At 63.3% G+C, this 110,856-nt stretch carries 109 protein-coding genes and 3 tRNA genes (2 of these 112 running past the window's edge); 32 read left to right on the forward strand and 80 right to left on the reverse strand.

Annotated features, from left to right (window positions below; all coding sequences use genetic code 11):
- The 6 genes from JWV26_RS15790 to JWV26_RS15815 form a co-directional block, all read right to left on the reverse strand.
- Positions 1-3,213 carry the 5' portion of a pilus assembly protein gene (locus JWV26_RS15790; protein WP_206419226.1) on the reverse strand. The gene continues 126 nt to the left of window position 1, outside the view, so only the first 3,213 of its 3,339 coding nucleotides appear in the window; its start codon is at positions 3,211-3,213; the stop codon falls past the left edge of the window.
- 649 nt (positions 3,214-3,862) lie between these two features.
- Positions 3,863-4,417: a pilus assembly PilX family protein gene (locus JWV26_RS15795; RefSeq protein WP_206417288.1), complete on the reverse strand. Its 555-nt coding sequence runs from the start codon at positions 4,415-4,417 to the stop codon at positions 3,863-3,865.
- Positions 4,414-5,136, reverse strand: a complete 723-nt coding sequence (locus JWV26_RS15800) for a PilW family protein (RefSeq protein WP_206417289.1) — start codon at positions 5,134-5,136, stop codon at positions 4,414-4,416. Before JWV26_RS15800 ends, JWV26_RS15795 begins: the two co-directional genes overlap by 4 nt.
- A gap of 2 nt (positions 5,137-5,138) precedes the next feature.
- Positions 5,139-5,651, reverse strand: a complete 513-nt coding sequence (pilV, locus tag JWV26_RS15805; RefSeq protein ID WP_206417290.1) for a type IV pilus modification protein PilV — start codon at positions 5,649-5,651, stop codon at positions 5,139-5,141.
- A complete protein-coding gene (locus JWV26_RS15810) occupies positions 5,648-6,139 on the reverse strand; it encodes a GspH/FimT family pseudopilin (protein WP_206417291.1) in 492 nt (163 codons plus the stop codon). Before JWV26_RS15810 ends, pilV begins: the two co-directional genes overlap by 4 nt.
- Before the next feature lie 109 nt (positions 6,140-6,248).
- Positions 6,249-6,758, reverse strand: a complete 510-nt coding sequence (locus JWV26_RS15815; protein ID WP_206417292.1) for a GspH/FimT family pseudopilin — start codon at positions 6,756-6,758, stop codon at positions 6,249-6,251.
- Positions 6,759-6,849: 91 nt separating this feature from the next.
- On the opposite strand from JWV26_RS15815, the gene thiO reads away from it, so the two are divergent.
- A complete protein-coding gene (gene thiO, locus JWV26_RS15820) occupies positions 6,850-7,944 on the forward strand; it encodes a glycine oxidase ThiO (protein WP_206417293.1) in 1,095 nt (364 codons plus the stop codon).
- A gap of 99 nt (positions 7,945-8,043) precedes the next feature.
- Here the strand turns inward: thiO and JWV26_RS15825 are convergent, their stop codons facing one another.
- The 4 genes from JWV26_RS15825 to JWV26_RS15840 form a co-directional block, all read right to left on the reverse strand.
- Positions 8,044-9,384: a sigma-54-dependent transcriptional regulator gene (locus tag JWV26_RS15825; protein WP_021488143.1), complete on the reverse strand. Its 1,341-nt coding sequence runs from the start codon at positions 9,382-9,384 to the stop codon at positions 8,044-8,046.
- A 2-nt stretch (positions 9,385-9,386) separates the two neighbouring features.
- On the reverse strand, positions 9,387-10,979 hold the full coding sequence (locus JWV26_RS15830) for a sensor histidine kinase (RefSeq protein ID WP_206417294.1): 1,593 nt from the start codon (positions 10,977-10,979) through the stop codon (positions 9,387-9,389).
- Positions 10,969-11,205: a PP0621 family protein gene (locus JWV26_RS15835; RefSeq protein WP_206417295.1), complete on the reverse strand. Its 237-nt coding sequence runs from the start codon at positions 11,203-11,205 to the stop codon at positions 10,969-10,971. The genes JWV26_RS15830 and JWV26_RS15835 overlap by 11 nt, the downstream gene beginning before the upstream one ends.
- Before the next feature lie 191 nt (positions 11,206-11,396).
- A complete protein-coding gene (locus JWV26_RS15840) occupies positions 11,397-12,389 on the reverse strand; it encodes an outer membrane protein assembly factor BamD (protein WP_206417296.1) in 993 nt (330 codons plus the stop codon).
- A gap of 138 nt (positions 12,390-12,527) precedes the next feature.
- Between JWV26_RS15840 and rluD the strand changes: the two genes are divergently transcribed.
- The 4 genes from rluD to JWV26_RS15860 all read left to right on the forward strand — a co-directional run bounded on the left by rluD (position 12,528) and on the right by JWV26_RS15860 (position 16,113).
- Complete coding sequence (gene rluD, locus JWV26_RS15845) at positions 12,528-13,502, forward strand: 23S rRNA pseudouridine(1911/1915/1917) synthase RluD (RefSeq protein WP_072423003.1); 975 nt, start codon at positions 12,528-12,530, stop codon at positions 13,500-13,502.
- Entirely contained in the window at positions 13,499-14,230 is a 732-nt protein-coding gene (pgeF, locus tag JWV26_RS15850; protein WP_206417297.1) for a peptidoglycan editing factor PgeF, read from the forward strand. The genes rluD and pgeF overlap by 4 nt, the downstream gene beginning before the upstream one ends.
- A 155-nt stretch (positions 14,231-14,385) precedes the next feature.
- On the forward strand, positions 14,386-14,976 hold the full coding sequence (locus tag JWV26_RS15855) for a TetR/AcrR family transcriptional regulator (protein WP_239692293.1): 591 nt from the start codon (positions 14,386-14,388) through the stop codon (positions 14,974-14,976).
- A gap of 27 nt (positions 14,977-15,003) precedes the next feature.
- Positions 15,004-16,113, forward strand: coding sequence for an NADH:flavin oxidoreductase (locus JWV26_RS15860; RefSeq protein WP_072423000.1), 1,110 nt, complete (start codon positions 15,004-15,006; stop codon positions 16,111-16,113).
- Positions 16,114-16,267: 154 nt separating this feature from the next.
- On the opposite strand, the gene JWV26_RS15865 is transcribed toward JWV26_RS15860, so the two are convergent.
- Positions 16,268-17,482 (reverse strand): glycosyltransferase family 4 protein, encoded by a 1,215-nt coding sequence (locus tag JWV26_RS15865; protein ID WP_206417298.1) that lies wholly within the window; start codon positions 17,480-17,482, stop codon positions 16,268-16,270.
- 58 nt (positions 17,483-17,540) lie between these two features.
- Entirely contained in the window at positions 17,541-18,443 is a 903-nt protein-coding gene (bsrA, locus tag JWV26_RS15870) for a LysR family transcriptional regulator BsrA (protein WP_093048859.1), read from the reverse strand.
- Between the two features lie 79 nt (positions 18,444-18,522).
- Between bsrA and JWV26_RS15875 the strand changes: the two genes are divergently transcribed.
- On the forward strand, positions 18,523-19,632 hold the full coding sequence (locus JWV26_RS15875; protein WP_206417299.1) for a sterol desaturase/SRPBCC family protein: 1,110 nt from the start codon (positions 18,523-18,525) through the stop codon (positions 19,630-19,632).
- On the opposite strand, the gene cysZ is transcribed toward JWV26_RS15875, so the two are convergent.
- Complete coding sequence (cysZ, locus tag JWV26_RS15880; RefSeq protein WP_206417300.1) at positions 19,606-20,370, reverse strand: sulfate transporter CysZ; 765 nt, start codon at positions 20,368-20,370, stop codon at positions 19,606-19,608. The two genes, JWV26_RS15875 and cysZ, sit on opposite strands and share 27 nt — an antisense overlap.
- 271 nt (positions 20,371-20,641) lie before the next feature.
- Between cysZ and trxB the strand changes: the two genes are divergently transcribed.
- On the forward strand, positions 20,642-21,589 hold the full coding sequence (gene trxB / locus JWV26_RS15885) for a thioredoxin-disulfide reductase (RefSeq protein ID WP_072422995.1): 948 nt from the start codon (positions 20,642-20,644) through the stop codon (positions 21,587-21,589).
- A 79-nt stretch (positions 21,590-21,668) separates the two neighbouring features.
- On the opposite strand, the gene JWV26_RS15890 is transcribed toward trxB, so the two are convergent.
- From JWV26_RS15890 to yaaA, 17 genes are all read right to left on the reverse strand, one after another.
- The gene (locus JWV26_RS15890; protein ID WP_093048871.1) at positions 21,669-22,829 is read right to left on the reverse strand and encodes an AAA family ATPase; all 1,161 of its coding nucleotides are present in this window, start codon (positions 22,827-22,829) and stop codon (positions 21,669-21,671) included.
- Positions 22,830-22,852: 23 nt separating this feature from the next.
- Complete coding sequence (locus JWV26_RS15895) at positions 22,853-23,221, reverse strand: hypothetical protein (protein WP_206417301.1); 369 nt, start codon at positions 23,219-23,221, stop codon at positions 22,853-22,855.
- The gene (locus JWV26_RS15900) at positions 23,218-24,048 is read right to left on the reverse strand and encodes an SDR family oxidoreductase (protein ID WP_206417302.1); all 831 of its coding nucleotides are present in this window, start codon (positions 24,046-24,048) and stop codon (positions 23,218-23,220) included. The genes JWV26_RS15895 and JWV26_RS15900 overlap by 4 nt, the downstream gene beginning before the upstream one ends.
- A gap of 289 nt (positions 24,049-24,337) precedes the next feature.
- Entirely contained in the window at positions 24,338-24,802 is a 465-nt protein-coding gene (locus JWV26_RS15905) for a hypothetical protein (protein ID WP_059390552.1), read from the reverse strand.
- Positions 24,803-25,077: 275 nt separating this feature from the next.
- Entirely contained in the window at positions 25,078-26,514 is a 1,437-nt protein-coding gene (locus JWV26_RS15910; RefSeq protein ID WP_074913462.1) for a mannose-1-phosphate guanylyltransferase/mannose-6-phosphate isomerase, read from the reverse strand.
- A 97-nt stretch (positions 26,515-26,611) separates the two neighbouring features.
- A complete protein-coding gene (locus tag JWV26_RS15915; RefSeq protein WP_206417303.1) occupies positions 26,612-27,262 on the reverse strand; it encodes an alginate O-acetyltransferase AlgF in 651 nt (216 codons plus the stop codon).
- Between the two features lie 25 nt (positions 27,263-27,287).
- Complete coding sequence (locus JWV26_RS15920) at positions 27,288-28,421, reverse strand: alginate O-acetyltransferase (protein WP_206417304.1); 1,134 nt, start codon at positions 28,419-28,421, stop codon at positions 27,288-27,290.
- Positions 28,422-28,434: 13 nt separating this feature from the next.
- A complete protein-coding gene (locus JWV26_RS15925; protein WP_206417305.1) occupies positions 28,435-29,886 on the reverse strand; it encodes an MBOAT family O-acyltransferase in 1,452 nt (483 codons plus the stop codon).
- 119 nt (positions 29,887-30,005) lie between these two features.
- Positions 30,006-31,079 (reverse strand): mannuronate-specific alginate lyase, encoded by a 1,074-nt coding sequence (locus JWV26_RS15930; RefSeq protein WP_206417306.1) that lies wholly within the window; start codon positions 31,077-31,079, stop codon positions 30,006-30,008.
- 10 nt (positions 31,080-31,089) lie between these two features.
- The gene (locus tag JWV26_RS15935; RefSeq protein WP_074913459.1) at positions 31,090-32,520 is read right to left on the reverse strand and encodes an alginate O-acetyltransferase; all 1,431 of its coding nucleotides are present in this window, start codon (positions 32,518-32,520) and stop codon (positions 31,090-31,092) included.
- A gap of 11 nt (positions 32,521-32,531) precedes the next feature.
- Positions 32,532-34,067 carry a mannuronan 5-epimerase AlgG gene (gene algG / locus JWV26_RS15940; RefSeq protein ID WP_072422985.1) on the reverse strand — a complete coding sequence of 512 codons (1,536 nt, stop codon included), beginning with the start codon at positions 34,065-34,067 and terminating at the stop codon, positions 32,532-32,534.
- Between the two features lie 11 nt (positions 34,068-34,078).
- Positions 34,079-35,518 (reverse strand): alginate export family protein, encoded by a 1,440-nt coding sequence (locus JWV26_RS15945; protein WP_072423746.1) that lies wholly within the window; start codon positions 35,516-35,518, stop codon positions 34,079-34,081.
- A gap of 14 nt (positions 35,519-35,532) precedes the next feature.
- Positions 35,533-36,909 carry an alginate biosynthesis TPR repeat lipoprotein AlgK gene (algK, locus tag JWV26_RS15950; protein WP_206417307.1) on the reverse strand — a complete coding sequence of 459 codons (1,377 nt, stop codon included), beginning with the start codon at positions 36,907-36,909 and terminating at the stop codon, positions 35,533-35,535.
- A gap of 12 nt (positions 36,910-36,921) precedes the next feature.
- A complete protein-coding gene (locus JWV26_RS15955) occupies positions 36,922-38,085 on the reverse strand; it encodes an alginate biosynthesis protein Alg44 (protein WP_072422983.1) in 1,164 nt (387 codons plus the stop codon).
- A gap of 26 nt (positions 38,086-38,111) precedes the next feature.
- Positions 38,112-39,593, reverse strand: a complete 1,482-nt coding sequence (locus tag JWV26_RS15960) for a glycosyltransferase family 2 protein (protein ID WP_017678170.1) — start codon at positions 39,591-39,593, stop codon at positions 38,112-38,114.
- 51 nt (positions 39,594-39,644) lie between these two features.
- Positions 39,645-40,955 (reverse strand): GDP-mannose 6-dehydrogenase, encoded by a 1,311-nt coding sequence (gene algD, locus JWV26_RS15965; protein ID WP_072422982.1) that lies wholly within the window; start codon positions 40,953-40,955, stop codon positions 39,645-39,647.
- A 706-nt stretch (positions 40,956-41,661) separates the two neighbouring features.
- Entirely contained in the window at positions 41,662-42,441 is a 780-nt protein-coding gene (gene yaaA / locus JWV26_RS15970) for a peroxide stress protein YaaA (RefSeq protein ID WP_072422981.1), read from the reverse strand.
- A 498-nt stretch (positions 42,442-42,939) separates the two neighbouring features.
- Between yaaA and JWV26_RS15975 the strand changes: the two genes are divergently transcribed.
- From JWV26_RS15975 to moaE, 4 genes are all read left to right on the forward strand, one after another.
- On the forward strand, positions 42,940-44,331 hold the full coding sequence (locus JWV26_RS15975; RefSeq protein ID WP_072422980.1) for a PhoH family protein: 1,392 nt from the start codon (positions 42,940-42,942) through the stop codon (positions 44,329-44,331).
- Positions 44,332-44,580: 249 nt separating this feature from the next.
- Positions 44,581-45,057, forward strand: a complete 477-nt coding sequence (gene moaC, locus JWV26_RS15980; RefSeq protein ID WP_074913456.1) for a cyclic pyranopterin monophosphate synthase MoaC — start codon at positions 44,581-44,583, stop codon at positions 45,055-45,057.
- Positions 45,054-45,296, forward strand: coding sequence for a MoaD/ThiS family protein (locus tag JWV26_RS15985; RefSeq protein ID WP_003243123.1), 243 nt, complete (start codon positions 45,054-45,056; stop codon positions 45,294-45,296). The genes moaC and JWV26_RS15985 overlap by 4 nt, the downstream gene beginning before the upstream one ends.
- Positions 45,297-45,434: 138 nt before the next feature.
- Positions 45,435-45,890: a molybdopterin synthase catalytic subunit MoaE gene (gene moaE / locus JWV26_RS15990; protein ID WP_206417308.1), complete on the forward strand. Its 456-nt coding sequence runs from the start codon at positions 45,435-45,437 to the stop codon at positions 45,888-45,890.
- Positions 45,891-46,065: 175 nt separating this feature from the next.
- Here the strand turns inward: moaE and JWV26_RS15995 are convergent, their stop codons facing one another.
- Complete coding sequence (locus JWV26_RS15995; protein ID WP_017678165.1) at positions 46,066-46,230, reverse strand: hypothetical protein; 165 nt, start codon at positions 46,228-46,230, stop codon at positions 46,066-46,068.
- Between the two features lie 172 nt (positions 46,231-46,402).
- On the opposite strand from JWV26_RS15995, the gene JWV26_RS16000 reads away from it, so the two are divergent.
- Both JWV26_RS16000 and JWV26_RS16005 read left to right on the forward strand, forming a co-directional pair.
- Positions 46,403-48,325 (forward strand): bifunctional metallophosphatase/5'-nucleotidase, encoded by a 1,923-nt coding sequence (locus JWV26_RS16000; RefSeq protein WP_206417309.1) that lies wholly within the window; start codon positions 46,403-46,405, stop codon positions 48,323-48,325.
- 347 nt (positions 48,326-48,672) lie between these two features.
- Positions 48,673-49,587 (forward strand): DMT family transporter, encoded by a 915-nt coding sequence (locus tag JWV26_RS16005; RefSeq protein WP_072423745.1) that lies wholly within the window; start codon positions 48,673-48,675, stop codon positions 49,585-49,587.
- 160 nt (positions 49,588-49,747) lie between these two features.
- Here JWV26_RS16005 and JWV26_RS16010 read toward each other — a convergent pair whose 3' ends face one another.
- The 3 genes from JWV26_RS16010 to JWV26_RS16020 form a co-directional block, all read right to left on the reverse strand.
- A complete protein-coding gene (locus JWV26_RS16010) occupies positions 49,748-50,194 on the reverse strand; it encodes a hypothetical protein (protein WP_093048907.1) in 447 nt (148 codons plus the stop codon).
- 25 nt (positions 50,195-50,219) lie between these two features.
- Complete coding sequence (locus JWV26_RS16015) at positions 50,220-50,384, reverse strand: hypothetical protein (protein ID WP_017678161.1); 165 nt, start codon at positions 50,382-50,384, stop codon at positions 50,220-50,222.
- 105 nt (positions 50,385-50,489) lie between these two features.
- Complete coding sequence (locus JWV26_RS16020; RefSeq protein WP_206419273.1) at positions 50,490-50,699, reverse strand: hypothetical protein; 210 nt, start codon at positions 50,697-50,699, stop codon at positions 50,490-50,492.
- 241 nt (positions 50,700-50,940) lie between these two features.
- On the opposite strand from JWV26_RS16020, the gene JWV26_RS16025 reads away from it, so the two are divergent.
- A tRNA-Met gene (locus JWV26_RS16025) sits at positions 50,941-51,017 on the forward strand.
- Between the two features lie 79 nt (positions 51,018-51,096).
- Here the strand turns inward: JWV26_RS16025 and JWV26_RS16030 are convergent.
- From JWV26_RS16030 to JWV26_RS16075, 10 genes are all read right to left on the reverse strand, one after another.
- Entirely contained in the window at positions 51,097-52,041 is a 945-nt protein-coding gene (locus JWV26_RS16030; protein ID WP_206417310.1) for a hypothetical protein, read from the reverse strand.
- Positions 52,042-52,274: 233 nt separating this feature from the next.
- Positions 52,275-53,375, reverse strand: a complete 1,101-nt coding sequence (ychF, locus tag JWV26_RS16035; protein WP_017678150.1) for a redox-regulated ATPase YchF — start codon at positions 53,373-53,375, stop codon at positions 52,275-52,277.
- 24 nt (positions 53,376-53,399) lie between these two features.
- The gene (gene pth / locus JWV26_RS16040; protein WP_074913440.1) at positions 53,400-53,990 is read right to left on the reverse strand and encodes an aminoacyl-tRNA hydrolase; all 591 of its coding nucleotides are present in this window, start codon (positions 53,988-53,990) and stop codon (positions 53,400-53,402) included.
- A gap of 63 nt (positions 53,991-54,053) precedes the next feature.
- Positions 54,054-54,665, reverse strand: coding sequence for a 50S ribosomal protein L25/general stress protein Ctc (locus tag JWV26_RS16045; protein WP_072422957.1), 612 nt, complete (start codon positions 54,663-54,665; stop codon positions 54,054-54,056).
- 107 nt (positions 54,666-54,772) lie between these two features.
- On the reverse strand, positions 54,773-55,714 hold the full coding sequence (locus JWV26_RS16050; protein WP_003244667.1) for a ribose-phosphate pyrophosphokinase: 942 nt from the start codon (positions 55,712-55,714) through the stop codon (positions 54,773-54,775).
- 46 nt (positions 55,715-55,760) lie between these two features.
- A tRNA-Gln gene (locus JWV26_RS16055) sits at positions 55,761-55,835 on the reverse strand.
- Positions 55,836-55,891: 56 nt separating this feature from the next.
- A tRNA-Gln gene (locus JWV26_RS16060) sits at positions 55,892-55,966 on the reverse strand.
- 26 nt (positions 55,967-55,992) lie between these two features.
- A complete protein-coding gene (gene ispE, locus JWV26_RS16065) occupies positions 55,993-56,868 on the reverse strand; it encodes a 4-(cytidine 5'-diphospho)-2-C-methyl-D-erythritol kinase (protein WP_206417311.1) in 876 nt (291 codons plus the stop codon).
- 186 nt (positions 56,869-57,054) lie between these two features.
- The gene (gene lolB / locus JWV26_RS16070) at positions 57,055-57,672 is read right to left on the reverse strand and encodes a lipoprotein insertase outer membrane protein LolB (protein WP_206417312.1); all 618 of its coding nucleotides are present in this window, start codon (positions 57,670-57,672) and stop codon (positions 57,055-57,057) included.
- A complete protein-coding gene (locus JWV26_RS16075; RefSeq protein WP_206417313.1) occupies positions 57,669-59,396 on the reverse strand; it encodes a tetratricopeptide repeat protein in 1,728 nt (575 codons plus the stop codon). Before JWV26_RS16075 ends, lolB begins: the two co-directional genes overlap by 4 nt.
- 209 nt (positions 59,397-59,605) lie before the next feature.
- Here JWV26_RS16075 and hemA point away from each other — a divergent pair, with 209 nt between their 5' ends.
- The 6 genes from hemA to JWV26_RS16105 all read left to right on the forward strand — a co-directional run bounded on the left by hemA (position 59,606) and on the right by JWV26_RS16105 (position 65,099).
- Complete coding sequence (gene hemA, locus JWV26_RS16080) at positions 59,606-60,886, forward strand: glutamyl-tRNA reductase (protein WP_206417314.1); 1,281 nt, start codon at positions 59,606-59,608, stop codon at positions 60,884-60,886.
- On the forward strand, positions 60,883-61,965 hold the full coding sequence (prfA, locus tag JWV26_RS16085) for a peptide chain release factor 1 (RefSeq protein WP_206417315.1): 1,083 nt from the start codon (positions 60,883-60,885) through the stop codon (positions 61,963-61,965). The genes hemA and prfA overlap by 4 nt, the downstream gene beginning before the upstream one ends.
- Positions 61,966-62,074: 109 nt before the next feature.
- Positions 62,075-62,908, forward strand: coding sequence for a peptide chain release factor N(5)-glutamine methyltransferase (gene prmC / locus JWV26_RS16090; protein ID WP_206417316.1), 834 nt, complete (start codon positions 62,075-62,077; stop codon positions 62,906-62,908).
- Between the two features lie 4 nt (positions 62,909-62,912).
- The gene (locus JWV26_RS16095) at positions 62,913-63,662 is read left to right on the forward strand and encodes a molybdopterin-synthase adenylyltransferase MoeB (RefSeq protein ID WP_021488177.1); all 750 of its coding nucleotides are present in this window, start codon (positions 62,913-62,915) and stop codon (positions 63,660-63,662) included.
- A 33-nt stretch (positions 63,663-63,695) separates the two neighbouring features.
- Entirely contained in the window at positions 63,696-64,487 is a 792-nt protein-coding gene (murI, locus tag JWV26_RS16100; protein ID WP_206417317.1) for a glutamate racemase, read from the forward strand.
- Positions 64,488-64,583: 96 nt separating this feature from the next.
- Positions 64,584-65,099: an acyloxyacyl hydrolase gene (locus JWV26_RS16105; protein ID WP_017678138.1), complete on the forward strand. Its 516-nt coding sequence runs from the start codon at positions 64,584-64,586 to the stop codon at positions 65,097-65,099.
- A gap of 166 nt (positions 65,100-65,265) precedes the next feature.
- Here JWV26_RS16105 and JWV26_RS16110 read toward each other — a convergent pair whose 3' ends face one another.
- The 12 genes from JWV26_RS16110 to JWV26_RS16165 all read right to left on the reverse strand — a co-directional run bounded on the left by JWV26_RS16110 (position 65,266) and on the right by JWV26_RS16165 (position 75,484).
- Entirely contained in the window at positions 65,266-65,577 is a 312-nt protein-coding gene (locus JWV26_RS16110; RefSeq protein ID WP_206417318.1) for a YkgJ family cysteine cluster protein, read from the reverse strand.
- Positions 65,578-65,760: 183 nt separating this feature from the next.
- Complete coding sequence (locus JWV26_RS16115; protein ID WP_206417319.1) at positions 65,761-66,288, reverse strand: DUF2878 domain-containing protein; 528 nt, start codon at positions 66,286-66,288, stop codon at positions 65,761-65,763.
- A complete protein-coding gene (locus tag JWV26_RS16120) occupies positions 66,281-67,555 on the reverse strand; it encodes an SAM-dependent methyltransferase (protein WP_206417320.1) in 1,275 nt (424 codons plus the stop codon). Before JWV26_RS16120 ends, JWV26_RS16115 begins: the two co-directional genes overlap by 8 nt.
- Positions 67,542-68,342 carry a DUF1365 domain-containing protein gene (locus tag JWV26_RS16125; RefSeq protein WP_206417321.1) on the reverse strand — a complete coding sequence of 267 codons (801 nt, stop codon included), beginning with the start codon at positions 68,340-68,342 and terminating at the stop codon, positions 67,542-67,544. The genes JWV26_RS16120 and JWV26_RS16125 overlap by 14 nt, the downstream gene beginning before the upstream one ends.
- Positions 68,342-69,589 carry an NAD(P)/FAD-dependent oxidoreductase gene (locus JWV26_RS16130; protein ID WP_206417322.1) on the reverse strand — a complete coding sequence of 416 codons (1,248 nt, stop codon included), beginning with the start codon at positions 69,587-69,589 and terminating at the stop codon, positions 68,342-68,344. Before JWV26_RS16130 ends, JWV26_RS16125 begins: the two co-directional genes overlap by 1 nt.
- Positions 69,586-70,341 carry an SDR family NAD(P)-dependent oxidoreductase gene (locus JWV26_RS16135; protein ID WP_206417323.1) on the reverse strand — a complete coding sequence of 252 codons (756 nt, stop codon included), beginning with the start codon at positions 70,339-70,341 and terminating at the stop codon, positions 69,586-69,588. Before JWV26_RS16135 ends, JWV26_RS16130 begins: the two co-directional genes overlap by 4 nt.
- Complete coding sequence (locus tag JWV26_RS16140) at positions 70,338-70,760, reverse strand: nuclear transport factor 2 family protein (RefSeq protein WP_206417324.1); 423 nt, start codon at positions 70,758-70,760, stop codon at positions 70,338-70,340. The genes JWV26_RS16135 and JWV26_RS16140 overlap by 4 nt, the downstream gene beginning before the upstream one ends.
- On the reverse strand, positions 70,757-72,193 hold the full coding sequence (gene phrB / locus JWV26_RS16145) for a deoxyribodipyrimidine photo-lyase (protein ID WP_206417325.1): 1,437 nt from the start codon (positions 72,191-72,193) through the stop codon (positions 70,757-70,759). The genes JWV26_RS16140 and phrB overlap by 4 nt, the downstream gene beginning before the upstream one ends.
- Positions 72,181-73,137, reverse strand: a complete 957-nt coding sequence (locus JWV26_RS16150; protein WP_206417326.1) for a MerR family transcriptional regulator — start codon at positions 73,135-73,137, stop codon at positions 72,181-72,183. Before JWV26_RS16150 ends, phrB begins: the two co-directional genes overlap by 13 nt.
- A gap of 4 nt (positions 73,138-73,141) precedes the next feature.
- Positions 73,142-74,092 (reverse strand): YbgA family protein, encoded by a 951-nt coding sequence (locus tag JWV26_RS16155; protein ID WP_093048961.1) that lies wholly within the window; start codon positions 74,090-74,092, stop codon positions 73,142-73,144.
- 166 nt (positions 74,093-74,258) lie between these two features.
- Entirely contained in the window at positions 74,259-74,501 is a 243-nt protein-coding gene (locus JWV26_RS16160; protein ID WP_206417327.1) for a TIGR02450 family Trp-rich protein, read from the reverse strand.
- Entirely contained in the window at positions 74,498-75,484 is a 987-nt protein-coding gene (locus JWV26_RS16165; protein ID WP_206417328.1) for an NAD(P)/FAD-dependent oxidoreductase, read from the reverse strand. The genes JWV26_RS16160 and JWV26_RS16165 overlap by 4 nt, the downstream gene beginning before the upstream one ends.
- Positions 75,485-75,688: 204 nt before the next feature.
- On the opposite strand from JWV26_RS16165, the gene JWV26_RS16170 reads away from it, so the two are divergent.
- The 4 genes from JWV26_RS16170 (at position 75,689) to JWV26_RS16185 (ending at position 80,038) form a co-directional block, all read left to right on the forward strand.
- Complete coding sequence (locus tag JWV26_RS16170; protein WP_072422936.1) at positions 75,689-76,591, forward strand: TIGR01777 family oxidoreductase; 903 nt, start codon at positions 75,689-75,691, stop codon at positions 76,589-76,591.
- Between the two features lie 12 nt (positions 76,592-76,603).
- Positions 76,604-77,626 (forward strand): ferrochelatase, encoded by a 1,023-nt coding sequence (gene hemH, locus JWV26_RS16175; protein WP_206417329.1) that lies wholly within the window; start codon positions 76,604-76,606, stop codon positions 77,624-77,626.
- A 163-nt stretch (positions 77,627-77,789) separates the two neighbouring features.
- On the forward strand, positions 77,790-79,121 hold the full coding sequence (locus tag JWV26_RS16180) for a spinster family MFS transporter (RefSeq protein WP_079784461.1): 1,332 nt from the start codon (positions 77,790-77,792) through the stop codon (positions 79,119-79,121).
- A 143-nt stretch (positions 79,122-79,264) separates the two neighbouring features.
- A complete protein-coding gene (locus tag JWV26_RS16185; RefSeq protein ID WP_230875190.1) occupies positions 79,265-80,038 on the forward strand; it encodes a hypothetical protein in 774 nt (257 codons plus the stop codon).
- Positions 80,039-80,042: 4 nt separating this feature from the next.
- Here JWV26_RS16185 and JWV26_RS16190 read toward each other — a convergent pair whose 3' ends face one another.
- Entirely contained in the window at positions 80,043-80,765 is a 723-nt protein-coding gene (locus JWV26_RS16190; RefSeq protein ID WP_206417330.1) for a substrate-binding periplasmic protein, read from the reverse strand.
- A gap of 75 nt (positions 80,766-80,840) precedes the next feature.
- Positions 80,841-81,182, reverse strand: a complete 342-nt coding sequence (locus tag JWV26_RS16195; protein ID WP_021488189.1) for a zinc ribbon domain-containing protein YjdM — start codon at positions 81,180-81,182, stop codon at positions 80,841-80,843.
- Positions 81,183-81,648: 466 nt separating this feature from the next.
- Here JWV26_RS16195 and JWV26_RS16200 point away from each other — a divergent pair, with 466 nt between their 5' ends.
- On the forward strand, positions 81,649-82,458 hold the full coding sequence (locus JWV26_RS16200) for a gamma-glutamyl-gamma-aminobutyrate hydrolase family protein (RefSeq protein ID WP_196456753.1): 810 nt from the start codon (positions 81,649-81,651) through the stop codon (positions 82,456-82,458).
- A gap of 26 nt (positions 82,459-82,484) precedes the next feature.
- On the opposite strand, the gene JWV26_RS16205 is transcribed toward JWV26_RS16200, so the two are convergent.
- The 3 genes from JWV26_RS16205 to JWV26_RS16215 all read right to left on the reverse strand — a co-directional run bounded on the left by JWV26_RS16205 (position 82,485) and on the right by JWV26_RS16215 (position 84,785).
- A complete protein-coding gene (locus JWV26_RS16205) occupies positions 82,485-82,958 on the reverse strand; it encodes an LEA/WHy family protein (RefSeq protein WP_074913422.1) in 474 nt (157 codons plus the stop codon).
- 54 nt (positions 82,959-83,012) lie between these two features.
- Entirely contained in the window at positions 83,013-83,858 is an 846-nt protein-coding gene (locus tag JWV26_RS16210; protein WP_206417331.1) for an EamA family transporter, read from the reverse strand.
- 120 nt (positions 83,859-83,978) lie between these two features.
- On the reverse strand, positions 83,979-84,785 hold the full coding sequence (locus JWV26_RS16215; protein ID WP_206417332.1) for an outer membrane protein OmpK: 807 nt from the start codon (positions 84,783-84,785) through the stop codon (positions 83,979-83,981).
- 509 nt (positions 84,786-85,294) lie between these two features.
- On the opposite strand from JWV26_RS16215, the gene JWV26_RS16220 reads away from it, so the two are divergent.
- The gene (locus tag JWV26_RS16220) at positions 85,295-86,089 is read left to right on the forward strand and encodes an SDR family NAD(P)-dependent oxidoreductase (protein WP_206417333.1); all 795 of its coding nucleotides are present in this window, start codon (positions 85,295-85,297) and stop codon (positions 86,087-86,089) included.
- Positions 86,090-86,225: 136 nt separating this feature from the next.
- Here JWV26_RS16220 and JWV26_RS16225 read toward each other — a convergent pair whose 3' ends face one another.
- Both JWV26_RS16225 and JWV26_RS16230 read right to left on the reverse strand, forming a co-directional pair.
- On the reverse strand, positions 86,226-86,792 hold the full coding sequence (locus JWV26_RS16225) for a TetR/AcrR family transcriptional regulator (RefSeq protein ID WP_206417334.1): 567 nt from the start codon (positions 86,790-86,792) through the stop codon (positions 86,226-86,228).
- 29 nt (positions 86,793-86,821) lie between these two features.
- Positions 86,822-87,391, reverse strand: a complete 570-nt coding sequence (locus JWV26_RS16230; protein ID WP_160018476.1) for a PaaI family thioesterase — start codon at positions 87,389-87,391, stop codon at positions 86,822-86,824.
- 95 nt (positions 87,392-87,486) lie between these two features.
- Between JWV26_RS16230 and JWV26_RS16235 the strand changes: the two genes are divergently transcribed.
- Both JWV26_RS16235 and lpdA read left to right on the forward strand, forming a co-directional pair.
- On the forward strand, positions 87,487-88,686 hold the full coding sequence (locus JWV26_RS16235) for an MFS transporter (RefSeq protein WP_206417335.1): 1,200 nt from the start codon (positions 87,487-87,489) through the stop codon (positions 88,684-88,686).
- 15 nt (positions 88,687-88,701) lie between these two features.
- Entirely contained in the window at positions 88,702-90,102 is a 1,401-nt protein-coding gene (gene lpdA, locus JWV26_RS16240) for a dihydrolipoyl dehydrogenase (protein ID WP_206417336.1), read from the forward strand.
- A gap of 142 nt (positions 90,103-90,244) precedes the next feature.
- Here lpdA and JWV26_RS16245 read toward each other — a convergent pair whose 3' ends face one another.
- From JWV26_RS16245 to JWV26_RS16285, 9 genes are all read right to left on the reverse strand, one after another.
- Positions 90,245-91,198, reverse strand: a complete 954-nt coding sequence (locus tag JWV26_RS16245; RefSeq protein ID WP_206417337.1) for a hypothetical protein — start codon at positions 91,196-91,198, stop codon at positions 90,245-90,247.
- 237 nt (positions 91,199-91,435) lie between these two features.
- Positions 91,436-91,801 carry a DUF5064 family protein gene (locus JWV26_RS16250; RefSeq protein WP_093048973.1) on the reverse strand — a complete coding sequence of 122 codons (366 nt, stop codon included), beginning with the start codon at positions 91,799-91,801 and terminating at the stop codon, positions 91,436-91,438.
- Between the two features lie 12 nt (positions 91,802-91,813).
- Complete coding sequence (arcC, locus tag JWV26_RS16255) at positions 91,814-92,740, reverse strand: carbamate kinase (protein ID WP_075745830.1); 927 nt, start codon at positions 92,738-92,740, stop codon at positions 91,814-91,816.
- A gap of 157 nt (positions 92,741-92,897) precedes the next feature.
- Complete coding sequence (locus tag JWV26_RS16260; RefSeq protein WP_093048976.1) at positions 92,898-93,908, reverse strand: ornithine carbamoyltransferase; 1,011 nt, start codon at positions 93,906-93,908, stop codon at positions 92,898-92,900.
- 66 nt (positions 93,909-93,974) lie between these two features.
- Complete coding sequence (gene arcA / locus JWV26_RS16265; RefSeq protein ID WP_206417338.1) at positions 93,975-95,225, reverse strand: arginine deiminase; 1,251 nt, start codon at positions 95,223-95,225, stop codon at positions 93,975-93,977.
- Between the two features lie 15 nt (positions 95,226-95,240).
- Complete coding sequence (gene arcD / locus JWV26_RS16270; RefSeq protein WP_206417339.1) at positions 95,241-96,668, reverse strand: arginine-ornithine antiporter; 1,428 nt, start codon at positions 96,666-96,668, stop codon at positions 95,241-95,243.
- A 424-nt stretch (positions 96,669-97,092) separates the two neighbouring features.
- The gene (putA, locus tag JWV26_RS16275; RefSeq protein ID WP_206417340.1) at positions 97,093-101,028 is read right to left on the reverse strand and encodes a trifunctional transcriptional regulator/proline dehydrogenase/L-glutamate gamma-semialdehyde dehydrogenase; all 3,936 of its coding nucleotides are present in this window, start codon (positions 101,026-101,028) and stop codon (positions 97,093-97,095) included.
- Positions 101,029-101,177: 149 nt separating this feature from the next.
- The gene (locus JWV26_RS16280) at positions 101,178-101,351 is read right to left on the reverse strand and encodes a hypothetical protein (protein ID WP_158234264.1); all 174 of its coding nucleotides are present in this window, start codon (positions 101,349-101,351) and stop codon (positions 101,178-101,180) included.
- A 233-nt stretch (positions 101,352-101,584) separates the two neighbouring features.
- Entirely contained in the window at positions 101,585-102,475 is an 891-nt protein-coding gene (locus JWV26_RS16285) for a LysR substrate-binding domain-containing protein (protein ID WP_072422916.1), read from the reverse strand.
- A gap of 96 nt (positions 102,476-102,571) precedes the next feature.
- On the opposite strand from JWV26_RS16285, the gene JWV26_RS16290 reads away from it, so the two are divergent.
- Positions 102,572-103,141, forward strand: coding sequence for a lipocalin-like domain-containing protein (locus JWV26_RS16290; RefSeq protein WP_083563712.1), 570 nt, complete (start codon positions 102,572-102,574; stop codon positions 103,139-103,141).
- A 27-nt stretch (positions 103,142-103,168) separates the two neighbouring features.
- Here JWV26_RS16290 and JWV26_RS16295 read toward each other — a convergent pair whose 3' ends face one another.
- The 5 genes from JWV26_RS16295 to JWV26_RS16315 all read right to left on the reverse strand — a co-directional run bounded on the left by JWV26_RS16295 (position 103,169) and on the right by JWV26_RS16315 (position 105,778).
- The gene (locus JWV26_RS16295; protein WP_206417341.1) at positions 103,169-103,396 is read right to left on the reverse strand and encodes a DUF2790 domain-containing protein; all 228 of its coding nucleotides are present in this window, start codon (positions 103,394-103,396) and stop codon (positions 103,169-103,171) included.
- Between the two features lie 86 nt (positions 103,397-103,482).
- Positions 103,483-103,665 (reverse strand): hypothetical protein, encoded by a 183-nt coding sequence (locus tag JWV26_RS16300; RefSeq protein ID WP_072422914.1) that lies wholly within the window; start codon positions 103,663-103,665, stop codon positions 103,483-103,485.
- 91 nt (positions 103,666-103,756) lie between these two features.
- A complete protein-coding gene (locus JWV26_RS16305) occupies positions 103,757-104,713 on the reverse strand; it encodes a LysR family transcriptional regulator (protein WP_072422913.1) in 957 nt (318 codons plus the stop codon).
- Positions 104,714-104,762: 49 nt separating this feature from the next.
- A complete protein-coding gene (locus tag JWV26_RS16310; RefSeq protein WP_074913393.1) occupies positions 104,763-105,365 on the reverse strand; it encodes a LysE/ArgO family amino acid transporter in 603 nt (200 codons plus the stop codon).
- Positions 105,365-105,778 carry an ACT domain-containing protein gene (locus JWV26_RS16315; RefSeq protein ID WP_206417342.1) on the reverse strand — a complete coding sequence of 138 codons (414 nt, stop codon included), beginning with the start codon at positions 105,776-105,778 and terminating at the stop codon, positions 105,365-105,367. Before JWV26_RS16315 ends, JWV26_RS16310 begins: the two co-directional genes overlap by 1 nt.
- A 94-nt stretch (positions 105,779-105,872) precedes the next feature.
- Here JWV26_RS16315 and JWV26_RS16320 point away from each other — a divergent pair, with 94 nt between their 5' ends.
- The gene (locus tag JWV26_RS16320) at positions 105,873-106,775 is read left to right on the forward strand and encodes a LysR family transcriptional regulator ArgP (protein WP_074913389.1); all 903 of its coding nucleotides are present in this window, start codon (positions 105,873-105,875) and stop codon (positions 106,773-106,775) included.
- Positions 106,776-106,897: 122 nt separating this feature from the next.
- Positions 106,898-107,896, forward strand: a complete 999-nt coding sequence (locus JWV26_RS16325; RefSeq protein ID WP_074913526.1) for an NAD-dependent epimerase/dehydratase family protein — start codon at positions 106,898-106,900, stop codon at positions 107,894-107,896.
- On the opposite strand, the gene JWV26_RS16330 is transcribed toward JWV26_RS16325, so the two are convergent.
- Positions 107,887-108,174 carry a hypothetical protein gene (locus tag JWV26_RS16330; protein WP_072422909.1) on the reverse strand — a complete coding sequence of 96 codons (288 nt, stop codon included), beginning with the start codon at positions 108,172-108,174 and terminating at the stop codon, positions 107,887-107,889. The genes JWV26_RS16325 and JWV26_RS16330 overlap by 10 nt on opposite strands.
- 358 nt (positions 108,175-108,532) lie before the next feature.
- Between JWV26_RS16330 and JWV26_RS16335 the strand changes: the two genes are divergently transcribed.
- Complete coding sequence (locus JWV26_RS16335) at positions 108,533-109,381, forward strand: ATPase (RefSeq protein ID WP_206417343.1); 849 nt, start codon at positions 108,533-108,535, stop codon at positions 109,379-109,381.
- Between the two features lie 112 nt (positions 109,382-109,493).
- On the opposite strand, the gene JWV26_RS16340 is transcribed toward JWV26_RS16335, so the two are convergent.
- Positions 109,494-110,543, reverse strand: a complete 1,050-nt coding sequence (locus JWV26_RS16340; protein ID WP_072422907.1) for an alkene reductase — start codon at positions 110,541-110,543, stop codon at positions 109,494-109,496.
- A 27-nt stretch (positions 110,544-110,570) separates the two neighbouring features.
- Positions 110,571-110,856, reverse strand: partial view of an ArsR/SmtB family transcription factor gene (locus JWV26_RS16345; RefSeq protein ID WP_169886839.1) — the 3' portion only. It continues 11 nt past the right edge of the window; the window shows 286 of its 297 coding nt (coding positions 12-297); the start codon falls outside the window, past its right edge — the gene reads right to left on this strand; the stop codon is at positions 110,571-110,573.

Genomic DNA, 110,856 nt, shown 5'->3' on the forward strand with positions numbered 1-110,856 from the left:
ACCACCCAGTGCAGGGAAGCGCATGCCGGAGACGACATTGGCATTGTACTCGTCGGTCGAGTTGACCATGCGGTCCGCGTTCAGATCCAAAACGTTGAAGCGTGTGCGACCGCCCGTATGGGCATCCACACCATAGAGCCAGGTATCCGCACCTGCTTGGCAGGGATCCTGATTTGGCGTGAGGCTGCTGAGGAACAGAATCGAGCCGCTGGCGGTCATGTTGTTGATGATCATCTCGCCTTCCAGGCGCGCAGTGCCAGACGTATTGGTAACTGCCATGTCCAATGCCCAGCCCCACTGATTGACTGCACTGTCGTCGTTCGGGATGCTCAGTGTTTCGTTGGGAGCGGGTGTCCGGTACCACTGAGGAATACCATCGCTCAGTAGTTTGATGTCACGGTTGGCACTCTGAACGTCGTCGCCGATCACGACATTGTCTTGTTGCTCGATAAAGCTTTGCTCTTTCAGGCGGCCAAGCGTAGTTCCCGTCGATGATGTGAAGCGACTACCGGCAAGTGCCGTGTTGACATCGGTTTTCTGCCGCTTGGTCTTGCGATCCCAGATGCCGTAGAGGGTCATGGCTCGGCTGGTGTCGACGTTTGCATCGCTGGCTTCGAAATACTTGCCGGTGCCCACCAGAACCAAGTAACCATAGCCGGTCGGGTGACGCACTATTGACGGCTGGATGGTGATGGGCTGGCGCTTGCCGGCCTTGTCCCTGGCGACGAACAATGGACGGTTGCCATAGGCCAGTTTGAAGTCGTTATTGGTCGTGCTGGAGACTTCGGTGTTGGTTCGCGCGAATGGGTCGACCGCTACCGGAGTGTCGGGGCTAGGGGAGGCCTTAACCAAGTCGAAGCGCCACAGATTACCCTGCAGATCACCCGCGTAGGCGTAATCCACCAGACCGTCCCCATTATTGTCGGCGCCACGCACGCTCGACAGGCCATTAGCCAACGTGACGTTGTTCTCTACGGTGTCGGGGACAGTGATTTTCCTGATCAGATCGCCTGTCTTGATATCGATGATCAGCAGCGCCGCCCTATCGTTGGCACTGTCATAGCCATTGCCTTGTAGAACTGCCCATTCGCCCGTGTGAAGTCGAACAATCTCAGGCTGGGCGAAAGTGTAGCCGAGGTCGGTATCCTCGGCGGTACCAAACTCCCAGAGCAGTTTGATCTGGGACGGATCGGTGATATCCAGCGCGAAGAGCGCCCGACCACCCGCGCGCAGCGTGCCGACTAGCACGGTACGCCAGCCAGTGTCATCGCCCATATAGACGTCGCGCACGATCGGCGTTCCGTCAACGAAATAACGATGCTCTGCACCAACGTAGTTCTGCCCGGTGAGACGGTAGAGATTCTTGATCACGTCAGTCGGAATGAAGGCGAACTCCTCAACACCAGTGCTGGCATTGAAGCCATGGAGCATGCCGTCGTTGCCGCCGACATAGACCATCTCCCTACGATTACTCTTCTGATTCGCTTCACGGAAAGCTGCATACCCCTGATAGCCGGCGCGGGTGCCCGTGGGATCCTCTATTGCATCGGCTAGATAGGCTAAGTAAGCAGGGGTACCCACCACTACCGGGCTCGAGTTTATGATATCGCCCATTACGGTGCGGCTATTGCGTTTACGGAACGCTGGGCTGTTATCGCCCTCGTTGCCGCGCTCGCCGCGGATATAGTCAACGCGGGCCTGACCGCGTGAGTCTCGAGCTCCGACGAGGCTTTCCGGGTTGATGTTGAGTAGGTCTTGCATCGTTCCTAAATTGGTCCAGTTGAAGTCCTTGAAACCGGTGGTGTTGTTGCTGGCGTCTGCCATCACGACGCGACGACTGTTGGGATTAATACCTTGGTTGGCGGTCTGAATATTCCAGAGTTCAGTGACCTGGCCGTCCACACTAAGCAGGCTCTTGAAAATCTGGCCACTCCAGTCGGTGCTATTGAATTGGGTGGCGTAGACATTGCTTTGGATGGCGTTGCCGTCATTGTCGGACACGAACGAGGCCGAAACTGCTGGACGCGCTGCCGTCGAGGTTCGGTCGGCGATACGGTTGAGGATGTCGCGGAATGCCTGAACCATCGCATCAGGGCTATCAACGCTGAAGAACTCGCCTCGAGAGTTGATCGCAGCGTGCCACAGGTCGTAGACGTTGTTGACGCTGTCGGTCCCTGCTGCGGGCCAGCTTTCCGTGCCGTTACGCAGGTTGTTGTAGCCGGTGCCGCCGAAAGTGCCCTGGGTCGGATCCCAGGGGATGTTGGTCTGATTGAGTGAGCTGGTCAGCCCTAGACCCATCGTGAAGTTGACCATGTGTTGCCAGGTTGCCGGGTTATTGCGGGCATCCCAGAACTGTGCGGTCAGATCGTTATCGTTGCGAAATGGCAGATACGGACGCAGGTCATTGCTCAGGTTGGTGTTCAGATCGGTGGCCCAATAGTGCATGGCTAGGTCTGCAACGGTTTTTTCAGTGCTGTCGGCATAAGGCGCGCGGCTGCCGTTGTAAGTGGTGCCGTTGGGCAATGTGAAGCTGGAGTCGTCTGAGCGGAAATCATCGCTAGGGCTGCTGAAACCGTCGTTCCAGATGCCGTCCGTCATCATGATGTGATAGCTGGGGCGGCAAGCGTAGGTGTTGCCAGTATTGTTGGTCTGGCTGCTGTCGTTGGGATATTTCTGCCAGGCGACGTTGGTTTTCAGAAATTCACCGGCGCGGCGCATGGCTTGACGCAGGTAGGTGCTCTGGCTGAAGGGAGGGTCCTGCAGCCAGCCGAACAGCTGTCCCTTGTGCGCGCTATTATATTCGCGCAAGCGGTTATCGTAGCAGTTGCCTGTATTATTACCGGTGAAGCTCGTGCAGCTGCCCAGGCTCTGCCAGGTCAGACGCACTTCCGGCGGGAGGTCGGCGAAGGCTATCTGGGCCGCGCTAAGGGTGGCCAGCGCGCGGTTGCGGTAGAACGAATACCAGATGGCGAAGTTCTGCCGCTCATCGGCGCCCGAGCTGGCATCGTCTGGGCGAACTTTGCCCGAGGTACTGGTGACGAAAACCAGTTTCTGACAGTTTTCGTTGTTGCTGGCCGCGTTGGCGCAGCCGGCCAACGTTCTATCCAGAATATAGTAATAGGCCGGTACCGCGACCTCTGTTAATGAACCCGTATAGGTATTGCTGGCTGTGCGAGAGCAGTTGGCTGCCAGGTTGGTAAAAACACCCGCCATCGTCGCTGTAGCCGTACAGCTATTCGAACCCGTGCGGTTGATCGAGAAAGTGATGCCGCCTGGGGTCGTGACAGTTGAGGTGCCGTTGCTGGTTCGGAATACGCTTGCAGAGAAATCGGTCGCCGGGTTTCGGGCAAAACGGTTGTTCGTGCTGCTGTAGCCGTACGCTGTGTTGTTCGCTAACGTGGTGCGCGGGTCGTAGCTCCAGGTGACCCGGTAGCTGTTACTCAAGTTAAAGTTCCCACGGCTCTGAACGAATCCATGGTTGTAGGCCTGAGTAAAACTGGTGGTGTAGGGTGTCGACGATACGTTGCCGTTGATGTCGTAGCGAGTCGGTATCCTGTAGGTGACATTGGGGCTGTAGTACATGGGGTTGAAATCGGCGGACTTGCCGCGGCGACTATCGAACTCGCCGTTGATGTTGTCCGGAACGAACGCCCAGCGCATGCTGCCCGAGTCATCAAGGGTCAGGATCAAGTTAGGTGCAACGGTCTCGCTCAGGATCAGGGGTTTCTGGCTGACGTTTAGTGCTGCTGCGCTTGCTGAAAAGGTTCCAGAGAAATAGATAAAGAAACCGAGCGTACTGAGCAGCGCATTGGAATGTTTGAGGCTTTTCATGAGGAAGGTTCTCGAATTGTGCAAGACTGCATCAGTTGCTTTCGACTCGGCCCTTGGAGTTGAGGGCGATGGTCGAGCGCACCGCGCTATTCAAACCGTTATTACTGGCCATGCCGTTTACCTCGTAGCGGAATACGCCAATGCCGAGCAGCATGTTTCCGTATTCAGGGTTTTCCGACTCGCCCTGAAGTTCGCCGCCAGGTGCGATCTGCGCGTACCAGGTGGCGTCGCCGTAAAGTTCAGTGTTGTCGTCCGGGGAATAGACTTGCTTGTTGGTTGCGTCTATGGCGTAGGCGGGCTCTTTGTCGAGCAGGCAAAGCGTACCGGCGGCAATGCCTTCACAGGTGCTGGTCGGTTCCTGGGGACCACGCTGAACCGTTCTGCGCTCACCATCGCGCACACTGGCTTCCGCCACGTTGAGCAGTTGCTTTTGCTCGATCATGTTGCCAGTGATACGCGACTCCAGGCTGACCTCACGCATATTGGCGATGGCCAGAACCGTGATGACCAGCAGAAAGATCAATGCAATGAGCAAGCTTATACCTTGCTGGCGCTGCCCCATTTGATAGTGGCGGTTGTTGTTCATGGCATCAGGTTCCTCATGCTGGTGCTGCTGGAGAGCATGGTGTAAAGGCGTTTGTCATTGGGGGCATTGCCGAACCAGAATTCGTAGACCGGGCTGCCGGCACTCTTGCCGACTTCTGTCGGGCTGGCGGCCATGATGGCGAATTGCACGGCTCTTACGCGTGCGTTCTCGGCCGGTTCGGAGGTGTATTCGCTGATGCGCTTGTCATCGTTGTAGTTGACGCCGTAATCGAAGTTCAGCGCTGTTATGCCTGTGGCGATGGCTTGTCCGTTGCAGCGTAATTCACCATCGGTGAGCTGAAAGATTTCGACGACCGGATCAGTGTCGACGTAGGGATCATTTGGAATGTTGGCAATCAGGTCGCCGCTACAGGTACGTGCCCCCGGAAAGGCTGGCTGGTAGCGGATACAGAAGCTGGTTGCGTCAATGCGCGTGACAACTTCGCCGGCAGCCATGGCACCGCAGTTGCCGACATTCGCAGAAGGAAAGGCGGCCTCCATGGTTTCATCAGGGCGACGGCGGTAGCCGGTTTTGGTCAGCGTTTCTTCCAGCAGCAGGATGGAGAAACGCGCGCTTTCGATATTCTGTCCCTGGCTCTGCTGGAACAGCGTGTTCTCGCGGTTGTCCAGGTAAACTTGAGTGATACCCAGGATCAGGAAGCTGCTGATCAGAAGGGCAACCATCATTTCGATAATGGAAAGGCCATGTTGCTTGTGCATGGTCAGAGTTCTCCGCGCAGGCGCAAGGTACAGACAAAGGGATCGGCGCCGTTGCTGCAGGCCTCGCCATTGGAGCGCCAAGCAACCTGAACCTCGACGGTGGAGCCAGCCGCACAGGCACCAGGTACCTGGGAGCGACAGATATAGAAGGCATTGCGCACTACGGCTGCATCAGCATCATCACCGGCAGTGCCGGGCATCAGCATGCGCACTTTTTCGCTCCAACATGTCAGTTGCCTGGCCACATTGTTGGCCGGAATAGCTGCATCGCCACATACACCCTCTGCTTCGAGTGAGTTGATCATGTAGTCATCACGGGCGTCGGGATTGGCACGGATCTTTTCCATGATCTCGGTAGCCAGCATTACGGCGTTGTTGCGCGCCACGGAGTCCGAGGTGAACTGGATGCCACGGCCCTGCATGGCCACCAGGCCCAGCATGCCAACGGTGAGAAGAACTAGGGTGACCAGCACTTCGATCAGGCTGAAACCGCGTTGTGTATGGCGCAGGGTCATGGTTGGCAGTCTCCCAGATCGTTGCCCTGATTGTCCTTGCCGCGTGGCAAAAGCCTTGTGCTGCCGCTGGGCTGCACTTCGATCCGATAAGCAAAGGCAGCGTTACCGTCACGACAGATGACGAAATCTGCGGTTTCGGCTGTGCCGTTTGGAGTAAAGGTCAGCGTTACCGGCGCCAGGCTGCTGGTGATGCTGGCATGCTGAGGGTTGAAGCTTTCCTGCCGCAGTGCGGTGTTATTTGAAGCGTTCTCGACAATCCAGTTATTGGCGTTATCGTTACGCAGCCGTATCGAGGTGCGACGCACCACCGCTTGCGAGCGAGCGAATTGCAGCAGGCTGTTGAGTGTCTGCGCCTGCGCTTCGATCTGGTTGTTGGCAACCAAGCGGGCGAAGTTGGGTATGGCGATGCCTACTGCGATAGCCAGCAATGCCAGCACGATCATCAGTTCTATCAGGCTGAATCCTCGCATGTCAGGGTGGTGTGACATGTTTTGCTCCTAATGGACGTCCGAGCGAATACTGCGATAGCGTCGCTTGTCTGTCTGCCATGGCAGGACGGCTGGCTGACTGGAGCGGATGACTGGTTACAGGGTGTGTTCAGCCCGGGCAGCGATGGGCCTCTTCGAGGTTTTCCAGATGGTTTGCCAGGCGTACTCGTCCTTGTCGATTGAGGATCAGTTGCCAGGCCATTGCGTTGCCTTTGCACTGAAAGAAACGGCCGTTACTGGACGGGCTGGTGCCGTTGGCATGGAAGCGTATGCGCGAGTCGAAACCCGCCCAGCGTAGCGGTGTTTTGCTGCGATGTTGCTGGATTTGCATGGCTTGATCCGGGGTGTGCATCAACTGCATGCGCCAGCCCTGGCTCCAGTCGCGGCCACAGGTCACTCCGTCGCGGGACCCGCAAAGTTCTACGCTTGTTTTGTGTAGTACGGCTTGTAGCCGGGCATGATGGAGTGATGCATGCAGGTGATTGCGCAGTGCCTCACGTTCGCTTTTTTGTTGCAAGGCTGCGAGGCTGGGGATGGCTAGCGAGGTGCCGATGCTGATCACTGCCAGCGCGACAAGAAGTTCATAGAGGCTGAAGGCCGACTGTGAGGATCGTTTCATGGGTATAGTCCTTTACATTTTGTTGCGTGCGTTCCTAGCACAGGTAAAGGTTTAGTAGTGATTGACTGTCTTGGCAAATTGAGAGGGCGATGTGGGGCGAGCGTTAGTGGTCGGGGGCGGTGCTTTGGGGCTATTGTCTGCCAACTTGTTGGCATCGGTGGGTGAAGAGGTACTGCTCGTGGATCGTCAGGGGGTCGGCAGCGAATCCTCCTGGGCTGGCGGCGGTATCGTGTCGCCGCTCTACCCCTGGCGCTACAGTGCAGCGGTGACGGCGCTGGCGCATTGGTCGCAGGATTTCTATCCGGGCTTCGGTCAGCGGTTGCTGGATGAGACTGGGATCGATCCCGAGGTGCATGTCACCGGTTTGTACTGGCTGGATCTGGACGACGAGGCCGAAGCGCTGGCCTGGGCTGAGCGTGAAGGTCGGCCGCTGTTTTTGGTGGATGTGGCTGAGGCGTATCAGCGCGTGCCCGTTCTGGGGAATGGGTTTGCACATGCCATTCATATGCCGGGTGTGGCTAATGTGCGTAACCCCAGGTTGGTGAAGGCGCTGCGCGCGGCTTTGGCAGCGATGCCGAACGTGGAGTTGCGTGAGCACTGCCCGGTCACTGGTTTTATTCAGGAGGACGGACAGATTTGCGGTGTAACCACCGAGGCTGGTGAGATTCGCGCCGAGCGTGTGGTGTTGGCAGCTGGCGCCTGGAGTGGCGAGTTGCTGCGGACGCTTGGTCTGGAATTACCCGTCGAGCCGGTCAAAGGACAGATGATTCTCTATAAGTGCGCCGAGGATTTTCTGCCGAGCATGGTGCTGGCCAAGGGGCGCTATGCGATCCCGAGGCGCGACGGACATATTCTGGTTGGCAGCACCTTGGAGTACGCTGGGTTTGACAAGACGCCGACCGATGATGCACTGGCAAGCCTCAAAGCGTCAGCCGAAGAGTTGCTGCCTGCACTCAAGGATGCAGAAGTAGTGGGGCATTGGGCTGGCCTGCGACCCGGCTCGCCGGAGGGCATTCCCTTTATCGGGGAGTTGCCTGCGCATCCCGGCTTATGGCTGAACTGCGGGCATTTCCGCAACGGGCTGGTGCTGGCGCCGGCATCCTGCCAATTGCTGGCCGACCTGATGCTGGGGCGTGAGCCGATCATCGATCCGGCGCCTTATGCGCCAGCGGGGCGGTTGCACTAGTGGTTCGTCATCCCCGCATCAAGGGATTGCGGGGCATGAAACGGACTAGCTTGATCGCCAGCAAGCTGGCTCCTACACAAGCGTGAGCGGCGTATTGTCTCAGTCGATACCTAGCTTCTTCAGGCGATAGCGCATCGAGCGGAAGGTCAGGCCCAGACGTTGGGCCGCCGCCGTGCGGTTCCAACGTGTTTCTTCCAGTGCCTGCATAATCAGCTTGCGTTCGATGTCCTCAAGGTAATCCTCGAGGTTGTCGATCTGCGCCAGGCTGGTTTCGCCGCCTTCGTTGCCAGGGCCGCTGGCATCGGCCAGGCGCAGGTCGCTGGGTGTGATCTGGTCGTCTTCACACAGGGTGTAGGCGCGTTCGAGCATGTTTTCCAGCTCGCGCACGTTGCCTGGGAAGCGATAGTTCTTCAGCTTCTCCAAGGCATCGGGATGCAACTTGGCGGCGGCCAGGCCAGTGCCATCGGCCAGGCGCGCGAGCATCACGTCAGCCAATTGAGCGATATCTTCGCGACGCTCACGCAGCGGCGGCACGCGCAGTTCGATGACGTTGAGCCGGTAGTAGAGGTCCTGGCGGAAACGGCCAGCAGCAACTTCGGCTGCCAGATCCTTGTGAGTGGCGCAGAGGATGCGCACATCGACCACCACTTCCTGTTGGCCACCGACGGCGCGCACGGCTTTTTCCTGAATCGCTCGCAGCAGTTTGACCTGCATCGGCAGCGGCAGGTCGGCGACCTCGTCGAGGAACAGGGTGCCGCCATTGGCCGCCTGGAACAGCCCCTGCTTGTCTTCGATGGCGCCGGTGAAACTGCCTTTCTTGTGACCGAAGAACTCGCTCTCCATCAGCTCCGAGGGAATCGCGCCGCAGTTGACCGGTACGAACGGCTGTTCGACGCGCGGGCCCTGCTCATGGATCAGGCGTGCGACCAGTTCCTTGCCGCTGCCCGATTCGCCGCTGATGTAGACCGGCGCCTGGCTGCGCGAGAGTTTCTGGATCTGTTTGCGCAGCGACTTCATCGGTGGCGAGTCGCCGAGCAGGCGGCTGTCGACCGGGGTTTCCTCGCCTTCGGGGGAGCGAATGCGCAGGGCGGTGGCGACCAGTTCGCGCAGGCGACCGAGGTCCACCGGTTTGGTGAGGAAGTCGAAGGCGCCGGCCTTGAGCGAGTTGATCGCGGTGTCCAGGCTGCCGTAGGCGGTGATCATCGCCACGGGAACCTGCGGGTGGCGCTGCTGGATGTGTTGCACCAGATCCAGGCCGGTGCCATCGGGCAGGCGCATATCGGTCAGGCACAGGTCGAACGGCTCGCGTGCCAGCCACTCGCGCGCTTCCTTGACGTTGCGGGCACTGCGGGTGTCCAGCTTCATGCGTCCGAGGGTGATTTCCAGCAGCTCGCGGATATCGGGTTCGTCGTCGACGATCAGGGCTCTCTGACGGTTCATGCTCAGCTCAGTTTGCGCGGATGGGCGAAGGTGATACGGAAGCAACTGCCGCCCCCTTCACGAGGTTTATAGTCGAGGCGGGCCTGGTTGCCTTGGCACAGCTCGCGAGAAATATACAGGCCCAGGCCGGTGCCCTTGTTCTCGGTGGTGTAGAAAGGCTCGAAGATGTGCTGTTCCTGCTCGGGCGGCACGCCGGGGCCGTCGTCAAGGATTTCCAGCACCGGCAGGTCGCTGTTCTCGTCGCGGAAAAGGCGCAGCCAGACCTGGCCGATCTTGTGCTGCTTGGCACTATAGCGCAGGCCGTTCTGGACCAGATTGGTCAGCACCTGGGTCAGCTGGTGCGGGTCCATGCGTGTCTGCAGGCTGCCGCCCTGGGTCTCCAGGTGGATCTGCCGGTCAGCCGGTGCCGAGCTGCGAAACTCACTGGCGAAGCGGTGTAGCCAGTACTTCAGGTCGAGCAGTTGCGGTTCGGCTTGGCGCCTGCGTGACAGTTGCAGGACGTTCTCGATCACCAGGTTCATGCGCTTGGAGTGATCCTGAATGATCTGCGCCAGGCGCTGGTCCGGGCCGTGCAGATCCTCCGACTCCTGCAGCAATTGCGCGGCGTGGCTGATGGCGCCGAGCGGGTTGCGAATTTCGTGGGCGATACCGGCGGTCAGGCGGCCGAGCGAGGCCAGCTTGAGTTGCTGCGCCTGCTGGGCGATCTGCGAGATGTCGTCGAGAAACACCAAGATGTGCTGTTGGTCACCGCGTTGCAGGGAAATGAAGCTGGGCTGCAGTACCGGGCCATCGACCTGGGCCTGCAGGCTGTCCGGGCGCAGGGTCGGGTTGTGCAGCCACTGTTGCAGGCGTTTGACCAGCTCCGGGCTGTGTGGGTCGATGATCTTGCCGGTCAGTTCGCCGCGCCCCAGCAGTTGGGTCGCGCCCTGGTTGGCCAGCAGCACACGATGCTGGGTATCGAGTACCAGGATGCCGGTGCGCATGCGCTGCAGGATCTGCGCGTTGAGCTCTTCCAGGTTGGCCACGTCGGCCGCGCGTTGCTCGGCCAGGTTCTCGCTGACCTGCAGGCGGCGGGTGATGCCCTGGATGAACAGCGCCCCGGCGAAGCACAGCGCGCCGAGGGCGCCAGCCTGCACGTACTGGGCGGCGGCAGCCGGGCGGCTGAGGCTGAGGTAGAAGGTCAGGTAGATCAGCGCCATGGCGGCGACGGCGGCGATCAGCAGACCAACGCGTCCGCGCAGGAGGATATTGGCGATGGCCACCGCTACCACCAGCAGGTTGCCTATGCCGCTGGGCGTGCCGCCGGCGGCGTAGAACAGGGCCGAGAGAAAGATCACGTCGACCAGCGCCAGGCTGAACAGCTGCATCAGGTGCTTGGGTTTCTGCACCAGTACGGCGATGAAGATGTTGAGGATCAGGTAAACCCAGCTGCCGGTGCGAAACAGCTCGATATGCACGACGTCCAGCAACTGCTCGTCGAGGTTGCTGGAGATCATCAGTATCAGCGCCAGGCCGATGCTCAGGCGATAGAAGTGATAAAGCCTGAGGATGCGTCGCCCCTGGGTGTTGCCGGGTGCGCTGATATCAGCGGTCACCGGTGTGCGGGCCTTGTTCGAGGTGGGCCTGGCTGCAGTACCACTGCTGATCCTGGCTCAGCGCCTGGGTCTTGGGAATGTGCACGCCGCAGTGCGCGCAGCGCACCATGGGGGCTGCGGTGTCCTCGGTGGGTCGAGTCCTTTTGGCTTTGCTGATGAAGCGACGCCAGATCCAGATTGCGGCGAAGATCACTGCAACCCAGAACAGCAGGCGGAACAGGCCCATGGTGTGCTCTTTTATCCGGTTAAAGCCGGCAGTTTAGCCAAGCTGAGACCATCGGCACAGGGGGGCGGTGGCAGGCTGTGAGCTGATTCCGAGGGGACGGGCTGCAAGTCGGAGGTGAGCCCGTAGCCAGGATAAAATCCGTGGGCAGAAAAAAGGGAGGCCGTGGCCTCCCTTCTGCGTTGACGTGTCGATCAGTCGAACAGACCGAAGGTCAGGTAGCTCCAGATCGAACGCTTCTTGGCGGTTTCGCCGGTCTTGGCGTCCTGCTGCAGTTCGCGCGGTATCTGCTGCTCGGCTTCCTCGTACTGACGAACCACGTCCTGGCTGGCGCGGGTTTCGCCCGGCGGCAGCGGCGTGTCGGTTTCGATCAGGCCCAGGGTGGCCTTGGCCAGCCAGGAGCGGTTGTCGGCTTCCTCTTCGAGCGGCACGAACTCGCCGCTTTCCAGGCTCGGATGGTCAGGGTAGTTGAGCTTGAGGGTTTCCAGGCTGGTGGCAGCCAGGTCGTCCAGGGACAGGCGCTGATAAGCCTCGGTCATGATTGCCAGACCGTCACCGACCGACGGGGTTTCCTGGAAGTTTTCCACCACGTAGCGGCCACGGTTGCCGGCGGCGACGTAGGCCTGGCGGGTCAGGTAGTAGTGGGCGACGTGCACTTCATAGGCGGCCAGCAGGTTGCGCAGGTAGATCATGCGCTGTTTGGCGTCCGGGGCGTAGCGGCTGGTCGGGTAACGGCTGGTGAGCTGAGCGAACTCGTTGTAGGAGTCGCGCGCGGCGCCCGGGTCACGCTTGGTCATGTCCAGCGGCAGGAAGCGCGCCAGCAGGCCACGGTCCTGGTCGAAGGAGGCCAGGCCCTTGAGGTAGTAGGCGTAGTCGACGTTGGTGTGCTGCGGGTGCAGACGAATGAAGCGCTCGGCGGACGACTTGGCGGCCTCCGGCTCGGCATTCTTGTAGTAGGCGTAGATCAGCTCCAGCTGCGCCTGCTCGGCATAGCGCCCGAACGGATAGCGCGACTCCAGCGCCTTCAGTTTGGCGATGGCCTGGGTGTAGCTGCGGTTGTCCAGGTCGGCCTGGGCCTGCTGGTACAGCTCCACCTCGCTGAGGTTTTCATCGACCTCCGGCTGCTTGGAGGAGCAGGCGGCGGTAAGGGCGAGGATGGCGATCAGCAGCAGGTGTTTCACTTGCATGGCGGCTTGCGTCCCTGTGACGGCCGCGCGGCCGTCCTGTTATGATGAGCGCCCCCGGAAAACCCTGGGGCAAAGACGCCGTATTTAACCACAAGCCTGTCGCCGAAACCAAAGGCCAGGCTCCCGCCGTTGCCGAAGATGACTTCTATAAACAAACAGCTGATCCAACTCCAGGCCATTGTCCCCTTTGAACAGGGCGGTCAACGCCTCGACCAGGTGGCTGCGCAGCTGTTTGGCGAGTTCTCCCGTTCGCGCCTTTCCACCTGGATCAAGGAAGGTCGCCTGACTGTCGATGGCGCCGTGGCGCGTCCGCGCGACACCGTGCATGCTGGCTCGACGCTGGTACTGGATGCCGAGCAGGAAGCGCAGGGCGAGTGGATCGCGCAGGACATCGAACTGAACATCGTCTATGAAGACGAACACCTGCTGGTGATCGACAAGCCAGCCGGTCTGGTGGTGCACCCGGCCGCGGGGCATGCCGACGGCACCCTGCTCAACGCCCTGCTGCACCACGTACCGGACATCATCAATGTGCCGCGCGCCGGCATCGTCCATCGTCTGGACAAGGACACCACCGGCCTGATGGTGGTGGCCAAGACCCTGCAGGCGCAGACCAATCTGGTCGAACAACTGCAGAAGCGCAGCGTCAGCCGCATCTATGAATGCATCTGCATCGGCGTGATCACCGCCGGCGGCACCATCGATGCGCCGATTGGCCGCAGCTCCAGCCAGCGTCAGCGTATGGCAGTGACCGATGGCGGCAAGCCGGCGATCAGTCACTACCGCGTGCTCGAGCGCTACCGCTCGCACACCCATGTACGGGTCAAGCTGGAAACCGGGCGTACCCACCAGATTCGTGTGCACATGACCCACGTTGGCTACCCGCTGGTGGGCGATCCGGTCTACGCCGGCCGTTTCCGCATTCCGCCAGCCGCCAGCCCGACGCTGGTGCAGAGTCTCAAGGAGTTTCCGCGGCAGGCGTTGCATGCACGCTTTCTCGAGCTGGATCATCCGGCTACCGGCAAGCGCATGAAGTGGGAGTCGGAGCTGCCGGATGATCTGGTCTGGCTACTGACCCTGCTGCGCCAGGATCGCGAGGCTTTCGTCGGGTGAGTGCCCACGATTGGTTGACTCCCGACTGGCCTGCGCCGGCTAACGTGCGCGCCTGCGTCACCACCCGTAGCGGCGGCGTCAGCGCGGCGCCGTTCGATACCTTCAACCTGGGCGATCATGTCGAGGACGACCCGATTGCGGTGGCGAGCAACCGTCAGCATCTGGTCGATGCCCTGGGTTGCCAGCCAGCCTGGTTGCGCCAGGTGCACGGCATAGTGGTGGCCGAAGCCAATCCGGCGGTGGTCATCGAAGCCGATGGCAACTGGACGGCCACCCCTGGTATCGCCTGTACGGCGATGACCGCCGATTGCCTGCCGGCATTGTTCTGCGACCGCGCCGGTACGCGTGTGGCGGCTGCCCATGCGGGTTGGCGCGGGTTGGCCGGTGGTGTGCTGGAGGCGACCGTGCAGGCGATGAACGTCGCGCCGCAGGAATTGCTGGTCTGGCTTGGCCCAGCCATCGGCCCGGCCGCGTTCGAAGTGGGGGCTGAAGTACGCGAGGCCTTCGTACAACAGCACGCCGGGGCTGCCAGCGCATTCGTGCCCAGCGCCAATGCCGGCAGGTTCATGGCCGATATCTACCAACTGGCACGTATCCGCCTGGCTGCCATCGGCGTCACCGCCGTCAGCGGCGGTGGCCTGTGCACCTACAACGACCCGCGCTTCTACTCCTATCGCCGCAGTGCCCGCACCGGACGTTTCGCTTCGCTGATCTGGCTGCAGTCCTGATCTGTTGGAGCGAGCTCTGCTCGCGAATTCTGTAAGCCAACGGCTTCGCGAGCAGAGCTCGCTCCTACGTTTTCTGGCGCCGTTTGTTGTGGTGCTTAATCACCAGCATCAATAGTGCTGTGCCGAGCGAGACGACCGGTCATATGCTCGGCGTCATGAACAGCATTCGACTCGACAAGCGCGACCTGATCCTCAGCAAGGGCTCGGCGGTGATGACCCGGCGCGGTTATCACGGCACCGGCGTGCTGGAGATCGTCCAGGCGGCCGGGATTCCCAAGGGCAGCTTCTATCACTACTTCGCCAGCAAGGAAGATTTCGCCCTGCAGGCGCTAGCTTTCATCTATCGGCCGCGCCTGACGCGCTATGCCCAGGCGCTTAATGACCCAGCATTGAGCCCGCGTGCACGCATCCTTGGCTATTACCGCGACCTGCTGGCGCACTTCGCCCGCCAGGAGACGCCGCAGTACCACTGCTTCATCGGCAGCCTGAGTTTCGAGATGAGCGAGATGCTGCCGGCCATCGGTGCCGAGGTCGCGGCCATCCAGCAGGCCTCGGTGGATATCCTGCGCGACTGCCTGGAGCAGGCGCAGGCCGCCGGTGAACTGCCGGCCGACGAGGACTGCGGCAACCTCGCTACCTTCATCAGCGACGCCTGGCAAGGCGTGCTCGCCCGTCTCAAGGTGGGGCGCAACCTGCAGCCGCTGGAAGCTTTCGTCACCCGCCTGGAGCGTTTGCTGCAGGCCTGATTACCGTTCAACCCCAGAGGAAAGATGATGAGCGCTCCCGTTCAAGCCCTGTTCGCCCCGTTCCGCCTCGGTAACCTGGAGCTGCCGACCCGTGTGGTCATGGCGCCGATGACCCGCTCCTTTTCGCCCGGTGGTGTGCCCAATGCCAAGGTCATCGAGTATTACCGTCGCCGTGCGGCTGCGGGCGTGGGGCTGATCGTCACCGAGGGCACTACCGTCGGTCATAAGGCCGCCAATGGTTATCCGAATGTGCCGCGTTTCTACGGCGAAGACGCCCTGGCCGGCTGGAAGCAGGTGGTCGACGCCGTGCATGCCGAAGGCGGCAAGATCGTTCCGCAGCTCTGGCACGTGGGTAACGTGCGCAAGCTGGGCACCGAGCCGGATGCCAGCGTGCCGGGCTTTGGCCCGATGGAGAAGATCAAGGACGGCCAGGTGGTCGTGCATGGCATGACCCAGGCCGATATCGATGAGGTGATCGCCGCCTTCGCCCAGGCTGCGCGCGATGCCAAGGCCATCGGCATGGATGGTGTGGAGATTCATGGCGCCCATGGCTACCTGATCGACCAGTTCTTCTGGGAAGGCAGCAACCAGCGAACCGACCAGTACGGTGGTGACCTGGCAGCGCGTTCGCGTTTTGCCATCGAGCTGATCCAGGCGGTGCGCGCTGCGGTCGGCCCGGACTTCCCGATCATCCTGCGGTTCTCGCAGTGGAAGCAGCAGGACTACACCGCACGCCTGGTGCAGACCCCGGAGCAGCTGGAGGCCTTCCTCAAGCCGCTGTCCGATGCGGGCGTGGACATCTTCCATTGCTCGACGCGCCGTTTCTGGGAGCCGGAGTTCGAAGGCAGCGACCTCAACCTGGCCGGCTGGACACGCAAGCTCACTGGCAAGCCGACCATCACCGTCGGCAGTGTCGGCCTGGATGGCGAGTTCCTGCAGTTCATGGTCAAGACCGACAAGGTGGCCGAGCCGGCCAGTCTCGAGAATCTGCTCGAGCGCCTGAACAAGGAGGAGTTCGATCTGGTCGCCGTGGGCCGCGCGCTGCTGGTCGACCCGGATTGGGCGCTGAAGGTGCGTGAAGGCCGCGAGCAGGACATCCTGCCGTTCAGCCGCGATGCGCTGACCACGCTGGTCTGAGTCCGTTTCTGGCGGGCGTCGCGATCCGGCGCCCCGTTTTCAGCCCCGGCACATCGGGGCTTTTTTACGTCCGCTGGTTGAGGTGGCGCCGCGCGAACATGCTCGGTATCGCGTCAGGTTCGCGGTGCGCACGGCGCACCCTACGGGGAGTGTGTCAGTGCTCCGACGTTTTGCTCGGGATCGCCACTGGGGTGTCGATGTTTACCGGCTTCGTCCGCTCGGGCGCCGGCTGCATGGCGCTGCGCAGGTGCTGTTCGAACAGCGCGACGATGCCGTCCCAGCTGAGGTGGCTGGCATGCCTGCGGGCATTGAGGCGGATGCGGCGGAAGACTTCCGCATCGTCCAGCAACTCGCAGGCGGCTTCGCAGAAACCGGCTTCGTCGCCAGGGCGGGCGAGCATGCCGTTGTGCCCGTGATGGATATGCTGAGCGGCCGCAGCCTGGTCGAATGCCACCACGCCGAGGCTCGATGCCAGGGCCTCCAGCACCACATTGCCGAAGGTCTCCGAGAGGCTGGGGAACAGGAACAGATCGCCCGAAGCGTAGTGTGTGGCCAACGCTTCACCGCGCTGCAGGCCGCAGAACAGCGCATCTGGTAGTTGCGCCTGGAGGTTGGCGCGCAGTGGTCCGTCGCCGACCAGGATCAGGCGCATACGGCGCTGCGGGTGAGCCGTCTGCAGGGCGTGGAAGGCTTTGACCAGCAGACCGAGATTCTTCTCTGCCGCCAGGCGACCTACATGCAGCACGGCCAGGTCATCCGGCCCCAGGCCCCAGCTTTCGCGCAAGGCGTCGCAGCGTCTGCGTGGGTGGAACAACTGGCTGTCGACGCCACGGGCAAGCAGGGCCAGGCGCTCGAAATCACGGCGCTCAAGATCGACCTTCTGGCCGATGCTCGGCACCAGCGTCATCTGCGTGCGGTTGTGGAACCAGCGCAGGTAGTTGGTCATCGCTCGGGTCAGCAGGCCGATGCCGTAGTGCCCGGTGTACTGCTGGAAATTGGTGTGAAAACCGCTGACCACTGGGATCGCCAGGCGCCTGGCCGCGCGCAAAGCGGACAGGCCAAGCGGGCCTTCGGTGGCGATGTAGAGCACGTCCGGTCGCTGCCGTTGCCAGCGTCTGAGCAGCTTGTGCAGGGATGACTGACCCCATTGCAGGCCGGGGTAGCCGGGCAGCGGCCAGCCGCGAGTGAGCAGCAGGTCATTGTCGGCGTCCTGCTCCTGATCGACCTCCTGGCGTGGCCGTATCAGTTGTACGCGATGGCCACGGCCACGCAGGCCGTCGACCAGGCGGCCGAGGGTATTGGCCACGCCGTTGATTTCCGGCGGGAAGGTTTCGCTGATCAGCGCGATGTGCAGAGAAGGTGCGTTCATGTAAGCAGTCTCTGCCTAGGTCATGTAGTGAACATGACGTTTCGATTGCGTTTATATGTCAGGAAAGCAGGCCGTGAAGTTGTTCTCGCAGCCAGAGGTGCGCCGGGTCATGGTGTTGGTGGCGGTGCCAGATCAGGCTGATCTGCACGGCCGGCATGTCGAAGGGGAGCGGCGCCACCTGCAGGGCGAATAGCGGTGCGAAGGCTTCGGCCAGGCGCGCGGGTATGGTGCCGAGTAGATCGGTGTGAGCGACGATGGCCGGAATCGGCAGGTAATTGGGCAGGTGCAGCGCTGCCTGGCGCCTGACCTTGGCCGAGCCCAGGACGATTTCCAGCGGCGAACCGCGACCGGCGCGCGGGGTCACGATCACGTGACGAGCCTCTTGGTAATCCTGGAGGCTGAGGCCGCCGACGAAGGCCGGATGATCCTGGCGGCCGATCACCACCAGGGCTTCTTCTCGCAGGGGCGCGTAATGCAGGTCGGGCGAGTCGACGTGCAGGTAGTCGATGGCCAGGTCCAGGGCGCCGCTTTCCAGGCGCGGCAGCAGGTTGTCGGCGTCGTCGCTGTGCGCTACCAGCTCTACCAGCGGCGCGACGCGGGCCAGATGCGCCTGCAGCATCGGCAGCAGCGCGGCCTGGGCGTAGTCGTTGAGCGACAGGCTGAACACGTGCGGCGCCCTGGCATCGAAGGGCTCCGCGGGGCCGAGGCCGGCCTGCAGCAATTGCAGCGCCTGACGTACGGGCGGGTAGAGGGCCAGGGCGCGCGCGGTCGGGGTCATGCCGCGGGCGGTGCGCTGGAACAGCTCCTCGCCCAGTTGCTGGCGCAGGCGGGCGAGGGCGTTGCTCACAGTTGACTGACTCAGGTGCAGGCGTTGGGCGGCGCGGGTCAGATTGCCTTCCTGCATCAGGGCGTCGAAGACCAGCAGCAGGTTGAGGTCGAGCTGACGTAAATTCGTTATCACGGATAATGCTCTTTTCAAATATCCATTATTCGAATGATTTGGCCGGGCCTAGACTGCTGTCAATCCACAGGAGAGCGCCATGGCCTACAACAATGACAATGCCCAGGCTTTTCGCAGCGATTACCGGGCTGCCATCCACCCGCGGTACAACCCCTGGTTGCATGCCGCATTCGTACTGGCTTACGGGCTGCTCTGCATCGGCTTGCTCGGGAGCACGCTGGAGGCGGTGGCGCCCTGGCAATGGCTGCTGGTGCCGGCAACGCTGCTGTTCTTCAGCTGGGGCGAATACCAGGTGCACAAGCGCCTCGGCCACAACAAGACGCGCTTCGGAAAACTCTTCTACAAACGCCACACCGGCGATCACCACAGCTTCTTCGTCGAGACGCTGATGCCCTACGAGACGGCGCGCGACTGGCGTGTGATCTTCTTTCCGGCCTGGCTGATCGTGCTCTACAGCCTGCCGTTGTTCGCCGCCTGGTGGCTGTTGTCCCATCTCGACGGCAACCTCGCCGCGCTGTTCGCCGGTAGCATGCTGCTGGGCTACATGAGCTACGAAGTGGTACATGCCTGCGAGCACCTGCCGGCCGAGCACCCGCTTTCGCGTTTGCCCTGGGTTCGCCAGATGCGCCGCCTGCATGCGCTGCATCATCGCCGTGAGCTGATGCATTCGTGCAACTTCGGCATCGTCCATCCGCTGATGGACTGGCTGTACGGCACCCTGCACTGGGAGCCTGAGGCGATCCATGAGCAGAACCGCCAGCAGCACCGCATTCGCATCGCCCGGCCTGCTGCGTGCGTGCTGGAATATGCCGCGGCGCCGAGTCACTGGCCGCAGTGGCACCCATCGTCACTGCACATCTATGGGCGTGAAGGGGCCTTGCTCGCGGGTGAGCGCTTCGAGGAAGACATTCATGCCGGCGGCCGCGCCGGGCATCTGCGCTGGGACGTGCTCGACTATCAGCCGGCCCAGCGTTGGCAGGCCAGTGCGCTGGGCGACCATGGCCTGCACCTGCTGCTCACCTACGAGTGCGTGGCGGTCGAGGGAGGCTGCGAGTTTGTGCGCACCCTCGAATACGGTTTCCCCGGCTGGCCGATGCGCCTGGCCAATGGCCTGTTCATGCGCCGGCGCATCGAGCGCGAGTCGCAGGCGTCGATGCAGGCGTTACACGATGTTCTTGCGCGAACCTAGCGCCTGCTCGCCGCGCTCATGCACCCAGAACAGCGTGGCACCGGCCACGGCGGCCGGCATCATGAGGATGTTCAGCCCTGGGACCAGCAGGGCGGCGTAGGTGATGCCGCCGAAGCTCAGGCTCTGCCAGCGCTTCTCGCGCAGCCAGGCGAGCATGTCCTGCCAGCTCATCTTGTTGTTGTCCGCCGGGTAGTCGATGTACTGCACGGCCATCATCCACACGCCGAACAGCAACCACAGCGGCGCGGCGACCAGGTTGAGCACCGGGATGAAGCTGAGGATCAGCAGGCCGATGGCGCGTGGCAGGAAATACGCCAGCTTGCGCATTTCGCGACCCATGGTACGCGGCACCATGGCTGCCAGTTCGGCCCAGCTGAACGGCGGGAAATGATCTTCACCGCGCGCCACCACTTCGACCTTCTCCGCGAGAAAACCGTTGAACGGTGCGGCGATGATGTTGGCCAGCAGGGTGAAGGTGAAGAACACCATCAGCAGCACCAGCACCACGAACAGTGGCCAGAGGATGTACTGCAGGAAGCTCAGCCAGTTCGGCAGGGAAGGCATGAAGGTATCGACCCAGCCGCTGAACTGCTGCACGGCAAAGCTGATCATGCTGACGAACAGGATCAGATTGATCGCCAGCGGCAGCAATACGAACAGGCGCAGGCCGGGACTGAGTACCAGCCTCAGGCCTTCTCGCAGGTATTGCGGGCCGGACAGGACGGGAGCGGCGGGCATGGCGGTCTCCTGAGTGGTTGATGCGCGCGACCATACCGACTTTGCCTGCGCGGTGAAAGTTCAGCCATGGGGCAAGGTTCAACTCGACAGCCATAGGCGGACTCTATTCGCGGAATTGGCAATGGATATTTCCGCTTCGCCAGCCGCCTCGATAGCCTTGCGCCCAGTTTCTCTTTTGCGGGGCTCTCATCCTTCCAAGCCTTCCCCTAGTGCTTCGAGAGTCCCTTTTTATTCTGGCCTGCCGGCCCTGTGGGCCTGCAAGGAGTTAGCGATGTCTGCCGTTCGTCATGCCCGCGTCATCATTCTGGGTTCCGGTCCTGCCGGTTATAGCGCTGCTGTCTATGCCGCACGCGCCAATCTGAAACCGCTGCTGATCACCGGTATCCAGGCCGGCGGCCAACTGACCACCACCACCGAGGTGGACAACTGGCCGGGTGACCCTCATGGCCTGACCGGCCCGGCGCTGATGCAGCGCATGCAGGAGCATGCCGAGCGCTTCGAGACCGAGATCGTCTTCGACCATATCAACGCCGTGGATCTGGCCGGCAAGCCATTCACCCTGGTTGGCGACAGCGCCACTTATAGCTGCGACGCGCTGATCATCGCCACCGGCGCCAGCGCTCGCTACCTGGGGCTGCCCAGTGAAGAGGCGTTCATGGGCCGCGGTGTTTCGGCGTGCGCGACCTGCGATGGCTTCTTCTATCGTGGCCGCGAGGTCGCGGTGGTCGGTGGCGGCAATACCGCTGTGGAAGAGGCACTGTACCTGGCCAACATCGCCAGCAAGGTAACCCTGATTCACCGCCGCGAGACGTTCCGTGCCGAGAAGATCCTGCAGGACAAGCTGCGCGCGCGCATTGCCGAAGGCAAGATCGAGCTGCAGCTCAATGCCGAGGTGGACGAGGTGCTGGGCGATGCCAGCGGCGTCACCGGTGTGCGCCTGAAACAATATGGCGGCGCTTACCGCGAGCTGAAGGTGGATGGTCTGTTCGTTGCCATCGGCCATACCCCCAATACCAGCTTGTTCGAAGGCCAACTGGCGCTGAAAGACGGCTATCTGGTGGTCAATGGTGGGCGCGAGGGCAATGCCACCGCGACCACTGTGGCTGGCGTGTTCGCCGCCGGTGACGTGGCCGATTCGGTCTATCGCCAGGCGATCACCTCGGCCGGTGCCGGCTGCATGGCGGCGCTGGATGTCGAGCGCTATCTCGACGGGCTGTGAGAACGAGTAGGGTGCGCAGTGCAGGACCGGAGCGGATAGCGATCAGAAGCCGGTGCGCGCGGCGCACCCTACGGACGTCTCAATCCGGCCAGTGCCAGGGCGGCTCGTCGAGCATGCCCTGGCCGCGTATGCAGGTCTGACCGAGCTGTTTGTCCAGCTCCAGGGTGTTGCAGTCGGGGCTTTCCTTGAGCGCGGCGATCAGCCGGCTGGCGTGAGAGACGACCCACACCTGCGTTTGCTTCGAGGCGGCGATGATCAGGCGCCCGAGTGCCGGCAGCAGATCCGGGTGCAGGCTGGTTTCCGGTTCGTTGAGCACCATCAGTGACGGTGGTCGCGGCGTGAGCAGGGCGGCCACCAGCAACAGGTAGCGCAGCGTGCCATCGGACAGCTCGGCAGCGCTCAAGGGGCGCAGCAAACCTTCCTGACGCAGTTCCACAGCGAAGCGTCCGCCGGCCTGAAAGTCGATATGCAGACGGCTGCCGGGAAAGGCGTCGTCGATGGCGGCATCCAGGGCTTCGCGGTCGCCTATCTCGCGGATGGTCTGCAGGGCGGCGGCCAGGTCGCGGCCATCGTGGTGCAGTACCGGTGTTCGCGTGCCCAGCTGCGGCTGGCGCGCGGGTGCCTCGGCGTCGCTGCGAAAGTGATCGTAGAAGCGCCAGCGGCGAATGGTTTCGCGTAGCTGGAAAACTTCCGGGCAATTCGGGTCGTTGCCGATCTGGTCGAACAGGCTGTCGTAGTTCGGCACGTGCTGGGCCAGTACCTGCCAGCTGCGACCTTCACGCATACGCACCATGGGCCCAGCGCGATCCACCAGCAGCGAGGCAGGGCGGTAGCTGGCGCCAGCCCAGATGCATTCGCGCTTGATCTCCGGGTCGAGAGCGAAGGCCGAGCTGCTTGGCTCGGGCAGGCCAAGGGCGATGGAGTAGCCGAAATCCTCGCCGGCAAAGCCCAGGCGCAGGCGCATCACGTTCTGTCGTGGCCCACCCTGCACCGGCACCTCACCGCTGCGCATACGCCGGGAAATCTTCTCCGGCCCGGCCCAGAAACTCGACTCCAGCCCGCCTTCGCGCGCCAGCGCGTTGACCACGCCACCTTGCGCGGTTTCCGCCAGCAGGCGCAGGGCGCGGTAGAGGTTGGACTTGCCGCTGCCGTTGGCGCCTGTGATCAGGTTGAGCCGGCCCAGCGGCAGGATCAGGCTGTTGATCGAGCGGTAGTTGGCGACGGCGAGGGTATGCAGCATGGCGAAGTCATCCTGACGAAAAATCAGCGGCCATGGCGTGGCGAAAACGCCAGCCAGGCCAGCACTGGGTAGCACAGATAATGCAGGCTGAAGAGAAACAGGCCCATGGGGCTGGGCGTGTCCTGCAGGACCATCATGCCCAGCAGGCCGAGATAGAGCAGCCCGAGCACGCCGCCATAGAGCAGGGTGAAACGCCAGCGCTCAGCGCTGCTGGGCGCGCGACCCTGGCGCCAGTGAAACACCAGCGCCAAACCGGCCGCAATGACGGCGGCGATCAGCAATGTAGTAAACACGCCGCCGAGGCGCACGAAGGTGCGCAGCAGCAGGTTCAGCACGATCGCCGCGACTATCCCCGCAGCCGCGTAGTAGCGCAGTTGCAGGTTCTGGCTCACAGGCTTTGCACCAGGCCGAAGCGTTTGCGCAGAACATGCTCGAGCAGCGCCTTGGGCAGCAGCGTGGCGAGTAGCGGCAGGGCGCGGCTGCCATTACCCAGGCGTAGCAGGCGCGGGCGTTTGTCGCGCTGTACGGCGGCCAGCAGTTGTGCGGCGAAGTCGCTGGCCGGAGTTGGGTTGTCCTGCGAGGCATTGGCGCGGGCGCGGATGCCCTCGCGCAGCGGCCACCAGGGCGAGTCTTCACGGATCAGCGCTTCGGCTTGCTGGCTGGCGTTGGCGCCGAAGCTGGAAGCGATGGCGCCGGGCTGCACTTCCATCACCTCGATGGAGAAGGGCGCCAGCTCCATGCGCAGCGCGTCGCTCAAGGCATGCACGGCAGCCTTGGAGGCGCAGTAGGCACCGGCGAAGGGCGTCACCAGCACCGAGGAAACGCTGCCGATATTCACCACCAGGCCACGGCTGCGACGCAGCAGCGGGAAGAACGCGCGGGTCACGCCAACGATGGAGAAGACATTGGTTTCGAACTGCCGCTGCATGGCTTCCACGCCACCGTCGAGCAGCGGGCCCATGGCGCCGTAGCCTGCATTGTTGATCAGCACATCGAGGCCGCCGATCTCCTCGCTCAGGCGAGCGCTCAGCTGTTGCAGCGCTTGGCCATCGTTGACGTCGAGCTGCACCGCGTTGAACCCGGCTTGCTCAAGCGCTGTGAGGTCGTTCTCCTTGCGCGCCGTGGCCCAGACGGCGTAGCCACCCGCCTTGAAGGCGTCGGCCAGGGCGCGGCCAATGCCGCTGGAGCAGCCGGTGATAAGGACGCTGGGTTGGGGCATGCGCGGGACTCCCTGAGACGCGAATGGGGTTGCAGCTTAGCAGGCTTGGCTTGAGGTGATGGCGGACTGTTCGCCTAGGCTCCTGAGTCCGCCCTACGCGCTGAGGATGTGGGTGGAGGGGTAGGGCGCACTCGGCTTTGGCTTCCTGCGGCGCTCTACCTCCTGCATCCATGCAGTCGTCGCGAAGCAGTACGCCGTTGACGTTGTGCTGCCATGCTTGGTTTGGCTCGGCGGGCTACTCGCTGCGCTCGTGAGGCCGCCCTACGTCACGGTTCGCTCCAGGCATTGACTAGCGGATGAACTTGCCTTGCAGGCGCTCGGCGCGAAACTCCAGCGTAGCCGGGCGATAGCCGCTGCGCAGGTCGGGCAGGGGCATGCAGTCGCTCCAGCTGGCACCCGGCAGCAGTTCACCGGGGCCGCTGTAGCGTGGCGATTCGTAAAGGCGCTGGGCCAGGTTGGTGGCATTGCCGGGACGGTAGGCAGCGACTTCCCAGCGCAGTTCCAGCAGGGCGGCGTCGCTGCCGTTCTTCAGGTCGATGGCCAGCGGGCGATCAGCGGGGCAGCGCTGCGGGTCGTAGCTCAGGCGCAGTTCGAGATGAGCGAGGTAGCGCTCGTCGCGGCTTTCCTGCCAGATCACCCAGGTGGCCACCAGGCCGAGACCGACCAGCGCGGCCATGGACACCGGTAGCGCCTTGGTCGGATAGCGGATCAGCAGGATCAGCCAGGTGATGACGAGTACGATGCCGAACAGCATGAGCGCAGTCCTTTGGGGAGTCTGCACTCATCCTACACAAGCTCTCAGGTCAGGGTAACCGCGTGGGCTGTCGCAGGGTGTGACAGCTTCCTTCACCTGGCGGGAAGGGAGCGGGGAAGGCAGAGCCTTCAATGGCATGGGCGTATTCTGCCCCCAACCACTCTCCCATGAATGAGAGAGGGGAGCTCACTGCATATGCCTCGGATGAACAAGGACGTAGTCCGGATGCAATCCGGGGCCGATATCGACCCGGACTGCATCCGGCTACGAACAGCTCAGTGTGCGGCGCCGACAGCTACTGCATCGCTACGGCCGTACACGTCTTCCAGACGCTCGATATCGTCTTCGCCGAGGTAGGTGCCGGACTGCACTTCGATGATCTCCAGCGGGATCTTGCCCGGGTTGGAGAGGCGGTGCACCGAGGTCATCGGGATGTAGGTGGACTGGTTCTCGGTGAGTAGGAACTCACGGTCGTCGCAGGTCACCTTGGCCGTGCCGGACACCACGATCCAGTGCTCGGCACGGTGGTGGTGCATCTGCAAGGAGAGCTGCGCGCCCGGTTTGACGGTGATGTGCTTGACCTGGAAGCGGCCACCCATGTCCACCGAGTCGTACGAGCCCCACGGGCGGTACACCTCGCAGTGGTTCTGGGTCTCGCAGCGGCCTTGCGCGTCCAGCTTGCTCACCAGCTTCTTGACGTCCTGTACGCGGTCCTTGTGTGCCACCATCATGGCGTCCTTGGTTTCCACCACGACGATGTCGTCCAGGCCGAGCACCGAGACCAGCTTGCCATTGCCGTGGATCAGGCAGTTGCGGCTGTCCTCGACTACCACGTCGCCCTTGGTGACGTTGCCGGCTTCGTCCTTGTCGTGCACTTCCCAGATCGACGACCAGCTGCCGACATCGTTCCAGCCGGCGGCCAGCGGTACCACGCAGGCGCGGCTGGTCTTCTCCATCACGGCGTAGTCGATGGAGTTGTCCGGGCAGCAGGCGAAGGTGGCCGGGTCGATGGCGATCTGCGTGCCTTCGCGCTTGCTGCGTTCCAGTGCCAGCAGGCAGGTGTCGTAGATATCCACGTCGTGGTGCTTGAGCTCCTCGAGGAAGCGGCTGGCGCGGAACAGGAACATGCCGCTGTTCCAGTAGTAGTCGCCGCTTCTCACGTACTCGGTGGCGCGCTGGGCGTCGGGTTTTTCGACGAAGTTGGCGACGCGCGCCACGCCATCGGGCAGGGTGCCGTCGGCCTGGCCACGGATATAGCCGTAGCCGGTCTCCGGGCGGTCGGCCGGCACACCGAACAGGACCATTTCGCCTTTTTCAGCGGCCACGGTGGCCAGCGCCAGGGCCTGGCGGAAGGCTTGCTGATCGTCCAGTACGTGATCGGCCGGCAGTACCAGCATCAGTTCGTCACGACCTTCGGCGACCAATTGCAGGGCGGCCATGGCCACGGCCGGTGCGGTGTTGCGGCCGAAGGGCTCGAGCAGCAGCATTTGTGCCTGCAGGTCGATCTGCTCCAGTTGCTCGAGGACGATGAAGCGGTGCTCCTGGTTGGCCACCAGCACTGGCGGCTGCATGCCCTCGATGGAGAGGCGCTGCAGGGTCTGCTGGAACAGTGTCTGCTCACCAGTCAGGGCGAGGAATTGCTTGGGATACAGCTTGCGCGAAAGAGGCCAGAGTCGCGAGCCGCTGCCACCGGATAGGATGATGGGGGTCATGGTTGTGTCTCTCCTGAGCGATTGATCAAGTGGTTTGCCCGTGTCGTGTCGGTGCGACGTGTACCCGCCGTTTTCCTTGTTCTAGAAACTCAGTGCCTTAACCGTCGATGGGGCGCTTGACCCACACCGGCGACAACTTGCCCTGACCGCCGGTGACGAACAGGCTGACCACTTCGCCGCGCTCCAGGGTCACCGGCTTGAGGTCGGCGACCTTGCGTTCACCCTCGAACAGCGCCAGGCCGACCTTCACCGGGTTGATCTCGCGGTCGCCACGGCCGTCGGGTTTGACGTCGGCGACCACGGCAGTCTTGCCGTCGGCAGTCTTCAGGCTGAGGGTGCTGTCAGTCAGGTTCTGTACGCGCAACAGGGCTTTCTGCCGGCTGGTGAAGGGCGGCTCTTCCACCAGGCGCGGCTCGGCGCCGGTCTGACTGACCAGGGTGTAGTAACGCGCGGCCTCCAGATCCACCGCCATCTGTGCGTTGCCGACCTGGGCCTGATAGCTGCCGGCCGGGAGGAACTTGAAGTCACTCGAGCCCAGCGGCGAGATCTGCTTGAGCTGGGTCTGGCCGACGCTGACGTCGAGCTCGGCGCTGCTGGCGTTGTAGGCGCGGACGAAGGCCGAGCCCTTGGGCGCCTTGGGTCCGTAGAGGGCGCCGTCATCGGCCTGTGTCTGGAGCATGCCGAGGCCCAGGGCCAGGGCGCAGGCGCCCAGCGTGAAGCGGCGTAGGGTGGTTTGCGTGTTGTTCATCGGATAGTCCTCCTTGGGGGATGAATCAGTGACTGGCAGCGGCCAGCTCCTGGCGCTCGCCGTCGTCTTTGAGTGCGGCGAGCCATTGCGGGTCGAAATCGGTGAAATCGCTGGTCATCGGCAGGTAGCGCTCGGGGAACTCCCAGATCACCAGTTGCGGTGGGTTGTTCTCGAAGTCCTCGCTCTGCAGGTACTTGAGCATCGGCACCAGCGGTCCGCCGCCTTCCTCGGCGTGGTTGGCCAGGTCACGCTGCAGGTGTTCACGCAGGGCCCCGGCGAAGTTCCAGGCGGGGTTGGCGCTGTAGCTGGTGCCGACCAGCGTCACCGGCAGGTCGCTGTCGCCGAACAGGTCGTCGCCGCCACCTTCGGCGGCGTGGGTTTCACGTTGCTGCAGGCGGTCGGCCTGGGGCATCAGGCTTTCGAACAGGGGAGCCAGCGGCAGGAAGCGCGTCAGGTCACCCTGATGCGTGCGGGTTTCCACGGTTTCGGTGATGAACTGCTGTGGCTCGCCCCGCAACTGCATGGCGCTACGCACCACTTCACTCAGCGCCTTGGCAGTGACGTCGGCGCCTTCCGGGGTCCAGTGGGTGTCGGTGCGCAGGAACATCGGTGCTTCGTCCTTGGCTGCCTGCAGCGGTGCGAGCAGGTCCGGTGCGGCGATCCCGGCGTTGCGCACGGCGCGGTGAAAGCGCGGATAGAGGCTGCGCTGCAGAGCGCTGGGGCGATGGCTGCCGGTGTGCTCCGGGTACAGGCGGGTCTTGGCCGGGACGATGGCCAGCAGCAGCTGGATGTCGCGTTCTTCCAGTTGGCGCTGCACGCCACGGATCAGCGCCAGGTTGTCGCGCAGCTGGCTCTGACCGTCGACCACCGGGTCGAACTCCTCGTCCGAGTACAGCCAGCCGTCTTCGCCGATCACCAGGCCGCTACGGCCTTCGCCGAACGCCAGGTATTCCACGGCGGCCCACAGGTTGATACCGGCCTGCTTGAGCGGGAAGTTCTCGTCGTAGTGATGCTCGATGCTCTTGGCCAGGCCGCCGTCGAGCACGCTCGGCTGCGCCGGTATGCTGTAGCCGCCGAGCTTGCTCAGGGCCAGTAGGCTGACCGGCAACAGCAGCAGGGCGAACAGCGCGACATACAGGGTCTTGATGGGGCGATTCATGCTTGGCCTCCGCTCAGAACTGGAAGTAGAGGAAGGGGGAGTAGCTCTGCGCCGAGAGCTTGAGCAGCGAGGCGCAGAACAACAGCAGCAGGGCGCCGCGCAGGGCCACCAGACGCAGGTCGACGGCCTGCAGGGCGACCCCGGCGCTGGCCAGGGTCAGGCCCGGCTCATGGCTGCGGCTGGTGAGGAACTGGCGGGCGCCATTGACGGCGATCACTACCCAGGCCAGCACCAGGGTGACCATCTGCAGCCCGGTGATGTGTGCCAGGGTCAGCTCGCTCAACTGCCAGTCACCGAAGGGCAGCAGCGCGGCGTACATGCGCCCGGCCACCTCCAGGTTCTCGGCGCGGAAGATCACCCAGCCGAGCATCACCAGCAGCAGGGTGAAGGCCCATTTCAGCGGGTTGAACACAATCGGTGCGGCTTTCACGCCGAGCGCCCGCTCAATGGCCAGCCAGGTGCCGTGCCAGGCGCCCCAGATCAGGAAGGTCCAGTTGGCGCCATGCCAGAAGCCGCCCAGCAGCATGGTCAGGAACAGGTTGCGGTAGGTGTTGAAGGTGCCATGGCGATTGCCGCCCAGCGGCACGTACAGGTAGTCACGCAGCCAGGTGGACAGGCTGATGTGCCAGCGCCGCCAGAACTCGGTGATCGATTGACTGATATAGGGCTGGTTGAAGTTCTCCATGAAGCGAAAACCCATCATCAGGCCCAGGCCGATGGCCATGTCGCTGTAGCCGGAGAAGTCGAAATAGAGCTGCGCGGTGTAGGCGATCATGCCCAGCCAGGCATCGCCGGTACTGGGGTTTTCCAGGGCGAAGCAGTGGTCCACCAGCGGCGCCAGGCTGTCGGCGATGAACACCTTCTTGACGAAGCCCTGCATGAAGCGCGTGGCGCCTTCGCTGAACTTGTCGAGGCTGTGCGTGCGGTCGGTGAACTGGTCGGCCAGGTCCTTGTAGCGCAGCACGGGGCCGGCGATCAGCTGCGGGAACAGGGCGATGAAGGCGGCGAAGTTGATCAGGTTGTGCGTCGGTTCGGTGTCGCGGCGGTACACGTCGATCAGGTAGCTGATCGACTGGAAGATGTAGAAGGAGATACCGATCGGCAGGATCACCGCCGTGAGGACGAAGGGCTCCATCCCCATCGATTCGAGCACGGCGTTGATATTGGCCACACCGAAGTTGGCGTACTTGAAGTAGCCCAGCGTGGCCAGGTTGCCGACCACCCCGGCCACCACCCAGCGGCGCGCCGCCTGGGTGCCGGCGTGGGCATGGATGCGCAGGCCGAAGACGTAGTTCCACAGCGTCACGGCAGCGAACAGCAGAAGGAAATCCACCCGCCACCAGGCGTAGAAGGTGTAGCTGCCGATCAGGATCAGCAGATTGCGCCCGCGATTCGGGCACAGATAGTACAGGCCGAGAAAAATCGGCAGGAACAGGAACAAAAAGACGTTGGATGAAAAGACCATCCGTGCTTCTCCGTGAACAGCCGGGGCAGCGCCCCCCTTTCCCCCCGCGAACGGAGGGTTTGTTTTGTTACGTCCCGTAGGAGCCGATTCATCCGCGAAAATCGCGGCTAAAGCCGCTCCTACGGTTTTTCGAATACCTGGGTCACCTCGCCACCGAGGCGGAAGCTGTTGAACGGCCCCATCTCCTGGTTCAGTTCGCGGGTCTCTTCACTGCAGGCGTAGAGGCTGCAGTAGGGCGCCAGCCAGGCGTACTTGAAGTCCTTGCGCAGCTCGCTCATGTCTTGCTTGGCGCCGGTGCGCTGGGCGAACGCAGCCGGGTCGCGCGCGCCTTCCAGCACACGTTCGGCCAGGCGCTGCAGGGCGCCGTGGTTTTCACCGCGCAGGTCGACTTCGTTGGCCTCGGCGAACGCGGCGATCATCGCCAGCGGCGGCAGGGCATAGTTGTGGTAGGCCAGGGCGCGTTGGCTGCGGCGCATTTCGTTGGCCAGGTAGCCTTCGTCGTCGACCTGATTGGCAGCGATGCGGAACTGGCCCACGGACCAGTCGAACAGGTCGCGACGATCACTGATTACCGCCACCGCCATCACCGACCAGGCCGCCCAGTAGCTGTGGTTGTTGATCTTGCGCAGCGGCAGGTCGCTCCATTCGCGCACCGTGTGGTCGGCCAGGCGGGTGAACCAGGCCTCGATGCGTGCGCTCTGCTGCGGGTAGGCCGCCAGCGGCTGCGATTCGGAGAACTTCAGGCGCAGCCAGGCGCCGGCCAGGCTGCCCAGCGCCCATTTGCGCATCGACTTGCCGGTGTGGTTGAACTGCTCGGACTCCAGCGCATCGGCGCTGGCCCAGCGATCCAGCCATTCGATGGCGCATTCCAGGCGCTCCGGCTGACCGGTACGCATGTAACCGGTGATCATTCGCCCGGCTTCCTTTTCCAGGCGGGTGATGTGCGAGGTCTGCTCGCGGAAGTTCTTCTCGGCCTTGCGGTTGAGCGTGGCGCGGGCACTGTCGGAGCCTTCGTACTTGCTGGTGAACTGCAGCTCACCGGTGTACGGCTGCGGCACCGCCGGGCAGATGGGCGCCTTGCCCTCGCGCTGGCCCACGGCGGCGTAGTAACCCGCCGGCGGTTGCAGCGCGGCGAAGGCTGGGCCGCTGAGCAGCAGCGCCATGAGCGTGAGTGGAGCGAGTCGTTTGGGCATGATGGCCTCCTCAGTCGTTCGCGCTGTGCTGCGCGACCTGCTGGTTGGGCCCGCTAGGGCGCTGGCACAGGCTGGCCTGGACTTTCAGGTCGTCGGCGCTGTCCTCGGGCTTCTGGATTTCCAGGGCGAAGAAGTTCTGATCACCCCAGCCCGGTTCGTCGCGCAGTTCCACGGCGAAGCGCCCGTCGGTATCGACGGTATTGGGCTTCTCCAGCTTGAGCTGTTCGCGACGACCGTTGAGGTACCAGATGGTAGCGTCGACGCGCTTGACCGACGGATCGCTGAAACGCAGGTCGAGCTGGTGGCGGTTGCCGCGCAGGGTCAGCAGCTTGTTCTCGCCATTGACCAGTATCTCGTTGCTGCCCGGATGCAGGCGTTTCTCGCTGGCGAGTAGCTCGGTCTGGCCGCTGCAGCCGTTGTTCAGGCTGGCCATCAACTGGCGGTGGATCTTGTCCGAGGCCAGGTCGTAGAGCGGTGAGAATTCCCAGATCAGCACCTTCGGTGGGTCGTTCTGGAAGGCATCGCTGGCCAGGTACTCGATCATCGCCCCTTCCAGGCCACCGCCGGGGAAGGCCGCGTTGAGCACGTCGGTGCCCAGGTATTCTTCGAGGAAGCCGCCGAAGTTGTAGTTCTTGCCGCTGTGGCTGGTGCCGACCAGGGTGATCTTGGGGCTGCTGTCGTCGCCGAACAGCGCGTCGCCATCGCTGGCGTTCTTGGGCTCGGTGACGAACTGGTCGACGTATTGCACCGCATAGCCGGTGCCGCACAGCTGGCTGGCGACGTTCTGCATGGTGCCGGTCTTGCCCATCAGACCGACGCGCTCGGTGACGAACTCCTTGCGCGGAATATCTTCGAAGCCGGGGATACGCTTGACCGTCTCGGCCACCAGGCGTGCGGTGCGCTCGGCACCGTAGGGCGTCCAGTGCTGGTCGCGGCGGAAGTAGAACTCCTTGTCGCTATCCTCGTCGGTCAGCGGCGTCAGATCCGGCACCCAGATACCCAGCTGTTCGAAGCGGGTCAGCGCCTGGCGGTAGTTGCGCAACGCCTTGTCGTAGTCGAAGCGCTGGTAGTCGGCCGGGCGCAGCTTGCTGCGATTGACCAGGCCGCGGGTCGGTTGATAGACCACCACCAGTTCCACGCCGCGCTGCTTGAGGCCGTCGCGCAGTTCCTTGAGGCGCTGGTAGCCGACTTCGCTGGTGCCGAATTCGGTGCGCAGGTCTTCGACACTGCGGAACAGCCAGCCCTCGTCGGCATCCATCAGGGTGACGAAGTTCTTCATGTAGTTGGTGGTGTAACGGCTGGCGTCGTGCGCAGCCGGGCACAGCGAGCAGCAATCTTCCACCTGGTATTGCGGCGCCTGGCGTTCTTCGGCCTGCAGCGCGCTGCCGAATGCGGCGCAAGTCACTGCCAGGGCCAGGGTCTTGAGTGTGTGTGCAGTCATGGGAGGCCTCGTCAGTTGGTCATCGGCTCGGGCTCGATCGGATCGATCAGCACGGGCAGGCGCTGGCGCACCATGAGGTCAAGGATTTCGTCCTGTTTCTCGCCGAGGATGCCAGCGAGCTGGATGCCGCTGCTCTTGCGCGGCGCGAGCATCTTCACGCGGTACAGCTCGACCGACAGCGGCGAGTCGATGTTGATCGGACTGGAGCCGTTACCGGCCAGGGTGCCGCCGACGATGATCATCGAGATCTTGGTGTCGAACGGGTCCAGCTGCAGGTCGCGGTCGGTGTCCGACAGGTCCTTGATGTGGCCGTACACACCGGTCAGCTGGTTCATCGCCGATAGGTTGTCGTAGAGGCGGATGTTCTCGCTGTTGCGGATGCGGATGCCGTGGCGCTGATTGCGCAGCACCTGGTTGCCCCACAGCAGGTTGTCGCCGCTCTCGTACAGGGTGATGCCGTCGGAATGGTTGCCGTGCACGCGGTTGTAGGCGATCAGGTTGCGCTCGCTGTTACGGTCGATGACCACCCCGGAGAGCTTGTTGTCGTAGCTCTCGTTGTTGATGATCCAGCTGTCGTTGACCTCGCGCGAGATGATGATGCCGTGCTTCTTCTTGGTGCCGAAGACCTTGTTCTCGGCGATGATCAGGCCGTGCGAACGGTCGTGCGGGTCGATGCCGTAGACGATGTTGTCGCGGTAGGTGTTGCCCTTGATCACTACGTTCTGCGCTTCGTAGCAGTAGAAGCCGTACCAGTGGTCGACGAACTCGGAATCGATCAGCCAGCCGGTCGGCTCCTCGCGTTGCAGACGCTCGTGCATGTTCGGCGTGTACTGGGTGATCGACACGCCGTAGGACTTGGAGTTGTCGTAGCCCAGGCTGGTCAGCACGCTGCTGGCGATATACAGCTCGCTGCCGCCCCAGGAAACCAGGAACGGGCGGAACTCCTTGCCGTTGTCGCGCATGCTCGCCGGGCCGTTATCGGCCTCACGCCAGGCGGTGACGCGGGTGTCGGTGAGGAACATCAGGCCATCGTTGACCAGAAACGAGCCGCGCTCCTGCGACAGGCGCAGTTCGCGGGTTTCCTTGCCGACGTGCAGCGCCGCGCCTTCGGCGACGACGATGGGCAGGCGGGCGAGGTACACGCCCGGTTCCTGTTCGGCGAACTGGCTGTCGGGCAGCGCCTTGGCGATGTCCTGGGCGGTGACCAGGCCACCTTCGATGAAGATCGCCTGGGGCATGCCTTGCTGGCGCTTGATCCATTCGCGCAGGCGTTCGTTGCCGCCGGTGAAGTCCTTCAGCGCGTCCTGGCGCAGCATGCGCCGCACCACCACCTGGCCGCGTTTCTCACGCGGAATCTTGGCCAGCACGGCCTCCTTGGTGTAGCCGGACAGATCCGGCAGCGTGGGTGCTTCCATATGCAGTTCGTCCGCCGGTGCGCTACGCACGCGGTAGTCGAACTGGTGCTGCGTCGGGTTGGCCTGGGCCAGGGGCACTGTGAGACACAGCGCGCCGAGCAGCAGGGGTAGGGCTAAGCCGTTGGGTTGCATGATCCGATCCCTCAGAAGCGCCAGATGAAGTCGACGAAGGCGCGGTGCATCACCGAGTCGGTGCCGCTGCCGTAGGCGTCGCCCGGCAGGAACACGCCAGCGCGCAGGCGTACCAGGGCCGAACGGTCTTCCAGTTGTTCGGCGACGGTGGCCGGCAGCAGGCCCTGCTTGAAGTAGCGGGTCAGCACCAGGTCGACTTCCTGGCCGATATCTTTCTCGCCGGCCACCAGCGGTGCAGTGATGCCGCTGTCGCCAACGTCCTGGTCGCCATCGACGCGCCAGAAGCGGTGATAGACGACGCTGGCGTCGTAGTCCTGGCCCAGCTGCCAGGAGCTGAAGGCACTGGCCACCTGCAGGTTGGAGAGCTCGCCGCGGAAGGCTTCGCCGTAGCGGTGCAGGCGTGATTCGACGCCGGTGAAGTTGGCGCGGTTGCTGTGCAGGCCGGTCTGCATGAACTGGCGCGACTTGCCTTCGTCGCCACCGCCGCTGCCACGGGCATAGGCGGCGCCGATCTTCCAGTTGTCATCGAGGCTGTAGCGCAGGCCCAGGTCCATGGCCCAGGCGTCGACGTCCTGGCTGCGCGAACCGGTGGCGATGCGGTCGCTGCCGACCACTTGCTGCTGCAACTGATCGGTATCACCCTGCAGCCAGGTCAGCTGCGCCCAGTAATTGAGACGGTTGCGCGAATTGCGCTCGAAGAAGCCGCCGTCGGCGTGCAGGCCGAACCAGGTCAGGTCACCGGTGTAGCGCTTGCTCAGCTCGTCGACACGCTCGCCGGGATTGGCCAGGCGGCCGTCGTCGCGGCTGTGATGCAGCTTGGCGCCGATGCGGTGGCCGGGCGTCCACTGGTAGTCGAGGCCGGCGAAGAAGTGGCGACGGTCTTCGTCTTCGGGGGCCAGGTCATCGAGGTCGGTGCGGTAGTCGGAGAAGCGCTCGGCGACGCCGACGTTGGCTTGCAGCAGGGTGGTATCGAAGCGCCAGTTGACCGCCTCGATGTTGGTGTCCCACCAGGTGCCTTCGTTGCTGCGCAGGCGCTGACGGCCGACGCGCAGGTGCTCGCCGGGGTAGGCGGTGAGGCCGGCGTAGTCGACCCAGAATTCGCGCATGGCCAGATAGCTTTTGTCCGGCTGGCGGGCGTCGCTGCGCTGCGTGCTGTCTTCACCGTCGTCCTGCAGCGGGTCGGTTTCGATGGTGTCGGTGGCGGTCACTGCCTGGCCCATGGCGAAGGCGCTCCAGTTGCCGCGTTCGCCGTAGGCCCAGGGGCGCAGGTCGAGACCGATACCGCTGACGTCGCCACCCTCGCGGGTGCCGAGGTCGCGGTCGTCTTCCGATTGCGCGGTGATCTTCACATCCAGGCCGAAATTCTTCGGTGCATCCGTCGCCCAGGCAGCACTGGCTGCCAGCAGGCTGGCGCTCAGCCCCAATTGGCTGACGATACGGTTTAGCTGCATGCGTGCATCCTTGTTCATGGCTGGCTGGCCTGTAGGGCGGCCTGCTGCTGCAGGACGATGCCGCGGGCATCGCGCTCCTCGCGCAGCAGGCGTTGGCCTTCGGCCAGTTGTGCCGGGGTCAGGCTCTCGGCCACCTCGTGCGCCAGCTCGAAGGTCGGCGGCGTGTTGCGCGGCAGGGCCAGTTGGCTGAATACATAGGCGTTGACCGGGTTGGGCTTGACCCCGCGCCCCTGGCTGAACATCTGCGCCAGGGCGAAGTCGGCGCTGAGCTGGCCGGCGCGCGCAGCGCTGAGCAGGTGGTCGAGCGCCTGCTGGGCATAGACCTCGCCGAGGTAGCCACGCAGGTAAATCTGCCCCAGGTAGTAATTGGCGCTGGGTTCGCTGGGCGCGGCCTTGCGCAGGTGTTCTTCGGCCTTCTTCGGCTGCTGCGGCAGCAGCTTGCCTTCGTAGTACAGGCGGCCGAGCAGCAGCTCGGCACGTGGCAGGGCAGCTTCGCGGCCCTTCTCCAGATAGCCGAGCAGGGTGTCGATATCGCCTTGCCCCGGATAGTCGTAAAGCAGGCGCGCCAGGCTGACCCAGGCGGCCGGATAATTCGGTGCGATCGCCTCGAGCAGGTCCTGTGCCTGCTGCGGCTGCGGCTGGCCGACCTCAGGGTCGCTGAGGACTTGAGCCACGGACTCGACCTGGTTGGGTGAAACATTGCCGGCGCGGTAGCCCGCGAGCAGTTGGTCGATCAGCGCCTGACGGTCGTCTTCGCGGTTCTGCTTCTGGTACACGGTGGCCAGTTCGGCGTAGCAGGCGTCGTTGCTGGCCAGGCGCGCCTGGCAGATGCGCTCGATCTCGCCGAGGTGCTGGTCGTAGGTGCCATCGGTGCGATACAGAAGGATCTGCGCCAGTTCCGCCTGCGGCAGACCCTGCTGGCGCCAGTCCTGGATACGTTGCGCGATGTTCATGGCGGGAAAGTCCTGTGGATAGAACAGGTAGAGTTCGGTCAGCGGCAGCAGCGCGCTTGGCTCGCGAGCCTGGGCTGCGCTTTCCAGCAGTTCGGCGGCCTCGCGGCGCTCGGCCAGGGTGCTGCCGGGCTTGCGCGCCAGCAGCTTGCCGAGGCGCGCGTTGGCGCGTGGCGAACCATCCTGAGCCTGGCGGTAGATGCGCTCGGCCTCATCCAGATCCTGGGTCTGGCCGCCGGCTGCGTAGATGTCGGCCAGGCCGATCTGCGCGTCGCTGTAGCCCATCTCGGCGAGCTGGCGGAAATGCCATTCGGCAGTCTGCTGGTCGCCGCTCTGCAGGGCTTCGCGGGCCAGACGCTCATCCGGCAGGCCGGCGCAGCCGGCCAGCGTGGCGCTGACGGCGAGGCCGAGCAGGGCGGGACGAAGAAGGGGCATGCTCACGGCGTGACCTCCTTAGCGACCTGCCGCGACGGCGCGGTCGACCAGCCAGCCCAGCGACGGACCACGGTCGATGACCACGTCCACCGGCTGGCCGGCGAGGCTGGCCGGCAGGGTGTCCTGCGGCTTGATCACCACGCGGATGTCCGAGCTCAGGCCGCCGTCATGCAGGGCGCTGCTGACGATCTCGCCGTGACGCGCCTGGTCTTCGCCGGCCACCTTGAAGGTTACTGGCGTGCCGGGGCGCGCCTGTTCCAGATGGCGGTAGGGGAAGCTGGCGCTGACGGTGGCGATGCCGTCCTGCGGTACCAGTTCGAAGATCACGTCGCCCTTGCTGGCGAACTGACCGTCGGCCACCAATTGGCGAGAGATCTTGCAGTTGCACGGACTGGTCAGGGTACCCTGCATCTCGCGGGCGAATAGCGCTTCGATCTGGCTCGGTTCGAGCTGGTCCTCACCCAGGTGACCCTTGAGCATTTCCAGCATGCTGGTGGTGAAGGTGGCGATTGGCGCGCCTTTCTCGACGATGCCATCTTGCTGCGCCAGGCTCTGCACGCTGCCTTCACGCGGCATGGTCACCTGCAGCGCCGGCAGGCTGATCTGCGCCGACTGTGCGTGGGTGACGAAGTACAGGCCGTATATCGACTTGCCGATGTAGCCGAAGGCGGCCAGACCGATGAGGAAGATCGCGCCGCTGAAGGTCACGGCGCGCAGGCGGCCGAACATACCCATGCCACCGCCTGCGCCGTTCTTGCGCGCCTTGGTGAAGTTGTCGCGCTGGAGGATGTGCAGCACCTCGCCGACATTGACCAGTTCACCAGCCAGATGCGCGCTGATCAGGTGGCGCAGGGCGGCGGCTTCCCGAGCACCAAGGCCGTGGAACTGGCAGCCGACGCGGTTGTGCTCCGGCTGTACCGAGTTGACCTGAAACTCCACGTCCAGGCCCAGCACCAGGCTGTCGAGCTGGAACTGCAACTGGCCGCGATGGAAATCGCCGACCTTGTGCGTGGTCTTTTCGTTGGTGAAGCTGAAACCGCCGGCAGAGACATCCTGCAGGCGTGCGTCGATGCGTTCGCCCTTGGCATTGGTGAAGCGCAAGCGCCCTGGCAGCTTGACGCGGGCATGCTGGCGCTGGGCCTCGGACTCATGGACGACGTTGTGATTGGCGACGGAGTTCATGGTGGCTAATTCCTATTCGAGTACGGTCACACCAGCGCCAGCAGCGCGGCGATGAAGACACAGGAGGCAGAGAAGGTCATGGCACGCGACGACCAGCTGTTGAACCAGTTGGCGAAGCTGGACAGGCCGCGGTTGAGCTTGGTGTTCTGGCGCGTCCAGGATTGCTGGTCGAGACGGAAGAACACGTAGATCTTCACCATCGCGCCAACGATCTGGTTGTAATAGAGCAGCGCCGGGTAGGCCGGACCGATGCGGTGGCCGGAGAGCATCAGCAGCAGCGTGAGGATCAGCCGCGTGCTACCGATCCACAGCAGATAGATCAGCAGGTACATCAGGCTGTACTTGATGCTGGCGATGATCGCCACGCACAGGCCCAGCAGGCAGGTCCACATCGACACGCGCTGGTCGAACAGCACCAGGCTGGTGAAGGCGCCGAGGCGACCCATGCCCAGGCGCAGGGCGCGCGAGTTTTGCCGCAGGTTGTTGCCGTACCAGCGGAACATCAGCTTGCGGCTGGCCTTGATGAAGCTCTTCTCCGGCGGGTGCTCAACCGTGTTGATCGCCGCGTCCGGCACGTAGAAGGTGTCGTAACCCAGGCGCATCAGGCTGTACCAGCTGGATTTGTCGTCACCGGTGAGGAACTGGAAGCGCCCCAGGCGCCAGTGCTCCAGGTGATCACTTTCCACGTCGCGGATGAACTCGGGGTCGGTCACCACGCTGGCGCGGAACACCGACATGCGCCCGGTCATGGTCAGCACCCGTTTGGAGAGGGCCATCGAGCACATGTTGAGGTGGCGCTGAGCGAAGCGCAGCTTGTGCCACTCGCTCATCAGGTAGCTGCCGCGTACCTCGCAGAACTCGTTGGTGGTCAGCCCGCCGACGTTGGGGAAGAGCTTGAACCAGGGCACGCATTTACGGACCACTTCAGGCTCAAGCACGGTGTCGCCGTCGATCACCGCCACCACCGCATCACGGTCCGGCATCTGCCGGGAAATGGCGCGAAAACCATAGGCCAGGCCATCACGCTTGCCGGTGCCGGGGATGCGCACGATGTCCAGGGTGACATGCGCCGGCGGCTCGGCCTGAGCCCAGAGGTTCTTGATCAGCAGCTCGTCGGAGAGTTCGACGATCGAGCACACCACGGTGCACGGATAGCCGCAGTCGATGGCTTCGCGAATCACCGAGCGGTAGACCATGGCGGTGGTCAGCGCCTCGATGCGGAAGCTGGTGACCAGCAGGAACACATGAGAGGGGTCGGCGTCCTTGCCGAGTTTTGTAACCTTGCGGCGATACCAGGGGTAGACCAGGTAAAGGAACAGGCAGCCGCGCACGAAGTGCATGGCGCCCATGGAATAGCGCCAGATGCCGACGATGCCGATGAGCAGGATGAAATCCCGCGCTTCGGGGTCGAACACCGTGCGTGGCAGGGCCAGTGCCAGCAGCATCAGCAGGCTGAGATAGAGCATCCAGCCGCTGGCTTGGTTGAGGCCGTTCTTGAGCTTGTCCATATGCGTCTCCGAGTACCTGCACGCGCGGGGCGCGCAGGTACGTTCGGGTCCTTACCAGCAGATGCCTTCGGCCACGCCATTGCTGGCGTGGGGCATGAAACCGACCAGATCGATCACCCGCTTGCCGCTTGGCGCCTGCTCGGCCAGCTTGGCGAAACGCTCGTCACTGTTGCCCAGGACGATGATGTCGGCCTTGGCCACCACGTCGTCCAGGTCACTGTTGAGCAGCGAGGAGACGTGCGGGATCTTCGACTCGATGTACTCCTTGTTGGCGCCGTGCACGCGCGCGTACTCGACGTTGCGGTCGTAGATGCTCAGGTCGAAACCCTTGCCGATGAGCATTTCCGCCAGCTCCACCTGCGGGCTTTCGCGCAGGTCATCGGTACCGGCCTTGAAGCTCAGGCCGAGCAGGGCGACCTTGCGCGAGTCGTGGCTGGCGATGATGTCGAAGGCCTTCTGCACCTGGGCGGCGTTGCTGCGCATCAGCGAACCGATCAGCGGCGCTTCCACGTCCAGGCTGCCGGCGCGGTAGTTCAGCGCGCGCACGTCCTTGGGCAGGCAGGAGCCGCCGAAGGCGAAGCCGGGCTTCATGTAGTACTTGGAGAGGTTGAGCTTGTGATCCTGGCAGACCACATCCATCACTTCGCGGCCATCGACGCCGACTGCCTTGGCGATGTTGCCGATCTCGTTGGCGAAGGTGACCTTGGCCGCGTGCCAGACGTTGCAGGTGTACTTGATCATCTCGGCGACTTCGATGTCCTTGCGGATGATCGGGGCGTCGAGTTCTTCGTAGATGCTGGCCAGCAGGTCGCCGGAGGCGGTGTCCAGCTCACCGATGACGGTCATCGGCGGGAAGTCGTAGTCCTTGATCGCGGTGCTTTCACGCAGAAACTCGGGGTTCACCGCCAGGCCGAAATCGACACCGGCCTTCTTGCCCGAGCAGTCCTCGAGGATCGGCAGTACGACGTTCTTGGCAGTGCCCGGCAGCACAGTGCTGCGTACCACCACGGTGTGGCGCTCGTTCTTGTCGCGCATGGCCATGCCGATCTCGCGGCACACGCCTTCGATGTAGTTCAGCTCCAGGTCGCCGTTCTTCTTGCTCGGCGTGCCGACGCAGATGAACGACACATCACTTTCCAGAACGGCAGCGGCGACGTCGGTGGTGCCGCGCAGGCGACCCTGACGCAGACCCTGTTGCAGCAGTTCTTCCAGACCCGGTTCAACGATGGGCGATTTGCCGTTGTTGATCAGGTCGATCTTGTTCGCGGAGATATCCACGCCAATCACGTCGTGACCGCGTGCCGACAAACAGCCGGCACAAACGGCACCTACATAACCCAAACCGAAGATACTGATTCGCATGGTATTCACCTCGTCCGTTCGATGCAGTTTCAAATACTGGCCTTATGGCCAAAACTAGTCCGTGAACTTGCTGCTTTAATACGAGCAAGTTCATTCAGGCATAAATAGAGTGGGGCGCCGGAAGTGGCACCAAATGTGGGCCTTTATATTGAAAGGTGGCCCTTTGATGTTGTCGCTGCCGCCTCGCTTGAGACCTCTATCTCGGTACTGTGACGGGTTGCTATATCTCCCTTTGACATACACGAACTTTTCTTCGGGTGAAGCTGTCCAGCGAAAGTTAATTCGCTATCTGGCAGTTTCAAGTGATCAGAAAGTTATGTATTGAAATGTGTTACGGGCTGTATGAGTAGCGGCCCTTTCGGATAGTTCCTACCGTTCGTCCTGAAGCTGAACCGAAGCTGAACGGCTAATTTGATTGCAATATAATGGCAAGTTGCAAAATGCATGATGGCAATATGTCCATTAATGCGCTCGAAACTATCCGATAACTTAACGGGGCAATAAGTTCTGTGGAAAGTGCGCTCGCGCTGAAACTGTGATGCCAAACAGGTTTTGAGAATCAAACGCAACGGCGAGGGAATTTTTGTCAGGCGCAGCGCTCAGGGTGCAACGAAGCGGCAGGGCGGGGAAGGCGGGGATCGACAAGCGCAGTGGCCGAACCCATGCAGCAGCCGATGAGCGGTGCATGGGGTTGGCCGGTGTAGGGTCAGTCTTGCGGCTGGTCGCGCAGGAAAACCAGGCTGTCGGCCTTGGAATGCTCGGCCGAATAACGGTAGCCCTGATAGTTGAAGTCCTTCAGGCCCTCGGGGTTGGTCAGGCGCTCCTTGATCACGTAGCGCGCCATCAGGCCACGGGCCTTCTTGGCGTAGAAGCTGATGATCTTGTACTGGCCGTTCTTCAGGTCCTTGAACTCGGTATCGATGAGGCGTGCGTTCAGCGCCTTGCGCTTGACCGCGCCGAAGTACTCATTGGAGGCCAGGTTGAGCAGCACGTCGTCGCCCTGGGCGGCCAGCGCTTCGTTCAGCCAGCCGCTGATGCGTTCGCCCCAGAAGGCATACAGGTCCTTGCCGCGCACGTTAGCCAGCTTGGTGCCCATTTCCAGGCGATAGGCCTGCATCAGGTCCAGCGGGCGCAGCACACCGTAAAGGCCGGAGAGCATGCGCAGGTGAGTCTGGGCGAAGTCGAAATCTTCTTCGGAGAAATCCTCGGCGTTCAGCCCGGTGTACACGTCGCCCTTGAATGCCAGCAGCGCCTGCTTGGCGTTGGACGGATTGAACGGTCGCTCCCAGCTGCCGAAACGTGCGGCATTGAGGCCGGCGAGCTTGTCCGACAGGCCCATCAGCTCGGCGATCTGCGCCGGGCTGAAGTCGCGCAGCTGGGCGATCAGCTCCTGGGCGTGGTCGAGGTGTTCGGGTTGGGTGAAGCGCGGGGTGGCAGGCGGCGTCTCGTAGTCGAGGGTCTTGGCCGGTGAAATCACCATCAGCATGTGCGGAGTCTCCAGAAAGCGTGACGGCGATTCTAGAGGTCAGGGGACGGCAAGACCACCTATCGGGGTGATTGAGAAGAACCGCTGCGCGGCTGTTGTAGGCGCGAGCTTTGCTCGCGAAGCGGTTGCCAGCAATGAGCAGGGGCGAAGCGTTACTTGCACCTGATTGGCGCGGCATGCTGCAAGTGGGAGCGGGTAAGGGAGGCGAGTTACAGCAGGTAGGACTTCGGACTTTAACGGGGTGCTGGCGGCTCGCCAAGCACTATCTGTCGCCTCTGCAAATAAACCTGTGTGGCGATAAAAAAACGTTTTTCTGTCATGTGAATTGGAGTAATAAAAAAGCAAGACCGCCGAAACCTGCAGACAGGTGGCGGCCATTGGCCCTCACCTTGCTTGCCACCTTTCGGCCCCGACCTGAAAAAAGTCGGCGGTCTCTGTCCGGCGCAGCACCGCACCTGGTATTGCGTCGCCTGGCTACTACAAGAAGGTGACCGACGTATGGATGACCACGGACGCTCCAAGCCCACCGCTCCAACCCTCTACGCTCTCGACACCAACGTCCTGATTCACGATCCCAACGCCTTGCTCAACTTCGAAGAACACCACGTCGCGATCCCGATGACGGTGTTGGAGGAACTCGACAAACTGAAATCCGGCAAGCACGGCGTCGCCGCCGAATGTCGCCAGGCCATCCGCCTGATCGATCAGATTCTCGCCGGGGCGGAGCCCGAGGACGTCGAGTACGGGGTACCCATCCAGCGCGGCAAGAGCGGCCCCTGCGGTCGTCTTTCCATCCTTATGAGTAAAAGTGCGGCGCCGGTGACCTGGCTGCCGGAAAACCTCAACGACAACAAGATCATCAACCAGTTGGTGGAGCTGAAGACCCGCAACCCCGGCCTGTCCGTGGTGCTGGTGACCAAGGACATCAACATGCGCCTGAAGGCGCGCGCCTGCGGGATCGACGCCGAGGACTACCACACCGACCAACTGGTCGATGACGTCTCGCTGCTGTCGAAGGGTTATCACGACATGCCTGGCTCGTTCTGGGACCGGGTGAGCAAGGTCGACACCCGTCAGGACCACGGGCGCACCTGGCATCGCGTGCAACTCATCGACAACCTGCCGGCGGTTCACGTCAATGAGTTCATCCTCGATGAACAGGGTTTCGTCGGCTGGATCAAGGCGATCAAGGGCGACGAGCTGGTGATCCTCGACATGCATCAGGAGCCGCTGCTGCACCAGGAAGCCTGGGGCCTGAAACCGCGCGACATCCATCAGGCGCTGGCGCTGTTCGCCTTGCTCGACCCGGACATCCACCTGGTCAACCTGTCCGGCGCCGCCGGCTCCGGCAAGACCATCCTGGCGCTGGCCGCGGCTATCGAGCAGACCATGGTCAGCAAGCGCTACCGGCGCATCATCGCCACCCGCAGCGTGCAGGGGCTGGATCAGGAGATCGGCTTTCTGCCCGGCACCGAGGCGGAGAAGATGGAGCCCTGGCTCGGCGCGATTACCGACAACCTCGAGGCGCTGCATATGGAGGACGAGAGCACTCACGGCAGCGTCGACTACATCCTGCAGAAGGTGCCGCTGCAGTTCAAATCCCTCAACTACATCCGCGGGCGCAGCTTCCAGCAGAGCCTTATCCTCATCGACGAATGCCAGAACCTCACCCCGCACCAGATGAAGACCATCATCACCCGTGCCGGCAACGGCTCGAAGGTGGTGTGTCTGGGCAACCTGGCGCAGATCGACACCCCCTACCTGTCAGCGCCCAGCTCGGGCCTGACCTACCTCACCGAACGCTTCAAGGACTTCCCGCACGGCGTGCACATCACCCTGCAAGGCGTACCGCGCTCGATCCTTGCGGAGTACGCGGAAACCCATATGTAACCCTCGGGCTGTGAAACACCCGCGCCCCTGTTCGCAAGAGCAGGGGCGTTTTAGTCTGCATTAACGAATCGCCACAAGTCCCGTGGGAGCGGCTTCAGCCGCGATGATCGCGGATAAATCCGCTCCTACAGAAGCGTAGCCTGGATGAAATCCGGGGATTTTTGCTGCCTCTGGCCCCGGATTTCATCCGGGCTACGAAATCCTGACCTGCAGGTTTACAATCGGTCGATTCCCGTCTGGAGCTTTCCCGTGCTGACCCACCTCGATTCCCAAGGCCGCGCGCACATGGTCGACGTCACCGACAAGGCGACCACCTTCCGCGAAGCCACCGCCGAAGCGCGCGTGCGCATGCTGCCCGCCACCCTGCAGATGATCGTCGCCGGCGAGCATCCCAAGGGCGACGTATTCGCCGTGGCGCGCATTGCCGGCATCCAGGCCGCGAAGAAAACCAGCGATCTGATCCCCCTGTGCCACCCGCTGATGCTCACCGGCGTCAAGGTCGAACTCAGCGCCGAAGGCGCTGATACCGTGCATATCACCGCGCGTTGCAAACTGTCCGGGCAAACCGGTGTCGAGATGGAAGCACTGACTGCCGCCAGCGTCGCCGCGCTGACCATCTATGACATGTGCAAGGCCGTGGATCGCGGCATGGTCATCGAGCAGGTGCGCCTGCTGGAAAAACTCGGCGGCAAGAGCGGTCACTACAAGCTGGAGGAACAAGCATGATCCGCGTGCAATATTTCGCCCGCTACCGTGAAACCCTGGGCCGTGACGACGAACAACTCAGCGGCGACTTCGCCACCCTCGACGACTTGCGCCTGCACCTGGTCGCCCGTGGCGGCGAATGGGAAGTGCTGGGCGAGCAGAACCTGATGTGTGCGCGCAACCAGGAACTGTGCAGTCTTGACGAACCGCTGGCCGAGGGCGACGAGGTCGCCTTCTTCCCCACCGTTACCGGCGGCTGATGCCGATCCAGCTGTAGGGTGGGCCGGGCGGCGTTCCGCTTCAGCCGCGATGATGTACCACGCGTAGGGTGGGCTTAAGCCCACCAATCTCTCCAAGCCGCCTGCCCTTGACCAGCGTCCTTTGCAAACGAGATCCCCATGACCATCAGCGTCCAAGCCCAACCCTTCGAACCCGGCACCGAGCTCAACGCCCTGCATGCCGCCAACCTCGGCATCGGCGCGGTGGTCACCTTCGTCGGCTACGTGCGCGACTTCAATGAAGGTCGCGAAGTCGGCGGCATGTTCCTCGAACACTTCCCCGGCATGACCGAAAAGGCGCTGGCCAAGATCGCCGATGAGGCGCGTGAGCGCTGGCCGCTGCTGGGCATCGAGATCATCCACCGCATTGGCCGCCTGGAGCCGGGCGAGCCCATCGTCTTTGTCGGCACCAGTAGCGCCCATCGTCAGGCCGCGTTCGATGCCTGCAACTTCATCATGGATTACCTGAAGACCCGCGCGCCGTTCTGGAAGAAGGAAGACACCAGCGAAGGCCCGCGCTGGGTCGAGGGCCGCTGCAGCGACCAGAGCGCCGCCGAGCGCTGGCAGAAACCGTAGGGACCCATATCCCCCGGTGCGCATGGCGCACCCTACGACACATCGCGCCGCCTTTCTCCAATCACCTGGCGATGATCCCCGTAGGGTGCGCCGCGCGCACCGGCTGTTCGCAACACCCTGCCCGAATGAATCCCGGCATCATCGATGTTGCCCGGTGCGCATGGGCACCCTAGGGTTACGCCAACGCCAGATGCACCCGCAACGCAATCGGCACCAGCATCAGCAATACGCCCAAACCCAGCACGCGTACGCCCCATTCGTGTTCGCGAAAGTTGAAGCCGACTCCCAGCAGCAGAAAGCCTCCGATCAGCAGTATCAACATCAGGTGATAGTGGTCCATGGCGCTTCTCCACTTCGCAGTCCTGATTACAGCTTAGTCCCGCCGTCTGGGTTGAGGCTGATCTGGGGCAATGAATGTCTGACTCGATTGGCGACAAAGTGCGTCTCGATCGGTCGCTGCCTGGCGTCATGGCCTGCTCCATACTGTGCGCAGTCATCGTCAAGGATCGTCCATGCGCCTGTTCCTCACCCTCCTGCTCGCCGGCCTGCTGAGTGCGACGCCGCTGGTCGCCGCCGAGCGCCATTTCACCATCCTGCACAGCAACGACTGGCAGTCGCGCCTGCTCGGCTTCGGCCCCAACAATGAATACAGCCCGGCGACGGTGAACGATGATGACACTGTTGGCGGTGTCGCCCGGCTTGCCACGTTATTGAATGAGCGCCGCGCAGCAGCCGGTGAAGAACCTCTGCTGTTGCTCGACGGCGGCGACTTCACCATGGGCACGCTGTTTCACACCATTGCCCGCGAGATGGGCAGCGAACTGCGCCTGATGAGTGAGCTGGGCTATGACGCCGCGGTGATCGGCAACCACGAATTCGACTTCCGCCCGGCCGGCCTCGCTGCGATGATCAGCGCGGCGCACAAGGAAAAGGGCGATGCGCTGCTGCCGCTGCTGTCGAGCAACATGCGTTTCGATGCCGCGAGCAAGGCCGACGACAGCCTGCAGGCGCACGCTGAGGCCGGGCGCATCCTGCCGTACAAGCTGATCGAGCGCGGCGGCATTCGTTTCGGCCTGTTCGGCCTGCTCGGCAACAACGCCGTGGCCGTCAGCCCGATGATCAAACCGGTGACCTTCGCCGACCCGGTCGCCACCGCCAGGGAAACCGTGGACAAGCTGCGCGAGGAGGGCGCCGAGGTGGTCATCCTGCTCTCGCACATGGGCGTTACCCAGCAGGCCGATGGCAACTGGCGCGGCGAGGAAGTGGAGCTGGTCGAGCAGGTGCCGGGCATTGATATCGTCGTCGGCGGCCACTCGCATGTGGCACTGCCGCAGCCGGTGTTGGTGGGTGGGCGTACCCCGGTGGTGCAGGCGGGCTCCGAGATCCAGTACCTCGGCGAACTGCGCATGAGCCTGGGTGAAGACGGCGTGCCACGTGTGCGCGACTATCGCTTGCACGCCGTCAACGACAGCATTGTCGGCGACGCGACCATCACCGCCAAGGTCGAAGACTTCAAGCAGGTGGTCAGCGAGCGCATGCTGACGCCCAAGGGCTATCGCTTCGACCAGCCGCTGGCCAAGGTCGACCAGAGCCTGGGCCGTGATTTCACCGATCAGACCCTGGCCAACCTGGTTACCGATGCGCTGCGTCATGCCGTCGATGCCGACCTGGCCTTCACCGGCAACGGCACCATCCGCGATGACCTGCTCAAGGGCCGCAATGGCGTGCAGGACGTCTCCGACCTGTTTCGCATCGCCCCGCTGGGCATCGGCCAGTTCGACGACGAACCGGGCTACCCGATGATCAAGGCCTACATCAGCGCGCGCGAAATCAAGTCACTGCTGGAAGTGCTGCTGCTCGCCTACCAGCTGCGTGACAGCCAGAGCTATTACCCGCGGGTTTCCGGCGTGCGCTTCACCTACAACCCCTGGCGCGTGCCGTTCGACCGCGTCAGCCGCATCGAAATCGGCGATCCGCACGGCGGCTACCGTGACCTGGACCTGAACGACACGCGCCTCTACAGCATCGGCGCCACTAGCTACGTCGGCAGTTTCACCTGGCTGGTGCCGGACCTGACCAAGGGCCTGCTCAACGTCATCCCCAAGGATGCCGAGGGCCGCCCGCTGCCGCGTATCGAAGACGCCATCATCGACCAGGACCCGGATAAGGAAGGCGTGCAGGAACTCAAGGAATGGCAGGTGCTGCTCGACCATATCCGCAGCCTGCCGGATCTCGATGGCGACGGCCTGGCCGATATTCCCACCAGCGGCTCGGCTGCCGAAGCGCGCATGATCCGCGCGCCCAGCCTGCACCCGGCCGAGCTGTTCCGCCTGGCCGGGCCGATGCAGTGGGGCGCCAGCGCAGTGATTCTGGCCGGCGTGCTGCTGATTCTCTGGCTGCTTAGTCGCCCGCTGCGCCGCCGCAGTCGGCGTTGACGGCCGTAGGGTGCGCCGCGCGCACCGAATACGCCGAGATACTGCAACTCTCGCCGCTGAAGCGCCTCCCGCGGTTTGGCTCTGGCCGATTCGTGGGAGGGGCTTTCGGCTCGGGCATCCTGCTTCGCTCTACCTCCTGCATCCATGCAGTCGTAGCCACGATGGTGTCACTGCAGGGTTGGTGCGCACGGCGCACCCTACGGTCCGCCACCTTGCCAAGCATTGCGTGCCTCCGTATGGTGCAAAGCCGACTGATTCGGAAGCTACGCAATGATCGCTCAGCACTGCCCGCTCGGTGACCGCGCACAGCCGGCCAACCCCCACTCAGATAAATGTCGCGTCGCCTTATGAACGCACTCAATCATTCGCGCCCGCTGGCGCTGTTCGGCCTGTTGCTGGCCAACCTCTGCTGGTCCGGCAATGCCCTGGTGGCGCGCGCCTTCGCGGGCGAGATCGCCCCGTTCACCCTGTCGTTCTGGCGCTGGTGCCTGGCCCTGGCGCTGCTGCTGCCCTTCGTCGCCATGCCGCTATGGCGTCATCGCGTGGCGGTGCGCACTGCCGGTTGGCGTCTGCTGGTGCTCGGCGGCCTGGGCATCGCCGGCTACAACTCGCTGCTCTACAGCGCGGCGCAGACCACGGCAGCCATCAACATCTCGCTGGTCAACACCTGCCTGCCGCTGGTGACTTTCATCGGCGCCGGGCTGCTGCTCAACGAGTGGCCGGCACGCCGCGCCTGGTGGGGCATGCTGGTGGCGGTGATGGGCCTGGCGGTGCTGATCAGCCAGGGGCAATGGAGCCGCCTGGCCAGCCTGTCGTTCAACCAGGGCGACCTGATCATGCTGCTGGCGGTGGTCGACTGGGCGCTCTACTCGCTGCTGCTACGGCGCTGGTCAGCGTACCTGCAGCCGATCCCGCCGCTGGCATTGCTGGGCGTGTTCATCCTGCTTGGCGTACCGCTGATTCTGCCGTTCTATCTATATGAACTGAGCCAGGGCGCGCATCTGGCAATCAACGCCGCCAACCTCTCGGCCGTCGCCTACACCGCCGTGTTCGCCTCGCTGCTGGCCTACCTGGCCTGGAACCACGGCATCCGCGTAATCGGCGCGGCCAAGGCGGCGCTGACCAACTACCTGATGCCGGTATTCACCGCATTGCTGGGGTGGGTGCTATTGAACGAGAGCCTGCAGCTCTATCACTGGCTGGGCGCAGCGATGATCTTCGGCGGCCTGCTGCTGGCCACGCGGCCTGGCAAAAGCGCCTGAAAATACCCCCGATCAGCGTAACGCTGTTTACATAAGGTCCTGCGCGCTTTGCTCCCCTCTCCCATTTATGGGAGAGGGGTTGGGGGAGAGGGCTGAAAACGCCGTAAGTCTGCCGGCCACCCTCGTCGAACGTGGCTCGGGGGAGAGGATGGCAGTTCTTTCACTCCGGCTTCAACATCACGAAGGCTTCACCGCCTACGCGATCATGCATGAGGATGAACGGCTGCCCGGCGATCATCATCTTCACCGGCACCTTGCGCGGCACCGTGGTGCCGGCATTGATCGCCGCGGCGCTGAGCAACTGGCGAGTCAGGCTGTCATCCTCCTGCGCCTCGCTGGTTACCACGCATTCGTGGCTGACCTTGACCTGAATGCTCAGGCTCTTGTCCGCATTGAAGCCGACGGTGGCGAAGCCCATATCGGTCATCTCGGTGACGCCATGCTGCCGCGCCACGCGATGCGCCTCGGCAAAGCTCGGCGCCGTCTGCAGGCAGATGTCGCGAAAGGCCTGCACCACCGGCGAAGTGACCGGCACCGGTGGCTGCGAGCCCAGGTTGGCGCAGGCGCCGAGAAGACCAAAGCTGACAAGCAAGGCGAACTTTTTCATCACATCATTCCTTAATGAAGGGTGTTCAGGGTTGCTGGCAAAGATCATGCCCCAGCAACTGCGAGGCCAGCCCCTTGGCCAGATAGGTCTCCACCACACGGCCATCACCGCATTCGGTCTTGTGACCGATGGCGAAACCAATGGAAAGCAACACGAATAGCGCCAGGCCGATATTCTGGATGGGCGTCATGATAGGGCTCGTTGGGTAAACAATGGGGCAGGATGAAGAGGCGGGCAGGGGATGGCAAGTACCAACCCCATCGTCAGTACGTCCGCTGGTGCAGAGATGTGACTGTTACGGCAGCGTGATGGACAGATCGCCCAGCATGAAGCGCGCAATGATCATCCAGGCAACCGCACTGATGACGCCCAGCACGCTGTAGCCGACGACGATGCCAATCGCGATCTGCTTCCACAGCCCGGCATGGTGGTTGGGTTCGTTGCGGTAGTGCGTCGGCATATCACGCTCCGCCCGCAGATCGTCGAAATCGTCTCTCGCTCTCAAGGTGTTCTCCTGGTTCGTTGGCCAGCACACGGCGGCGCTGCAGCCTGCTGGAGGCGGATTTTCCGGCATCGCCCGACAGCCCCGCAAGCACCGTCCGAGCGGTTGAGAGGTCAGCCGCAGGCTCAGAAACGAGCGATTGAGCGCATCGCCACCACTGAAGCCTAACCGCTTGATAAAACGTAAATTTATCGATGATCTGGGGTTGACAGCGGTAGGCGAGACGCGGACAATGCGCGCCGTTGGCTACATAGCTCAGTTGGTTAGAGCGCAGCATTCATAATGCTGATGTCCCAGGTTCAAGTCCCGGTGTAGCCACCATAAATTTCAAGGGGTTAGCGCAAGCTAGCCCCTTTTTATTTGGGGCGGTGTCCCCGAACTGTCCCTTTCTTGTCCTGGCCTACGACTGCCCCGACAGACGATCTGGTATTGCATCCATGCTGTCGCATATCTCCTCAAGCAGCTGAGAGAATGCACTCATAGCGGTCACTACTTTCTGGTGCTCAGAAAGGCTAGCTGAGCATGCATCGTTGAGAGGAAACGGCTCCAGCACCCCTATTGTATAGCTCACGCATTTCTTGGTCGGATGATCTACAAGTAGGTAGCCGCCGCCCGGTTGTTTCACGGTCTCTTGCAAAGGCTCAATTGAACGAACTGCACGCATGATTTGCCCGACCATGAATCTAGGCGCAAACGAGTGAACAGATAGGTCGCGGAAATTGCGGCTAAGCTTTCGATAGGCCGAGTCATTCATCGTATCCAAGGCAGCTAGGAACACGTTAAATCGTGTCCAGCGCTGACCGAGGCGAATGACCTGCTTTCTACGATCAGAGCGCCGAAGCCCTTGTCCGGGCCTCAAGCGATCCTGGTCAAGGCGATCAACGTAGCCTGGCTCTACAAGACGGTTGGCCTGATGTAACAGTGTCTCGGTAAGAAGCATCAGGCGATCACTGACTGCGCTAGGTTGATGCATGCAGAAGAAAGCTAGTGGCTCAACGAAGTGATGCAGCAGCTGCCCTCTATCTTCATCTGTCTCATATGACTCCACAACGGCATTCCAAGCGCACCAATCATGCAGGTGCATCCCCCACGAATTTACCGTATTGATAGTTTCCTGAATCTCAGCAGCTGCCCCCCAAGACCAGGCAAGGTTCCCATTAGCTGCCCTTGCACGCTCCGCTGCCTCGTAGCCCACCAAGCCCGGGAATCCGGAAACATTCGCAGTAAGCTGCTCGTAAAAGCGCTCCATGGCTTCAGTGGCGAGGTTTCGCCATGAAATCCAGCCTTCACTATTGGCGAAATTCTCCTCCGGCTGACCAGACGAGCTGGTGGAGCGTTCAGTCATGACGTAATCAACATTGCAGTTCAAAGAAGGCTTAACTCTGTCGTGCTTTCCGACTAACCGCAAGAATCCGCCCATGGAAAAAAGCGGAGAAGATCGTTACGAACTGGTTCAACAGTCTCAAGACGTCTCAAGCAAAACCAGAGTGTGATAGCGAAGTAATCCGATAATTCCCCACCCCAAAAACAACAAAACCCCGTCAAAGCGGGGTTCTGTCTATGCACTGCTCCCAACGATCAAACGTTAAAGCGGAAGTGCATCACGTCGCCGTCCTTGACGATGTAGTCCTTGCCTTCCAGGCGCCATTTGCCGGCTTCCTTGGCGCCGGCTTCGCCCTTGTACTGGATGAAGTCGTTGTAGGCGATGACTTCGGCGCGGATGAAGCCTTTTTCGAAGTCGGTGTGGATCGCAGCAGCCGATTGCGGGGCGGTGGCGCCGACCTTGACGGTCCAGGCACGCACTTCCTTCACGCCTGCGGTGAAGTAGGTCTGCAGGTTGAGCAGCGAGTAACCGGCGCGGATCACGCGGTTCAGGCCCGGCTCTTCCATGCCCATGGTTTCGAGGAACATCTGCATTTCTTCGAGATCGTCCAGTTCGGCGATCTCGGCTTCGATCTTGTTGCACACCGGTACGACGATGGCGCCTTCCGCTTCGGCGATGGCGTTGACCACGTCGAGGTGCGGGTTGTTCTCGAAGCCGTCTTCGGCGACGTTGGCGATGTACATCACCGGCTTGGTGGTGAGCAGGTGGAAGGTCTTGGCCAGGCGCTTCTCGTCGTCACCCAGGTCCTTGAGCAGGCTGCGCGCCGGCTTGCCTTCGGTGAGGTGGGGGATGAGCTTTTCCAGCAGGGCCTTCTGCGCCACGGATTCCTTGTCGCCACCCTTGGCGGTGCGGGCCACGCGCTGCAGTTGCTTCTCGCAGCTGTCGAGATCGGCCATGATCAGCTCGAGGTCGATGATCTCGATGTCACGCTTGGGGTCGACGCTGTTGGCGACGTGGATGACGTTGTCGTCTTCGAAGCAGCGCACCACGTGGGCGATGGCGTCGGTCTCGCGGATGTTGGCGAGGAACTTGTTGCCCAGGCCTTCACCTTTCGACGCGCCCGCTACCAGGCCGGCGATGTCGACGAATTCCATGGTGGTGGGGATGACCTTCTCGGGCTTGACGATCTCGGCCAGGGCATCCAGGCGCGGGTCGGGCATGGGCACGATGCCGCTGTTCGGCTCGATGGTGCAGAAGGGGAAGTTCTCCGCCGCGATGCCGGATTTGGTGAGGGCGTTGAACAGGGTGGACTTGCCGACGTTGGGCAGGCCGACGATGCCGCAGTTGAATCCCATGATGTGTCCCTCGGTAAAAGATGGTTACTTGGTGGCCTTCTGGCTATGCAGTTTGCGCATGGCCACGGTCCAGTCGCCGGCGAGTATTTCCGGCAGGACGTCCAAGGCGAAGTCGATGCTCTTGTCGAGCAGGTCCTGTTCGCCGCGTGGGGCGCGTCCGAGCACGTAGCCGGATACCAGGCTGGCGTGCCCCGGGTGGCCGATGCCGAGCCGCAGGCGATGGAAGTTATTCTGGTTGCCGAGCTGGGCGATGATGTCGCGCAGGCCGTTGTGCCCACCGTGGCCGCCGCCCTGTTTGAGCTTGGCGACGCCGGGTGGCATGTCGAGTTCGTCGTGGGCCACCAGGATTTCTTCGGGTTTGATCTTGAAGAAATTGGCCAAGGCCGCCACGGACTGGCCGCTGCGGTTCATGTAGGTGGTGGGGATGAGCAGACGAACTTCGCGTCCCTGGTGATTGAACTTGCCCACCAGGCCGAAATATTTGCGATCTACAGACAGGTTGACGCGCTGGCTCTCGGCCACGCGCTCAACGAATAGGGCCCCTGCATTGTGCCGGGTCTGGTCGTATTCGGGGCCGGGGTTACCCAGGCCAACGATCAGTTGTACGGCAGTCATACAGGAGCCCTTTTGAGGAAATCGCCCGGCGTGATCGCCTGCCGGGCGGGTTCCGCGCTGCGATTACTCGGCGGCGCCTTCTTCGTCTTCAGCCTTCACGCGGGAAGCGTGAATGTTGGAGACAGCCAGGTCGTTACCGTGAGCCAGAGCAACCAGCTCAACGCCTTTCGGCAGCTTCAGGTCGGACATGTGGACAGTCTGGCCAACTTCTACGGCAGCCATGTCGACTTCGATGAATTCCGGCAGGTCTTTCGGCAGGCAGGAAACTTCGACTTCGTTGATGGTGTGGGAGATCTCACCACCTTGCTGCTTCACGCCAACGGCGGTTGCTTCGTTGATGAAGTGCAGCGGTACGTGGGCGGTCAGCTTCTGGCCGGCAACGACGCGCTGGAAGTCAGCGTGCAGGACGAAGCCTTTGGCCGGGTGGCGCTGCAGGGCTTTGATCACGACGCTTTCTTTGGTACCGGCAACGTCCAGGCTCAGAACGTGGCTGAAAGCCGCTTCGTTTTCCAGCAGCTTGGCCAGGTCTTTGGCCAGCAGGCTGATCGATTGCGGGGCTTTGTCGCCACCGTAGATCACGGCAGGAACCATGGACACGTTACGACGCAGGCGGCGGCTCGCACCTTTCCCCAGGTCGGAACGCACTTCGGCATTCAGGGCAAATTCAACAGTCATTTCACTTCTCCAAAATAACCAAACCGCCTTGTAGCTTGCGACCAGCCTCGGGCGGTAGGGCAAAAAGCCCCGCACGAGGCGGGGCAGTGTGATCTGGCCAGTTCCGCTTAGCGGAACATGGCGCTGATCGATTCTTCGTTGCTGATGCGGCGGACCGCTTCGGCGACGACCGGGGCGATGTCGAGCTGGCGAATACGCGAGCAGGACTGCGCCGCAGCGGACAGCGGGATGGTGTTGGTGACCACCAGCTCGTCCAGGACGGAATTCTCGATGTTCTCGATGGCGCGGCCGGACAGCACCGGGTGGGTGCAGTAGGCGTAGACCTTGGCGGCGCCGCGCTCTTTCAGCGCTTTGGCGGCGTGGCACAGGGTACCGGCGGTGTCGACCATGTCGTCGACCAGGATGCAGGTACGGCCTTCGACGTCACCGATGATGTGCATCACTTCGGACTGGTTGGCCTTCTCGCGACGCTTGTCGATGATCGCCAGGTCGACGCCCAGGCTCTTGGCCACGGCGCGGGCACGAACGACGCCACCGATATCGGGGGAGACGATCATCAGGTTGTCGAAGCGCTGGTCTTCGATGTCGTCGACCAGGACCGGGGAACCGTAGATGTTGTCCACCGGAATGTCGAAGAAGCCTTGGATCTGGTCAGCGTGCAGGTCGACGGTCAGCACGCGGTCGATACCGACCACGGTGAGCATGTCGGCAACCACTTTGGCGCTGATTGCCACGCGCGCGGAACGCGGACGGCGATCCTGGCGGGCATAACCGAAGTAGGGGATGACTGCAGTGATGCGAGTCGCCGAGGAGCGGCGGAAGGCGTCGGCCATCACTACCAGTTCCATCAGGTTGTCGTTGGTGGGTGCACAGGTCGGCTGAATCAGGAAGACGTCCTTACCGCGAACGTTCTCGTTGATTTCGATCATGACTTCGCCGTCGGAGAACTTACCGACCGAAGCATCGCCGAGGGGAATGTGCAGCTGACGAACGATCCGTCGCGCCAGATCGGGGTTTGCGTTCCCCGTGAAGACCATCATCTTGGACACGCGCAGTACCTGCCGGCTGGGGGTATACCTGGATGGGTATGGAAAATGGCAGGGGCGGCTGGATTCGAACCAACGCATGCCAGGATCAAAACCTGGTGCCTTACCGCTTGGCGACGCCCCTATATTCTGTGTTGAACGCTTGTTGACTCGGTTCTCGATACCTCCCGGGGGAGGTTATGGCAGGGGCGGCTGGATTCGAACCAACGCATGCCAGGATCAAAACCTGGTGCCTTACCGCTTGGCGACGCCCCTGTATCGTATAACCGAATGCTGAGCATTCACTTCTTGGCCAATGCTTGGAGCCTGCGGTGCAGCATCGAAATGTTGCGACCTTGAGCGACAAAGCTCGGCAGAGTGCCTGGAAGTTGGCGGGCGACTTTATCAGCATCGTCCCGATTTGGGAAGCTCCCAAATATGCAAGCTCCAGTGCCGGTCAATCTAGCTGAAACAAATTTGTTCAACAAGATCAAAGCGTTACGAACTTCAGGGTAACGCTTCTCTACAACCGGCTGGCAGTCGTTTCGACCACCCCCCGCAAGAAGGCTGCGAACTTTAATGGGCGGCGTATCGCGTGTCAACTCGGGCGAGCCGAAAACTTCTGCTGTGCTGACAAAGACTTGCGGTACTGCGACGAGGAACCAGGGCTCCTCGAGTTCGACTGGGGTCAGGCGCTCGCCAACGCCCTCGGCGAAGGCCGCGCGACCGCGCACGAATACCGGTACGTCGGCGCCCAGGGCCAAGCCCAGTTCGGCCAGGCGCTCTTCGCCCAGTTGGGTGTGCCACAGGTGATCGAGGCCGAGCAGGGTGGTGGCGGCGTCCGAGCTGCCACCGCCGATGCCGCCGCCCATGGGCAGGCGTTTGTCCAGCCAGATATCGGCGCCAAGCTTTGTGCCGCTGGCTTCCTGTAGCCTTGTGGCCGCGCGCACGATCAGGTTGCTGTCATGCGGTACGCCTTCGATGGGCGTGTGCAGGTGAATTTCGCCATCCTGGCGGACGCTGAAACCTAGCTCGTCGCCGTGGTCGAGAAACTGAAACAGGGTCTGCAGCTCGTGGTAGCCATCGGCGCGGCGGCCGAGGATGTGCAGCATCAGGTTGAGCTTGGCGGGGGCGGGCAGGATCAGTTCGGCGTGGCTGGGGATGGCGGTGTTGGTCATGGGGTGCGCTGAAAAGTTGTGTTAGGGGCTTGTCTCCCCTCTCCCGCTGCGGGAGAGGGGGGGAGAGGGGCTTTGCGGCAACGCCGAGCAGACGTCATCACCCTCGGCCCTCTCCACTAGGCGTGCCCCAATAAATGGGAGGGGGAGTTGTCCATGGAAGCCTCAGACTTATGGCTGTAATTCGGCTTACAGCCCCAACTGACGCGGCTGCCAGTCCTTGATCACCAGGGTCACTTCCAGGTCCTGGCCGTAGAGCTTCATGCGCTCCGGCAGGGCGTAGCCGTTCTGCTCGGTGTAGCGCTGGTATTCGACCTTCCAGCCGTCCTGTTCCAGCTGCGCCAGGTGGCTTTGGCCATCGAGGGTGATGCGGCTGCGGCTTTCCGGGGCGGGTAGGCCGCGAATCCACCAGAGTAGGTTGGACACCGGCAGATCCAGGCGCAGTTGCTCGCGCAGCAGTGCCTCGGGGGATTCGGCGCGGAAGCGGCCGCGGTTGGACACTTCCAGCAGGATGTCACCCGGGCGCCCGGTCAGGCGCGCGGCGCCGCCGCCCAGTGGGCCGGACAGGCGAATGTCATAGTAATCCTGGCGCTGCAGCCAGAATAGCGTGGCGCTGCCGGAATCCTGCGGGGCGCGGATGCCGATCTTGCCATTGATCTGCCAGCCATCGAGCTGCGTGATCTGCTCTTTGTGAGCTTTCCACTGGGCTGGGTCGCCCTGGCCTTCCAGCGCTTCGCGCGAGGTGAGGCCGGCGCAGCCGGCGAGCAGGGCGATGAGGCTGAATACGAGTAGGTGACGAAGCATCAAAGAGTCTCGGAACCGGTCAGGCGCAACAGCGTGTCACGCAGAATGGGGCTATCGGGCGTTGCGCTGAGGGCGTCGCGCCAGACGCGTCGGGCGTCGCGCTGCTTGCCTTGGGCCCAGAGCACTTCGCCGAGGTGGGCAGCGACTTCGTGGTCGGGAAACTTCTCCAGAGCCTGGCGCAGCAGACGCTCGGCCTCGTCGAGGTTGCCCAGGCGATAGTTGACCCAGCCGAGGCTGTCGAGAATCGCAGGGTCGTCCGGGTTGAGCTGGTGCGCTTTCTCGATCAGCTCGCGTGCTTCTTCATAGCGCGTGGTGCGGTCGGCCAGGGTGTAACCGAGGGCGTTGAGCGCCATGGCGTGTTCCGGCTCGCGCTGGATGATATAGCGCAGGTCGGTTTCCAGCTGGGCCAGGTCATCGCGCTTTTCCGCGAGCATGGCGCGGGTATAAAGCAGGTTCAGGTCGTTGGGGTACTGCTCCAGGCCTTCGTTGATCACCTTCCAGGCCGGCTCGACCTGGCGGCGATTGCTCAGGCCTTCGGCTTCGATCAGGTACAGTTGGATGGCGTAATCCGGTTGCGCGCTACGTGCCTGGGCCAGGCGTGCGCTGGCTTCTTCACTGCGCTGTTGGGCGAACAACAGTTCGGCCTGGCGTTGCTGGGCCGGCAGGTAGTCGTTACTCGGGCCGACCAGGGCGTATTCTTGCAGAGCGCTGTCGTTGTCGTTCAGCGCTTCGTAGGCGCGGCCGAGGTTGTAGTGCGCGGCATCGACATGGCTGCGGCGTTCGACCAGCTCTTCGAGGTAGACGATGGCCTCTTCCCAGGCTTCGGCTTCCAGGCACACCAGGGCCAGGGAGAAACGCAGGTCGTCGTCGTTGGGGTTTTCCTGCACCAGCTTGGCGAACTCGCCCTTGGCGTCGTCGAGGCGATCCTGCTCGACCAGCAGGCGCGCGTAGGTCAGGCGCAGGCGTTTGTCGTCGGGGTTGTTGCGGATACCTTTCTGCAGGATCGGCATGGCCTCTTTGCCACGGCCGAGGCTCTGCAGTAGACGGGCGCGCAGCAGGATCGGCGATACCTCGTTGCTGCTCGCCGCGCTGTCTTCGAGTAGCTCCAGGGCCTCTTCGGCGCGGCCGTCCTGTTGCAGGAGGATGGCCTTGCCGAACAGCAGTTGGCTGTTGTCCGGGTTCTTGCTCAGCAGGCGGTCGAAGCCCTGCAGCAGGCCGGCGCGGGTATCCGGGTCGGTTTCTGCGGCAGACAGGGCGAGAAAGTCGAAGTGGGTATCGCCCTGGCGCTGCAGCACCTGCTCCATATAGGTCATGGATTCGTCGTAACGGCCAGCGCGGGCCAACTGCACGGCGGCGGCGCGTTGGGCGTCGATGTTGCTCGGCGCGTTCCTGGCCCAGATCAGTGCACTGTCGAGCGCGGCCTGTTCGACGCCGAGGTACTCGGCAATACGGAAGGCGCGTTCGGCGACGCCGGCATCGCCGGTGGCGTTGGCCTGCTGCACGTAGTTGCCGAGGGCAATGTCGAAGCGATTGCGCTGCCCGGCCAGCTCGGCGGTGAGCAGGGCGAACAGGGTTTCCTGGCTGAACGAGCCGTATTCGCTCGGTTCCAGCTGGGTGGTCTGATCGGCTTCCTGTACCGGCGGCGTACCGTCCGGCTCACTGGGGGCGAAGGTTTGGCAGCCGCTGAGGAAGGCGAATGCGGTGAGCAACGCGAGGGGTCTGTTCATAGTGCCTTGTCGTGCGTTATTCCGGGGCGACGGCCGTGCTGGCTCGTGCCCTGCGACGTTCGCGGCATCATGACACAAGCCTTGGAGCAAGCCCACTGGCCAGGACGATGCGGCGAACTGTCTATTGGGACAATAGGTCGCGGGAGTTGTTCTCTCGGGGGCGAAGTAGGACAATTGCCGGCTCCCGTATTGCCCCTCAGCGACCCTGCATGGCCTTTATCGCCCTCGGTATCAACCACAAGACCGCCTCGGTAGAGGTGCGCGAGCGCGTTGCTTTCACCCCGGAGCAACTGGTCGAGGCGCTGCAGCAGCTGTGTCGGCTGACGCCCAGCCGCGAGGCGGCGATCCTCTCTACTTGCAACCGCAGCGAGCTGTACCTGGAGCAGGATCAGCTGAGCAGCGATGAAGTGCTGCAGTGGCTGGCCGACTATCACCGCCTGAGCGTCGACGAATTGCGCGCCTGCGCCTACGTGCACAGCGAGGAGGACGCGGTTCGGCACATGATGCGCGTCGCCTGCGGGCTCGACTCGATGGTGCTGGGCGAACCGCAGATTCTCGGCCAGCTCAAGTCCGCCTACGCCGTGGCGCGTGAGGCCGGCACCGTCGGGCCGTTGCTGGGGCGCTTGTTCCAGGCCACCTTCAGCACCGCCAAGACCGTGCGCACCGATACCGCCATCGGCGAGAATCCGGTGTCCGTGGCCTTCGCCGCGGTCAGCCTGGCCAAACAGATCTTCGCCGACCTGCACCGCAGCCAGGCGCTGCTGATCGGCGCCGGCGAGACCATCAGCCTGGTGGCGCGTCACCTGCACGACCAGGGCATCAAGCGCATCGTCGTCGCCAACCGTACCCTGGAACGCGCCAGTCAGCTGGCCGAGCAGTTCGGTGCGCATGCCGTGCTGCTCTCGGACATTCCCGACGAGCTGGCGCACAGCGACATCGTTATCAGCTCCACTGCCAGCCAGTTGCCGATTCTCGGCAAGGGCGCGGTGGAAAGTGCGCTGAAAAAACGCAAGCACAAGCCGATCTTCATGGTCGACATCGCCGTGCCGCGCGACATCGAGTCGCAGGTGGGTGAGCTGGAGGACGTCTACCTCTATACCGTCGATGACCTGCACGAGGTCATCGAGGAAAACCTCAAGAGCCGCCAGGGCGCGGCGCAGGCTGCCGAGGAGCTGGTGGCTGCCGGCACCGAAGACTTCATGCAGCGCCTGCGCGAGCTGGCCGCAGTCGATGTGCTCAAGGCCTACCGTCAGCAGGCCGAGCGCCTGCGCGACGATGAGCTGGCCAAGGCCCAGCGCATGCTGGCCAACGGCAGCAATCCCGAAGACGTGCTGGCGCAGCTGGCCCGTGGCCTGACCAACAAGCTGCTGCACGCACCCAGCGTGCGCATGAAGAAACTTACTGCCGAGGGGCGCGTCGACGCGCTCAGCCTGGCCCAGGAATTGTTCGCCCTCGATGAGAGCGCGCCGCAGGACAAAGGTCTGCAATGAAAGCTTCACTGTTGAACAAGCTGGACAACCTCAGCGACCGCTTCGAGGAACTGACGGCGCTGCTCGGCGATGCCGAGGTGATTTCCAAGCAGACGCAGTTTCGCGCCTATTCCAAGGAATACGCCGAGATCGAGCCGGTGATCGCTACCTTCCGCGAGCTGCGCAAGGTGCAGAGCGACCTCGAAGGTGCTCAGGCGCTGCTCAAGGACAGCGACGCGGACATGCGCGAGATGGCCGAAGAGGAAGTGGCCCGGGCCAAGGAAGCGCTGGTCTCCCTGGAAGACAAGCTGCAGCGCATGCTGCTGCCGAAAGATCCCAACGACGGCCGTAACGTCTACCTGGAAGTGCGCGCCGGCACCGGCGGTGACGAGGCGGCGATTTTCTCCGGCGACCTGTTCCGCATGTACTCGCGTTACGCCGAGAGGCAGGGCTGGCGCGTCGAGGTGCTGTCGGCCAACGAGGGCGAGCACGGCGGCTTCAAGGAAGTGATCGCCCGTGTCGAGGGTGACAACGTCTACGCCAAGCTCAAGTTCGAGTCCGGCGCTCATCGCGTGCAGCGCGTGCCGGAAACCGAATCCCAGGGGCGCATCCACACCTCCGCCTGCACCGTGGCGGTATTGCCGGAGCCGGACGAGCAGGCGGCCATCGAGATCAACCCGTCTGACCTGCGCGTAGACACCTACCGCAGCTCCGGCGCCGGTGGTCAGCACGTCAACACCACCGACTCGGCGATCCGCATCACCCACATTCCCACCGGCACCGTGGTGGAATGTCAGGAAGAGCGCTCGCAGCACAAGAACCGCGCCAAGGCCATGGCCTGGCTGGCGGCCAAGCTGCAGGACCAGCAGGAAGCGGCGGCGCACAAGGAAATCTCCGAAACGCGCAAGCTGCTGGTGGGCTCGGGCGACCGCTCCGAGCGCATCCGCACCTACAACTTCCCGCAGGGCCGGGTGACCGACCACCGCATCAACCTGACCCTGTATTCGCTGAACGACGTGATCGCCGGCGGCGTCGACGCCATCATCGAGCCGCTGCTGGCCGAGTACCAGGCCGACCAGTTGGCGGCCCTGGGCGATTGAGTGCAGCGGTGCGCATGGCTGGCGCCGCGTAGGGTGCGCCGTGCGCACCGTAGCCCGGATGCAATCCGGGGACCGATTTCCCGGATTGCATCCGGGCTACGAGAACGACATGGCCACCATCGAATCCCTGCTCGACACCGCTGACCTGCCCGACTCGCCCACGCCACGACTGGACGCCGAGTTGTTGATGGCTGCCGCGCTGGGCAAGCCGCGCAGCTACCTGCGTACCTGGCCGGAGCGCGAGCTGGATGACGAGCAACTGTCCCTGTTTCAGAACCACCTGCAACGCCGTCGCCAGGGCGAGCCGGTCGCTTATATCCTCGGTCATCAGGGCTTCTGGAGCCTCGATCTGGAAGTGGCGCCACATACCCTGATTCCTCGCCCTGACACCGAACTGCTGGTGGAGACCGCGCTCGAGCTGCTGCCGGCCACGCCGCTGGCCGTGCTAGACCTGGGCACCGGCACCGGTGCCATCGCCCTGGCTCTGGCCAGCGAACGTCCGGCCTGGCAGGTGACCGGTGTAGATCGCGTCGAGGACGCCATGGCCCTGGCCGAGCGCAATCGCCAGCGCCTGCAACTGGGTAACGCAGCGTTCTTGCATAGCCATTGGTTCTCTGCCCTGAGCGGACAACGTTATGGCCTGATCCTGAGCAACCCGCCCTATATCCGCGCCGATGACCGCCACTTGAACGAAGGCGACGTGCGCTTCGAGCCGAGCAGCGCTCTGATCGCCGGCAGCGACGGGCTGGACGATATTCGTGCGATCATCCAGGCCGCGCCGCAGCACCTGCTGTCCGGTGGCTGGCTGCTGCTGGAGCATGGCTTCGATCAGGCCGAGGCCGTACGCAGCTTGCTCAGCGAGGGCGGCTTCGTCGAGGTCAATAGCCGGCGTGACCTGGGTGGTCATGAACGCATCAGTTTGGGACGTTTCGACCGTGAGTGATCAGATGCTGAGCGATGATGAGCTGCTGCGTTACAGCCGGCAGATCCTGCTGAAACAGATCGATGTGCAAGGCCAACTGCGGCTCAAACAGGGCCGTGTATTGATCGTCGGCATGGGCGGTCTGGGCTCGCCGGTGGCGCTGTATCTGGCGGCCGCTGGCGTCGGCGAGCTGCACCTGGCGGACTTCGATACGGTGGACCTGACCAACCTGCAGCGGCAGATCGCCCACGACACCGCCAGCATCGGCCAGGCCAAGGTGGATTCAGCCATGGCGCGGCTGGCGGCGATCAATCCGAATATCACGTTGGTGCCGCATCGCCAGGCGCTGGACGCCGACTCGCTGGCCGCCGCCGTGAGCGCCGTCGACCTGGTGCTGGACTGCTCGGACAATTTCTCCACCCGCGAAGCGGTCAATGCCGCCTGCGTCGCGGCGGGCAAGCCGCTGGTGTCCGGTGCGGCGATCCGCCTGGAAGGCCAGCTCTCGGTGTTCGATCCGCGCAACGCCGCCAGCCCTTGCTACCACTGCCTGTACGGCCACGGTAGCGAAGCCGAGCTGACCTGCAGCGAAGCCGGCGTGGTCGGCCCGCTGGTGGGGCTGGTCGGTAGCCTGCAAGCGCTGGAGGCGCTCAAGCTGCTGGCAGATTTCGGTGAGCCGCTGGTGGGGCGCTTGCTGCTGATCGATGCGCTGGGCACGCGCTTTCGCGAACTGCGGGTCAAGCGCGATCCGGTTTGCGAGGTGTGCGGTGGGCGCTAACGATAGGCTGCGTAGCCGTGGGGATGATTTGAAATGAGTCAGTCGCAGGCGCCGATTGGCGTTTTCGACTCCGGCGTCGGCGGCCTGTCGGTGCTGCGCGAGATTCGCCAGTTGCTGCCGAACGAGTCGCTGCTTTACGTCGCTGACAGCGGCCATGTGCCTTACGGCGAGAAAAGCCCGGAATACATTCGCGAACGCTGCGTGCTGATCACCGAGCACCTGCTGGCGCAGGGTGCCAAGGCCCTGGTGCTGGCCTGCAATACCGCCACGGCCGCAGCTGCCGCCGAGCTGCGCGAACGTTATGCGGATTTGCCCATCGTCGGTATGGAGCCTGCGGTAAAGCCGGCGGCTGCGGCGACCCGCAGTGGCGTGGTCGGTGTGCTGGCAACCACCGGTACGCTCAAGAGCGCCAGGTTCGCTGCACTGCTCGATCGCTTCGCCAATGATGTGCGGGTGATCACCCAGCCCTGTCCGGGGTTGGTGGAATGCATCGAGGCCGGCGAGCTGCAGGCACCGGCCACGCGCGAACTGCTGCAGGGATATGTGGCGCCGCTGCTGGCCGAAGGCTGTGACACGCTGATTCTCGGCTGCACCCATTACCCCTTTCTGCGTCCGCTGTTGGGCGAGCTTGTGCCACCTTCGGTGACTCTGATTGATACCGGCGCGGCAGTGGCGCGGCAGCTGCAGCGTTTGCTCGCTCAGCACGACATGCTGGCAACCGCGCCCGCTCAGGCCACTTGCTATTGGAGCAGCGGAAACACTGCGCAGCTTTGCCGCGTATTGCCGATTTTGTTGAATGAAACGGCCGAAGTGCTATCGATATAGTGAATTTTTTTCGGTTTGGGCTTTCTCTGATATCGAATACTTCTATATTTTTGTAACGAGCCTGATAAAAACCTCCCGCTATACAAGGAATGACTCATGAAGAAGTTATATGCCTTTGCCGCAGCTACGGCCCTGACGTTCGGAACTATGGGTGCTGCGCAGGCTGCGGACGTAACCGCAGCTATTGGTCAGAGTGGCGATTCCACCATGGTTTATCGCTTGGGCGCTCAGTGGGACTGGAACCACAGCTGGCTGGAGAGCAGCTATGGACGTCTGACTGGTTACTGGGACCTGGGTTACACCTACTGGGATGGCGACGACACGGCGAGCAACCACAGTGTTTCTTTCGCGCCGGTATTCGTTTACGAGTTCGCCGGGCAGAACGTGCGTCCGTACATCGAAGCCGGCATCGGTGTTGCGGCCTTCTCCAGTACCGAGCTTGAGAGCAACGATCTGGGCTCGTCGTTTCAGTTCGAAGATCGCATCGGTGTCGGCCTGCGTTTCGCGGGACAGGAGATTGGTCTGCGTGCCATTCACTATTCCAACGCGGGCCTGAAGAACCCCAATGACGGCGCGGAAGCCTACACCGTGCATTACCGCATGAGCTTCTGAGCCTCTGTTGCTGGTTGAGTGTTGTATCCGAAAAGGCCGGGCATCTGCCCGGCCTTTTGCTTTTCTGCTGAGCCGCCTGGCACATAGGCTGTGCGCATTGAGCCTGGCCTGATGAGGTAGCCGACGTAAGGCTTGCCCGGCGCTCTACTTCAGCGAAATCGACAGATTATTGATAGGCCTGAGCGATGCCCTGGCGCTCTTCCAGGCATTCGGCCGCACCCAGCTCGAACTCCCGGCAGATCAGTGGGCGCACCTCGTAGATGGTGCAGCGCATGCTGTTGCGGTCCAGCGCCGCGCACCAGTTGTCGTCCAGGCGACGCATCACTTCGCTGCCCCACTGGTCGGTATCGATCAAATGCTGCGGCACGTCGTTATCGCCGAACAGCATCACTTCCAGCTGGCAGCAGCAAGCTGCGCAGGTGCTGCAGCTGATCTCGGGCTCGGTTGGCAGTTGGGTATGGGGGATGGTCTGGCTCATTGCGCGGCAGTGTACGCCATGCAGTGGATACGCGGGGCTTGGGCTGACAGGGTGCAGTGGTCAGTGCCGCCAGTTCAGCAGGCCGCAAGCCGCTTTTCGTAGGAGCCCCGCCCCAGGGCGAAGCTTCTCGAACCCGAGCCGAAGTGGTTCGTGGCGAGGCGCCGCTCCTACAGTGGTTATCGGCTAGGCCGAGCGGCGGCTGCGCAGGCTCTGCTCGTATTGCGCACGATAGAGTTTGGCGAAGCCGTGCAGTACCGGCATCACCACGGCCCAGACCAGCGCGAAGATCGCCAGGGTTGGCCAGGTACCCAGTGGCAGCGCGACGCCGGCAATCTTGGCGCCGCCGTAGTAGGACAGCGGTGCGGCAACTGCGCCGAGCAGGCTGGCTCGCCACCAGGGCTGGGCAGTCCAGGCCAGGCAGTGGTTCAGTGTGCTGGCCAGCAACAGCCAGAGCAAGGCCAGCCACAGGGGGATCAGTTGGCGCTCCTCGCCGAAATCGAACACGCCGAGGTTGAGCAGAAAACTGTCCAGCGCACTGCCGGCGAGAAACACGCTGAGCAGCAGCTTGCCTTCGGCCGCCCAACTGCTGACCCACAGCAGGTGCACGCCAATGATCAGTGCCACCACCAGCAGCCAGGGGCTGTCGCCAGCAAAGACGCAGACCAGCCAGCCGAGCTGGAACAGGAGGGCATTGGCGATCAGCTTAGGCATCGAAGTTTCCTAACAGAGGCGCAGGGCGTGCGGCCGGTTTGGCCAGCAGCAATTGCGCGGTGCCAATGGTGCGTTCGAGGAAGCCGCCTTCGCAATAGCAGAGGTAGAACTCCCACAGGCGATAGAAGTAATCGTCGTAGCCCAACTGCTCCAGGCGCTGCCGCGCGTGACGCAGGTTGTCGTGCCACAGGCGCAGGGTACGTGCGTAGTGCAGGCCGAAATCTTCCATGTGATGCAGGTTGAAGTCGGTATGCCGGGTGACCACGTCGAGCATCTTCTGCACCGAGGGCAGGGCGCCGCCGGGGAAGATGTAGCGCTGGATGAAGTCCACCGACTTGCAGGCCTGTTCGTAGCGTTGATCACGGATGGTGATGGCCTGCAGCAGCATCAGCCCGTCGGGCTTGAGCAGGCGCGCGCACTGCTCGAAATAGGTGGGCAGGAAGCGATGGCCGACGGCTTCGATCATCTCGATGGAGACCAGCTTGTCGTACTGGCCATCGAGGTCGCGGTAGTCTTCCAGCAGCAGGGTGACGCGATCCTCCAGGCCCAGTTCGCGAATGCGTCGCTCGGTATGGGCGTGCTGCTCGCGCGACAAGGTGGTGGTGGTCACCCGGCAGCCGTAATGAGTGGCGGCATAGATGGCCATGCTGCCCCAGCCGGTACCGATCTCCAGCAAGTGGTCCGTAGGCTGCAGTGCAAGTTTCTGGCAGATGCGTTCAAGCTTGTTGAGCTGCGCCTGCTCCAGGCTGTCGTGTTCGTTCGCGAACATGGCGGCCGAATACATCATGGTCGGGTCGAGGAATTGTTCGAATAGGTCATTGCCCAGGTCGTAGTGCGCGGCGATATTGCGGCGCGAGCCCTTGCGGGTGTTGCGATTGAGCCAGTGCAGGCCCTGGATCAGCGGCCGGCCGAGGCGCGCCAGGCCACCCTCCATGGCATCAAGCACATCGAGGTTGGCGACGAAAATACGGATCACCGCCGTCAGGTCCGGCGTGCTCCAGTAGCCATGGATATAGGCCTCACCCGAGCCGATCGAGCCGTTACCCGCCACCAGACCCCAGACTGCAGGGTCATGCACCGTAATTTCGGCGCGCAGGCTGGCCTGCGGGTTACCGAAGTGCAGGCTGTCGCCCGCCTCGTGGATAACCAATAGGCCGTGGTGCAGGTTCTGCAACTGGCGTATCACGGCGCGCCGCAACAGACCGGCGCCAATGCCGTTGCCACTGCGTACCAGACTTCTGGTGGGATTCAGGCTAGAGCTTTTCATGGGGCATGTCCTTCACTTGCGGGCGGGCGACACGGAAGCTGCCTTCCGCGGGCTTGTGGTCGAAAATCGGGATGCGCTTGAACAGCAGGCGCATCGCCTGCCAGTAGATGGCGACCAGGGTCTTGCCGGTCATCCAGGGGAAACTGAGCAGGTAGCGGTGCAGGCTGGCGCGGTCGAGGCCTTCGCGGTGCAGGCTGAGGCTGGCATCGAACATCTTGGTTTCGCCCTGCCAGTCGGCCATGTGCACGCCAAGGCGTTCGCCTACGGCGCTGAAACTCATGCGATATTCCAGCTCGCGCGGCAGGAAGGGCGAGACATGAAAGGCCTTGTCGACGCTGACCTGATGGCGGCCTTCGCCCTCTGCCGGCAGCACGTAGTGATAACGCTCACGCCACGGCGTATTGCTGACTTCACAGAGAATTGCCATCAGTCGCTGGTCAGCGTCATGGCAGTAGAAGATGCTCACCGGATTGAAGGCCAGGCCCCAGCTGCGCGGCTGCGTCAGCACGCAGATGCGACCCTGCGGGCGTGTGCCCAGTGCCTGCTCCACGCGATCGCGCACCGCCTCATGCAGTGCCACGCCCTGGCGGGTGGACTCGGGCAGGTAGTCGCTCTCGCGAAAGGCGAATGGCGCCCAGCGGCCGGAGCCGGCCAGCTTTGACAGGGCGAACAGCTGCGCCTGCTCGCTCAGGTCGAGGTACAGCAGGCCCATGCGATAACGAAAGGCATGGGCGCGCGGGGCGAAGCGGCGATGCAGCACCCAGCCGCTGTACAGGGCACTGTGCATCAGAGCGTCTCTCCGAAGGCGCGTGCCACACGCAGCGCGCTGACCACGCCATCTTCATGAAAACCGTTGGCCCAGTAGGCGCCGCAGTAGTAAGTGTGCTGCGCGCCGAGCAACTCTTCCCATCGTGCCTGGGCCGCGGTACCGGCCAGGCTGTACTGCGGGTGGGCGTACTGGAAGCGCGCGAGGATCTTGTTCGGGTCGATGGCGGCAGTCTGGTTGAGGCTGACGCAGAAGGTGGTAGCGCTGTCGATGCCCTGCAGGATGTTCATGTCGTAGGTCACCGCCGCCATCTGTTCACGCGGCCCGCCCAGGCGATAGTTCCAGCTGGCCCAGGCCAGCTTGCGCTTGGGCAGCAGGCGCGTGTCGGTATGCAGCACCACGTCGTTATTGGCGTAGGGCAGAGCGCCAAGAATGTCCCGCTCCTGCTCGCTGGCCTGCTCGAGCAGTGCCAGGGCCTGGTCGCTGTGACAGGCGAAGATCACCTTGTCGAAGCGCTCGCTGCCGGCAGCGCTGTGCAGGGTGACACCGTCCTGATCGCGGACGACGCGGCTGACCGGGCAGTTGAGGCGAATGCGTTCGGCGAAACTGGCGGTCAACGGCGCCACGTAGCTGCGTGAGCCGCCTTCGATCACCTGCCAGGTCGGCCGGTCGCTGACCGAGAGCAGGCCATGGTTCTTGCAGAAGCGCACGAAGAACTGCAGCGGGAAGCCGAGCATGTCGGCCAGTGACATCGACCAGATGGCCGAGCCCATCGGTACGATGTAATGCTCGATGAAACGCCGGCCATAGCCGTTGCTGTCGAGGTACTGGCCGAGCGTGGTGTCGGCGCTGATGCGGTTGTTGGCCAGGTCGTCCAGCGACTGGCGATTGAAACGCAGGATGTCGCGCAGCATGCCCCAGAACGCCGGCGACAGCAGGTTGCTGCGTTGGGCGAACAGGGTGTTGAGGTCGTGGCCGTTGTACTCCACGCCGGTGGCCGGGTCGCTGACCGAGAAGCTCATTTCGGTGGGCTTGAAGCCGACGCCGATCTGCTCCAGCAGGCGAATGAAGTTGGGGTAGGTCCAGTCGTTGAAGACGATGAAACCGGTATCGATGGCGTAGCTGCGCCCCTCCACCTGCACGTCGACGGTGTGGGTGTGGCCGCCGATCCAGTCGCTGGCCTCGAACACCTGAATGTCGTGCTGGCGATTGAGCAGGTAGGCACAGGTCAGGCCGGTGATGCCGCTGCCGACGATGGCGATTTTCATGCGTTGTCCTCGTTGCGCGCCAGGCGGCGACCTATGGCCAGTTGCAGGCTGCTGGGCAGGCTGCCGAGCAGTTTCAGTACGGCGATGAAGGGAGTGGGAAAGGCGATCTCGTGCGGGCGCTTGTCCAGGCGCTCGGCGATGTACTGTGCGGCGCGTTCGACCGGCCAGCGCATGGGCATCGGGAAGTCGTTCTTCTGCGTCAGGGGCGTGTCGACGAAGCCCGGGCTGACCAGGGTGACGTCGATGCCCTCGCTGGCCAGGTCGATACGCAGTGTCTGCATCAGGTAGCGCATGGCGGCCTTGGAGGCACCATAGGCTTCGGCGCGCGGCAGCGGCATGAAGGTCACCGAGCTGCCAACGCCGACCAGGTGTGGGCGCTCGCCCTGGCGCAGCAGGGGCAGGGCGGCTTCGATGCAGTAGCTGGCGGCAAACAGGTTGGCGCTGACCACGCGTTCGATCATCGCCGCCTCGAACTGGCGCACGTCGACGTATTCGCAGGTGCCAGCGTTGAGGATCACGCAATCCAGCGCGCCCCAGTGTCGAGCGATGCGCTCGCCAATCGCGCGTACCTGCTCGGCATCGGTCAGGTCACCTGGGGCGACCAGTACCTGATCGCCATAGCGCGCTGCGAAGTCCTGCAGTGGGCCACTGCTGCGTGCGCTCAGTGCCAGCTGATGGCCGGCCTTCAGCAATTCTTCGGCCAGTGCGGCGCCGATGCCGCTGCTGGCGCCAGTGAGCCAGATACGTTTCATGCCAGCCTCCGTTTCAGCCAGGCGATCACGCTACCGAGCAGCGGCAGGTGTTCGTAGAGCAGCGCGCCGGCATCGAAATAATCTCGGTGTTGATAGACGCGCTCGCGCCAGAGCAGGTGCGAGCAGCCTTCGACGGCGATCTCGGCACCGCCGCGCAGGCGCGGATGGCGATAGCGCATGGTCCAGCGCAGGTAGCCTTCGCCCTCGGCGACCTGATCGAAGCCGTGAAATTCGAAATGCAGCGCTTCCACATTGGCGTACAGCTCGGCGAAATAGCGGCGTACCGCCGTCAGGCCGTGCACCTCATGCAATGGGTCGCGAAACTGCACGTCGTCGCTGTACAGCTCGCCGAGCAGACTAAGGTTGTCCTTGTTCAGCGCGGCGAAGCGCTCGGCGAAGTCATGAAGGAATGCACTCATGCCGGAACCTCCCGCGCAGACAGGTTCTTGAACGCCGTCAGGGCGCGTTCACGCGAGCGCGACAGATCGACGATCGGGCGTGGGTAACCGGCGGGCGCGAACAGGCCGCCCAGTGCGGACGGGTCATGAATATCGCGCTTGTTCAGGCCGGCCAGCTCTGGCACCCACTGGCGAATGAACTGGCCTTCGGGATCGAACTTCTGCGACTGGCTGATCGGGTTGAAAATGCGGAAGTACGGCGCTGCATCGGTACCGGTGGAGGCGCTCCATTGCCAGCCGCCGTTGTTCGCCGCCAGGTCGCCATCGATCAGGTGACGCATGAAGAAGCGCTCGCCCTCGCGCCAGTCGATCAGCAGGTTCTTGGTCAGGAACATGGCGACGATCATGCGCAGGCGGTTGTGCATCCAGCCGGTTGCCAGCAGTTGGCGCATGGCCGCATCGATGATCGGCAGGCCGGTGCGGCCCTCTTGCCAGGCGGCCAGATCTTCCGGGGCGTGGCGCCATGGCACCGCCTCGGTTTCCAGGCGGAAGGCACGGTGGCGCGATACCCGTGGGTAGCCGACCAGTGTGTGCTTGTAGAACTCACGCCAGAGCAGCTCGTTGATCCAGGTGACAACGCCTGGGTTGCCACTGTCGAACTCGCCCTGATTGGCCGCGAGCGCGGCATGCAGGCATTGGCGCGGCGATACGACGCCGACGGCCAGGTAGGGCGACAACTGGCTGGTGCCAGGCTTGGCGGGGAAGTCGCGTTCGTCCTTGTAGTAGGTGACCTGCTCCTCGCTAAAGCGCTGCAGGCGCTGCAGGGCAGCCTCCTCTCCGGCGGGCCAGAGCAGGCGCAGGTTGGCGCTGGGTGTGGCGAAACCCTCTACGGTTTCGGGTATCGCGTCACTGCCGATGGCCAGCGGCGTTTGCGCCTTCGGAGGGGCGATCAATACCGGCAGGGCCGTGTGCAGGCGCTCGTAGCAGACCTTGCGGAACTGGCTGTAGACCTGGAAGTAGCCGCCGGAGCGGGTCAGTACGCTGCCAGGTTTGAAGAACAGCTGATCGAGGTGGCTGTGCCAGGCGATGGCCTGCTGGCCGAGGTAGGCGCAGACCTGCTGATCGCGCAGGCTCTCGTTGATGCCGTACTCCTCATTGACATGCACGGCGCTGATGTCGTGTTCATGGCAGACCTCGGCGACCTGCACCGGCGCCTCGCTCCAATCGTGGCAGTGGCGTACCAGCAGCGGCACATTGAGCGCCGCCAGAGCCTTGCTCAGCTCCGCCAGGTTGCGCAGCCAGAAGTCCACCTTGCTCGCAGCATCGTCATGGCGCTGCCACTGGCCAGGCGTGACGAGATACAGGGCGATGGTCGCGCCGCTGCTCATGGCGCGGCTCAGGGCGGTGTTGTCCTGGGTGCGCAGGTCGCTGCGAAACCACATCAGTTGCTGCATGGGGTGACCTCTTGGGTGCCGAGCAAGCCCTGTTGCAATAGCCAGGCGTGCGCGGCGAGCGGGTCGCTGGCCGACTCCAGGCCAGTCAGCGAGTCGCGGTGAATGTGAGCGGCGGGGCCGGCGAGCAGCAGCGGCACCGGGCATTGTTCGGCCAGACGGGGTAACTGGCGGCGCACCAGGGCGCCGTCGAGCGCTTCTTCGGCGTACAACAGCACGGCGCGTGGGGCGATGTGCTCCAGCGCCGTCAGCAGTTCATTGGGCGGCAGCGGCCAATCGAAGACCTCCACCGGACAATCGCTGGCGCTGGCCAGCCAGGCGCACAGCCACAGGCCCGGCTCCATTGGCGCTTCACCGAGGTTGATCAGCAGCAGTGGCGCGCCGCCGACCTGGCGATTGCAGTGATAGGTACGGGTGGCCAGCTTGCTGCGCAGCCAGGAGAGGAAGAACACCTGCTCGGCGCGTGCGCCGAACTGGCCTTGCCAGCGCTGGCGCAGATCACCGAGCAGCGGCCACAACAGTTGTTCGACCAGGGTGCTGGCCGGGTAGAGCGCCAGTGCCGAGTTGAAGCGATCATCCAGGCGCCGCTCGCTGAACTGAACGATGCAGCCGAGCAGCTCGTTGCGCTGACGTGACCAGTTGTCGGTGTGGGTTGCTTGCGGTACCTGCTCATGATCGAGCAGCGCCTTGACCTGGCCGACGGCAACGCCGCGAGCCAGCCAGGCGAGAATGGCGTTGATGCGTGCGAGGTTGGCCGGTGAATAGAGGCGGTGTCCCTTGGGTGTGCGGTAGGGCACGATCAGCCCGTAGCGGCGCTCCCAGGCGCGCAGGGTCACGGCATTGATGCCGGTGCTGCGGGCTACCTCGCGAATCGGTAGGTAGCCCTCGTCGAGTGCCTGGCGGTAGTCGTGGCCGACTTCGTCGTCGGCGATGGTTTCGCTGGTCATGGCATCACAGCGCATTGCGCAGGCTGAGTGGCTCGGGGTGCGGCTGCAGATACGCTTGCTCGGCGATGTAGCGATCCGGGTGACGGCGGAAGTGGTGCTTGAGCAGCGTTAGCGGCACCACCAGCGGCACGATGCCGTCGCGGTATTGACCGATAAGTTGCTGCATTTCCTGCTTCTCGTCGGGGCTGAGCGCACGCTTGAGATAGCCGCTCAGGTGCTGCAGCACGTTGCTGTGGGTGCCACGGGTGGCGCATTTCTTCAGCGCGCTCATCAGTTCGCTGAAATAGCGCGGCGCCAGCTCGCCCAGATCATGCTGGTTCAGGTCGCCGAGCATGCGCCCGAGCGTCTTGTAGCGCACCGGGTCGGTGGCCATCAGCAGGTACTTGTAGCGCGAGTGGAAGGCGATCAGCGCGCGACGCGTCAGGCCTTGCTGCAACAGACGCTGCCATTCGGCGTGGGCGTAGACGCGGGTGATAAAGTTCTCGCGCAGCACCGGATCATTGAGGCGGCCGTCTTCTTCCACCGGCAGGTCCGGATACCGCGCGCAGAAGGCAGCAGCGAAGATGCCGCGCCCCGGCTCGCTCGGGCGTCCGCCTTCCTGATACACCTTGACCCGCTCCAGGCCGCAGGACGGTGACTGCTGCATGAAGATATAGCCGCTGATGCCCTGCAGTTCAGTGGCCATGCGTTCGCCGTAGGCGGCCAGGGCATCGGTGACATCGCGCGTGCGGTCGACGGTGCCGACAGCGCGTGGTGACTGCGGATCACCGACCAGGCGAATCGGCTCCCGAGGGATCGACATGCCGATGCCGACTTCGGGACAGACCGGGATGAAATCGAAGTGTTCGGTCAGGCTGCGGCTGCACAGGCGCGACAGCTTGTGGCCGCCGTTGTAGCGGACCTCGGCACCCAGCAGGCAGGCGCTGATACCCAGTTTGGCTTTGCTCGCTTGCATAACCTGACCTCGTTAGACCTTGTACATGGAGTTATCCATGTACAACTTGTTTCTATCATAGGTGTGCAGTTATACAAGTCAAATACTTTGTACAGGTTTGGTATTGGTTTTTCTGTGCAGGCAGGCGGCGTCAGTCGAGGGGCCGCCGCCAGGTATCGCGGGAGGGTCAGCGCCAGCCTTGCAGCCAGTACTCGCTGTCTTGCAACTGGCGCCAGTCGAGTTGCTGGCTGCGTTGGGTGAGTACCGCTTGAAGCTCGACGCCGAGGATGTTGTCTTGCTCGTCGCGGATCAGCTCGGTCACCAGGAAATGACGCTCGCGGTTCTGCGGCTGCGCGGCTGTCCATTTCGACAGCAGCAGTTTGCGCGGGTTGAGGCGGCGTTTTGCAGGCCTGTTGTTGGGGTGGCTCATTGCAGGTGCTCGAGCAGACGACGCGCAGCATCCTGGCCGCTGAGCCAGGCGCCTTCGACCCGCCCCGACAGGCACCAGTCGCCACAGGCATACAGGCCCAGATCGGCATCGGCCAGCGCCCCCCACTGATGCGCCTGTGCCGGACGTGCATACAGCCAGCGATGGGCGAGGGTGAAACTCGGCGGCGGCACGGCGCAGCCGATCAGCTCGGCGAAGGCACCGTGCAACTGTTCGATCACCGCGTCCTTGGGCAGATCGAGATTCTGCCGGCTCCAGACGCTGCTGGCGTGCAGCACCCAAGTGTCGAGGTGGCTATCGCGGCCAGGTTTGCTCGGGTTGCGCGCCAGCCAGTCGAGCGGGCTGTCCTGCACGAAGCAGCCCTCGACGCGAGTGTCCAGGGGGCTCTCGAAACCCAGTGCGACCGCCCAGGTCGGGTCCATGATCACGCTCGCTGCGACGCCAGCCAATTTCGGTGCGGCCGCCAGCAGGGCGCTGGCTTGTGGGGCGGGGGTGGCAACGATGACGTGGCTGTAAGGACCGTGGCTGTTGCCTTCGGCATCGAGCAGGCTCCAGTAGCGGTCGCCACGGAACACTTCGGTAATGCGGCAGCTGAATTTGACCGGCAGCGCGCCGAGCATGGCGCGGGTGATGGCGCTCATGCGTGGGCAGCCAACCCAGCGCACTTGCTCATCCGGCGATGCACTGAGCTGGCCGTCCTGGGCGTTGTACAGGCTCGGCTGCCATTCGGTGACCCAGCCGCGGGCCTGCCATTGCTGCACCACCTCGACGAAGCGGCGGTCACGTGCGGTGAAATATTGCGCGCCAAGATCCAGGCTGCCGGCGTCGCTGCGCTTGCTTGCCATGCGCCCGCCACTGCCACGGCTCTTGTCGAACAGTTCGATGTCCCGGCCAGCGGCATGCAGGGCCTGGGCGGCGGATAGCCCTGCGATGCCGGTGCCAATGATGGCGATGGGTGCGTTCATGGTTACCTCGTCAGCGCTGAATGCTTTACAGGCTAAGGCTTGGACAAAAGCTATACAAGAGTGTTTTCATGTATAGCTGTCGCCGAAAGTGGCGCTCCCTTGCTTTAGGTTTAGGACAAACACGGCATTCAATAAAGGCACGTGTGCGCGTCATGAACCAGACTAAAGGTGAAGTTTCTTCCATTGCCATGCGAGGACGATGCCATGCATATCCTGCTGACCGGCGGTACCGGTCTGATCGGACGAGCGCTTTGCGCACACTGGGCCGAGCAGGGCCACCTCCTGACCGTCTGGAGCCGTGAGCCAAGCAAGGTCGCGCGCCTCTGTGGGGCCAATGTTCGAGGCATTGCCCGGCTTGAGGAGCTGGCTGAAGAGCCGTTGGACGCGGTGATCAATCTGGCCGGTGCCCCCATCGCCGACCGCCCCTGGAGCAGCAAGCGCAAGGCGCTGCTGTGGTCGAGTCGTATCGGTTTGACCGAGCAGCTGCTGACCTGGCTGCAACGGCGCCAGCAGCGCCCCGCCGTGCTGCTGTCGGGCTCGGCAGTGGGTTGGTACGGCAACGGCGGTGAACGTGAGCTGAGTGAAGATACGCCGCAGGTCACCGATGATTTCGCCGCGCAGCTGTGTGGGGCCTGGGAAGAAACTGCACAACGCGCCGAGGACCTGGGGATTCGCGTGGTGCTGGTGCGCACCGGTCTGGTGCTGAGCCCGGATGGCGGCATGCTCAAACGCCTGTTGTTGCCGTTCAAGCTCTGCCTGGGTGGCCGCATCGGTGATGGTCGACAGTGGATGCCCTGGATTCATATCGCCGATCAAATCGGCCTGATCGATTTTCTCTTGCAGCAGGGCGACGCTCGCGGTCCTTATAATGCCTGCGCGCCGTTACCCGCGCGCAATGCCGAGTTCAGCAAGGCGCTGGGCCAGGCACTTAGCCGCCCGACGATTTTCCCGGCGCCGGCTTTCGTCCTGCGCGCTGCACTCGGCGAGATGTCCGAGTTGCTGCTCGGCGGCCAGCGTGCCGTGCCGACGCGCCTGTTGGAAGCGGGTTTCAGTTTCCGTTTTACCCATCTGGATGTGGCCCTGGCGGATCTGCTAGGCCATCAATGACTAGGATTTCGCATGACCGATCACGCATTGTTGCTGGTTAACCTGGGTTCGCCCGCGTCCACCGAAGTAGCCGATGTCCGCCGTTACCTCAATCAGTTCCTGATGGATCCCTACGTGATCGACCTGCCTTGGCCGCTGCGTCGTTTGCTGGTGTCGCTGATTCTGATCAAGCGTCCTGCCGCATCGGCGCACGCCTACGCCTCGATCTGGTGGGACGAAGGTTCGCCGCTGGTGGTAATCAGTCGCCGTTTGCAGGAAGCGATGAAGGCTCATTGGACCCAGGGCCCGGTGGAATTGGCCATGCGTTATGGCGAGCCTTCCATCGAGTCGACCCTGCAGCGTCTGGCTGCGCAGGGCATCCGTGAAGTGACCCTGGCGCCGCTGTATCCGCAGTTCGCCGACAGCACCACCACTACGGTGATCGAAGAGGTCAAGCGGGTGGTGCGCGAGCGCGGCCTGGACATGCGTCTGTCCACTCTGCCGCCGTTCTACGATCAGCCGGAATACCTCGACGCCCTGGTGGCCAGCGCCAAGCCTTATCTGGAGCAGGATTTCGACCACCTGCTGCTGAGTTTTCACGGCCTGCCGGAGCGCCACCTGCACAAGCTCGATCCCAGCGGTCATTGCCTGAAAGGCGAAGATTGCTGCCGCAGCGCCTCGCCCGAGGTGCTGGCCAACTGTTACCGCGCGCAATGCCTGCGCAGTGCCGAACTGTTCGCCCAGCGCATGGGCTTGCGCCCCGAGCAATGGTCGGTGAGCTTCCAGTCGCGTCTGGGACGTGCCAAGTGGATTGAGCCCTATACCGAGAGCCGTCTCGACGAGCTGGCCGCGCAGGGCGTGAAGAAGTTGCTGGTGATGTGTCCGGCCTTCGTCGCCGACTGCATCGAGACCCTGGAGGAAATTGGCGACCGCGGTCGCGAGCAGTTCGTCGAGGCTGGTGGCGAGAGCCTGCAACTGGTGCCCTGCCTGAACGATCATCCCGACTGGGCGGCGGCCTTGAAGGTGTTGTGCGAGCGGGCGCCACTGATGATCTGAGAGTCTGATGGCCGCCGAGGCAAGCCATTCGCCTCGGCGGGTATGAAGCATTCGCCGACCTGATAACACCTTCGAGCGATACTCACCGCCGTTTATATCGTCCTAAGCTGGCGCTTCTTTCAAACGTCGCGCGTCGCGTTCTGCGGTGCCGAGGAGAGCGTCCGTGCATAACAACAATAACGGCTATCCCTCCAGTGCCCGAGCCTGGGCCACTGTTGCCATCCTGATGGTGGCGTATGTCCTGTCCTTCGTCGATCGGCAGATCCTCAATCTGCTGGTCGAGCCCATCCGTCGCGATCTGGCGATCAACGATACGCAGATGAGCCTGCTGATGGGCCTGTCGTTCGCCCTGTTCTACACCGTATGCGGCATTCCGCTGGGGCGAGTGGCCGATACCCGCAGCCGGCGCGGCTTGATCGCCGTCGGCATTCTGTTCTGGAGTGCCGCTACCGCCGCCTGCGGCATGGCCAAGCTGTACTGGCAGTTCCTGCTGTGCCGCATCGGTGTGGGCGTGGGCGAAGCAGCGTTGTCGCCGGCCGCTTATTCGCTGATTGCCGACAGCTTTCCCGCCGAGCGCCGGGCCACGGCCATCAGCGTCTATTCCATGGGTGTCTACCTCGGCTCGGGCCTGGCCTTTCTGGTCGGTGGCCTGGTCATTCAGTTTGCCTCGGCACAAGGCGACGTGACCCTGCCGGTGCTGGGCGAGGTGCGCCCCTGGCAACTGATCTTCCTCATTCTCGGTGTCGCCGGTGTGCTGTTCACCCTGCTGATGCTGGCGGTCAAGGAGCCTGCCCGACGTGGTGCCGGGGCTGGCGTGGCGGTGCCGCTCAGTGAAGTGGGACGCTACATTCGCGCCAACCGTCGCACTGTGCTGCTGCACAACTTCGGCTTCGCCGGCCTGGCCTTCGCCGGTTACGGCAGTGCTGCCTGGGTGCCGACCTTCTACATTCGCACCTACGGCTGGGACGCCGGCCAGGTTGGCATCGTCTATGGCTGCATCGTTGCAGTCTTCGGCTGCCTTGGCATCGTCTTCGGCGGACGCCTGGCGGACCTGATGGCCAAGCGTGGGCGTAGCGACGCCAACATGCGTGTCGGCCTGTACGCTGCGCTGGGTGCCTTGCCGATGGTGGTGCTGTTCCCGCTGATGGAAACCGCCTTCTGGGCCAGCATGCTGCTGGCGCCTGCAGTGTTCTGTCTGAGCATGCCGTTCGGCGTGGCGCCGGCAGCGATCCAGGAAATCATGCCCAACTCGATGCGCGGCCAGGCGTCGGCCATCTATCTGTTCGTCATCACCCTGATCGGTCTGGGCGTTGGTCCGACCGCCGTGGCGCTGGTGACCGATTTCGTCTTCGCCGACGACAACGCGCTGCGCTACTCGCTGCTGATCGTCACCACCCTGGCGGTGTTGATGTCGATCATCCTGCTGGCCAAGAGTCTCAAACCCTACCGCGAAAGCGTGACGCGGCTGGAGCAATGGGCCGCCAACCCAGCCTGAACCGGCGCATTTTTCTGCCGTGCCGAGCGTTGATCGGCACGGTTTATGCGCCAGGGCACAGGCAGCGTGGAATTTTTGCGCTTTACTGAGGTTCTGAGTGTTGCGCGCGCCATTGGGGCGCGTGCCAGCCAGGGAACCTCTGCATGGGAGCGAGGCCAGCGTCTGCTGCACACGGCAGGCCAATCAACAGCTCGGTATTTTGGCAACGGCTGCTGCTGCCGGGGTTGGCTGCGCTGTTGTTGTTGGGTGGTTGCACGGGGCGCCTGGACAACGACTCCATCGTGCATACGCGTAACCCGGTCAAACCGGCCGAGCTGCTGCAGACCGACGTCGACCGTATGGCGACCCTGGCCATGCGCAACAACCTCAACAGCCTGTATCGGCTGATGAACAAGCTGTACCAACGTAACCCGCGCGAGTGGCGCAAGAACTCCCTGCCTGATGCCGCCGCTGCCGAGCGTGCCATCCAGTACGCCATCGAACACAATCAGGATTGGCCGACCTTGGGTGGCCGGCGTGATGTTGCGGCGCTGGATTATTCGCTGAGCCCGGCCTTTCAGGGCGACCGCGTGGCGGCCTTCACCTATGCCATCGGCAGCATGCTGGTGACGGCTCACGGCGGCCGTACCGAGTTCTACCTGACCGACAGCTTCAATGCGCAATTCATCCACAACGCCGCACGCAATCTGGAAAAGGCCGGCTGGATGCTTTCGCAGCGCCGTGATGCCACGGGCCGGCCGCTGCTGCTCTCCAACGAGTTCTCCGAACAGGGCAACAACCTCAGCTACGCAGTGGAGTTCGGCAAGATGGTGGCGCGTCTTGATCTGCTCACCCATGTGCTGGAAGAGCGCTACCGGCGCATGGGCGCCAACTATGCGCAGAGCCTGTTCCTGCTGAATTTCCTGCCGGTGCAGTAGCGCGTCACTGGTGCCAGCGTTGCTGAATCTCACCCAGCTTGCCGGCCTTGCGCAGGCGCGCCAGCGCCTCGGAAAACTGCCGGGCGCGCTCGGTATCACTCTTGGCGAAGGCGACGAAGCGCGGCATCTGGATCAGCGGGCGAGGTAGCACGCGCACCTGTTCCAGGGCGCGCTGTTCGCGAATGAAATAAAGCAGTTGGGTATGGTCGCCGACGATGATGTCGATGCGTCCGGCCAGCAGCATCGATACCAGTTGCCGTGGGTTCTGCGCGCTGGTGTCGCGGGCCAGGTCGGCGCGGTCGAAATCCTCTTCATAGGCATAGCCGCGAACCTGGCCGATCACGTAGGGCGACAGGTCATCCAGCGTCTGCCAGTCGCTGATCGCGGTCTTGGCGGTGGTCATGAACACCGTCGAGCCGCTGCGCAGCGGTCCAACCAGCTCGTATTGCTGCTGACGTTGCGGCGTGCCGGCGAACTGGAAGGCCATCTGTACTTCTCCGCGGTCGAGCATGCGCTTGACGCGTTCCCATGGGTAAAGACGGATTTCGTAGGGCACCTGCGCTTCGCGCAGTACCGCATCGACCAGTTCGACGTCGAGCCCGCGCGGCGTATCGTCCTCGGCGGTGACGAAACTGTAGGGGGCGAACTGTTCGTCGCCCACTACCCGCCAGGGCTGTGCTGCCAGCGAGGTACTCAGAGCCATTAGAGCAAGCAGCAGATAGCGCATGGTGGCGTTCCTCATGACCGGCCTTAATTGAGGCTAGCCAATTTCCATGAGGAACGCGCGAAAGGCGCTATCGGATCACACCTTGCGTACGAACTCGGACTTGAGCTTCATCGCGCCGATGCCATCGATCTTGCAGTCGATGTCGTGATCGCCGTCGACCAGGCGAATGTTCTTCACCTTGGTGCCAACCTTGACCACCAGTGACGAGCCCTTGACCTTGAGGTCCTTGATCACGGTGATGGTGTCGCCGTCCTGCAGCAGGTTGCCGACCGAGTCCTTGATTACCCGCGCGTCATCACCGCCGTCGGCATTCTCGCCGGCTTTCCACTCATGGGCGCACTCGGGGCAGACCAGTTGATCGCCGTCTTCGTAGGTGTATTCGGAGTTGCATTTGGGGCAGGGCGGCAGAGCGGTCAAGGGGTGTCCTCGGTACAGGTGAGAAACCGCAGATTATATAGGGTTTTGTTCGCGGGCGCCGCTCTAGGACGTGCAGCCTCGAGATACGGGTGTTTTAAATATTGGACTTCTTGCCAGGTGGTAGTTTGCCTGGCTTGCCCTTGGAGCGCCTTCCAATGGGCGTTCACTTGTTGTGCGATAAATGGATTACCAGAAAATCTTGAGCAGATTTGTTTGACATATTTTACGGCTCGGGCAGACTGGCTGCAGATTCCGTTGCCGAACCGGGTAGCGGGCAGCGTCGCTGCAGCCTCCTCTCTGGATGGAGTTGACCCGGTTCGAGCCGCCGTCGGAAGGCGGCACTCAGGCTCAGGATGAGCCTCGGTGCACGGGGTTAGCCAAACAGACCACAGGAGCTACAGCAGAGTGTTCTGCTGGCTACCGGTCTGCACAGCAACGATAGGCCCGGCCTGTCCCAAGGTGACGTATGTCCGACAACAAGATCCGCAGCACCCCCAGCAAGAACAATCTCCGCAAGCCCGTCGTGTTGATGTCCATGGGCGCTCAAGAGCGCAAGGGCCACGACTATCAAGTAATGACTCACAAATACATCCAGCCTCTGGTCGAGTTCTCCGGTTGCGTGCCGGTACTGGTGCCCACCTGCTGTGGCATCGAGGATCTCGAGCAGTATCTGGATATGGCCGATGGTGTTTACCTCACCGGTGCCGGCAGCAACATCGACCCGGCGCTTTATGGCCAGGAGAACGAAACGCCGAACAAGAGCCAAGACCGCGACCGCGACCTGTTCGATCTGCCACTGATTCGTGCCGCCATCGCTCGCGGTCTGCCGATCTTCGGTATTTGCCGTGGCATGCAGGAAATCAACGTGGCGCTGGGCGGCGACATCTACCAGAAGGTCTACGCCGAGCCCGGCTTCAACGACCATCGCGAAAACCCCGATGATCCGGTCGAGGTGCAGTACGCAGCCAGCCACAGCGTGCGGCCGGTGGCTGGCAGCTGGTTCGCCGAGTTGATGGGCAAGGACGAGATTCAGGTCAACTCCCTGCACGGCCAGGCCATTCGCAACCTGGGCAAGGGACTGGAAGTGCTGGCCACCGCCGAGGATGGCCTGATCGAGGCTATCCACGCGCCGAGCCTGTCCCCCTTCCTGTTCGCGGTGCAGTGGCACCCGGAATGGCAGGCGGCGAAGAACCCGGATTCGGTGAAGATCTTCCAGGCCTTCGGTGATGCCTGTCACCGCCGAGTAGCTTCGCGCAACAACCGTCAGGCGGCCTGATCGCCATATAACCGCCGGCTCCTGCTTCAGTAGGGGCTTGGCGGTTGCGGCCAGTTCAGGATACCGCTGTCACTGAAGCGGCGGGTGCCGAACAGGCCATCGGCGAGTTTGCCACGCAGCATGTAGGGCACCTCCTGGCCAGGTTGATAACCCGCCACGCCCCACGCCTGACGCATCACCGAAAACGCTGAAATGCTCACCGGTACGCTCAGGACCGTCTCGCCGAAACGTGGCACGCTGCCGCTCTGGTCACTGACGCCACTGGCCAGCGGCTGGCCGTTCACATCCAGATCCAGTGCCATGCCGTTGAAACTCACCGCGCTGTCATTGGGGTTCTGCACCCGCAGCTTGACCGCGAAGCGTACCTCCAGGCCCTGACCGGGCAGGGGTTCCAGGCCGACCAGATCGACCCGCAGCGGGTCACGATTGCCCAGGCTGGCGCAGGCGCTCAGGCCTGCTGCAAGCAGGGCAACGAGGCAAAGACGAAGCAGACGGTGCATGGTGATCTTCCCTGGACGTTATGGGTTCAGGATAGAAGACCACTGCACGCGCCATTAGCTCCCGGCACGTTGCCGGCTGCCCAGTACCAGCGCGATACCGCCGAGCACGGCGACAGCGCTCAACGTCAGGCGCAGCGACAGCGCTTCGCTCAGCAACAGGCTGCCACCGAGCGCGGCGAGAATCGGCACGCTCAGTTGTACCGTGGCGGCCTGACTGGCGCGCAGGCCGGGCAAGGCGCTGTACCAGATGGCGTAACCCACGCCCGAGGTCAGGGCGCCGGACAACACCGCGTAGAACAGGCCAGGCCCATCCCAGTTCAGTTGCGGCAGCAGCACCAGCGCCAGCAGCACGGCCAGCGGTGCCGCCCGCAGGAAGTTACCGGTGGTCACGGCCAGCGGATCACCCTGGCCGCGCCCGAGCAGCGAGTACGCGCCCCAGGCAACGCCGGCCAGCAGCATCAGCAAGGCCGCCAGCAGCGGTGGCGCACTGGCGCCGGGTAGCAGCAGTGCCAGCAGGCCTGCCGTGGCCAGCGCTGTACCGAGGCTGGCACCCAGCCCCAGGCGTTCACCACGCAGCAAGCCCCACAGCAGCATGCTCAACTGCACGGCGCCGAACAGCAGCAGGGCGCCGACGCCGGTATCCAGTTGCAGGTAAGCAAAGGAGAAGGCCGCCGCATAGGTGAACAGCGCCAGCGCGCCGGGCCAATTGCCGGCGATGGGGTGCCCGGTCTGCCTCAGCTTGAGCAGCAGCCACAGCGTCAGGGCGCCGGAGAGCAGGCGGATAGCCGTGAAACTGGCCGCGTCGATTTCCGTTTCACGCAGCGCCAGGCGGCACAGTAGCGAGTTGCCGGCGAAGGCCAGCATGGCGAGGCAGGTAAGCAGCAGGATACGCGGTGGCATCGTCCATCCTTGGGTGAAGGTCTGGTGATGCCGGGCAGCTAAACACGTCAGGCTGCCCGATGGCATTGGCAGAAGGTCGCAAGTTACTGCGACCTTGGCCAGTAAGCGCGCAGGCGCGTCTTAGAAGTGTGCCTTGAGCAACAGGCTGGCGGTGTTCTGATCGGTCGAGCCGACGAAGTTGTCGCTGACGAAACCGCCGTCCTTGATGCCGTACTTGTTCTTCCAGTAGTCGTACTCGATACCCACGTACAGCTGCTTCTCGCCCCATTTCAGCGCCTTGCCCAGGTCATACTTGATCTGTGGGTTGAAGTGCAGGTTGGCGTGGTAGTCGCCACGGCGATTGTTGTCGTTGTCCACCACCCAGTCCATGAAACCGTCGATGAGAATGTCCGATTCGCCGACCGGGATGGTGTAACTCCACACCGGGGTGATCTGCCAGACGTTGCTGCCGGCGCGGCTGCCGTCGGTGGTACGCAGGTAGGTGTTGAGCTGGAAGTAGTCGAAGCCGGGGATGTCCAGGTCGACCGCCGGGCCGATCAGGTAGGAGTCGACGTCGTCTTCACCGAACTCGTAGGTGGTGGAGATCAGCAAGTCCTTGATCGGGCCGAAGGAGAAGTCGGCACCGGTGATCTTGCCCAGCGAGAAGCGCGGGCTGAACTCGCCATAGAAAGTATGGCCGTCACCGGCGCCGTTGGTGGCATCGGTGTTGTACTTGATCACGTCGACGAACAGGAACAGATCACCGAAGCTCCAGCCGCTGGCGTGTTCGAAGGTGACTGTCTGCTGAATCTCGGGGTCGATCTTGAAGTCCTGGCCGTAGAGGTAGGTCAGGCTGTTGTTCTGCCACTGCAGCAGGTCACCGGCGATGGCCTGGCCGCCTGCCAGCAGACCGCCGGCGAGCGCCAGCGAAGAGAGAGTGCGATTCATGAAAGCTCCTGGTGGTTAAGACGTGTCGTTATGGTTTTTGTGGCCTGCCATCCCTGGCGGTCACCCTTGCGGGCCGTCGGCGGAGCCGACGTCAAAAATCGCTCCCGGCGATTTTTTGAGGCCTGCCATCTATGGCGGACAGCTTTAGGGCCGTCGCAGAGCGATATTCAAAATGCTCCCGGCGTTGTTGAAACCTGTCCGCCTGGTCAGGCTGGTGCTGCTAGAGCAAAAACGGCGCCAATTCTCTTGATTGCTCATATCCGTTGCAAATCAATCGGATGCGCGGATTTTTCAGGGTCATTCAGGTGCATGTGCTGCACTGTTTTCTGACCACAAGGACAAAAACGGCCATAACTTGGTGCGCAACCGTCTGGCGGCTGCGGCGATGCTTTCTCACAGGTGTGCTTGATTAGTTTGATTATGGTCGTAATATGATATTTAAATTATGACCGTAATCTTATTGGTGAGAGGATCACTTCTCACTCTTCACCCCACCCAGGAGACTTGCCATGAATGCTCAATCCACCTTCGGAACCGCCCTGGTCACTGGTGCCTCGTCCGGCATCGGTGCCACCTACGCCGAGCGTCTGGCTCGGCGTGGTTATGACTTGCTGCTGGTGGCGCGTGATGCCCAGCGCCTGGATGCGCTAGCCAAGCGCCTGGGCACCGAGTACGGCGTTGCGGTCGAGGTGATGCCGGCGGATCTCACCAGCAAGGCTGATGTGCTCAAGGTGGAAAAGCGCCTGCGCGAGGACTCGAACATCGCTTTGCTGATCAACAACGCCGGTATCGCCATGAATGGCCCATTGGCTGCTGCCGATCTGGAGCAGGCCGAGGCGATGATCCAGCTCAACGTGGTGGCACTGACGCGCCTGGCGGCCGCGGCTGCAGCCAATTTCTCCGCGGTGGGGCGTGGCGGCATCATCAACCTTGGGTCGGTGGTGGCGCTGGCGCCGGAAATGTTCAACGCCGTGTACAGCGCGACCAAGGCCTATGTACTGAGCCTGACCCAGACCCTGGCTGGCGAACTGCGTGGTTCGGGCGTGCAGTTGCAGGCGGTGCTGCCGGGCGTGACCCGCACCGAGATCTGGGAGCGCAGCGGCACCGATGCCTCGGCGCTGCCGCCGTCGATGATCATGGAAGTGGGCGAGATGGTCGATGCGGCGCTGGCCGGTTTCGATCAGGGCGAACGGGTGACCATACCCTCGCTGCCGGATGCAGCCGACTGGGATGCCTTCGTCGCTGCCCGCGCGGTGCTTGGGCCGAACCTGTCGCACAGCCAGGCGGCTGCGCGTTACAAGTGATATCCGGCGGCGTGCGATTGTAGGGTGCGCCGTGCGCACGGGGCATGGTTCGCGCTCTTCACCGGACGGAGCCTCGTTGGAACTGAGCAACCCCGGTGCGCACAGCGCACCCTACGTAAGCGCCAGGTGCCAGCCGTTATTGCTCTTGCGTCTGCTCGATCAGCAGGCGACGGGTCGTTTTCAGCAGGCGGTCGGACAGCTCCGGGTCCTTGACGCTGCGCGATAGCAGCAGGGCGCCGACCATGCTCGAGAGCAGCAGTACGCTCTGCTCGGCGGCATCATCGCCGCCGAGGTTGTCCTCGATCAGGGCCAGGCGGTCGCGCACCAGGGCGTCGGTGGTTTCGCTGGCCTCGCCACGCTGGCCAAGCTCGGCGGACATGGTCGGCAGCGGGCAGCCGGCACCGGGGTTGGCACGATGCGCGCTGGACAGGTAGCTGGCGATAAAGCGTGGCAGCGATGCCTCGGCATCCTTCGCCAGCGCCTCGGTGCTGCGGGACAGTTCCTCCACCGCATGGCGCAGGGCGTTTTCCACCAGATCGTCCTTGGACTTGAAGTGGGCATAGAAACCGCCATGGGTCAGGCCCAGTGCCTTCATCAGCGGCTGCAGGCCGGTGGCGCCGACGCCATCGCGGCGAAAGCGCAGGGCCGCCTCCTCGATGATGCGTTGGTGGGTCTTGGCTTTGTGGTCTTCCGAATAGCGCATGGGCTTTCTCGTCTATCAGATGCTGGCTGTCATCTTACACTTGCGTCGCTGTTCTGGCGCGGCGCGTTCATGTCGAGAATCAGGCAGGTGGTGGAGGCGACGGCGTAGAGGCGCTCGTCGACATCGTACAGTCGGCCTTCGGCCAGCGCGGTGGAGCGGCCAACATGGATGATGCGGCCTTCGGCGCGTACCGGACCGACTTCACTGCGCAGCGCGCGGATGTAGCTCACCCGCAGGTCCGCGGTGGTGTAGCCCTGGCCCGTCTTGAGCAGGGTATGCACGGCGCAGCCCATGCAGGAGTCGAGGAGCGTGGCGATGTAGCCGCCATGCACGCTGCCCAGCGGGTTGTAGTGGCGCTGATCGGGCGTGCCCTGGAAGACGAACAGGCCGCTGGCCCATTGCACCGGGGTGAAGTCGAGCACCGCGTTGATCGGCGGGGAGGGCAGGTCGCCGCGGCCGATGCCGTCGAAGAAGTCCATCGGCGTCATGGCGGCCACCTCCGCCAGGCTGAGGGTGCCGGGAGCGGCGAGTTGATTGCGAATGGCCTGTTCCTCGGCAATCCAGGTGGCGAGGCGGGCGTCTCGGGATAAGGCGGTCATGCAGGCTCCAGATAAATATGATGGACGACATTCAATGTTTCATATTATGATCGAAATATAAATAGCCGCCAGTCGCTGTCGATCGGAGTTTCGCCATGCAGCCTTCCCGTGTTCTGTTGATCATCCTGATGCTGCTCACTGCGTTGGGGGAGACCTCCACGCAGTTGCTGATTCCCGCTCTTGGTGAGCTGGAGCGCGGGCTGGAGGCCGAGCCTGGTAGCAGTCTGTTGGCGCTGTCGCTGTTCGTCGGCGCCTTTGGCCTTGGCCAGTTGCTGCTCGGGCCGCTGTCGGATCGGCTCGGACGCCGTCCGGTGCTGCTTGCCGGGTTGAGCCTTTATCTGCTGGCGACCCTGGGCATGCTGCTGGCGCCGAACATCGACGTGCTGATCGGCATGCGCGTGCTGCAGGGGCTGGGCGCCTGTGCAGCGCTGGTGCTGGCGCGAGCCATCGTCCGTGACGTCTGGCAGGAACAGGCAGGGCCGGCCCTGGCGCTGACGGTGTTGGGGATGTTCGCGGCCATCGTCCTGTCGCCAGTGGTTGGCGGCCTGCTTACCCAGTTCGGCGGCTGGCGTGCGCCGCTGTTGGCGACCCTGGTACTTGGCAGCCTGGCCTTGCTGTCGGTGCTTACCGGCTACCGCGAGAGCCATCTGCAGCGCGATCCGCAGGCAGGACGACTCAAGGGCCTGCTGGCCAGCTACCTGCAGGTGTGGCCCAGTTGCCGCGCGCTGGCGCTGACCATTGCCTGCACCTACGGCTCGATGTTCGTCGTGGTGGCTGGTTCCTCGTCGGTGTATATCGGCCTGCTGGGGATGAGCGCGGCGCAGTACGGGTTGACCTTCGCCTTGATCGTTTCCGGTCTGCTCGGCGGTGCCCTGTTCACCCTGCGCAACGTGCAACGCCTGGGGCCGCAGAAGGTGGTGGGCATCGGCGTCGCGCTGGTGCTGCTCGGGTCGTTGCTGACCTTGGCGATCTATCTGCTGTTCGGCCTATCGCTGCTGGTGCTGTCGCTGCCGCAGGTATTGGTGACGCTGGGCGGTGGCATGCTACTGCCGGCTGCCGTGGCTGGTGCGGTGATTCCCAATCCGCAGCGTGCCGGATTGGCTGCGGGGCTGATGGGTTTCTCGCAGATGGCGGGCGCCACCCTGGCCGGCTTGCTGCTCGGTGCCCTGCAGGATGGCTCGGCCTGGCCTATGGTTGCCTTGAATGCGCTGTTCGCCGTGTTGGCGTTTCTATTCTTCCATCTCTTGCGTGTGCGCCCAGCCGTCGCGGCTGCTGTGGCCGGCAAACTTCCCTGATTCGAGGACAAAGCTATGAGCAGCTATGACGTGGTCATCATCGGCGCGGGCCCCGGCGGTTACAACGCGGCTATTCGCGCCGGGCAATTAGGCCTGAAGGTGGCCTGCGTGGAAGGGCGTGAAACCCTCGGTGGTACCTGCCTGAACGTTGGCTGCATGCCGTCCAAGGCCTTGCTGCATGCATCCGAACTCTACGAGGCTGCTGCCGGTGGTGAATTGAGTGCCCTGGGGGTGGAGGTCACGCCGACGCTCAACCTAGCGCAGATGATGAAGCAGAAGGCCGATAGCGTCGAAGCGCTGACCAAGGGCGTGGAGTTTCTGTTTCGCAAGAACAAGGTGGAGTGGGTCAAGGGCTGGGGGCGGATCGATGGCCCGGGGCGAGTGCAGGTGAAACTGAGCGAAGGCGGCGAACGCCTGTTGGAAACCAGGAACATCGTCATCGCCACCGGCTCGGAACCGACGCCTTTGCCGGGTGTGGAGATCGACAACGCGCGCATCCTCGACTCCACTGGTGCGCTGGCGTTGCCCGAGGTGCCGAAGCACCTGGTGGTGATCGGCGCCGGGGTGATCGGCCTGGAACTGGGCTCGGTGTGGCGCCGCCTGGGTAGCCAGGTCACGGTGGTGGAGTACCTCGAGCGCATCTGCCCCGGTCTTGATGGCGAGACGGCCAAGACCCTGCAGCGCACCCTGAGCAAGCAGGGCATGAGTTTCAAGCTGGGCACCAAGGTCACCGGCGCGAAGACGAGCAAGTCCGGCGTGATCCTGACGCTGGAGCCGGCAGCAGGCGGCGCGAGCGAGACCCTGGAGGCCGATTACGTACTGGTGGCCATCGGCCGGCGTCCGTATACCAAAGGGCTCGGGCTGGAGAGCGTCGGCCTGAACACCGACAAACGCGGCATGCTCGGTAACGAAAAGCACCAGAGCGGCGTGCCGGGCGTGTGGGTGATCGGCGACGTGACTTCCGGGCCGATGCTGGCGCACAAGGCCGAAGACGAGGCGGTGGCCTGCATCGAGCGCATCGCTGGGCACGCCGCCGAGGTCAACTATGGGGTGATCCCCGGAGTGATCTACACCCGCCCGGAAGTGGCCAGCGTCGGCAAGGGCGAGGAGGAGCTGAAGGCCGAAGGCCGTGCCTACAAGGTTGGCAAGTTTCCCTTCACCGCCAATAGCCGGGCGAAGATCAACCACGAGACCGAAGGCTTCGTGAAGATCCTCGCCGACGCCAATACCGACCAGATCCTCGGCGTGCACATGATCGGCCCGAGCGTAGGTGAACTGATCGGCGAGTATTGCGTGGCCATGGAGTTCTCCGCCTCGGCCGAGGACATCGCGCTGACCTGCCATCCGCACCCGACCCGTTCGGAGGCAGGGCGCCAGGCGGCGATGGGTGTACATGGCTGGACGATGCAGGCCTGAGAGCGAGTAGGAGCCGCTCAGGCCGAGCGTCCCGGTAGTTGCTTCGATTGAATTGATCGCATCGGTGCGCGCGGCGCACCCTACGAGTGCCGCGTTTTTTCTCTGGCTGGGCGAGCTCTCAGAGGTTCACCTCGACAGCGCCCTATCTCCCCAGGTTGTCGATACTCAGGTAGAGCGACAACCACGGGTGCTCGGGTTGGGTGGCTTTGTTCTTTTCAATCAGGGAATGGATGAGCCTGAGGGGCAAGGTGTCCGAGGCCAGATCTTCAACTGCGACGTTCTGCCAACTGCCTGAACCATCCTTGCCAACCATGTAGGCCAGGATGGGTTTGTCCTGGTTATTGAGGTTCTGATACTCGGGCAAGGTCGGTTCCCGGCAGGGGTCATTGCGCAGCATCGACGCCGCAAAGGCCTCCAGCTCGGCTGCTGGTGGCCAGTTTCTCCAGGCCTTCTCTCCCTCGCTCATGGTGCCGATCAACTGTGCGTCGCGCAGAAAGGCGGTTACCTGGAACCAGGGGGCGGAACCGTCTCGCCGTTGCAGCTCGTCGGCCAGGTCATAGGTGGCATTGCGAAATAGTATGTCGCGATTGGTCATTTCCAGAAACGCGACTTGGCGCTCTGCCGCAGTAAACAGCCCTGAGTCATCGAAGGAGATTTTTGAAAGCGTGACCCGGTCCAGTGCGGCGAACGGGTTTTCCGCCGAGCGACGGCTATGGATTTTCTCTTCACCGTAGTGGTGGCTGAGAAGATAGTTGGCTGCTTGCTGAGCCAGCGCTTGCCGTTCTGGGCTCGGGTCCTGAGGTACTTCCTTGAGGAAGTCGGCATTCTTGCCATGAGCCTTGACCTGCCGATGGTTGCTTTCCAGAAACTCGTCGAACCCAACTGCCGCGCTGGCCTTACCCGCGGACTCGCTCTTGAGTAGCAAAGATATCTTCGTGGCTGTGGGAGAGAGCGTTACCTTCACGCCCAGATCAGTGGCAACGCTCTGTAGGCCAGATGATTTGGGTTGATCGACGTTGCGCTGAATAATGGAACTTGCCGTGCCCGCCTTGAAAGAGCGGTATGCCAGCAGGCCTTCCACGCTGAAGTTTGTCATTTCCACATCCCTTGGTTTCTGCTGTCCTGCACGCGCAGTTAGTTATCGAGCCATGTTGGGTGGATCGGCAGTTCGGCGGGAGTCTTGAGGTGCTATCACTTCTTGAGGCCATGCACGTCGGAGTATCCGCTGACCTGAGCAACTGCATCGGTGCGCGCGGCGCACCCTACGGGTAGAGGCATAGCCCGAATGCAATCCGGGAAATGAGCGAGAGCCCCGGATTGCATCCGGGCTACGTCATAGGATGTGGTCGAGATTTACCGGTTCGCCCGGTTGGGCGTTGAGTTTGGCGCGGATGTCGGCGAACACCTTGTCGTACTCGTCATGGCCGCGCATCACCGGGCTAGCGTTGGGGTGCAGGCCATGGCGGGCAGCGATGCGGGTGGCGACGCTGGCGAAGTTGAAGGCGACGTCGCGATGCAGTTCGAATTCCTCCTCGAAATGCTTGCCGTCCACCTCGCCCACCAGGCGCATGTGCAGCATCGGCCCCTGCTCCGGGTCCTTGCGGACTTCGTAGTAGAAGTCCACCGAGAAGGGTGGCAGCAGGCGCATGTGCTCGGGGCGGTCGTTATTGTCGCGGTGCAGGTGACCGGGGGTGAACATGATTGTGCCCTCTCAGCGATAGACGATGCCCTTGCAGTCCAGGCTGATGCGCGTGCCTGAACGACCCTGGACGATGGCTTCGATATTTTCCAGCGAACCGATCACTGCGCTGCTGCCGGTATTGCGGGCGAACTCGCAGGCGGCCTGCACTTTCGGACCCATGGAACCGGCGGCGAAGCCGAGCGCTTCGATGGCGTCGGGATGAGCTTCGGCGATGGATTTCTGCGTGGGTTTGCCCCAATCGACATAGGCCGCGTCGACATCGGTGGCGATCACCAGCAGGTCGGCATTGAGCTGCTCGGCCAACAGCGCCGAGCACAGGTCCTTGTCGATTACCGCCTCGACGCCGCGCAGTTGGTTGCCGTCGTACATGGTCGGGATGCCACCGCCGCCGGCGCAGATCACCACGCTGCCCTTTTCCAGCAGCCATTTGATCGGGCGAATTTCGAAGATGCGCTGCGGGCGCGGGCTGGCCACCACGCGGCGGAACTTGTCGCCATCCGGGGCGATACTCCAGCCTTTCTCGGCGGCCAGGCGTTCGGCTTCCTCTTTGCTGTAGACCGGGCCGATGGGTTTGCTCGGTTTCTTGAACGCCGGGTCGGCGCTGTCCACTTCCACCTGGGTGAGCAGGGTGGCGAAGGGCACTTCGAACGGCAGCAGGTTGCCCAGCTCCTGTTCGATCATGTAACCGATCATGCCTTCGGTCTCGGCGCCGAGCACGTCCAGCGGGTAGGGATTGGCCGCGTCATAGGCATTGCCCTGCAAGGCCAGCAGGCCGACTTGCGGGCCGTTACCGTGAGCGATGACCAGCTCGTTACCGGGTGCCACCTTGGCGATCTGCTGGCAGGCGATACGTACGTTCTCTCGTTGATTTTCCGCGGTCATGGCTTCACCGCGGCGAAGCAGGGCGTTACCGCCCAGGGCGATGACGAGTCGCATGGTGTTCTCCTTGTTCGTGTTCGTAGCCCGGATGCAATCCGGGGCAGTGGAACAGACCATTCCCGGATTTCATCCGGCTACATGACTGCGTTGCCGGCCAGACCCTCTCCCCCGGCCCCTCTCCCATTAATGGGAGAGGGGAGACAAGCGTGCAGCGTCAGATATCAGCCAGGGTCGCCACCAGAATCGCCTTGATCGTGTGCATGCGGTTTTCTGCCTGCTCGAAGGCGATGTTCCAGGGCGACTCGAACACATCTTCGGTGACCTCGATGCCGTTCTTCAGGTGCGGATACTGCTCGGCGATCTGCTTGCCGACCTTGGTCTCGCTGTTGTGGAAGGCCGGCAGGCAGTGCATGAACTTCACCCGTGGGTTGCCGGCGGCCTTCATGATCTCGGCGTTGACCTGATAGGGCAGTAGCTCCTGGATGCGTTCGCCCCAGGCTTCCACCGGCTCGCCCATGGACACCCAGACGTCGGTATGGACGAAGTCGACGCCCTTGACCGCCTCCTTCGGGTCTTCGGTGAGCAGGATGCGCGCGCCGCTTTCTTCGGCGAATTTTCGGCAGGCGGCGACGTGTTCCTCGCTGGGCCACAGCGCCTTGGGCGCGGCGATGCGCACATCCATGCCGAGCTTGGCGCCGATCAGCAGCAGCGAGTTGCCCATGTTGTTGCGCGCGTCACCCAGGTAGGCGTAGGCAATGTCGTGCAGCGGCTTGTCGCTGTGCTCGCGCATGGTCAGCACGTCGGCGAGCATCTGCGTCGGGTGGTACTCGTCGGTCAGGCCGTTGAACACCGGCACGCCGGCATAGGTGGCCAGCTCTTCGACGATTTCCTGCTTGAAGCCGCGGTACTCGATGGCGTCGTACATGCGCCCGAGCACGCGGGCGGTGTCCTTCATCGACTCCTTGTGGCCGATCTGCGAGGAGTTGGGGTCGATATAGGTGACGTTGGCGCCCTGGTCGTAGGCCGCTACCTCGAAGGCGCAACGAGTACGGGTCGAGGTTTTCTCGAAGATCAGCGCGATGTTCTTGCGGGTCAGGTGTTGCTGCTCGGTGCCGGTGTACTTGGCGCGTTTGAGATCGCGCGACAGATCGAGCAGGTAGCGCAGCTCACGGGTGCTGTGGTGCATCAGGCTGAGCAGATTGCGGTTGTGCATGTTGAAAGCCATGGTTCTCTCTCCTTGTGGGCAGCTTGAAACGGGCCCGGCGGCGGATCACCGCCGTGGCTGGCTTGTTCAGTAATCGATGGGGTCGCGGATGATCGGGCAGGTCATGCAGTGGCCGCCGCCACGACCGCGGCCCAGTTCGCTGGCGCTGATGGTGATGACCTCGACGCCGGCCTTGCGCAGCAGGGTGTTGGTGTAGGTGTTGCGGTCGTAGCCGATCACTACGCCGGGCTCCAGACAGACCACGTTGTTGCCGTCGTCCCATTGTTCGCGCTCGGCCTCGTAGGCGTCGCCGCCGGTCTCCACCACGCGCAGCTTCTTCAGGTTGAGGGATTCGGCGACCACGTCGACGAAGGGTTTGTCTTCGCGGCGTACGTCGATGCCGCCTGGTCGGCTCTCGTCCGGGCGCAGGGTGAAGGGCACGATGGAGTTGGCCACTTCCGGGAAGATGGTGACCAGGTCGCGGTCGCAGAAGCTGAACACGGTATCCAGGTGCATGGCCGCGCGGGAGCGGCCGAGGCCAGCGACTACTACCCGCTCGGCCGCACCCTTGGCGAACAGTGCGCGCGCCACCTGGCCGATGGCCTGGTGCGAGCTGCGTTCACCCATGCCGATCAGCACGGTGCCGTTGCCGATGGGCATCACGTCGCCACCTTCGAGGGTGGCCGAACCGTGGTCCTGGTTCGGGTCGCCGTACCAGATCTCGAAGGGCTCATTGGCGAAGTCCGGGTGGAAGGTGTAGATGGCGCTGGCGAGCAGGGTCTCCTGACGGCGCGCTGGCCAGTACATGGGGTTCAAGGTGACGCCGCCATAGATCCAGCAGGTGGTGTCGCGGGTGAACTGGGTGTTGGGCAGCGGCGGGAAGATGAAGCTGGCTTCACCGAGGTAGGCGTTGAACATCTTCGCCGCCTCGGAATCCTTGTGCTTGGCCAGGTCGGCGCCGGATACCCCGCCGATCAGGAACTCGGCGATCTTGCGTGGCTCCAGCCCTTCGATAAAGGAACGCACTTCGCTCTGCAGGCCCAGGCCTACGCTGTTGGGGGTGATCTTGCGATCAAGAATCCACTTCAGCGCGTTGGGATCGCTGACGGTCTCTTCCAACAGATTGTGCATCTCCACCACCTCGACGCCGCGTTCGCGCATCTTGGTCATGAAGTCGAAGTGGTCGCGTTTGGCCTGCGACACCCAGATCACATCGTCGAACAGCAGTTCATCGCAGTTGGCTGGGGTCAGGCGCAGGTGGGCGAGGCCTGGCGAACAGACCATCACCTTGTGCAGTTTGCCGGCTTCGGAATGAACGCCGAGGGCTTTCTTGGACATGTCGAACTCCTTCTCTTACAGACTCAGGAAACCGTCATACAGCCCGTAGGCGGCGATGGCGGCACCGATCAGTACGGCGACGAAAATGATCTTCTCGACGCTGGTGAAAATGGGCTGCCCCAGTTCGCGCTTGGCCTTGGCGAAGAGGATCGCACCAGGGGCATAGAGCAGCGCCGAGAGCAGCAGGTACTGCACGCCGGCGGCGTACACCAGCCAAACCGCGTACAGGGTGGAGATGCCCGCGATCAGCAGGTCCTTGTTGCGCTCGCCGCCGGCGTTCTCGTAGGTCTCGCCCCGTACCGCCAGCAATACCGCGTAGGCGCTGGACCAGAAGTAGGGCACCAGGATCATCGAAGTGGCCAGGTACAGCAGGCTGAGGTAGGTGGAAGCGTTGAACAGGGTGATGATCAGAAACAGCTGGATCAGCCCGTTGGACAGCCACAGCGCATTGGCCGGAACCTGGTTGGCGTTCTCCCTGCGCAGGAACTCGGGCATGGTGTGGTCGCGGGCGCTGGCGAAGAGAATCTCCGCGCACAGCAGCGTCCACGACAGCAAGGCACCGGCCAGCGAGACGATCAGGCCGATGGAGATCAGTTGCGCGCCCCTGGGGCCGACCACCTGCTCAAGCACGCCGGCCATGGACGGGTTTTTCAGCCCGGCCAGTTCGGCCTGGGCCATGATGCCCTGGGACAGGACGTTGACCAGCACCAGGAGCAGAAGCACGCCGACGAAACCGATCACCGTGGCCTTGCCGACATCGCTGCGCTTCTCGGCACGGGCGGAGAAGATGCTCGCGCCTTCGATGCCGATGAACACCCAGACGGTGACCAGCATCATGTTGCGCACCTGATCCATCACGCTGCCCAGCTCGCTGTTGCCACGGCCCCAGAAGTCCGCGGTGAACACGTCCATCTTGAAGGCGATGGCGGCGATGACGATGAACAGCGCCAGCGGCAGCATCTTGGCGATGGTGGTCACGGTGTTGATAAAGGCCGCTTCCTTGATCCCGCGTAGCACCAGAAAGTGCAGCAGCCAGAGCAGCACCGAGGCGCCGATCACCGCCGGCAGGGTGTTGCCTTCGCCGAACACCGGGAAGAAGTAACCCAAAGTGGAAAACAGCAGCACCATGTAGCTGACGTTGCCGATCCAGGCGCTGATCCAATAGCCCCAGGCTGAGGAGAAACCCATGTAGTCGCCGAAACCGGCTTTGGCGTAGGCGTACACCCCGCCGTCGAGTTCGGGCTTGCGGTTGGCCAGGGTCTGGAACACGAACGCCAGCGTCAGCATGCCGACACCGGTGATCAGCCAGCCGATCAGGGTGGCGCCGGCGCTGGCGCTGGCGGCGATGTTCTGGGGTAGCGAGAAGATACCGCCGCCGACCATGGAGCCGACGACCAGCGCGATCAGCGCGCCAAGGCGGAGTTTTTGCGTCGAATCAGACATCTCAATTACCTCCGTGTCACGAGGGGACATAGGTATTGAGCGCGTTTGGCGAGCACAGCATCCTGACTTGAATCAATAGTCAGGATTCGTCAACGCACATCCTTGTTCCAAGCGTTGTCGAGCACCTGATGAGCGTCAGGAATGCAGCTCTGTCTGGCACGGGGAGGCGCCAGTCCAATCAACATAGTCCGAACTTTCTGTTACGCAATGATGGCCAGTTGCGATGGATTGTTCGCGGGGAGAGGGGATGGGCGGGGCGGTTGGCCCCGCTCGACGCACCGACCGGATAGGCTGGCGCAGACCCTAAGGTCAGGAGGAGAGAACACAGCGCCGGGCGGGTAGCCCCTGCAGGCAGTTGCGCTGTGTGGGTGCAGCATGCCGCGGAAAGCTTTCATCCAGCTTTCCACGGCGTTATCGGCTGCGATCAGCCGATGGTCATCAGGCTGGCGTTGCCACCAGCTGCCGCGGTGTTGACGCTCAGGGCGTGTTCCACCAGCAGACGTTCCAGGGCGATGTCGGTCTCGCCCTTGTTCAGCCCGTGTACCCCGACGATGGCGCCTTTGCGCTGCGCCGCCTGCTCGCTGACCGCGCGCAACTGATCGGAGTCGCCGTGGTGGAGGATGGAGTCCAGTTCCACGTCGACGCTGTTCCAGTCGGCCACCAGTTGGATGTGCTTTTGCACCTCTTTCGGCAGCTCGCTGTACAGCGCGCGCTGGCTGTCCAGCCAGATCGCCCGGCTGCCGACTGCCAAGGTGGCAGCCAGCTGCGCCAGCAGATCGCTGCGCTCGTCGGCCAGGTTCAGCACATGCTCGCGCGGCAGCAGGGTGTAGCTGTTGCGTTCGCCGGTCGGGCCGGTCAGCGTATGGCTGCTGTAGCTCTGCGACAGCGCACGGTACTGCTCGAACAGCGCGGCGATGGCCGGCTCCTGCTTGCCTGCCCAGTCGGCGAAGGCGGTGCGCACCTTGTCCAGCTCGCTCGGCACCGGCAAGGTCTGCACCTCGGCCTGCTGCAGGTACTGGGCGACGGCTTCCTGCGGGCGGGTTGACAGCAGGCGATAGAGGTACAGCGGGCCACCGGCTTTCGGGCCGGTGCCGGACAGGCCTTCGCCACCGAACGGCTGTACGCCGACCACGGCGCCGACCATGTTGCGGTTCACATACAGGTTGCCGACCTTGGCCGTGCCGACCACCTGGGCGATGGTCTCGTCGATGCGCGTGTGCACGCCGAGGGTCAGGCCGTAGCCGCTGTCGTTGATCTGCTGCAGCAGCTTGCCCAGGTCCGCACGCTGGTAGCGCACCACGTGCAGCACCGGGCCGAAGATCTCGCGCTTCATCTCGTCGAAGCTGTCCAGCTCGATCAGGGTCGGCACGACGAAGGTGCCGCGCTTGATGTCCTCGCTGTTGACGCGCGCCAGTTGGGTGACCTTGCGGCCTTTCTCGCGCAGCTTGGCGATGTGGGTGTCGATACCGGCCTTGGCTTCGGCGTCGATCACCGGGCCGATGTCGGTGTTCAGGCGCTCGGGGTTGCCGAGTGTGTACTCCGCCATGGCGCCCTTGAGCATGGTCAGCACGCGGTCGGCCACGTCGTCCTGCACGCATAGTACGCGCAGGGCCGAGCAGCGCTGGCCGGCGCTGTCGAAGGCGGAGGCGACCACATCCATCACCACCTGCTCGGTCAGGGCCGAGGAGTCGACGATCATGGCGTTGAGGCCGCCGGTTTCGGCGATCAGCGGGATGGTGCGGCCCTGGGCGTCGAGACGACCGGCGATGTTGCGCTGGAGGATGCCGGCCACTTCGGTGGAGCCGGTGAACATCACCCCACGCACGCGCTCGTCACCGACCAGGCGCGCGCCGACGGTTTCGCCACGGCCCGGCAGCAGCTGCACGGCACCGGCTGGTACGCCGGCTTCGAGCAGGATGCGCACGGCCTGGGCGGCGATCAGCGGGGTCTGTTCGGCCGGCTTGGCCAGCACGGTGTTACCGGCGGCCAATGCGGCGGCCACCTGGCCACTGAAGATCGCCAGGGGGAAGTTCCACGGGCTGATGCACACCACTGGGCCCAGCGGGCGGTGGCTGTCGTTGCCGAAGCTACGTGCCTGGATCGCGTAGTAACGGAGGAAGTCCACCGCCTCGCGCACTTCGGCGATGGCGTTGGCGAAGGTCTTGCCGGACTCACGCACCAGCAGGCCCATCAGCTGTTGCAGTTCGGCTTCCATCAGGTCGGCGGCGCGTTCCAGCACGGCGGCACGCTCGGTCGGCAGGGTGGACTGCCAGATCTGTCCGCTGGCCAGGGCGCAGAGGATGGCGCTGTCGACATCCTTGACGCTGGCTTCGCGCACGTGGCCGACCAGGTCACGGTGATCGGCCGGGTTGCGCACTGGCTCCGGCTCGCCCGGGTTAGGTGCATCGCAGCCGAGCATCGGTTCGGCGACGTAGCTGAGATTGGTGGACGACAGCAGCGCCGAGGACAGCGAGCCGAGGCGGTGTTCGTTGGCCAGGTCCAGGCCGGCGGAGTTGACCCGGGCCTTGCCGTACAGGTCACGCGGCAGGGCGATACGCGGATGCGGCAGGCCGATGGCGCCTTCCTGCGCGGCCATCTGCTCGACCTGCAGCACCGGGTCGAGCACCAGGTCTTTCAGCGAGATGCTGTGGTCGGCGATGCGGTTGACGAAGCTGGTGTTGGCGCCGTTTTCCAGCAGGCGGCGTACCAGGTAGGCCAGCAGGGTTTCATGGCTGCCCACCGGTGCATAGATGCGGCACGGGCGGTTCAGCTTGCCGTCGGCGATCTTGCCCACCACCTGCTCGTACAACGGCTCGCCCATGCCGTGCAGGCACTGGAACTCATACTGGCCCGGGTAGTAGTTCTGCCCGGCCAACTGGTAGATGGCCGACAGCGAGTGGGCGTTGTGGGTGGCGAACTGCGGGTAGATGGCTTCCGGCGCGGCCAGCAGCTTGCGGGCGCAGGCCAGGTAGGACACGTCGGTGTACGGCTTGCGGGTGTACACCGGGTAGCCTTCCAGGCCATTGACCTGAGCCAGCTTGATCTCGCTGTCCCAGTAGGCGCCCTTGACCAGGCGGATCATCAGGCGATGACGGCTGCGCTTGGCCAGGTCGATGACATAGTCGATCACATACGGGCAGCGCTTCTGGTAGGCCTGGATGACGAAACCGATGCCGTTCCAGCCAGCGAGGCTTGGCTCGAAACACAGGCGCTCGAGCAGATCCAGCGACAGCTCCAGGCGGTCGGCTTCCTCGGCGTCGATGTTGAGGCCGATGTCGTACTGCTTGGCCAGCTGGGTCAGGCCCAGCAGGGTCGGGTACAGCTCGTCCATCACGCGCTCGTACTGGGCGCGGCTATAGCGCGGGTGCAGGGCGGAGAGCTTGATCGAGATGCCCGGGCCTTCATAGATGCCGCGACCGTGGGAGGCCTTGCCGATGGCGTGGATGGCTTGCTCGTAGGAGGCCAGGTAACGCTTGGCGTCTTCCTCGGTCAGCGCGGCTTCACCGAGCATGTCGTAGGAGTAGCGGAAACCCTTGGCCTCCAGGGTGGATGCATTGGCCAGGGCCTCGGCGATGGTCTCGCCGGTGACGAACTGCTCGCCCATCAGGCGCATGGCCATGTCCACGCCCTTGCGGATCACCGGCTCGCCGCTCTTGCCGATGATGCGGTTGAGCGCCGAGGTCATGCCGGCTTCGGTGTGGGTGGACACCAGCTTGCCGGTGATCAGCAGGCCCCAGCTGGCCGCGTTGACGAACATCGACGGGCTCTGGCCGAGGTGCTGACTCCAGTTGCCGTTGGCGATCTTGTCGCGGATCAGCGCGTCGCGGGTGGCCTTGTCCGGGATGCGCAGCAGGGCTTCGGCCAGGCACATCAGCGCCACGCCTTCCTGCGACGACAGCGAGAACTCCTGCAGCAGACCCTGCACCAGGCCCTGACGGCCGCTGGCGTTCTTCTGGTTGCGCAGCTTCTCGGCGATGCCCAGCGCCAGCTTCTGCGAGGCCTCGGCCTGCTCCTTGTTCAGGCGCGCCTGCTCCAGCAGCATCGGCACCACTTCGGTTTCCGGGCGGCGGTAGGCGCTGGTGATGGCGGCGCGCAGCACCGACTGCGGGAGGATGCTTTCGGCGAAATCGAGGAACACCTGCAGGCCCTGCTCGGTCAGCGACTCCAGCGCTTCTTCGCCGGCGGCAGCGGCCAGGCCGGCATGCTCGGCGGGTGTCAGGCCACTCTCGACTTGCTCCAGATAATTGAAGATCGCCTGCTTGATCATCCAGTGCGGCGTACGGTCGATCTGCGCAGCGGCCTTTTTCAGGCGCTCGCGGGTAGCATCGTCGAGTTTTACGCCAAGCGTGGTGGTGGCCATAGGGGTGTCCTATTTTTGTCGGTTGTACAGGGTGAAACTGCCTGGAGCAGTTTCTGGCGTCGCTTGCGACGGCCCTAGGGGCTGCTGCCAGGGATGGCGGGCAACAAAAAAGCTGCGGGAGATTAAACCTGCTTTGGTATCTGGTGCAACTAGGTGCAACCAATTTGGGTGGCGTCCCGACGGACGTTCATTTCACCCTCAAGATTGACGCTGTAGCCCTTGTGCTCCTTGATCTGCAGGGTATCAACCACACTTTGCAGCTTCGATTCGGGCAAGAGCGAAGGATTCGCCCAATCCAGTTTGCCGAGGTGCTGCGTCATCATGGTGCAACCATGGTGCTACCCCTGTGCCTGGGCTCACAATGGTGCCGAGCTGCGCTTCGAACGCATCGCGACTGGGTAGTACCTGTTCAGCATAGACCGCATCATCGGAGCAACGTGGCTCCCGGTCGTCGGGAGCCAGCCGCTGTAGCAGTTGAGAAGCGCAGGCAACGACTGCCTGGATGCAGGCGCTAGGGCGCGGGAGGCCAAAGCCGAGGTGATTTTTCAACAGCCTTCTAGGCCCGTTCGCGGAGGATGGCAATGAAGGCCTGCAACGGCGCCGGAACGTGGCGATAGCTGGAATAGTAGAGACACAGGCCCGGGCAAGGCGGCGTCCAGTCCTCCAGCAGCAAGACCAGCTTGCCTTTCTCCAGTGCCTTGCGAGCAAAAGCCTGTGGGACGTAGGCGATACCCAGCCCGCGGCAGGCGGCCTCGACCAGCAAGTCGTTGTCATCCAGGCTCAATGCGCCCGGTACATCGAGCGCCAGGTGCTGCGTGCCCCGTTCGAACTCCCAGCGGTAACGCTTGCCGCTGGGCATGCGTTGGCGGATGCAGTGATGAGATCGCAGCTCGTCAGGCGTGCCAGGACGCCCGAAGGTGGCGATATACGCCGGTGAGGCGACGGTGACGAAGCGCACGTCACCGCCGAAGGGTACCGCCACCATGTCCTTGGGGACCGACTCGGCCAGGCGCACACCGGCGTCGAAGCCCTCAGCGACGATATCCACCAGCCTGCCCTCGCTGACCAGGTCGAGCTCCACGTGAGGATGGCGTTGCAGGAAAATCGGTATCACCTGCTCGAGCAGCCAGCGCGCGCCGCCCTTGCTGGCATTGATGCGCAGGGTCCCGGCGAGTTCCTCGGGCCCATGGCTGACCGCATCCAGTGCGTCGTCCAGCTCCCGAAGCAGCGGCGTCAGACGCTGCAGCAGCTGTTCCCCAGCCTCCGTCACGGCCACGCTGCGGGTGGTGCGGTGCAGCAGGCGAACCCCCAGGCGTTGTTCGAGCCCCTTGATTGCGTGACTGAGAGAGGAGCGCGATACCCCGAGGGAATCGGCGGCCTTCTGGAAGCTGCGCTGCTGGGCGACCTGAATGAAGGCCTTGAGATCGGGGAGGCTGGCGTTGCTCATTGGTGAACTTTCTTCACGGGGGCGTTCGTATTGGTGCGTCTTATCATAGTTCGACCCGCCTCATACCATCGGTTTCACCCTTTAAGGAGATTACCGATGAAGATCGAGCAGAGCACCCGAGCCTCCCTGTGGATTGAACTGGCTGACAGGGGCTGGTTCTTTTCGCGGCCAGCACTGGTGGCCGGATTGCTGGCACTGACCCTGAGCGCCACGGCCAGCGAGAGCGAATCCGACGCGGGTGCAATCAACCAGGTGGCAGGCACCTGGCGCATGGTTTCCGCCACCCTGGAAGCAGATGACAGGATCGAGCGTCCGTACGGTGACAACCCGCAAGGCATGCTGGTATTCACGCCTGACATGCATTTCGTCGAAGTATTGACCGACGGCGATACGCCGCGTTTTGCATCCGACGCGCGCGGCGGCGGCAGCGACGAAGAAAATCGCCGTGCCATGGCGTCGAGCATCGGCTTCTTTGGCACTTACAGCGTCGACGAGCAAGGGCGTTTTGCCGGTAACCGGGTCGAGGGCGCCACCTTTCCCAACTGGGTCGGTGGCGTCAGGACGACGAAGGAGTTGCAGCTGAGGGTCGAGGGGGATCGGATGTACGAGACCTTCACGCGCCCGGATGGTGGTCGCTTCAGCGCCGAGTTCGTGCGGTCCAGGTAGAGCCAGGATGTGTGGCATTTGAGGTGGTCAGTAGCGGCAGTCTTCGCCGGTACGTTGGTAGATCAGGGTGTGCTGTTCACCTTTGGAGTCCAGATAGACCATGCGGGCTTCACCCGCTTCGCAGCCGTGCGGCAGGGTCTGACTGATGACCTTGGCGATGTCCAGGTGCATGCCGTAGTGGTAGTGCTCGGGCGTTTCGGCATGTGCCAGGGTAGCGGCGCAGCCGAGGGCGAGCAGGCAGGCGATACGTTTCATGATGGCCTCGATGCAGGAAAAAGGGCCGTGTCAGCGGCCCGAGGGACGCCGGTCAGGAGCGCGGCCGGCGCCAGGTAAGCCTGGGTTTAGCCGTGCTGGCCGGTACTCTGCGTGCTCGCGGTTTGCGCCTGCTGGGTGGCTGTGGCGTGCGGCTGTTGCTGGTGGGCCTGTTGATGAGCGACGAAAGCCGCCGACTCTTCGGCGAAGCAGGCCTGAGTGGCCAGCAGAGTAGAAAGGGACAGGACAGTGGCAGTGAGAAGGTTCTTCATTGGGGGCGATCCTCTTGGGATTCTTCGTGGGTTCGAAGTCATCCTAGTGAGGCATCGAGGTGCGAAAAAGCGCGTTCCGGGTGAATGACCATTACCTATCGCGCAACAATCCTGCAGGCGTCGCCCAGTATTGCGCGTCGTCCAGTACCGCTTCGTCAGCGCGTAGCAGCGGCGGCAGTTCGGCCTTGAGGAACTCCACCCAGGTGCGGGTCTTGGCATCGAGAAAGCGTCGCGACGGATACATCGCATAGATGTTCAGGGCGCGCAGCCGGTGCTGCGGCAGGATGCGCAGCAGGCGTCCTTCACGCAGCGGCTGGCTGGCGACGAACGAAGGCAGCAGGCAGAAACCCATGCCGGCCTGGGCCGCCTTGACCAGAGCTTCAGCGACGTTGACCTGGAAGCATTCGGCCGGCAGCGCCTCCAGTTGCTCGTCGCCGAAATCCCATTGGCCACGGTACAGCGGGTCGGTCAGGCGCAGGTAGCGGTGCTGCTGCAGATCGCTCGGCTGTTGCGGGATGCCATGCTGGGCCAGGTAGCTGGGGGCGGCGCAGAGTACGCTGTAGACCGGGCCCAGGCGTTGCGCCACCAGTTGCGAGTCCGGCAGGTCGCGGGCGAAGGCGACGGTCACGTCGTGGCCGTCTTCGAGCAGATCCGGGGTGCGTTGCGCCAGGGTGAGCTCTACCACCACCTGTGGATAACGCTCGGCGTAGCGGGCGATCAACGGCGTCAGGTGCTGCAGGCCGAGGCCGGTCATGGTGTGCACGCGCAGGCGACCGCTGGGGGTGTGATGCGCGCCGCGCGCTTCGGCGTCGGCTTCGTCGATCTGGCCAAGAATCTGCCGGCAGCGCTCCAGATAGCGCTCGCCGGTTTCGGTCAGCGCCAGGCGCCGCGTGGTGCGCTGCAGCAGGCGTGCCTCGAGATGTTGCTCCAGCTCGGTGATCAGTCGCGATACCTGCGCGGTGGACAGATCCAGCACCTGGGCCGCAGCGGTGAAGCTGCCGCGCTCGACCACCTGGACGAACACGCGCATCGCATGCAGGGTATCCATTGTTGCTCCTGGCGTAATAGGCCAGACGCATTATGCGCGACTGCGAACCTTACAACGCACCCAGAATCAACTGCGCCGCCACTGTGAACATCATCGCCGCCACGCCCAGATCGATCAGGCGCCAGGTCAGTGGCCTGGCCAGCCAGGGCGCCAGCCAGGCGGCGCCGAGCGCCAGGGTACTGAACCAGAGAAAGGACGCGCTGGCCGCGCCTGCGGCATAGGCACCAGGTTCAGGTTGCTGGGCGCCGAGCGAGCCGATCAGCAGTACCGTATCCAGATAGACGTGCGGGTTGAGCAGGGTGACCGCCAGCGCTGCGAGCAGCACCGCGCGCAATGAGCGCGGTTCGCTGCCGGCCGCCTGCAGCGATTGCGGGCGCGCGGCGCGTAGCAGCGCTTGGCTGCCATACCAGATCAGGAAGGCGGCGCCACCCCAGCGGGCGATGGCCAGCAAGGTCGGGCTCTGTGCCAGCAGGGTGGCCAGGCCGAACACGCCAGCGGCCACCAGCAGGGCATCGCAGACGATGCACAGGGCTGCCACTGGCAAATGATGTTCGCGGCGCAGGCTCTGCGCCAGGACGAAGGCGTTCTGCGCACCGATGGCCATGATCAGACCGATGGCCACCAGCAGGCCGTTGCTGTAGCTCTGCCACATTATGTCGGCTCCGGAATGGACGCCGCCGACAGGGCGCGCAGGGTGGACAGCGCTCGTTCGGCTCGTTCGCTGGGCACGAAGATATGGTCGTGATGAAAACCTGCGACCACGTTGCAACTGATGCCGGCCTGCGCCAGGGCGGCGGAGAAGGAAGCAGTAAGACCCACGGCAGCCAGCGACGAATGCACCTCAAGGGTGATCCAGGCGGCGACGTAGTCGTAGTGCAGGTCGTGGGCATCAGCGACTTCGCGCGTCAGAACCAGGCTCAGACCTTCAGGCTCGCGCATGCTGGCGACCGGCTGCAGGGCGCTGCAGTCATGCTCGGCCGGGACACAGCAGAACACGTACTGACCGGGATTGAGCTGCGGCGTCATGCTCTGCAGCAGGCGTGCGAGGTTGGTTTCGCCAGACATGGCGGGCTCCTGATTGGGTTGAATGCTGGCGAGTCTGCTGTGTGTGGATGTATAAGAGAAACCAATATTGCTGATCACTCATTAGGAAAATCGATTGTTCGATTACAAACTTCTCGCCGCCCTGGCGGCGGTGGTGGAGCAGGCCGGCTTCGAACGCGCGGCGCAGGTGCTGGGGCTGTCGCAGTCGGCGGTGTCGCAACGCATCAAGTTGCTCGAGGCGCGTGTCGGCCAGCCGGTGCTGGTGCGCGCGACACCGCCAGCGCCCACCGAAATCGGCCGGCGTCTGCTCAACCATGTGCAGCAGGTGCGCCTGCTCGAGCGCGACCTGCAAGGCCAGGTGCCGGGGCTGGATGAGCAGGCCTTGCCCGAGCGTCTGCGCATCGCCATCAACGCCGACAGCCTGGCGACCTGGTGGGCGGCGGCGACGGCGGAGTTCTGTGCCACCCAGCAGGTGCTGATGGAGCTGGTAGTGGAGGATCAGGAAGTCGGCCTCAAGCGCATGCGAGCGGGCGAAGTGGCCGGTTGCGTGTGTGCTGCCGAGCGCCCGGTGGCAGGTGCGCGCAGTCTGGCGCTGGGGGCGATGCGCTATCGCGCACTGGCCAGCCCGGCCTTTATCGCCCGGCATTTTGCCGCTGGCGTCAGCGCTGACGCGCTGGTGCGTGCGCCGGCCATCGTTTATGGCCCGGATGATCAGTTGCAGCATCGTTATCTGGCGGGCCTCGGTGTCACCGGTGCTTTTGCCTATCACCTGTGCCCCTCGTCCGAAGGTTTCGTGCGTCTCGCTGAGGGCGGTTTGGGCTGGGGCCTAGTGCCGGAACTGCAGGTGCGCGAGGAACTGGCCAGCGGCAGGCTGGTGGATCTGCTGCCCGAGCGCTGCATCGATGTGCCGTTGTACTGGCACCATTGGCGCAATGGCGGCGAGTTGCTCGGCGAGCTGACCGAACGCCTGCGTCGCGCAGCCGGCGGCGCGCTGGTGCAGGTACAACCCGGTCCGTAGGGTGCGCCTGGCCAGGTGAGTGCGGCCTGGTGGGTCGGTATTCTGGCCGTTACCGACAGGGCAGCGGGGATCGAGCGCTGCTAGAGTGCGGCAACTACAAGAATCAATGGTAGGGGATGGCGATGAGGATTCTGGTCACCGGCGCGAGTGGCTTCATCGGGGGGCGCTTCGCTCGTTTCGCGCTCGAACAGGGCCTGGATGTGCGGGTCAACGGCCGTCGTGCCGAGGGCGTGCAGCATCTGATCAAGCGCGGCGCCGAGTTCGTCCAGGGCGATCTGGGGGATGCCGAACTGGCCCAGGCGCTGTGCCGGGATGTCGAGGCCGTGGTGCACTGCGCGGGTGCGGTGGGCGTGTGGGGCGACTATGCGCATTTTCATCAGGCCAACGTCACGGTCACCGAGAATGTCGTCGATGCCTGCCTCAAGCAGAAGGTGCGGCGCCTGGTGCATCTGTCCTCACCGTCGATCTATTTCGATGGCAAGTCCCATGTCGATATTCGCGAGGAGCAGGTGCCCAAGCGCTTCTCCGATCACTACGGCAAGACCAAGTACCTGGCCGAGCAGCAGGTGTTCGCCGCGCAGGAGTTCGGCCTGGAGGTGATCGCCCTGCGTCCGCGCTTCGTCACCGGCGCGGGTGATACCAGCATCTTCCCGCGCTTGATCGGCATGCAGCGCAAGGGGCGTCTGGCGATCATCGGCAATGGTCTGAACAAGGTCGACTTCACCAATGTGCACAATCTTAACGACGCTTTGCTCAGCTCGTTGCAAGTGGGCGGGGCGGCGCTCGGCCAGGTGTACAACATCAGCAACGGCGCGCCGGTGCCACTATGGGATGTGGTCAATTACGTGCTGCGCCGCCTTGAGTTGCCGCCGGTGACGCGGCATGTGCCGTTCCCGCTGGCTTACGCCGCGGCGACGCTCAACGAAGGCGTGTGTCGGATGCTGCCGGGGCGGCCAGAACCGAGTCTGTTTCGCCTTGGTGTGGCGGTGATGGCCAGGGATTTCTCCCTGAACATCGACCGTGCCCGCGAATACCTTGGCTACGAACCCCGGGCCAGTCTGTGGGACGCACTGGATGAATTCTGCACCTGGTGGCAGGCGCAGATGGGACCTCAGGCGTAGATGCGTTGGCCGCGATAGATGCGTACCGAGCCGGTTGGCGCGCCGACCGGTATCTCGACGGCGGCCAGTGGGGTGACCGATGCGCGCTGCGGTTGATCGGACAGTTCGGCCAGGCGCTGGCCGAGGCGGCGGGTTTCTTCATCGTCGGATTTCAGGCTGCCATCGAGCATGGCGCCGACCGCGTTGGGCTGGCTCAGGCGAATGTCCACGTCTTGCTCTTCGCGTAGACGGCGACGCAGCGCTTTCATGCAGTCCAGTACTTCTTTGTTCAGTTCCATTGCCACTTCCCCCGATTGGTTGAAGGGTCACGGACTTCGGTGTTCCACACCTTCCGCAACCTGAACAGCCTCTTCCCTGCGGCTGTAACACCCGTTCGTGTTGTATTGCTTTGCAGAACTTTCAGGCCGCCTGCTGGCTTGTGAGCGACGCGCTATCGGCTCGTTCACGACGGGAGAAAAAGCAAAGTGCGTACCAGTTCATGTTTTGCGGAACTGCTGGGCTGCAGGCGAGTCGATGGCCCTGTCGCGCCCTTCGTCGGTGCGCCGCGCACCTGCTTGGCGCGACGCTGATGGTGTAATGGCGAATCGGTATACTGCGCGGCATTTCCGTTCATTCGTTCCAACCATAGGTCCGACCATGCGTAACGACGCCAACGACGAACTCGACAATCTGCCCAGCCTGACTCCGGAGCGCCGTGAGGATTTCGCCGAGCCGCGTGAGGAGCCGGCCCCGCGCAGCAGCCGTGTCACCAGCAGCAAGGCTGCAGTGGCCAAGGGCGCCAGTACCGGGCCGCTGTGGGCGCTGGTTGGTGCGCTGAGTTTCGCCCTGGCCGGCCTGGGCTGGTGGAGCCTGCAGCAGATCGGCCTGATGGAGCAGCGCCTGGTGGCGACCCAGGAAAGCTTCGCGCGCATCAGCGAAGAGGCGGCCGGACGAATTCAGGATATTTCCGGCAAGGTGGTGGCCACCGAGTCCAACGTCACCAGCGGCAGCGAGGCACTCAAACTGCAGGTCAAGCAGCTGGAAAATCGCCTGGCCGAGCTGGGCAAGCAGCAACAGCAGAGTGCCACGGCGCAGGCGGCGCTGGACAAGCGCATCGAGCAGTTGGGTGCGGAGCTCAAGAGTGGCATCGGCGCCAGCGCCGACTTCGACAAGCGTCTGCAGGCGCTCTCCACCGAGCAGGCAGCGCTGAAGTCCGCCCAGGCGGATGCCAAGGCGACCCAGGCCGAACTGGCCAAGCTCGATACCCGCATCAAGGCCCTCGGTGGCGATATCTATGCGCTGAAGAAGCAGGGCAATCCGGCGCAATCGATCCGTAGCCTGGAGCAGGATCTGCTGGTGCTGCGCAGCGAGCTGGACAACCGCCCGGCCACCAGTGCCGGTCCGAATACCGCCGAGTTCGATGCTTTCCGTGCGCAGATGACGCGCAACATCAATACCCTGCAGAGCCAGGTGGTGAATCTGCAGCAGCAGATCAATCAGCGCTGAGTGCCACCATCTCGATAAACGAACGCCCCGCGATGCGGGGCGTTCGTTTATTGGTCGCAGCTAAAGCCCCTCCCGCAGGGTATCGCTTGCGGGAGGTGCATCAGCTGCGATCTTACAGGCGCGGATAGTCGATATAGCCGACCGGGCCGGAGCCATAGAAGGTTTCCGGGTGCGGCTCGTTCAGCGCGGCGTCCTGTTCCAGGCGCTCGGGCAGGTCCGGGTTGGCGATGAAGGGGATGCCGAAGGCCACGGCATCAGCCTTGCCTTCGGCCAGCCAGGCGTTGGCCTGATCTTTGGTGAAGCGTTCGTTGGCGATGAATACGCCGCCGAATTCCTTCTTCAGTTGCGGCGTCAGGCTGTCGTCGTCGGCTTTTTCGCGAGCGCAGATGAAGGCGATGCCGCGTTTGCCCAGCTCGCGAGCGACGTAGCCGAAGGTTTCGCCGCGGTTGGCGTCACCCATGTCGTGTGAATCGGCACGCGGTGCCAGGTGTACGCCGACGCGGCCGGCGCCCCATACCGAGATGGCTGCATCGGTCACTTCCAGCAGCAGACGCGCGCGGTTCTCGACGCTGCCGCCGTAGCGGTCGGTGCGCTGGTTGGTGCTGCTCTGCAGGAACTGGTCGAGCAGATAACCGTTGGCGCCGTGGATTTCCACTCCATCGAAACCGGCGGCCATGGCGTTCTCGGCGCCCTGACGATAAGCCTCGACGATATCGGCGATTTCTTCGGTCTCCAGCGCACGCGGGGTAACGAAGTCCTTGATCGGACGCACCAGGCTGACGTGGCCGGCCGGTTGGATCGCGCTGGGGGCGACCGGCAGTTCGCCGTTCAGGTAGATGGGGTCGGAGATACGGCCGACGTGCCACAGCTGCAGGACGATCTTGCCGCCGTTGGCGTGTACCGCCTGGGTGATGTTGCTCCAGCCGCGGATCTGCGCATCCGACCAGATGCCGGGGGTGTTCGGGTAGCCCACGCCCATCGGCGTGACGGCAGTGGCTTCGCTGATGATCAGGCCGGCCGAGGCGCGCTGCACGTAGTACTCGGCCATCAGCGCGTTGGGCACACGGCCTTCGTCGGCGCGGCAGCGGGTCAGCGGTGCCATGATGATGCGGTTGTTCAGCTGCAGATCACCGATCTGGATGGGGTCGAACAGTGTGGGCATGGTGGTTTCTCCGAGGGAAAGGTCAAATCAGAGTTGCTGGCCGAGACGCTCGACAAAAGCCTGGATCAGCTCGTCGTTGCGCTTGAAGAAATGCCACTGGCCGACCTTGCGACTGGTCACCAGACCGGCGCGTTGCAGGGTGGTCAGATGGGCGGAAACGGTGGATTGCGACAGCCCGGTGCGCAGGAAGATCTTGCCGGCGCACACGCCGATCTCCAGCGGGTGATCCTGTTCGGCGAAGTTGAGCTCGGGCTCCTTCAGCCAGTCGAGGATGTCGCGGCGCACTGGGTGGGCGAGGGCCTTGATGATGGTG

Origin of the sequence: Ectopseudomonas toyotomiensis (assembly GCF_017167985.1) — a bacterium.
Taxonomy (GTDB): Bacteria; Pseudomonadota; Gammaproteobacteria; order Pseudomonadales; family Pseudomonadaceae; genus Aquipseudomonas; species Aquipseudomonas toyotomiensis.

What these genes read in the sequence shown, in the direction of transcription:
- JWV26_RS16295 (WP_206417341.1), bottom strand. Translation starts at nt 103,396, where the DNA reads ATGAAACGTATCGCCTGCCTGCTCGCCCTCGGCTGCGCCGCTACCCTG.
- JWV26_RS16000 (WP_206417309.1), top strand. Translation starts at nt 46,403, where the DNA reads ATGCGCCTGTTCCTCACCCTCCTGCTCGCCGGCCTGCTGAGTGCGACG.
- JWV26_RS16185 (WP_230875190.1), top strand. Translation starts at nt 79,265, where the DNA reads ATGGGAGCGAGGCCAGCGTCTGCTGCACACGGCAGGCCAATCAACAGC.
- JWV26_RS16030 (WP_206417310.1), bottom strand. Translation starts at nt 52,041, where the DNA reads ATGACTGAACGCTCCACCAGCTCGTCTGGTCAGCCGGAGGAGAATTTC.
- algG (WP_072422985.1), bottom strand. Translation starts at nt 34,067, where the DNA reads ATGCAACCCAACGGCTTAGCCCTACCCCTGCTGCTCGGCGCGCTGTGT.
- JWV26_RS16225 (WP_206417334.1), bottom strand. Translation starts at nt 86,792, where the DNA reads ATGCGCTATTCGGAAGACCACAAAGCCAAGACCCACCAACGCATCATC.
- JWV26_RS16140 (WP_206417324.1), bottom strand. Translation starts at nt 70,760, where the DNA reads ATGAGTGCATTCCTTCATGACTTCGCCGAGCGCTTCGCCGCGCTGAAC.
- JWV26_RS16005 (WP_072423745.1), top strand. Translation starts at nt 48,673, where the DNA reads ATGAACGCACTCAATCATTCGCGCCCGCTGGCGCTGTTCGGCCTGTTG.
- JWV26_RS16135 (WP_206417323.1), bottom strand. Translation starts at nt 70,341, where the DNA reads ATGAAACGTATCTGGCTCACTGGCGCCAGCAGCGGCATCGGCGCCGCA.
- JWV26_RS15995 (WP_017678165.1), bottom strand. Translation starts at nt 46,230, where the DNA reads ATGGACCACTATCACCTGATGTTGATACTGCTGATCGGAGGCTTTCTG.
- algD (WP_072422982.1), bottom strand. Translation starts at nt 40,955, where the DNA reads ATGCGAATCAGTATCTTCGGTTTGGGTTATGTAGGTGCCGTTTGTGCC.
- JWV26_RS16075 (WP_206417313.1), bottom strand. Translation starts at nt 59,396, where the DNA reads ATGAACAGACCCCTCGCGTTGCTCACCGCATTCGCCTTCCTCAGCGGC.
- JWV26_RS16250 (WP_093048973.1), bottom strand. Translation starts at nt 91,801, where the DNA reads ATGTTCACCCCCGGTCACCTGCACCGCGACAATAACGACCGCCCCGAG.
- JWV26_RS16170 (WP_072422936.1), top strand. Translation starts at nt 75,689, where the DNA reads ATGCATATCCTGCTGACCGGCGGTACCGGTCTGATCGGACGAGCGCTT.
- JWV26_RS15920 (WP_206417304.1), bottom strand. Translation starts at nt 28,421, where the DNA reads ATGAATCGCCCCATCAAGACCCTGTATGTCGCGCTGTTCGCCCTGCTG.
- murI (WP_206417317.1), top strand. Translation starts at nt 63,696, where the DNA reads ATGAGTCAGTCGCAGGCGCCGATTGGCGTTTTCGACTCCGGCGTCGGC.
- JWV26_RS16340 (WP_072422907.1), bottom strand. Translation starts at nt 110,543, where the DNA reads ATGCCCACACTGTTCGACCCCATCCAGATCGGTGATCTGCAGCTGAAC.
- JWV26_RS16280 (WP_158234264.1), bottom strand. Translation starts at nt 101,351, where the DNA reads ATGATGACGCAGCACCTCGGCAAACTGGATTGGGCGAATCCTTCGCTC.
- JWV26_RS16260 (WP_093048976.1), bottom strand. Translation starts at nt 93,908, where the DNA reads ATGGCTTTCAACATGCACAACCGCAATCTGCTCAGCCTGATGCACCAC.
- JWV26_RS16160 (WP_206417327.1), bottom strand. Translation starts at nt 74,501, where the DNA reads ATGAGCCACCCCAACAACAGGCCTGCAAAACGCCGCCTCAACCCGCGC.
- JWV26_RS15835 (WP_206417295.1), bottom strand. Translation starts at nt 11,205, where the DNA reads ATGGGCCTGTTCCGCCTGCTGTTCTGGGTTGCAGTGATCTTCGCCGCA.
- JWV26_RS15890 (WP_093048871.1), bottom strand. Translation starts at nt 22,829, where the DNA reads ATGCTGCATACCCTCGCCGTCGCCAACTACCGCTCGATCAACAGCCTG.
- JWV26_RS16105 (WP_017678138.1), top strand. Translation starts at nt 64,584, where the DNA reads ATGAAGAAGTTATATGCCTTTGCCGCAGCTACGGCCCTGACGTTCGGA.
- JWV26_RS16290 (WP_083563712.1), top strand. Translation starts at nt 102,572, where the DNA reads ATGAAGATCGAGCAGAGCACCCGAGCCTCCCTGTGGATTGAACTGGCT.
- JWV26_RS15840 (WP_206417296.1), bottom strand. Translation starts at nt 12,389, where the DNA reads ATGCAAGTGAAACACCTGCTGCTGATCGCCATCCTCGCCCTTACCGCC.
- JWV26_RS15930 (WP_206417306.1), bottom strand. Translation starts at nt 31,079, where the DNA reads ATGCCCAAACGACTCGCTCCACTCACGCTCATGGCGCTGCTGCTCAGC.
- JWV26_RS16155 (WP_093048961.1), bottom strand. Translation starts at nt 74,092, where the DNA reads ATGCAAGCGAGCAAAGCCAAACTGGGTATCAGCGCCTGCCTGCTGGGT.
- JWV26_RS15855 (WP_239692293.1), top strand. Translation starts at nt 14,386, where the DNA reads ATGAACAGCATTCGACTCGACAAGCGCGACCTGATCCTCAGCAAGGGC.
- JWV26_RS15865 (WP_206417298.1), bottom strand. Translation starts at nt 17,482, where the DNA reads ATGAACGCACCTTCTCTGCACATCGCGCTGATCAGCGAAACCTTCCCG.
- JWV26_RS15955 (WP_072422983.1), bottom strand. Translation starts at nt 38,085, where the DNA reads ATGAACTCCGTCGCCAATCACAACGTCGTCCATGAGTCCGAGGCCCAG.
- JWV26_RS16130 (WP_206417322.1), bottom strand. Translation starts at nt 69,589, where the DNA reads ATGAAAATCGCCATCGTCGGCAGCGGCATCACCGGCCTGACCTGTGCC.
- JWV26_RS16110 (WP_206417318.1), bottom strand. Translation starts at nt 65,577, where the DNA reads ATGAGCCAGACCATCCCCCATACCCAACTGCCAACCGAGCCCGAGATC.
- JWV26_RS15860 (WP_072423000.1), top strand. Translation starts at nt 15,004, where the DNA reads ATGAGCGCTCCCGTTCAAGCCCTGTTCGCCCCGTTCCGCCTCGGTAAC.
- JWV26_RS15905 (WP_059390552.1), bottom strand. Translation starts at nt 24,802, where the DNA reads ATGCTGTTCGGCATCGTACTCGTCATCACCTGGCTGATCCTGCTGATC.
- pilV (WP_206417290.1), bottom strand. Translation starts at nt 5,651, where the DNA reads ATGACCCTGCGCCATACACAACGCGGTTTCAGCCTGATCGAAGTGCTG.
- JWV26_RS15810 (WP_206417291.1), bottom strand. Translation starts at nt 6,139, where the DNA reads ATGTCACACCACCCTGACATGCGAGGATTCAGCCTGATAGAACTGATG.
- arcA (WP_206417338.1), bottom strand. Translation starts at nt 95,225, where the DNA reads ATGTCCAAGAAAGCCCTCGGCGTTCATTCCGAAGCCGGCAAACTGCAC.
- JWV26_RS16015 (WP_017678161.1), bottom strand. Translation starts at nt 50,384, where the DNA reads ATGACGCCCATCCAGAATATCGGCCTGGCGCTATTCGTGTTGCTTTCC.
- JWV26_RS15910 (WP_074913462.1), bottom strand. Translation starts at nt 26,514, where the DNA reads ATGACCCCCATCATCCTATCCGGTGGCAGCGGCTCGCGACTCTGGCCT.
- JWV26_RS15795 (WP_206417288.1), bottom strand. Translation starts at nt 4,417, where the DNA reads ATGAACAACAACCGCCACTATCAAATGGGGCAGCGCCAGCAAGGTATA.
- prmC (WP_206417316.1), top strand. Translation starts at nt 62,075, where the DNA reads ATGGCCACCATCGAATCCCTGCTCGACACCGCTGACCTGCCCGACTCG.
- phrB (WP_206417325.1), bottom strand. Translation starts at nt 72,193, where the DNA reads ATGCAGCAACTGATGTGGTTTCGCAGCGACCTGCGCACCCAGGACAAC.
- JWV26_RS15900 (WP_206417302.1), bottom strand. Translation starts at nt 24,048, where the DNA reads ATGCCCCAACCCAGCGTCCTTATCACCGGCTGCTCCAGCGGCATTGGC.
- putA (WP_206417340.1), bottom strand. Translation starts at nt 101,028, where the DNA reads ATGGCCACCACCACGCTTGGCGTAAAACTCGACGATGCTACCCGCGAG.
- prfA (WP_206417315.1), top strand. Translation starts at nt 60,883, where the DNA reads ATGAAAGCTTCACTGTTGAACAAGCTGGACAACCTCAGCGACCGCTTC.
- JWV26_RS15815 (WP_206417292.1), bottom strand. Translation starts at nt 6,758, where the DNA reads ATGAAACGATCCTCACAGTCGGCCTTCAGCCTCTATGAACTTCTTGTC.
- pth (WP_074913440.1), bottom strand. Translation starts at nt 53,990, where the DNA reads ATGACTGCCGTACAACTGATCGTTGGCCTGGGTAACCCCGGCCCCGAA.
- JWV26_RS16210 (WP_206417331.1), bottom strand. Translation starts at nt 83,858, where the DNA reads ATGCCACCGCGTATCCTGCTGCTTACCTGCCTCGCCATGCTGGCCTTC.
- JWV26_RS16330 (WP_072422909.1), bottom strand. Translation starts at nt 108,174, where the DNA reads ATGGAACTGAACAAAGAAGTACTGGACTGCATGAAAGCGCTGCGTCGC.
- JWV26_RS15935 (WP_074913459.1), bottom strand. Translation starts at nt 32,520, where the DNA reads ATGACTGCACACACACTCAAGACCCTGGCCCTGGCAGTGACTTGCGCC.
- JWV26_RS16200 (WP_196456753.1), top strand. Translation starts at nt 81,649, where the DNA reads ATGTCCGACAACAAGATCCGCAGCACCCCCAGCAAGAACAATCTCCGC.
- arcC (WP_075745830.1), bottom strand. Translation starts at nt 92,740, where the DNA reads ATGCGACTCGTCATCGCCCTGGGCGGTAACGCCCTGCTTCGCCGCGGT.
- JWV26_RS15825 (WP_021488143.1), bottom strand. Translation starts at nt 9,384, where the DNA reads ATGAACCGTCAGAGAGCCCTGATCGTCGACGACGAACCCGATATCCGC.
- JWV26_RS16335 (WP_206417343.1), top strand. Translation starts at nt 108,533, where the DNA reads ATGCGTAACGACGCCAACGACGAACTCGACAATCTGCCCAGCCTGACT.
- JWV26_RS16220 (WP_206417333.1), top strand. Translation starts at nt 85,295, where the DNA reads ATGAATGCTCAATCCACCTTCGGAACCGCCCTGGTCACTGGTGCCTCG.
- JWV26_RS16305 (WP_072422913.1), bottom strand. Translation starts at nt 104,713, where the DNA reads ATGGATACCCTGCATGCGATGCGCGTGTTCGTCCAGGTGGTCGAGCGC.
- ispE (WP_206417311.1), bottom strand. Translation starts at nt 56,868, where the DNA reads ATGACCAACACCGCCATCCCCAGCCACGCCGAACTGATCCTGCCCGCC.
- JWV26_RS16215 (WP_206417332.1), bottom strand. Translation starts at nt 84,785, where the DNA reads ATGAATCGCACTCTCTCTTCGCTGGCGCTCGCCGGCGGTCTGCTGGCA.
- lpdA (WP_206417336.1), top strand. Translation starts at nt 88,702, where the DNA reads ATGAGCAGCTATGACGTGGTCATCATCGGCGCGGGCCCCGGCGGTTAC.
- ychF (WP_017678150.1), bottom strand. Translation starts at nt 53,375, where the DNA reads ATGGGATTCAACTGCGGCATCGTCGGCCTGCCCAACGTCGGCAAGTCC.
- JWV26_RS16125 (WP_206417321.1), bottom strand. Translation starts at nt 68,342, where the DNA reads ATGCACAGTGCCCTGTACAGCGGCTGGGTGCTGCATCGCCGCTTCGCC.
- cysZ (WP_206417300.1), bottom strand. Translation starts at nt 20,370, where the DNA reads ATGCCCGCCGCTCCCGTCCTGTCCGGCCCGCAATACCTGCGAGAAGGC.
- JWV26_RS16010 (WP_093048907.1), bottom strand. Translation starts at nt 50,194, where the DNA reads ATGAAAAAGTTCGCCTTGCTTGTCAGCTTTGGTCTTCTCGGCGCCTGC.
- JWV26_RS15975 (WP_072422980.1), top strand. Translation starts at nt 42,940, where the DNA reads ATGGATGACCACGGACGCTCCAAGCCCACCGCTCCAACCCTCTACGCT.
- JWV26_RS16150 (WP_206417326.1), bottom strand. Translation starts at nt 73,137, where the DNA reads ATGACCAGCGAAACCATCGCCGACGACGAAGTCGGCCACGACTACCGC.
- JWV26_RS16310 (WP_074913393.1), bottom strand. Translation starts at nt 105,365, where the DNA reads ATGTGGCAGAGCTACAGCAACGGCCTGCTGGTGGCCATCGGTCTGATC.
- JWV26_RS16095 (WP_021488177.1), top strand. Translation starts at nt 62,913, where the DNA reads ATGCTGAGCGATGATGAGCTGCTGCGTTACAGCCGGCAGATCCTGCTG.
- JWV26_RS16300 (WP_072422914.1), bottom strand. Translation starts at nt 103,665, where the DNA reads ATGAAGAACCTTCTCACTGCCACTGTCCTGTCCCTTTCTACTCTGCTG.
- JWV26_RS16285 (WP_072422916.1), bottom strand. Translation starts at nt 102,475, where the DNA reads ATGAGCAACGCCAGCCTCCCCGATCTCAAGGCCTTCATTCAGGTCGCC.
- JWV26_RS16230 (WP_160018476.1), bottom strand. Translation starts at nt 87,391, where the DNA reads ATGACCGCCTTATCCCGAGACGCCCGCCTCGCCACCTGGATTGCCGAG.
- JWV26_RS16205 (WP_074913422.1), bottom strand. Translation starts at nt 82,958, where the DNA reads ATGCACCGTCTGCTTCGTCTTTGCCTCGTTGCCCTGCTTGCAGCAGGC.
- JWV26_RS15925 (WP_206417305.1), bottom strand. Translation starts at nt 29,886, where the DNA reads ATGGTCTTTTCATCCAACGTCTTTTTGTTCCTGTTCCTGCCGATTTTT.
- arcD (WP_206417339.1), bottom strand. Translation starts at nt 96,668, where the DNA reads ATGTCTGATTCGACGCAAAAACTCCGCCTTGGCGCGCTGATCGCGCTG.
- JWV26_RS15800 (WP_206417289.1), bottom strand. Translation starts at nt 5,136, where the DNA reads ATGCACAAGCAACATGGCCTTTCCATTATCGAAATGATGGTTGCCCTT.
- rluD (WP_072423003.1), top strand. Translation starts at nt 12,528, where the DNA reads ATGACTTCTATAAACAAACAGCTGATCCAACTCCAGGCCATTGTCCCC.
- JWV26_RS16120 (WP_206417320.1), bottom strand. Translation starts at nt 67,555, where the DNA reads ATGAAAAGCTCTAGCCTGAATCCCACCAGAAGTCTGGTACGCAGTGGC.
- JWV26_RS16045 (WP_072422957.1), bottom strand. Translation starts at nt 54,665, where the DNA reads ATGACTGTTGAATTTGCCCTGAATGCCGAAGTGCGTTCCGACCTGGGG.
- yaaA (WP_072422981.1), bottom strand. Translation starts at nt 42,441, where the DNA reads ATGCTGATGGTGATTTCACCGGCCAAGACCCTCGACTACGAGACGCCG.
- JWV26_RS15945 (WP_072423746.1), bottom strand. Translation starts at nt 35,518, where the DNA reads ATGCAGCTAAACCGTATCGTCAGCCAATTGGGGCTGAGCGCCAGCCTG.
- JWV26_RS15960 (WP_017678170.1), bottom strand. Translation starts at nt 39,593, where the DNA reads ATGGACAAGCTCAAGAACGGCCTCAACCAAGCCAGCGGCTGGATGCTC.
- trxB (WP_072422995.1), top strand. Translation starts at nt 20,642, where the DNA reads ATGTCTGCCGTTCGTCATGCCCGCGTCATCATTCTGGGTTCCGGTCCT.
- moaE (WP_206417308.1), top strand. Translation starts at nt 45,435, where the DNA reads ATGACCATCAGCGTCCAAGCCCAACCCTTCGAACCCGGCACCGAGCTC.
- hemH (WP_206417329.1), top strand. Translation starts at nt 76,604, where the DNA reads ATGACCGATCACGCATTGTTGCTGGTTAACCTGGGTTCGCCCGCGTCC.
- JWV26_RS15915 (WP_206417303.1), bottom strand. Translation starts at nt 27,262, where the DNA reads ATGAACAACACGCAAACCACCCTACGCCGCTTCACGCTGGGCGCCTGC.
- JWV26_RS16325 (WP_074913526.1), top strand. Translation starts at nt 106,898, where the DNA reads ATGAGGATTCTGGTCACCGGCGCGAGTGGCTTCATCGGGGGGCGCTTC.
- hemA (WP_206417314.1), top strand. Translation starts at nt 59,606, where the DNA reads ATGGCCTTTATCGCCCTCGGTATCAACCACAAGACCGCCTCGGTAGAG.
- JWV26_RS16190 (WP_206417330.1), bottom strand. Translation starts at nt 80,765, where the DNA reads ATGCGCTATCTGCTGCTTGCTCTAATGGCTCTGAGTACCTCGCTGGCA.
- JWV26_RS16235 (WP_206417335.1), top strand. Translation starts at nt 87,487, where the DNA reads ATGCAGCCTTCCCGTGTTCTGTTGATCATCCTGATGCTGCTCACTGCG.
- JWV26_RS16315 (WP_206417342.1), bottom strand. Translation starts at nt 105,778, where the DNA reads ATGTCTGGCGAAACCAACCTCGCACGCCTGCTGCAGAGCATGACGCCG.
- JWV26_RS15875 (WP_206417299.1), top strand. Translation starts at nt 18,523, where the DNA reads ATGGCCTACAACAATGACAATGCCCAGGCTTTTCGCAGCGATTACCGG.
- JWV26_RS16115 (WP_206417319.1), bottom strand. Translation starts at nt 66,288, where the DNA reads ATGCCTAAGCTGATCGCCAATGCCCTCCTGTTCCAGCTCGGCTGGCTG.
- JWV26_RS15985 (WP_003243123.1), top strand. Translation starts at nt 45,054, where the DNA reads ATGATCCGCGTGCAATATTTCGCCCGCTACCGTGAAACCCTGGGCCGT.
- JWV26_RS16245 (WP_206417337.1), bottom strand. Translation starts at nt 91,198, where the DNA reads ATGACAAACTTCAGCGTGGAAGGCCTGCTGGCATACCGCTCTTTCAAG.
- JWV26_RS16165 (WP_206417328.1), bottom strand. Translation starts at nt 75,484, where the DNA reads ATGAACGCACCCATCGCCATCATTGGCACCGGCATCGCAGGGCTATCC.